Source organism: Streptomyces sp. NPDC057697 (genome assembly GCF_042799335.1).
GTDB lineage: Bacteria > Actinomycetota > Actinomycetes > Streptomycetales > Streptomycetaceae > Streptomyces.
On sequence record NZ_JBHVJA010000005.1, the window covers coordinates 288357 to 403699 of the forward strand.

General features: G+C 71.2%; 84 protein-coding genes (2 of these 84 cut by a window edge). 56 read left to right on the forward strand and 28 right to left on the reverse strand.

The genetic code is table 11. The annotated features are described in order from the left end of the window. Both ACFVFH_RS16725 and ACFVFH_RS16730 read left to right on the forward strand, forming a co-directional pair. A protein-coding gene (locus ACFVFH_RS16725) for a P1 family peptidase (RefSeq protein WP_383768606.1) crosses the window boundary here: on the forward strand, window positions 1-382 show its final stretch. It extends 761 nt beyond the left edge of the window; the window shows 382 of its 1143 coding nt (coding positions 762-1143); its start codon lies off the left edge, out of view; it ends in the stop codon at window positions 380-382. Between the two features lie 82 nt (window positions 383-464). Then, window positions 465-998, forward strand: a complete 534-nt coding sequence (locus tag ACFVFH_RS16730) for a hypothetical protein (RefSeq protein ID WP_383768609.1) — start codon at window positions 465-467, stop codon at window positions 996-998. Between the two features lie 112 nt (window positions 999-1110). Here the strand turns inward: ACFVFH_RS16730 and ACFVFH_RS16735 are convergent, their stop codons facing one another. Together ACFVFH_RS16735 and ACFVFH_RS16740 are read right to left on the reverse strand one after the other, a co-directional pair. Further along, the gene (locus ACFVFH_RS16735) at window positions 1111-2022 is read right to left on the reverse strand and encodes an acyl-CoA thioester hydrolase/BAAT C-terminal domain-containing protein (RefSeq protein ID WP_383768611.1); all 912 of its coding nucleotides are present in this window, start codon (window positions 2020-2022) and stop codon (window positions 1111-1113) included. Window positions 2023-2030: 8 nt separating this feature from the next. Further along, on the reverse strand, window positions 2031-2915 hold the full coding sequence (locus ACFVFH_RS16740; RefSeq protein WP_383768614.1) for an SIS domain-containing protein: 885 nt from the start codon (window positions 2913-2915) through the stop codon (window positions 2031-2033). Window positions 2916-3099: 184 nt separating this feature from the next. On the opposite strand from ACFVFH_RS16740, the gene ACFVFH_RS16745 reads away from it, so the two are divergent. The 23 genes from ACFVFH_RS16745 (at window position 3100) to ACFVFH_RS16855 (ending at window position 30267) form a co-directional block, all read left to right on the forward strand. Beyond that, window positions 3100-3900: a DeoR/GlpR family DNA-binding transcription regulator gene (locus ACFVFH_RS16745; protein ID WP_383768616.1), complete on the forward strand. Its 801-nt coding sequence runs from the start codon at window positions 3100-3102 to the stop codon at window positions 3898-3900. Window positions 3901-4365: 465 nt separating this feature from the next. After that, window positions 4366-5376, forward strand: coding sequence for an ABC transporter permease (locus ACFVFH_RS16750; protein ID WP_383768619.1), 1011 nt, complete (start codon window positions 4366-4368; stop codon window positions 5374-5376). Beyond that, window positions 5373-6320: a carbohydrate ABC transporter permease gene (locus ACFVFH_RS16755; protein ID WP_383768622.1), complete on the forward strand. Its 948-nt coding sequence runs from the start codon at window positions 5373-5375 to the stop codon at window positions 6318-6320. The genes ACFVFH_RS16750 and ACFVFH_RS16755 overlap by 4 nt, the downstream gene beginning before the upstream one ends. Window positions 6321-6376: 56 nt before the next feature. Then, window positions 6377-8017 (forward strand): hypothetical protein, encoded by a 1641-nt coding sequence (locus ACFVFH_RS16760; protein WP_383768625.1) that lies wholly within the window; start codon window positions 6377-6379, stop codon window positions 8015-8017. 51 nt (window positions 8018-8068) lie between these two features. Further along, on the forward strand, window positions 8069-9241 hold the full coding sequence (locus ACFVFH_RS16765) for a Gfo/Idh/MocA family protein (protein ID WP_383768628.1): 1173 nt from the start codon (window positions 8069-8071) through the stop codon (window positions 9239-9241). 311 nt (window positions 9242-9552) lie between these two features. Beyond that, window positions 9553-11283, forward strand: a complete 1731-nt coding sequence (locus ACFVFH_RS16770) for a serine/threonine-protein kinase (protein WP_383768630.1) — start codon at window positions 9553-9555, stop codon at window positions 11281-11283. Window positions 11284-11608: 325 nt separating this feature from the next. Further along, on the forward strand, window positions 11609-12610 hold the full coding sequence (locus ACFVFH_RS16775) for an MBL fold metallo-hydrolase (protein ID WP_383768633.1): 1002 nt from the start codon (window positions 11609-11611) through the stop codon (window positions 12608-12610). A gap of 62 nt (window positions 12611-12672) precedes the next feature. Further along, window positions 12673-14043, forward strand: coding sequence for an ATP-binding protein (locus tag ACFVFH_RS16780; protein ID WP_383768636.1), 1371 nt, complete (start codon window positions 12673-12675; stop codon window positions 14041-14043). Beyond that, window positions 14040-14465, forward strand: coding sequence for a roadblock/LC7 domain-containing protein (locus ACFVFH_RS16785; protein ID WP_383768639.1), 426 nt, complete (start codon window positions 14040-14042; stop codon window positions 14463-14465). Before ACFVFH_RS16780 ends, ACFVFH_RS16785 begins: the two co-directional genes overlap by 4 nt. Next, entirely contained in the window at window positions 14462-14815 is a 354-nt protein-coding gene (locus tag ACFVFH_RS16790) for a DUF742 domain-containing protein (protein ID WP_383768642.1), read from the forward strand. The genes ACFVFH_RS16785 and ACFVFH_RS16790 overlap by 4 nt, the downstream gene beginning before the upstream one ends. Next, on the forward strand, window positions 14793-15407 hold the full coding sequence (locus ACFVFH_RS16795) for an ATP/GTP-binding protein (RefSeq protein WP_383768645.1): 615 nt from the start codon (window positions 14793-14795) through the stop codon (window positions 15405-15407). The genes ACFVFH_RS16790 and ACFVFH_RS16795 overlap by 23 nt, the downstream gene beginning before the upstream one ends. Then, on the forward strand, window positions 15404-16678 hold the full coding sequence (locus ACFVFH_RS16800; RefSeq protein WP_383768649.1) for a cytochrome P450: 1275 nt from the start codon (window positions 15404-15406) through the stop codon (window positions 16676-16678). The genes ACFVFH_RS16795 and ACFVFH_RS16800 overlap by 4 nt, the downstream gene beginning before the upstream one ends. 104 nt (window positions 16679-16782) lie before the next feature. Further along, complete coding sequence (locus ACFVFH_RS16805) at window positions 16783-17181, forward strand: cell division protein SepF (protein ID WP_383768652.1); 399 nt, start codon at window positions 16783-16785, stop codon at window positions 17179-17181. A 170-nt stretch (window positions 17182-17351) separates the two neighbouring features. Beyond that, complete coding sequence (locus ACFVFH_RS16810) at window positions 17352-18596, forward strand: ATP-binding protein (RefSeq protein WP_383768655.1); 1245 nt, start codon at window positions 17352-17354, stop codon at window positions 18594-18596. Further along, a complete protein-coding gene (locus ACFVFH_RS16815) occupies window positions 18593-18961 on the forward strand; it encodes a nucleotide pyrophosphohydrolase (protein ID WP_383768658.1) in 369 nt (122 codons plus the stop codon). Before ACFVFH_RS16810 ends, ACFVFH_RS16815 begins: the two co-directional genes overlap by 4 nt. A 123-nt stretch (window positions 18962-19084) precedes the next feature. Further along, a complete protein-coding gene (locus ACFVFH_RS16820) occupies window positions 19085-19651 on the forward strand; it encodes a DUF6099 family protein (protein WP_383768662.1) in 567 nt (188 codons plus the stop codon). A gap of 193 nt (window positions 19652-19844) precedes the next feature. Then, window positions 19845-20768 carry an LLM class F420-dependent oxidoreductase gene (locus tag ACFVFH_RS16825; RefSeq protein ID WP_383768665.1) on the forward strand — a complete coding sequence of 308 codons (924 nt, stop codon included), beginning with the start codon at window positions 19845-19847 and terminating at the stop codon, window positions 20766-20768. A gap of 244 nt (window positions 20769-21012) precedes the next feature. Beyond that, window positions 21013-22008, forward strand: a complete 996-nt coding sequence (gene mmuM, locus ACFVFH_RS16830) for a homocysteine S-methyltransferase (protein WP_383768668.1) — start codon at window positions 21013-21015, stop codon at window positions 22006-22008. Window positions 22009-22032: 24 nt separating this feature from the next. Continuing rightward, on the forward strand, window positions 22033-23583 hold the full coding sequence (locus tag ACFVFH_RS16835; protein WP_383769041.1) for a 3' terminal RNA ribose 2'-O-methyltransferase Hen1: 1551 nt from the start codon (window positions 22033-22035) through the stop codon (window positions 23581-23583). Then, window positions 23580-26144, forward strand: a complete 2565-nt coding sequence (locus tag ACFVFH_RS16840; RefSeq protein ID WP_383768671.1) for a polynucleotide kinase-phosphatase — start codon at window positions 23580-23582, stop codon at window positions 26142-26144. Before ACFVFH_RS16835 ends, ACFVFH_RS16840 begins: the two co-directional genes overlap by 4 nt. A gap of 114 nt (window positions 26145-26258) precedes the next feature. Beyond that, window positions 26259-27491: an arginine deiminase gene (locus ACFVFH_RS16845; protein WP_383768673.1), complete on the forward strand. Its 1233-nt coding sequence runs from the start codon at window positions 26259-26261 to the stop codon at window positions 27489-27491. Window positions 27492-27626: 135 nt separating this feature from the next. Next, window positions 27627-28643 carry an ornithine carbamoyltransferase gene (gene argF, locus ACFVFH_RS16850; protein WP_383768676.1) on the forward strand — a complete coding sequence of 339 codons (1017 nt, stop codon included), beginning with the start codon at window positions 27627-27629 and terminating at the stop codon, window positions 28641-28643. A gap of 181 nt (window positions 28644-28824) precedes the next feature. Further along, on the forward strand, window positions 28825-30267 hold the full coding sequence (locus ACFVFH_RS16855; RefSeq protein WP_383768678.1) for an amino acid permease: 1443 nt from the start codon (window positions 28825-28827) through the stop codon (window positions 30265-30267). A gap of 10 nt (window positions 30268-30277) precedes the next feature. Here the strand turns inward: ACFVFH_RS16855 and ACFVFH_RS16860 are convergent, their stop codons facing one another. Beyond that, on the reverse strand, window positions 30278-30709 hold the full coding sequence (locus tag ACFVFH_RS16860) for an ATP-binding protein (RefSeq protein ID WP_383768681.1): 432 nt from the start codon (window positions 30707-30709) through the stop codon (window positions 30278-30280). 329 nt (window positions 30710-31038) lie between these two features. Here ACFVFH_RS16860 and ACFVFH_RS16865 point away from each other — a divergent pair, with 329 nt between their 5' ends. Further along, a complete protein-coding gene (locus tag ACFVFH_RS16865; protein WP_383768684.1) occupies window positions 31039-31866 on the forward strand; it encodes an enoyl-CoA hydratase family protein in 828 nt (275 codons plus the stop codon). Further along, window positions 31851-34175 carry a bifunctional salicylyl-CoA 5-hydroxylase/oxidoreductase gene (locus ACFVFH_RS16870; RefSeq protein ID WP_383768686.1) on the forward strand — a complete coding sequence of 775 codons (2325 nt, stop codon included), beginning with the start codon at window positions 31851-31853 and terminating at the stop codon, window positions 34173-34175. Before ACFVFH_RS16865 ends, ACFVFH_RS16870 begins: the two co-directional genes overlap by 16 nt. Here the strand turns inward: ACFVFH_RS16870 and ACFVFH_RS16875 are convergent. From ACFVFH_RS16875 to ACFVFH_RS16885, 3 genes are read right to left on the reverse strand one after another with little or no spacing between them, the layout of a single operon-like run. Further along, window positions 34162-34593 (reverse strand): hypothetical protein, encoded by a 432-nt coding sequence (locus tag ACFVFH_RS16875; protein WP_383768688.1) that lies wholly within the window; start codon window positions 34591-34593, stop codon window positions 34162-34164. The genes ACFVFH_RS16870 and ACFVFH_RS16875 overlap by 14 nt on opposite strands. Next, window positions 34590-35411: a GNAT family N-acetyltransferase gene (locus tag ACFVFH_RS16880; RefSeq protein WP_383768691.1), complete on the reverse strand. Its 822-nt coding sequence runs from the start codon at window positions 35409-35411 to the stop codon at window positions 34590-34592. The genes ACFVFH_RS16875 and ACFVFH_RS16880 overlap by 4 nt, the downstream gene beginning before the upstream one ends. A gap of 3 nt (window positions 35412-35414) precedes the next feature. Next, complete coding sequence (locus ACFVFH_RS16885) at window positions 35415-37061, reverse strand: AMP-binding protein (RefSeq protein ID WP_383768694.1); 1647 nt, start codon at window positions 37059-37061, stop codon at window positions 35415-35417. Window positions 37062-37255: 194 nt separating this feature from the next. Here ACFVFH_RS16885 and ACFVFH_RS16890 point away from each other — a divergent pair, with 194 nt between their 5' ends. Further along, window positions 37256-38383, forward strand: a complete 1128-nt coding sequence (locus tag ACFVFH_RS16890; protein ID WP_383768698.1) for an acyl-CoA dehydrogenase family protein — start codon at window positions 37256-37258, stop codon at window positions 38381-38383. After that, entirely contained in the window at window positions 38380-38781 is a 402-nt protein-coding gene (locus tag ACFVFH_RS16895; RefSeq protein WP_383768700.1) for a RidA family protein, read from the forward strand. Before ACFVFH_RS16890 ends, ACFVFH_RS16895 begins: the two co-directional genes overlap by 4 nt. A gap of 53 nt (window positions 38782-38834) precedes the next feature. Here the strand turns inward: ACFVFH_RS16895 and ACFVFH_RS16900 are convergent, their stop codons facing one another. From ACFVFH_RS16900 to ACFVFH_RS16920, 5 genes are read right to left on the reverse strand one after another with little or no spacing between them, the layout of a single operon-like run. Then, window positions 38835-39968, reverse strand: a complete 1134-nt coding sequence (locus ACFVFH_RS16900) for an FAD-dependent monooxygenase (protein WP_383768703.1) — start codon at window positions 39966-39968, stop codon at window positions 38835-38837. A 42-nt stretch (window positions 39969-40010) separates the two neighbouring features. Beyond that, a complete protein-coding gene (locus ACFVFH_RS16905; RefSeq protein WP_329923313.1) occupies window positions 40011-40580 on the reverse strand; it encodes an ATP/GTP-binding protein in 570 nt (189 codons plus the stop codon). 6 nt (window positions 40581-40586) lie between these two features. Next, the gene (locus ACFVFH_RS16910) at window positions 40587-40991 is read right to left on the reverse strand and encodes a DUF742 domain-containing protein (protein ID WP_383768707.1); all 405 of its coding nucleotides are present in this window, start codon (window positions 40989-40991) and stop codon (window positions 40587-40589) included. After that, a complete protein-coding gene (locus ACFVFH_RS16915) occupies window positions 40988-41425 on the reverse strand; it encodes a roadblock/LC7 domain-containing protein (protein ID WP_383768709.1) in 438 nt (145 codons plus the stop codon). Before ACFVFH_RS16915 ends, ACFVFH_RS16910 begins: the two co-directional genes overlap by 4 nt. Further along, entirely contained in the window at window positions 41422-44316 is a 2895-nt protein-coding gene (locus ACFVFH_RS16920; RefSeq protein WP_383768711.1) for a nitrate- and nitrite sensing domain-containing protein, read from the reverse strand. The genes ACFVFH_RS16915 and ACFVFH_RS16920 overlap by 4 nt, the downstream gene beginning before the upstream one ends. A gap of 245 nt (window positions 44317-44561) precedes the next feature. Between ACFVFH_RS16920 and ACFVFH_RS16925 the strand changes: the two genes are divergently transcribed. The 8 genes from ACFVFH_RS16925 to ACFVFH_RS16960 all read left to right on the forward strand — a co-directional run bounded on the left by ACFVFH_RS16925 (window position 44562) and on the right by ACFVFH_RS16960 (window position 55254). Next, entirely contained in the window at window positions 44562-47468 is a 2907-nt protein-coding gene (locus ACFVFH_RS16925; RefSeq protein ID WP_383768714.1) for a Na+/H+ antiporter subunit A, read from the forward strand. Beyond that, window positions 47465-48070: a Na(+)/H(+) antiporter subunit C gene (locus ACFVFH_RS16930; protein ID WP_383768717.1), complete on the forward strand. Its 606-nt coding sequence runs from the start codon at window positions 47465-47467 to the stop codon at window positions 48068-48070. The genes ACFVFH_RS16925 and ACFVFH_RS16930 overlap by 4 nt, the downstream gene beginning before the upstream one ends. Beyond that, complete coding sequence (locus tag ACFVFH_RS16935) at window positions 48067-49719, forward strand: Na+/H+ antiporter subunit D (protein WP_383768719.1); 1653 nt, start codon at window positions 48067-48069, stop codon at window positions 49717-49719. The genes ACFVFH_RS16930 and ACFVFH_RS16935 overlap by 4 nt, the downstream gene beginning before the upstream one ends. Then, window positions 49716-50345, forward strand: coding sequence for a Na+/H+ antiporter subunit E (locus ACFVFH_RS16940; protein ID WP_383768722.1), 630 nt, complete (start codon window positions 49716-49718; stop codon window positions 50343-50345). The genes ACFVFH_RS16935 and ACFVFH_RS16940 overlap by 4 nt, the downstream gene beginning before the upstream one ends. Beyond that, a complete protein-coding gene (locus ACFVFH_RS16945) occupies window positions 50342-50680 on the forward strand; it encodes a monovalent cation/H+ antiporter complex subunit F (RefSeq protein WP_383768726.1) in 339 nt (112 codons plus the stop codon). Before ACFVFH_RS16940 ends, ACFVFH_RS16945 begins: the two co-directional genes overlap by 4 nt. Then, window positions 50677-51030: a monovalent cation/H(+) antiporter subunit G gene (mnhG, locus tag ACFVFH_RS16950; protein ID WP_383768729.1), complete on the forward strand. Its 354-nt coding sequence runs from the start codon at window positions 50677-50679 to the stop codon at window positions 51028-51030. Before ACFVFH_RS16945 ends, mnhG begins: the two co-directional genes overlap by 4 nt. A gap of 72 nt (window positions 51031-51102) precedes the next feature. Further along, complete coding sequence (locus ACFVFH_RS16955) at window positions 51103-52035, forward strand: hypothetical protein (protein ID WP_383768732.1); 933 nt, start codon at window positions 51103-51105, stop codon at window positions 52033-52035. 1161 nt (window positions 52036-53196) lie between these two features. After that, window positions 53197-55254: an N-6 DNA methylase gene (locus ACFVFH_RS16960; protein ID WP_383768735.1), complete on the forward strand. Its 2058-nt coding sequence runs from the start codon at window positions 53197-53199 to the stop codon at window positions 55252-55254. 81 nt (window positions 55255-55335) lie between these two features. On the opposite strand, the gene ACFVFH_RS16965 is transcribed toward ACFVFH_RS16960, so the two are convergent. Continuing rightward, the gene (locus ACFVFH_RS16965; protein ID WP_383768737.1) at window positions 55336-56847 is read right to left on the reverse strand and encodes a serine/threonine-protein kinase; all 1512 of its coding nucleotides are present in this window, start codon (window positions 56845-56847) and stop codon (window positions 55336-55338) included. Between the two features lie 181 nt (window positions 56848-57028). Here ACFVFH_RS16965 and ACFVFH_RS16970 point away from each other — a divergent pair, with 181 nt between their 5' ends. The 5 genes from ACFVFH_RS16970 (at window position 57029) to ACFVFH_RS16990 (ending at window position 70144) form a co-directional block, all read left to right on the forward strand. Further along, on the forward strand, window positions 57029-58798 hold the full coding sequence (locus ACFVFH_RS16970) for a PD-(D/E)XK nuclease family protein (RefSeq protein WP_383768740.1): 1770 nt from the start codon (window positions 57029-57031) through the stop codon (window positions 58796-58798). After that, entirely contained in the window at window positions 58795-59985 is a 1191-nt protein-coding gene (locus ACFVFH_RS16975; protein ID WP_383768743.1) for a hypothetical protein, read from the forward strand. The genes ACFVFH_RS16970 and ACFVFH_RS16975 overlap by 4 nt, the downstream gene beginning before the upstream one ends. Then, window positions 59978-63676, forward strand: coding sequence for a hypothetical protein (locus tag ACFVFH_RS16980; RefSeq protein ID WP_383768746.1), 3699 nt, complete (start codon window positions 59978-59980; stop codon window positions 63674-63676). Before ACFVFH_RS16975 ends, ACFVFH_RS16980 begins: the two co-directional genes overlap by 8 nt. Window positions 63677-63730: 54 nt before the next feature. Then, the gene (locus ACFVFH_RS16985; RefSeq protein ID WP_383768748.1) at window positions 63731-66784 is read left to right on the forward strand and encodes a pPIWI_RE module domain-containing protein; all 3054 of its coding nucleotides are present in this window, start codon (window positions 63731-63733) and stop codon (window positions 66782-66784) included. A 720-nt stretch (window positions 66785-67504) separates the two neighbouring features. Next, window positions 67505-70144, forward strand: a complete 2640-nt coding sequence (locus ACFVFH_RS16990) for a BTAD domain-containing putative transcriptional regulator (protein WP_383768751.1) — start codon at window positions 67505-67507, stop codon at window positions 70142-70144. A 1367-nt stretch (window positions 70145-71511) separates the two neighbouring features. Here the strand turns inward: ACFVFH_RS16990 and ACFVFH_RS16995 are convergent. The 9 genes from ACFVFH_RS16995 to ACFVFH_RS17035 form a co-directional block, all read right to left on the reverse strand. Then, window positions 71512-73041 carry a helix-turn-helix domain-containing protein gene (locus tag ACFVFH_RS16995; RefSeq protein WP_383768753.1) on the reverse strand — a complete coding sequence of 510 codons (1530 nt, stop codon included), beginning with the start codon at window positions 73039-73041 and terminating at the stop codon, window positions 71512-71514. A gap of 336 nt (window positions 73042-73377) precedes the next feature. Then, window positions 73378-74001, reverse strand: a complete 624-nt coding sequence (locus ACFVFH_RS17000) for an RraA family protein (protein WP_383768756.1) — start codon at window positions 73999-74001, stop codon at window positions 73378-73380. A gap of 26 nt (window positions 74002-74027) precedes the next feature. Beyond that, window positions 74028-74528, reverse strand: a complete 501-nt coding sequence (locus ACFVFH_RS17005; RefSeq protein WP_383768758.1) for a hypothetical protein — start codon at window positions 74526-74528, stop codon at window positions 74028-74030. 112 nt (window positions 74529-74640) lie between these two features. Next, a complete protein-coding gene (locus ACFVFH_RS17010) occupies window positions 74641-76332 on the reverse strand; it encodes a DUF4189 domain-containing protein (protein WP_383768761.1) in 1692 nt (563 codons plus the stop codon). Beyond that, window positions 76329-77180: a protein phosphatase 2C domain-containing protein gene (locus ACFVFH_RS17015; RefSeq protein WP_383768764.1), complete on the reverse strand. Its 852-nt coding sequence runs from the start codon at window positions 77178-77180 to the stop codon at window positions 76329-76331. Before ACFVFH_RS17015 ends, ACFVFH_RS17010 begins: the two co-directional genes overlap by 4 nt. A gap of 217 nt (window positions 77181-77397) precedes the next feature. Further along, a complete protein-coding gene (locus ACFVFH_RS17020) occupies window positions 77398-78078 on the reverse strand; it encodes a hypothetical protein (protein ID WP_383768767.1) in 681 nt (226 codons plus the stop codon). A gap of 419 nt (window positions 78079-78497) precedes the next feature. Further along, on the reverse strand, window positions 78498-78656 hold the full coding sequence (locus ACFVFH_RS17025; protein ID WP_383768769.1) for a hypothetical protein: 159 nt from the start codon (window positions 78654-78656) through the stop codon (window positions 78498-78500). A gap of 442 nt (window positions 78657-79098) precedes the next feature. Continuing rightward, window positions 79099-82554, reverse strand: a complete 3456-nt coding sequence (locus tag ACFVFH_RS17030; protein ID WP_383768772.1) for a CHAT domain-containing protein — start codon at window positions 82552-82554, stop codon at window positions 79099-79101. 352 nt (window positions 82555-82906) lie between these two features. Next, entirely contained in the window at window positions 82907-83515 is a 609-nt protein-coding gene (locus tag ACFVFH_RS17035) for a GNAT family N-acetyltransferase (RefSeq protein WP_383769043.1), read from the reverse strand. Window positions 83516-84082: 567 nt separating this feature from the next. Between ACFVFH_RS17035 and ACFVFH_RS17040 the strand changes: the two genes are divergently transcribed. The 3 genes from ACFVFH_RS17040 (at window position 84083) to ACFVFH_RS17050 (ending at window position 88852) form a co-directional block, all read left to right on the forward strand. Then, complete coding sequence (locus ACFVFH_RS17040) at window positions 84083-84832, forward strand: hypothetical protein (RefSeq protein WP_383768775.1); 750 nt, start codon at window positions 84083-84085, stop codon at window positions 84830-84832. Between the two features lie 349 nt (window positions 84833-85181). Then, window positions 85182-87896, forward strand: coding sequence for an aconitate hydratase AcnA (gene acnA, locus ACFVFH_RS17045; RefSeq protein WP_383768777.1), 2715 nt, complete (start codon window positions 85182-85184; stop codon window positions 87894-87896). A 311-nt stretch (window positions 87897-88207) separates the two neighbouring features. Then, complete coding sequence (locus ACFVFH_RS17050; protein WP_383768780.1) at window positions 88208-88852, forward strand: histidine phosphatase family protein; 645 nt, start codon at window positions 88208-88210, stop codon at window positions 88850-88852. 69 nt (window positions 88853-88921) lie between these two features. On the opposite strand, the gene ACFVFH_RS17055 is transcribed toward ACFVFH_RS17050, so the two are convergent. Further along, complete coding sequence (locus ACFVFH_RS17055; protein WP_383768783.1) at window positions 88922-92767, reverse strand: GH92 family glycosyl hydrolase; 3846 nt, start codon at window positions 92765-92767, stop codon at window positions 88922-88924. A 503-nt stretch (window positions 92768-93270) separates the two neighbouring features. On the opposite strand from ACFVFH_RS17055, the gene ngcE reads away from it, so the two are divergent. The 9 genes from ngcE (at window position 93271) to ACFVFH_RS17100 (ending at window position 105496) form a co-directional block, all read left to right on the forward strand. Next, window positions 93271-94719 carry an N-acetylglucosamine/diacetylchitobiose ABC transporter substrate-binding protein gene (ngcE, locus tag ACFVFH_RS17060; protein WP_383768786.1) on the forward strand — a complete coding sequence of 483 codons (1449 nt, stop codon included), beginning with the start codon at window positions 93271-93273 and terminating at the stop codon, window positions 94717-94719. 50 nt (window positions 94720-94769) lie between these two features. Next, window positions 94770-95693, forward strand: coding sequence for a carbohydrate ABC transporter permease (locus tag ACFVFH_RS17065; protein WP_383768788.1), 924 nt, complete (start codon window positions 94770-94772; stop codon window positions 95691-95693). A gap of 91 nt (window positions 95694-95784) precedes the next feature. Beyond that, entirely contained in the window at window positions 95785-96702 is a 918-nt protein-coding gene (locus ACFVFH_RS17070; RefSeq protein ID WP_383768791.1) for a carbohydrate ABC transporter permease, read from the forward strand. 190 nt (window positions 96703-96892) lie between these two features. Continuing rightward, window positions 96893-98092 carry an ROK family protein gene (locus tag ACFVFH_RS17075; RefSeq protein ID WP_383768793.1) on the forward strand — a complete coding sequence of 400 codons (1200 nt, stop codon included), beginning with the start codon at window positions 96893-96895 and terminating at the stop codon, window positions 98090-98092. Between the two features lie 122 nt (window positions 98093-98214). Beyond that, window positions 98215-99312 carry a substrate-binding domain-containing protein gene (locus tag ACFVFH_RS17080; protein WP_383768795.1) on the forward strand — a complete coding sequence of 366 codons (1098 nt, stop codon included), beginning with the start codon at window positions 98215-98217 and terminating at the stop codon, window positions 99310-99312. A gap of 288 nt (window positions 99313-99600) precedes the next feature. Beyond that, window positions 99601-100395, forward strand: a complete 795-nt coding sequence (locus ACFVFH_RS17085) for an ATP-binding cassette domain-containing protein (RefSeq protein ID WP_383768797.1) — start codon at window positions 99601-99603, stop codon at window positions 100393-100395. Beyond that, window positions 100392-101705: a sugar ABC transporter permease gene (locus ACFVFH_RS17090; protein WP_383768799.1), complete on the forward strand. Its 1314-nt coding sequence runs from the start codon at window positions 100392-100394 to the stop codon at window positions 101703-101705. The genes ACFVFH_RS17085 and ACFVFH_RS17090 overlap by 4 nt, the downstream gene beginning before the upstream one ends. A 178-nt stretch (window positions 101706-101883) precedes the next feature. Next, a complete protein-coding gene (gene dxs / locus ACFVFH_RS17095; RefSeq protein ID WP_383768802.1) occupies window positions 101884-103812 on the forward strand; it encodes a 1-deoxy-D-xylulose-5-phosphate synthase in 1929 nt (642 codons plus the stop codon). 169 nt (window positions 103813-103981) lie between these two features. Continuing rightward, a complete protein-coding gene (locus tag ACFVFH_RS17100; RefSeq protein ID WP_383768805.1) occupies window positions 103982-105496 on the forward strand; it encodes an amino acid permease in 1515 nt (504 codons plus the stop codon). Window positions 105497-105517: 21 nt separating this feature from the next. Here the strand turns inward: ACFVFH_RS17100 and ACFVFH_RS17105 are convergent, their stop codons facing one another. Then, window positions 105518-106615: an LCP family protein gene (locus ACFVFH_RS17105; protein ID WP_383768808.1), complete on the reverse strand. Its 1098-nt coding sequence runs from the start codon at window positions 106613-106615 to the stop codon at window positions 105518-105520. A gap of 176 nt (window positions 106616-106791) precedes the next feature. Here ACFVFH_RS17105 and galE point away from each other — a divergent pair, with 176 nt between their 5' ends. Next, entirely contained in the window at window positions 106792-107799 is a 1008-nt protein-coding gene (gene galE, locus ACFVFH_RS17110; RefSeq protein WP_383768811.1) for a UDP-glucose 4-epimerase GalE, read from the forward strand. A 101-nt stretch (window positions 107800-107900) separates the two neighbouring features. Continuing rightward, window positions 107901-109004, forward strand: coding sequence for a hypothetical protein (locus tag ACFVFH_RS17115; RefSeq protein WP_383768814.1), 1104 nt, complete (start codon window positions 107901-107903; stop codon window positions 109002-109004). 232 nt (window positions 109005-109236) lie between these two features. Here ACFVFH_RS17115 and ACFVFH_RS17120 read toward each other — a convergent pair whose 3' ends face one another. The 5 genes from ACFVFH_RS17120 to ACFVFH_RS17140 form a co-directional block, all read right to left on the reverse strand. After that, complete coding sequence (locus ACFVFH_RS17120) at window positions 109237-111366, reverse strand: 3-hydroxyacyl-CoA dehydrogenase NAD-binding domain-containing protein (protein WP_383768817.1); 2130 nt, start codon at window positions 111364-111366, stop codon at window positions 109237-109239. Then, a complete protein-coding gene (locus tag ACFVFH_RS17125; protein WP_383768820.1) occupies window positions 111363-112589 on the reverse strand; it encodes a thiolase family protein in 1227 nt (408 codons plus the stop codon). Before ACFVFH_RS17125 ends, ACFVFH_RS17120 begins: the two co-directional genes overlap by 4 nt. A 289-nt stretch (window positions 112590-112878) precedes the next feature. Further along, a complete protein-coding gene (locus ACFVFH_RS17130; RefSeq protein ID WP_383768824.1) occupies window positions 112879-114153 on the reverse strand; it encodes an HRDC domain-containing protein in 1275 nt (424 codons plus the stop codon). A 115-nt stretch (window positions 114154-114268) separates the two neighbouring features. Continuing rightward, complete coding sequence (locus tag ACFVFH_RS17135) at window positions 114269-114931, reverse strand: response regulator transcription factor (protein WP_024488613.1); 663 nt, start codon at window positions 114929-114931, stop codon at window positions 114269-114271. A 293-nt stretch (window positions 114932-115224) separates the two neighbouring features. Further along, window positions 115225-115343 carry the 3' end of a DUF3000 domain-containing protein gene (locus tag ACFVFH_RS17140; protein ID WP_383768827.1) on the reverse strand. It continues 541 nt past the right edge of the window, so only the last 119 of its 660 coding nucleotides appear in the window; its start codon lies beyond the right edge, outside the window; its stop codon occupies window positions 115225-115227.

Genomic DNA, 115343 nt, shown 5'->3' on the forward strand with positions numbered 1-115343 from the left:
GGTGGTGGCGACCGACGCGCCGCTGCTGCCGGGTCAGTGCAAGGCGCTGGCCCGCCGGGTGACGCTCGGTCTGGCCCGTACCGGCACCACCGGCAGCCACTTCTCCGGAGACCTGTTCCTGGCCTTCTCCACCGCCAACCCGTCCGCGTTGACCAGTACGTTCCCCGAGGACGACGGCAGCGCGCCGTACGAGTCGATGCGTTTCGTGCCCTGGGGCCGGATGGACCCCTTCTACGGCGCGGTGGTTGAGTCGGTGGAGGAGGCGGTGCTCAACGTGCTGACCGGTGCGCACGCGATGACCGGCCGGGCCGGACACCACGTCCCCGCGCTCCCGCTGGACCGGGTGACCGGACTGCTGGCGGAGCGGGGAGCACTGGCCTAGCGCCGCGGTCCGGGTGCCGTTCACGGCCGCTTCGCGACGGGTTCGTTGGCCCGGTACAGGTTCGTCGGCCATACTGCCCGCCGTGGAGCAGCGCATAGATCCGAACACTCAGCCCGGATACGCCGCGGGGACAGACCCGGCGTTCATTCCCGGTCTCACGGCCCCCGTCGCGGCCGGGAAACCGGACACGAGCCTGGAACAGGCAGAGCTGGAGAAACCAGAACCGGAACAGACGGAGCGGGAACAGCCGGAGGAGCCCGAGGACCGAGCGGCCGCACCCGCGGTGCCGGAGGGGGACGACGAGGACGGCGACGGCGATCCCGGGACGGCGGCGGACGGGCCCTCGTTCGAGGTGAGCGACCGGCGCGGGTCGATCACCGCCGACCGGGAGGGCGTCCGGTTCCGGCTGGACGACCAGGAGGCCGATTTCCGGTGGGACGAGATCGGCGCGGTCGAGGTGAAGACGCCCCGGTTCGGCCGCCGGTTCACCGTCACGGTCCACATGTCGACCCGCCGGTGGTTCAACGCCGAGGTCGAGGCACCCGCCAGGAGCGACCTCAAGAAGTGGGAGGCGGAACTCGACGCGGTTCTGGACGTCTACTTCGAGGAGTCCTGACCGCGGCGGTGCCGTGCGGGAGGGCGGGGCCGGTGGCCGTGGAGACAACCACCGGCCCCGCCCCGGCGATCACCGGGCCCGGCCCGGGAGTCCCGGGGCCGCCGGTGACGTCTCACGCGGTGCCGCGCAGCGCGTCGAGGACGTGCGGCCAGGCGGCCGCCCCGAGCGCCGCGTCCGCCGCGCTGGAACCGCCGTACAGGAACCGCGTCGAGACGGGCGCGGGGCCCTCGCCCGGCAGCCGGGGGCGGTGACCCGCGTCGGGGGCGCCGACGAGCCGCACGGGCAGCCCGGCGGCCGTGCGGCGGGCCGCCAGCTCCTCGGCGAAGCGGAGCGAGGGCCACATCGCGTCGTCGCCGCCCGCGACCAGGACGAGCGCGGCGCCGGACCTCTCCACCGGGATCCTCGCCGCGTCGACCCGGTCGAAGTACGTCCGAAGGCTCCGCTCGTACCAGCCGAGGACGGCGACGGGCGCGCCCTCGGGCCGTCCGGGCGCGGGGGCCCAGGAGTCGTCGAGGGGCACGAACGGCAGCGGCTCGCCGCGCCAGGTCCAGGACGACCGGTACGGCCTGGACCGCCCGTCCCGGCCGGGGCCCACGTTGGCCCAGGTGAGCGAGGTGGGCGAGAGCGCGACCACGGCGTCGACCCCGGGCAGGAGCACGGACAGGTGCAGGGCGGCCTCCGCGCCCTTGGACGTACCGAGGACACCGATCCGCCGTGCGCCGCCCGCGCGGAGCACCTCGATCGCGGCCCCGAACGTCTCCAGCGGGACCTCGCACACACCCGGCGGCTGTCCGGGGCCGCCGAACCAGCGGATCGACAGGGCCGCCATCCCCTCCCGGGCCAGCAGCCGGCACCGCTCGTCCTCGACGCGCCCGCTGGATCCGGAGAGGACCAGGACCCCGGTCCCCGCGCCGGCTGCCGGGCAGGCGAGAAACCCCTCGCGCACACCCTGGTGAGGGGTGGCGCGAGGGGTTCCGCGTGCGCCTGCGCCGGGGGCGCCGAAGACGCGCTCGACGATGCGCACCCGGGCGGTCAGGCGTCCGTCAGCACGACGGAGCGGGTGAGGTGACGGGGGCTGTCCGGGTCCAGACCGCGGGCGGCGGCGCGGGCGATCGCCAGGCGCTGCACGCGCACCAGCTCGGCCAGCGGGTCCAGTCCGCTCTGCACCCAGCGGGCGCCGGTCGCCAGCACCTGCTCCTGGAGCCCCTCGGGGGCGGTGCCGAACATCCAGGTCGCGGTGCCGGAGGTGGCGATGCTGATGGGGCCGTGGCGGTACTCCATCGCGGGGTACGACTCGGTCCAGGACAGCGACGCCTCCTTCATCTTGAGCGCCGCCTCGTTGGCGAGCCCCGCCGTCCAGCCGCGGCCGAGGAAGGTGAACTGGGTGCAGTCGACCAGGCCTTCGGGCAGCGGCTCGGCCAGCGCGGTCTCCGCGTCGCGCACCACGTCCTCGGTGTGCAGGCCGAGGTGGGCGCGGAGCAGGGTGAGCAGTGTGGTGGCGAACCGGGTCTGCACGACGGACTGCTCATCGGCGAAGTCGAGCACGACGACCTCGTCGGCGGAGGTCATCACCGGGGTCTCCGGGTCGGCGGTGATGGCCACGGTGCGGGTGGTGCCGCGCAGCCGGTCGAGCAGTTCCAGCACCTCGGTGGTGGTGCCCGAACGGGTGAGGGCGACGACCCGGTCGTAGCCGCGGCCGAACGGGAACTCCGAGGCGGCGAAGGCGTCGGACTCGCCCTGGCCGGACCCCTCGCGGAGCGCGGCGTACGCCTGAGCCATGTAGAACGAGGTGCCGCAGCCGACGACCGCGATGCGCTCGCCGGCGGCGGGCAGGGCGGCCGACTGCGTCCGGGCCAGCTCGGCGGCGCGACGCCAGCACTCCGGCTGACTGGCTGTCTCGATCTCGACAAATGACACTTTTGCACTCCGTACTCGTAGTGGGATGCTCGTTTGCGCACGTTATACGCGACCTACGAGCATTATCAAGCATTCTGTTTGCAGGCAGCTTGACTGGGAGGAGCCTTGTGCGACGCTTGCGCTGTCCGGTGACCGTACCCAAGGGGATGGGTGCCCGAAGCCCGGACCCGTGAGGAGAGTTGCCTTGTCCAGGGATGCCCGGTGGAACGCGCTGCTGGAACTCGTCGGTAAGAACGGCCGGGTGGACGTCGAGGACGCCGCCACGGCGCTGGATGTCTCCGCCGCGACCATCCGCCGCGACCTGGACCAGCTCGCCGAACAGCAGCTGCTCACCCGTACCCGCGGCGGCGCGGTGGCGCACGGCGTCAGCTACGAACTGGCCCTGCGCTACAAGACCGGGCGTCACGCCCCCGAGAAGCAGGCCATCGGCCGCGCGGTCTCCGGTCTGGTGGCGGTCGGCGAGGTGGTGGGCCTGACCGGCGGCACGACACTGACCGAGGTGGCCCGCTCGCTGGCGGTGCGTTCCGACGTCGTCGGCGACGGCGCGGCGGGCATGGGCGGCCAGCCGAGCCTGACCGTGGTCACCAACGCCCTCAACATCGCCAACGAGCTGGTGATCCGGCCGCAGATCAAGATCGTGGTGACCGGCGGGGTGGCCAGGCCGCAGTCGTACGAGCTGACCGGCCCGCTGGCCAGCGGGGTGCTGGGCGAGATCACGCTCGATGTCGCCGTGCTGGGTGTCAACGCCATCGACACCGAGCGCGGTGCGTACGTCCACCACGAGGGCGAGGCCAGCATCAACCGGCTGCTCGCCCAGCAGGCGCAGCGGGTGGTCGTGGCCGCCGACTCCTCGAAGATCGGCAAGCGAGCCTTCGCCCGGGTCTGCGGGCTGGGCCAGATCGACTTCCTGGTCACCGACAAGGGCATCACGCCCGAGGCGACCGCCCGCTTCACGGAGGCCGGCGTCACCGTCGTCGCGGTCTGACCCGCCTCTCGCCGTCCGCCGCCCGCCGCCCGCTGTCCGCGCGCCCGGTAAGCGCCGGCCGGGCGAGCGGCCCGGCCCCGCCACTCTCGAAATTGTTTGATCTTGCTTCAATCAATGCAAGATCAAACATGAACGCGCAATTCAAGCGGTGAATCCCTGACCCGGCGCATGGTCCGACGACCGCGCCGGGTCTTCCGTGTATGCGTTCCGTGCCCGTTCCATGGTGCTTTCGTGCCCGATTCCGGGTCTCCGTGCGGGTGGATCGAGGCTCGATCTGGGCTTTTCGATGTCCTCAGATGTTCGTTACCCGTGTGAAATGAACAACTCTTGCCATCGACGTGCATGTCGTGAACCATGTGCCTGTCGCCGCGAGGGAGCAACGACCACACCGTCACCGGTGCGCGTTGCCGTCGTGATCGCGGGACACTCCCCCTTGCTCCATCAGCCCTGGAGGTGCCTGTGACGATGGCAGATGCGCCGGTCTCGGCCGTGCGGTCGCCTGTGCCGCAGCCCCATGACCCTGACGACACGGATCGCTCCGGCGGGAAGAAGCGCAAGGACATACGGGTACGACTACCGCTCCGTCACCGCCTCAGGCGGGACAGATCGCTTCTGCTGTTCTGTCTGCCCGGAGTCCTGTACTTCGCGCTGTTCTTCTACCTGCCGCTCGCGGGCAATGTCATCGCCTTCCAGGACTACCAGCCGTTCCTGGGTTTCAAGCAGAGCCCGTTCGTCGGTCTCGCGAACTTCACGGCGCTGCTCTCCGAGCCGGAGTTCTGGAGCGCGGTCTCCAACACGCTCCAGATCACCGCGATCCAGCTGCTGCTCTACTTCCCGGCCCCGATCGCGCTGGCGCTGCTGCTGAACTCGCTCATCAGCGAGAAGATCAAGCGGTTCATCCAGACCGTCGTGTATCTCCCGCACTTCCTGTCCTGGGTCGTCGTGGTCGCGATGTTCAAGCAGGTGCTCGGCGGCGCGGGTTCCGTCACCACGCTGCTCATGGAACACGGGGTCGACATCGGCAACGTGATGACCGATCCCGGCACCTTCAAGCTGCTGATCACCGCCCAGGCCATCTGGAAGGACTGCGGCTGGGGGACCATCATCTTCCTGGCCTCCATCGCCTCGATCGACATGGGCCAGTACGAGTCCGCTGCCATGGACGGGGCCGGCTGGCTCCGCAGGATCTGGCACATCACCCTGCCGGGCATCCGGCCGGTGATCCTCATGCTGCTGATCCTGCGGCTCGGCGACATCCTCTCGGTCGGCTTCGAGCAGATCATCCTCCAGCGCGACGCGGTCGGACCGGACGCCTCCGAGGTGATGGACACCTATGTCTACTTCCACGGCGTCATCGACGGCAGCTGGGGAATGAGCACGGCCGCCGGACTGATGAAGGGCGTCATCGGATTCGCCCTCATCCTCGCCGCCAACAAGCTGGCCCACCGCTTCGGTGAGCAGGGAGTGTACCGATGAGTCAGCAGACCCTTGCGGCACGACTGCGCGGAGCCCGGTCCGGCGAGCGCCGCCGGGCCTCGTCCGGCCGCCCGCCGTGGATGGAACGGCCCCACTGGTACGGGCAGGGCGCGAAGGCCGCCGCCCTGGTGGTCCTGACGGTGATCGTGCTCTACCCCTTCGTCCTCGCCATCGGGACCAGCCTCGCCGGGCGCGAGGAGCTCAACGCCAACGGCGGTTACGTCCTGCTGCCCAAGCACCCGACGCTGGAGGCGTACCGGGTCATCCTCTCCGGCGGCGTCGTCACCCAGGCGGCCGTGGTCTCGATCTTCATCACGCTGATCGGCACCGCGCTGAGCCTGGCCTGTACGGTGCTGATCGCGTACGGCACCTCGCGGCCCGGCACCGTCCTCGGCAAGCCGATCCTGCTGCTGGTGCTGGGGACCTTCCTCTTCGCCCCCGGCATCATCCCGACGTATCTGGCCGTCCAGCAGTTCAAGATGCTCGACACCTACGCGGCGCTGATCCTGCCCGTGCTGCTCAACGCGTTCAACATCGTGGTGGTGCGCTCCTTCTTCCAGAGCATCCCCGAGGAGCTGTACGACGCCGCGCGGATCGACGGCGCGAGCGAGACGACCGTGCTCTTCCGGATCGTGCTGCCGCTCTCCAAGGCGGTCCTCGCGGTGGTGGGCCTCTTCTACGCGGTCGGGTACTGGAACAGCTTCTTCAACGCGGTCCTCTACCTCAACGACTCCAGCAAGTTCCCCATCCAGGTGATCCTGCGCAGCTACGTCCTCAACGGCCAGAGCATCAACGCGCAGGCCATGGGCGTGCACGCGATCCCGCCCGCGACCTCCTTGCAGATGGCCGTGCTGATCATCGCCATCGTGCCCATCTTCTGCGTCTACCCCTTCCTGCAGAAGTTCTTCGTCAAGGGCGTCCTCACCGGGGCGATCAAGGGCTGATCCGCCCGCCCGGACCCCCCGTCGCCCCACGCACCCCACCCACTTCAAGGAGCACCATGTCCACCCACATGTCCAGGCGCGGTTTCATGGGCGCGGCGGGGATCGCCGGCCTGACCGCGGCCGGTCTGACCTCCCTGACCGCCTGCGGCAGCGGCGCCACCGTCAGCAAGGGCGGCGCCAAGGCGTCCGCCAAGCTCAAGCTCCCCGCGTACGTCCCCGCGCAGACCGCCCCCGCCGACCTCGCCGGGAACGCGGCCGGGCTGGACGCCACCTATCTGCGCTACCCGAAGAAGCTGGCCAGGTCCGTGGCCAAGGCGCCCGGCGACGGCAGCCGCATCACGGCCCTCACCGAGACGTTCACCACGCCCGCCCCGCCGCAGGGCAAGAACGGCTACTGGCAGGAACTGAACAAGCGCCTCGGGGCGCAGTTCGACATGACGATCGTCGTCGACCAGGGCGTCGACGCGTACCTCACCAAGTTCAACGCCATGATGGCCAGCGGCGACATCCCGGACCTGGTGTGGTTCCCGCCGAACCAGGGCATCCAGCGCGTGCCCGAACTGCTGGACGCCAAGTTCCACGACCTCACCCCGTATCTGTCCGGCGACGCGGTCAAGAAGTACCCGAACCTGGCGAACCTGCCGACCACCGCGTGGAAGACCGCCGTGATCAACGGCAAGATCCGCGGTGTCACCGTCGCCTACGGCTCCATGGGCCAGGTCTACGTCGTCAACGAGGACTACTGGAAGCCGGTCGGCGGTGCCGAGTTCACCAGCGCCGAGGACTTCCTCGCCAAGGGCAAGGAGCTTCTCGACGCCAAGCGCAACAAGTACGTCCTGGAGCCGGCGTACGTGAACCACGTCGGCATGTTCGGCCAGTGGTTCGGTGCCCCCAGCGGCTGGCGGCTGGAGGGCGGCAAGCTGACCCACATGTACGAGACCGAGGAGTACCAGGAGGCCCTGGCGTTCGGCGTCAAGGTCGCCAAGGCCGGTCTCTTCTGGCCCGACCCCAACCTCTCCACCACCATGGAGAAGATGGCCCAGGGCACGCTGGGCGCCTATGTGCAGTCCTTCCCCAGCTTCCTGGTCGACGTCAAGAACTACGACTTCCCGTTCGGCGTCATCACGCCGTTCGCCGCCACCTCCGGCGCGAAGCCGCGGTACAGCATGGGGTACGGCTCCGTCGGTTACACCGCCATCAACAAGAAGGCCGACGACAAGCGGGTCAGGATGCTGCTGGGCGTGCTGGACTACCTGGCCGCGCCCTTCGGTACCGAGGAGCGGCTCTTCCTCGACAACGGCATCGAGGGCACGCACTTCACCCACGCGGCCAACGGTGACATCAAGCTCACCCCGAAGGGCAACGCGGAGGCCGTCACCACCGCCATGCCGCTCGCCTTCCTGGCCGCCGGTCCCGAGTACATCTACCTGCCGGGCAAGTCGGAGCTGGCCGGCCGGATCCACGGCTGGCAGCAGGAACTCCTCAAGATCAGCCAGACCAACCCCACGAGCGGCCACTTCTCCGACACGTCGACCAGCAAGAGCGCCTCCCTCACCACCGCCATGAGCGACTGCCAGAAGGACATCGTCGCGGGCCGCAAGCCGATCTCCGCCTACAAGGAGGAGCTGCGAAAGTGGCGCTCCGGCGGCGGCGACAAGATGCGCGCCGAGTTCGAGGCCTCGCTCGCGGGCAAGTAGCCGCCCTCACCAGCCTCCGCCGCACCACCCGCACAGAGAGAAGGGACCCCCGTGTCAGACCTGCGACTCGGCGTCATCGGGCTCGGCCTGCGCCGTTCCATCGCCACCTCCGCCCACCACCCCGGACAGGGGTCGGCGATCACCGCCGTCTGCGACCTCGACCCGGAGGTGCGCGGGCGCGAGGCCGAGCGCTTCGGCACCGAGGTCGCGGTCGAGGACTACAAGCTGCTCCTCGGCCGGGACGACCTCGACGCGATCATCGTCGCGACCCCGGACGACACCCACGAGACCATCGCCATCGACGCGCTGCGGGCCGGCAAGGCCGTCTTCGTCGAGAAGCCGCTCGGGATCACGGTCGAGAGCTGCGACAACATCCTGCGCGCCGCGTACGAGACCGGAACCCGGCTGTACGTCGGACACAACATGCGCCACATGGGCGTCGTACGGCTGATGCGCGACATCATCGCCCGGGGCGACATCGGCGAGCCCAAGGCCGTGTGGGTACGGCACTTCGTCGGCTACGGCGGCGACTACTACTTCAAGGACTGGCACGCCGACCGGACCCGCACCACCGGTCTGCTGCTCCAGAAGGCCGCGCACGACATCGACGTCCTGCACTGGCTGGCCGGCGGCTACACCCGCCGCGTCAACGCGCTCGGCGACCTCCTCGTCTACGGCGACCTGCCGCGCCGCGAGGCGGACACCCCGCGTCCGGCGAACTGGCTGCGCGAGTTCGACTGGCCGCCGACGGCCCGCAAGGACCTGCACCACATCGTGGACGTCGAGGACGTCTCGGTGATGAACATGCAGCTCGACAACGGCGTCGTGGCCGCCTACCAGCAGTGCCACTTCACCCCCGACTACTGGCGCAACTACACCGTCATCGGCACCGAGGGCCGCCTGGAGAACTTCGGCGACAGCCCCGGTGACGAGGTCAAGGTCTGGAACACCGGCCCCAGCGGCTACCGCCGCGACGCCGACATCACCTACCGGGTGCCGGAGGCGGGCGGTTCGCACGGCGGCGGGGACACCCGGATCATGGCGGAGTTCTGCCGGTTCGTGCGCGACGGGGGCGTCACCGACACCTCGCCGGTCGCCGCCCGGATGAGCGTCGCCGCCGGTGTGCTCGCGACCCGCTCGCTGCGCGAGGGGGGCGCGCCGTTCGAGGTGCCGCCGCTCGACCCCGAGCTGATCGCCTACTTCGAGGGCGGCCAGGTGCGCTAGGACCTGTCTTCACACTGCGGCCGTCCGGTCGCGGCGCTCGGGGACCGTGACGGCGATGCCCGAGCACCGCGACCGGAGGCGGAACGTCCGTGTCAAGTTCCGTGATCCGTAAGGTGAACGGGGGATTGTTCGTAGACTCGCGGCGTGAACGAATCCATCGGATCCACCACGTGTTCGCCCGACCCGCGGAACGGCACCGCCCGGCGCGGCGTCCTTCCTCGCGCCGGAGTCGCCGAGCACCGTGTCCACCCCCGCCGGGTGACGGTGTCCCGCGTGCCGGATCGCGCCCAGGACGTGAACGCGGGGGTGCGATGAGCTCCCCGGTCTGGCCGAAGCCGCTGCGGCAGGGCGATCCGCACGCGATGGGCGAGTTCCGGCTGGAGGGGCGGCTGGGCGGTGGCGGGATGGGACAGGTGTTCCTGGGACGCTCTCCTGGCGGCCGCCCGGTCGCGGTCAAGGTGGTGCGGCCCGAGCTGGCCGACGATCCCGGATTTCGACGCCGGTTTGCCACGGAGGTCGAGGCAGCGCGCCGGGTCGGCGGGTTCTACACCGCCCAGGTGGTCGATGCCGACCCCGATGCCGACCCGCCGTGGCTGGTCACCGCCTTCATACCCGGCCCGTCCCTGCACCAGGCCGTCGAGACGCACGGCCCGCTGCCCGCGGAGGGGATCGCCGTGCTGGGAGCGGGACTGGCCGAGGGGCTCCGTGCGATCCACACCTGCAACCTGGTGCACCGCGACCTCAAGCCCTCCAATGTGATCCTGGCCGCCGACGGCCCCCGCGTCATCGACTTCGGTATCACCCGCGCGCTGGATGCCACGTCCTCCACCCTCTCCCGCGCCGTGGTCGGCACCCCGTCGTTCATGTCCCCGGAACAGGCACGCGGCCACACGATCGGCCCACCCAGCGACGTGTTCTCCCTCGGACTCGTCCTGGCGTTCGCCGCCGGCGGCCGCAGCCCGTACGGCACGGGCTCGGCCGAAGCGATCGTCTACCGCATCGTCCACGACGAACCCGACCTGGCCGGCCTGCCCGCCCACCTGACGGATCTGGTGCGCCGCTGCCTGGCCAAGAACCCCGGTGACCGCCCCGAGGTGGCCGACATCCTCGGTGAACTCACCGACGCCACCCGGACGGCCGTCCCATGGCTCCCGGAGCCGGTCACGACGATGATCGCCGAACGCCAAGCACAGACCCTGTCGGCCCCGTTACCGTCGCCTCCCTCTGATCCCGGTCCCCGTGAGGGAAGCACGTCGGGAGGTACCGGCAACGACCGTCCCGACGAATCGGCCCCACGACGAAGGCGGTTCCGCCCGAAGCCCGCATGGATCGGTGTCACGTGCGCTGTCCTCGTCCTCGGCCTGCTCGCCGCCTTCGACCTCGCGGGCCTGCCCCCCTTCTCCCACCGGCAGACCGCCGCCACGGCGGGCTCCACGACCACTCCCGGCCCCACCGCCACGTCCACCCCGAGCCCGAGCCCCAGCCCCAGTCGTACGTCCACCCCGAGCCCCAGCCCCACACACAGCACCGCGACACCCAAGCCCAGCCCCACCCCGGACGCCGTCGGCCGGGTGTTCGCGAGAGCACGAAAGGGCGACTGCTTCCACGTAGGAGACGGAGCACCGGGTGACTTCACCATCGGCCAGCCCGGCGACACCTTCAAGCCGGACATGGTGCCGTGCGCCGCGTGGAACGCCTACTACCGGGTCACCAAGGTGGTGCGTACCGGCACCGAGTGCCCGGGGCCTCCCAACGGAGGCAGTACGGAATGGGTCCACAACGGCGGCTCCCCCGACATCACCCTGTGCATCGACCGCCAATTCCGCGTCGGCGACTGCGTCCTCGGCGACGGCACCGGCGGCAAGCTGGACACCATCCACCTGCTGGAAGGCTGGAACTGCGCCGACTCCGACATCCCCTCCGGCCGCGACTACCGCGTGCGCATCTCCCGCATCCTCGGCCCCGGCAAGCGCGACCAGTGCGGCACGAGCTCGGTCCAAGCCCTCCGCGGCACCGTGACGTTGTGTCTCAAGGTGGTCTGAGTCCCTGTCGGGCTTCACGATCGGATGAGCCCAGTCCGGGGCGCCGAGGGGGTCTTTTTGCGACTGTTTTCGGTCATGCTCGGTGGGTAATCGGCACATTCGTGTGTAAGGACCGCCGGAGGACAGTCCGCCGCGACGTGTGACACCGTCGGGTGAATTAAGAAGGTATATCCGGAAAGTGATGGGGGAGGGTCGGGTGCGCCGGTTTCACAGGGTCACCACCGCTCCGCCCGCGCCCGCCTTGAGCGATCAATTCGCGCCAACGGAATGTGAAGGTGGCTGAGTTCGAACGCGTGGCCGGATTTCGGTCGGCATAATCGCGTCCATGTCGATCACGGGTGGAGACGTCGTTGACCTGGGGCGGGGCCTTTACGCATGGCTCCCGCCGAAACGGGGCTGGGGGCTGGCCAACTGCGGGCTGCTCGTCTCGCCCCGCGGCGCGCTCTGGATCGACACCCCCTATGACGCCGTCCTGGCCGGTCAGTTCCTGGCCGAGTCCACGAAGCGGCTGCCCGACGGGGTCCGCGTCGACCGGGTGATCGTCACCCATGCGAACGGCGACCACTTCTGGGGCGCGGGCGTACTCCCCGACGCGGAGATCATCGCGACCCGCGAGGCCCGTGAGCACATCCACTACGAGCCCACGCCCCAGCAGCAGCACGCCCTCGTCACCACCGGCGACCGGGCCACCCCGCTCGGCGGCTACCTCGCGCGCCACTTCGGCCCCTTCGACTGGTCGCAGACCGAACCGGTCGTACCGACCACCTACTTCACGGGCGAGCTCGAACTGACCCTGGGGGAGTACCCGGTCCAGCTCTCCGCGCTGCCGCCCGCGCACACCACCGGCGACCTGATCGTCCATCTGCCCGCGCAGGGCGCCGTGTTCACCGGGGACATCATCTTCTCCTCCACCCCGGAACAGCCGGGCGACCACCCGGTGCACTGGGCGGGCCCGCTGAGCAATGTGATCGCGGCCTGCGAACGGGTGCTGGACACCGGGGCCGGGACCGTCGTCCCGGGACACGGCCCGATCCTCGACCGGGCCGGGGTGCGCGACCACATCGTTTATCTGGAGTACGTGCGCGAGCGCGCCCACGCCTTCCACGCCGCCGGAATCCCCGCCGTCGAGGCCGCCCGCCGGGTCATCGGCGAGGGACGCCACCCGGAACTGGGCCTCCCCGAGCGGCTGGTGGTCACCATCGGCAGCGAGTACCGGATGCTCGACGCCACCGAACTGCCCGGCGTGCTCCAGGTGATGACCGAGGTCGCCGAGGTCGCCGAGGAACTGGAGCGGCGGAGTGCACCGGCTCGCCCCGCGGAGCAGTAGGCCCGGTCCGCGCGGACGTCGCGGCCCGAAGACCGATCCGACCACAGAAACGCGGTGACGGCATGGGATGGATAATGGCGGTGATCGCCGTCGCCGCCGCCGTGGCGGCAGCGGTCCGCGCGCAGAACGCGGCGCGCGCCGAGAACATCGCCCTGGCCCGCGCCGAGCTGGCCGAACGCCAGTCGAGGGCCGCCGAGGCCCGTACCGCGGCCCTCACCGACGAGATCCGCCAGCTGGCCCGCAACCGGATACCCGCCGCCGCGCTCGCCCTCTCCCATCCCACCGCCAAGGTCCCGGGACTGCGCGAGGCGGCCGAGGTCGACGGCGACGCCGCGCGCCTGCTCACCGAGGCGGTGCAGGCCGCCCGCAAGGCCGTCGTCGAGGAGCGCGGCCGGGTCGACGCGGCCGCCCGCGCGGCGATGCGCGGCACCTCCGCCAAGATCCAGTCCCTGCTCAACCAGTCCCAGCAGCTGCTGCACGAGCTCCAGCACGAGTACGACGATCCGCGCATCCTGCAACTGGACTTCCGCAACGAGCTGGCACTCCGGCGCACCCAGGCCACCGCGGTGCTCTGCGACGCCTGGCCGGGCCTCGCCCGGCAGAACTCGCCGCTGGTCGAGATCGTGCTCGGCGCCCAGTCCCGGGTCGCCGGCTACGAGCGCGTCAAGGTCGCCAACCATCTGCGCGACGAACGGCTCGCCCTCGTCGCCCGCGCCGCCGAACCCCTCGCCATCGCCCTGGCCGAACTGCTGGCCAACGCCACCGCCTACTCGCACCCCGACACCGACGTCCAGGTCACCGTCCAGCAGAGCGGCGGCCGCGGCGCGTTCCTGGTGGTCGACGACGCGGGCATCGGCATGGACGACGACGCGCTCGACCGGGCACGGGCCCTGCTGGCCGGACCGCCCGAGGTCCTGCTGACCGAGCTGGGCGATCCGCCGCAGACCGGTTTCGCCGTCGTCGGGCGGCTGGTGCTCCAGTACGGCTTCAACTGCCACATCGAGGCCTCGCCGTTCGGCGGTATGCGCACGATCCTGCGCGTCCCCGCTCATCTGCTGACCGTGATGGAGGAGGACCGCAGTCTCTCCGCCCTCGCCCCGAAGCCGGTGCAGGCGCAGGCCACGCCCTCCGTACCCGCCCCGACCGAGCAGGAGACCGCCCCCGTGCCGCAACCCGCCGGCGGGGAGGCTGCCGCGCTGCCCAGCCGCCGCCGACGCGCACCGCGCCCGGCCCCGGCCCGCCCCGCCTCCGCCGACACCGCCCCGGACCGCGAACAGATGCCCCGTACACCGGAGCAGGCCGGGGCTTCCTGGGCGGCACTCCAGCAGGGCACCCTCAACGGCAGGAGCGTCGCCGGGCGGTCGTCCGCACCGGCACCGGACGACCACGACCACCCGGACGACCGGGACGAGCAAGGAGACGACCAGACGTGAGCGCCCCCACTTCCACCACCGGTGACCTCGCATGGGTGCTGACCCCGCTGCTGGAGCTGCCCGGAGTCCAGCACGCCGTGGTCGCCACCGGCGACGGGCTCGTCGAGGGCGCGTCGCCCGGCCTGGACCGGGCGTCCGGCGAGCGGGTCGCCGCCATGACCGCCACCCTGCACGCCGCGGCACGCGCGTTCACCACGGCGTTCACCGACGTCGAGGCCCCGCGCCTGGCCCAGACGGTCGTCGAGTCCGACCAGGGCTTCGCCGTCGTCGTACCGGCCGGGAACAACACCACGCTCGCCCTGTTCGCGGAACCCGGAGCCAAACTCGGTGACATCGCCTACCAGATGCAGGTGCAGGTGACCGCCCTGACCCGGGCGATGAACGCGCCTGCCCGCCGGCCGGACACCGCCGCCCGGCCATGACCTCCGGCCCGGGACGCCGCCTGATACCCGCCTATCTGGTCACCGGCGGCCGGGCCCGGCCCGCCGGACCCGCGCTCGACCGGCTCGACGTACTCGTCCGCACCGGCACCGAACTGCCCCCGGACACCGGCTCGGAACAGCGCCGGCTGTGCGAGCTGCTCGAACCGGGGGCGCTCACCGTCGTCGAGTGCGCGGCCCACCTGGACCTGCCGGTCAGCGCCACCGTCTTCCTGGCCACGGACCTCGCGGCCGCCGGACATCTGCACACCCGACCGCCCATCCCCAGCGCCGGGGAGATCGACCGGTCGCTCGTCGAGAGGCTGCTCGTTGGACTCCGCTCCCTCCACTGACCGCACCGGCATCGGCTATCTGCCGCCCGCGGCCCGGACCCTGATGAAACTCGTCGTCACGGGTCCGTTCGGCGTCGGCAAGACCACCCTGATCCGCACGCTGTCGGAGATCGCCACGCTCCACACCGAAGAGGCGATGACCCAGTCCAGTACCCGGTTCGACGACACCGCGGGGCTGCCGGACAAGACCACGACCACCGTCGCCATCGACTTCGGCCGCCTCACCGTCCTGGACGACCTGGTGCTCTACATGTTCGGCACCCCCGGCCAGCAGAGGTTCCTGCCGCTCTGGGAGGACATCGCGCGCGGCGCGCTCGGCGCTCTGGTCCTGGTCGACACCCGCAGGCTCGGCGACTCCTTCGCGGTCATGGACATGGTCGAGGAGCAGGGCCTTCCGTACGCGGTCGCGGTCAACCGCTTCCCCGACGCCCCCGCCCACACCGACGAGGTCCTGCGCAAGCACCTCGACCTCGCCCCCGAGACCCCGCTGGTGCAGTGCGACGCCCGCGAACGCCGCGGCAGCATCGACGCGCTGATCGCGCTGGCCGAACACGTGCTCACCCGGATGCCCAGGCCCGAGGACCCGTCATGACCCCGTTCGTCCAGCCGCCGCAGCCCCTCGCCCTGTACGGTCCGGAATTCGCCGCCGACCCGCAGGGCCACTACCGGCGGCTGCGCGCCCACGGCCCCCTCGCGCCCGTCCGGCTCGCCCCCGGCATCGACGCCCTGCTGGTCACCGACTACCAGGCCGCCGTCGACCTGCTGCGCGACACCCACACCTTCACCAAGGACCCGCGCGCCTGGCAGGCCACCGTCCCCGACGACTCACCGGTCCTGCCCATGCTCGGCTACCGGCCCACCGCGCTCTTCAGCGACGGCGACGTGCACGCCCGCTACCGCGACGCCATCAACGACAGCCTCGCCCTGATCGAACCGCACGTCCTGCGGGCCGAGGTCGCCCGGGTCGCCCAGCGGCTCATCGGCGAGTTCTCCGCCACCGGGAGCGGCGATCTCATCTCCCAGTACGCCCGCCGCCTTCCGCTGCACGTCTTCGTCACCTGGTTCGGCGTGGCGCCGGGCGACGGCGAGCGCATCGTCAACGGCATCGCCGGAATGTTCAACTCGACCGAGAACGCCGCCACCGCCTACGCCGACCTGGTCGAGGTCGTCACCGACCTGGTCGCGGACCGGCGCAAGCGCCCGCGCCGCGACCTCACCTCGTACCTCCTCGGCCACCCCGCGAATCTCGACAACGACGAGACTGTGCGTCAGATCACCCTGATCATGAGCGCGGGCCACGATCCGACAACGAATCTCATCGGCAACGCGCTGCTGCACATGCTCACCGACGCCCGCTACGCCGGTTCGCTGCACGGCGGCGCGATGACGGCCCACGAGGCGATCGACGAGGTCCTGTGGCAGGACCCGCCGCTGGCCAATCTCGCCGCCCACTACCCCCGGCACGACACGGAGTTCCACGGCGTGCGGCTGCGCGCGGGACAACTCGTCCTGGTCTCCTACGCGGCGGCCAACTCCCGCTCCGAGCCCAGCGGTTCGGACCTCGCGGTGCGCTCGGGGGCCAGTGCCCACCTGGCCTGGTCGGCGGGTCCGCACCGCTGCCCCGCGAAGCAGCCGGCGCTGCTCATCGCCATGACCGCGATCGAGCAGCTCACCAGCCAGCTCTGTGACGCGGAACTGGCCGTTCCGGCCGGTGACCTGAAGTGGCGTCCGGGACCGTTCCACCGCGCCCTGGTCCGGCTTCCGGTACGGTTCACCCCCGTCGACATGAGTGCGGAAGCGCACCGGCTCAGGTCCGCCGGGGAAGCGGCGGACGGGCCGCCGGCGGTGTCGATCGGCCCCTGAACCGTGTCGGTGGTACGCCGAACGGGTGAGTGGCGAGAGAATTGCCCGATGAACAGCGAGCGCAGCCGGCGCAACGCCGACCGAAGCACAGACGGGGTGGTCCGGTGAGCAGGTACGACAGGTACGACGTCACGGACGAGCAGTGGGAGGGGCTTGCCCAGGTCGTACCTCTGCGCAGCCGCAACGAGTGGCCTTCCAGGGTGGACCACCGTACGGTCCCGGACGAGAGCCCGGCCTCCGAGCAGCGCCGACTCGTCGTGCTGCGGGTCCAGGTCTTCGCGGACGCACGGGAGGTGGCCGAGTACCTGGTCGCGCAGATCCCGGTGCTGCTCGACCTGACCGGAGCCGAGTCGGACGTGGCCAAACGCATCCTGGACTTCACCAGCGGGGTGGTCTTCGGCCTCGGCAGCGGAATGCACCGGGTCGACCGGAACGTCTTCCTGCTCTCACCGGTCGGCATGGAGGTCGAGGGGGTCACCGCGGCGGGCCTCCCCGGTTCGTAGTCCCCGGGAGCGCCGTCCGGGCGGGGCGAGGACATGACGAAGGCCGTCGGGCGCGGGTGGGCGCGAGCACCGTCCGGGCGGGCGGGGCGGGGCGGTTCAGGTACCCCGATCGTAGGAAGGTCGTTCAGGAGGAACGGTTCGCCGCTCTGCGGCCCGCATACCGTCCGCCCATGACCGCACTCCGCCCGGGAACCACCCCGCCCCCGTCCGCCGCCCCGCAGACCGCCGCCGCGCCCGCCGCCACACGTGGGCCGGACCGTCCGGAAGCCGCACGGTCCCCCGGGGGACCGGTCCGCTCCGCCGGACCCGTCGTCACCGAGCTGCGGCTGTCCGCCTTCGCCTCGCACCGGGGCGCCGCCTTCCCCATCGGCCCGGTCACGCTCTTCGGTGGGCCCGGCGGCAGCGGCAAGACGAGCGCGTTACGGGCGTACGAGGCACTGGCCCGGCTGGGCGCCGGGGACCCGCTGGAGGAGGTGTTCCCCGACCCGTCGGGCTGCGTACCGGAAGGGGCGGCCCCGGACGCGCAGGGGCGGCGCGGCTTCCGGATCGGCTGCACGGCGGACGGCCCGGCGGGGCCGGTGCGCCTCGATGTCGCCGTCCAGGCGGAGCCCACGCTCCGGATCGTCGGCGAACGGCTCACCGGAGGCGGCGAGACCCTGCTGACCACCGCGTTGCGCGACCCGGGGCGCGCCACGGTCCAGGCGGCCTGGCACACCGCCGGGGCGGTCCCGGTGACGCGTGCCCCGCTGCCGGACGACCGGCTCGGTACGGCCCTGCTGCCGCTGCGCGTCGCGGGCCGGACCGAGGGGCAGTTACAGGTCCTGGCGGCCGCCGAGCAGATGGTGGTGGCTCTGCGGTCGGTCTTCGCCTGCGAACCGCTGCCGCACCGGATGCGTGCCCCCGTGCCCGCCGGGGACGGCAGGCTGCGCCGCGCCTGCGACAACCTCGCGGCGGTGCTGGAACGTACGCTCACGTGGTGCCCCGGGCGCCGTGCCCGGCTGGTCGCGGCGGTACGGGCCGGATGCGCGGGGCCGGTGGCCGGGCTGGGCGTCGACCGGCTCGCGGACGGCTCGCTGCGGGCGACGGTCGGGCGGGGCGAGGGGCGGGCCACTCCGGTCGGGCGCCTCGGGGACGGCGAGCTGAGATACCTCGCGCTCACCCTGGCGCTGCTCACCGGGCCCGGACTGCTGGTCATGGACGCCGCGGGGGAGGTGCCCTCGGCCATGCAGACCCTCACCGTGCTGGCCGACGGGCTCGACCGCGACCTGGACGGGAGGCAGTTGCGCGCGCTGCTGTCCCTGGCCGGGTCGGTCGGGGCGGCCGGTCACCTCCGGCTGGTCGGGACCGTCACGGAACCGGGCGCGGCACGGGCCCGGGAGACGCCCGGAGCGGCAGTGGTAGACCTGGGTCCGTGACAGAACTCGATGTACAGGCCCTGCAGCGACGACTGGCCGCGTTCGCGGCCGCACGTGACTGGGAGCAGTACCACACCCCGAAGAACCTGGCGGCGGCGCTGAGCGTCGAGGCGTCCGAGCTGGTCGAGATCTTCCAGTGGCTGACGCCGGAGGAGTCGGCGCGGGTGATGGAGCGGCCCGAGACGGCGCACCGGGTGGCGGACGAGGTCGCGGACGTCCTCGCGTATCTGCTCCAGTTCTGCGAGGTGCTGGGGATCGACGCGCTCACGGCACTGGCGGAGAAGATCGACCGGAACGAGTCCAGATTCCCGGTGCCGGAGCCGCCGGACCCCTCGAATTCCGGCAATCGTCACTCTTCGGAGTGATCCACTTATCCACAATCGATCGAGTGTCCACAGATTTCCGAATTCCCCTGGCTTTTCGGTGCCAGTGACCTCACTGTGGGTAATGGATGAGGTGAGCGGCTTTTCGTACGGACGGGGGAACGCATGGAAGCGGAACGGCTCGTAGGGGTCAGCCGGCGTGCTCTGGCGCAGAGCAGGGGGACGCCGGACATCATCGCCGAGGCCTGGCAGGCCCAGGCACTGGCCCAGGCGATCGGCAGTCGGCTGGCGGCCGACGGGCCCAAGGAGTTACGGGGCGAGGCGCGCGGACTGAGCGAGATCGGCGGCCGGAGCAGCGGGGCGCTGGACCACCCGGCGGCGCGGGCCGGGGTGGCGCGGGCCGCGCAGCTCTCGGAGCTGGCCGAGCCCCGGGCGACGCTCACCGGGCTGTGCACACTGCTCGGGGAAGTGGGCATGGCCCTGGTCGGGGTCGCCTGCGAGACCGATGAGCAGGGGCTCTACTGGCAGTGCATGGAGGCGATCGACGCGGCCGACGAGTCGATGGACCGGGTGCACGGGATGCTTCGCCGCCTCGACGAGCGGGACAGGGAGCGACAACAGGACCCGGAGCGCGGCCGGGGGCGCGACGGCCCGTACGGAGCGTACGACGCGCTCGGCGGACCGGCGGGTCCGACCACGGCCGGCCGTGGCCGGGCACGGCTCCGGGAGTGACCGCGCGGACGCCGGACGGAGGGCGGCGACCGCACGGGCCTCCGGCGGCGGCCGCGGCGGCGGCGACCGTGCGGGACTCCGAGGGCGGCGGGCCGCGCGAGGCGGTGGCGGTACGGGACCCGGGCGGCGGCGGTCCGCGGGGCGGCGGGACAGGAGAGGGGCGACCGGTCTCCCGGAGGTGCAGGATGGACGCATGGATCTTCGAATCTTCACCGAGCCCCAGCAAGGGGCGAGCTACGACACCCTGCTCACCGTCGCCAAGGCGACCGAGGCCCTCGGCTTCGACGCCTTCTACCGCTCCGACCACTACCTCCGCATGGGGCCCGGCGACGGGCTGCCCGGTCCGACCGACGCATGGATCACCCTGGCCGGGCTGGCGCGCGAGACCGAACGGATCCGCCTCGGCACCCTGATGACCGCGGGGACCTTCCGGCTCCCCGGGGTGCTCGCCATCCAGGTCGCGCAGGTGGACCAGATGTCCGGCGGGCGCGTCGAACTGGGTCTGGGCGCGGGCTGGTTCGAGGAGGAGCACAAGGCCTACGGCATTCCGTTCCCCAAGGAGAAGTTCGGCAGGCTGGAGGAGCAGCTGGAGATCATCACCGGACTGTGGGCGACCGGTGTCGGCGAGACGTTCAGCTTCGACGGCACCTACTACCAGCTCACCGACTCGCCCGCGCTGCCCAAGCCCGCGCAGGCCAGGGTGCCGGTGCTCATCGGCGGTCACGGCGCGACCCGGACACCGCGACTGGCCGCCCGCTACGCCGACGAGTTCAACATCCCCTTCGCGTCGCTGGAGGACAGCGAGAAGCAGTTCGGCCGGGTCAGGGAGGCGGCCCGCGCGGTCGGCCGCGGACCGGACGACCTGGTGTACTCCAACGCACTGGTGGTCTGTGTCGGCAGGAACGACGCCGAGGTGGCGCGCCGCGCCTCCGTGATCGGGCGTGAGGTGGCGGAGCTGAAGGCGAACGGGCTGGCGGGTTCGCCCGCCGAGGTGGTCGACAAGATCGGCCGGTACGGAGCGATCGGCTCGTCCCGGATCTACCTCCAGGTGCTGGACCTGGACGACCTGGACCACTTGGAGCTGATCTCCTCCCAGGTCCAGTCCCAGCTCGGCTGAGGCGAGCGGGGAACAAGCACCGAGCACCCACCGAGCACCCACCGAGCACCCACCGAGCACCCACCGAGCACCCACTGAGCGGCACCGGAGCGGCGGTCACGGGACAGCGCACACGAGGCGCCGGACCCGAGCCGGCGCCTATGGAGCACCGCGCACGAAGTACCGGGAGCGAGACATCGTGGACGAAGCACCGCACCCGGAGCGTGGACGAAGCACCGCACCCGGAGCACCGAGGGAGGCACCTGTGCACTCCGACCGGCCGGCCGACGACCCGCCGCGCGCCCGCCCGCCCGGGGGCGGCACGCCCGCGGGCACGCTGGGCCGTGCCCTCGCGGCGGGGCCGGTGGTGCTCGACGGGGGCCTCTCCAACCAACTGGAGGCGCAGGGCTGCGACCTGTCCGACGCCCTGTGGTCGGCCCGTCTGCTGGCCGACGGGCCGGGGCGGATCGAGGCGGCCCACACCGCCTACGCGCGTGCGGGCGCGCAGGTGCTCACCACGGCGAGCTACCAGGCGACCTTCGAGGGGTTCGCGCGGCGGGGGATCGGCCGGGCGGAGGCGGCGGAGCTCCTCGCCCGCAGTGTCCGGCTGGCGCGGCGGGCCGCCGCCACGGTGGAGCGGGCCGTTCGGGTCGCCGCTTCGGTCGGCCCGTACGGCGCGATGCTGGCGGACGGCAGCGAGTACCGGGGGCGCTACGGGCTCTCCGTGAGGGAGCTGGAGCGCTTCCACCGGCCCCGGATCGAGGCGCTGGCCGCCGCCGGGCCCGATGCGCTGGCCCTGGAGACGGTGCCGGACATCGACGAGGCCGAGGCCCTGCTGCGGGCGGTGGAGGGGTGCGGGCTGCCCGTCTGGCTCTCGTACAGCGTGGCGGGCGACCGCACCAGGGCGGGCCAGCGGCTGGAGACGGCCTTCGGGCTCGTGTCGGGCCGCGACGACGTGCTGGCCGTGGGGGTGAACTGCTGCGATCCGGCGGACGCCGACCGGGCGGTGCGGGTGGCCGCCGAGGCGAGCGGGAAGCCGGTCGTGGTGTACCCGAACAGCGGCGAGCGGTGGGACGCGGAGGGGCGCTGCTGGGCGGGCGTCCCCACGTTCGACGCGGGCAGGGCGAGGGCCTGGTCGGACGCCGGGGCCCGGCTGATCGGCGGCTGCTGCCGGGTCGGCCCGGACACCATCGCGGCACTGGCCGCGCCGCTCGCCCCGGCGCCGGCCCACGGACACGCGAAAATACCTGGTGAGGGGTGAGTGGACCGCACCATACTCGGACATGTGTTCCTGACGATCAGTACCACCGGCAATCAGGAACGTCCGGCGACCGATCTCGGCTTCCTGCTGCACAAGCATCCCGACAAGGCGCAGACGTTCTCCACCTCCCACGGCACCGCGCATGTCTTCTATCCCGAGGCATCCGCCGAGCGCTGCACCGCGGCGCTCCTGCTGGAAGTGGATCCCGTGGCCCTGGTGCGCCGCGGCAAGGGCAAGGGCCGGGGCGGCGCCCCCGACGCGGCACTCGCGCAGTACGTCAACGACCGTCCCTACGCGGCGTCCTCCCTGCTCTCCGTCGCGATGAGCGCGGTCTTCAGGTCCGCGCTGAACGGCGTCTGCCGCGCCCTGCCCGAGCGGGCGGAGGCGCCGATGCCGCTGCGGATCGATGTGCCCGCGCTGCCGGCCCGCGGCGGTGCGGAGCTGGTGCGCAAGCTCTTCGGGCCGCTCGGCTGGACGAGCGTGGAGGCGGCGGCCGTGCCGCTGGACGAGCAGTTCCCGGAGTGGGGCGACTCGCGGTACGTACGGCTGGCGCTCGAAGGCGAGTTGCGGCTGGCGGACGCGTTGCGGCAGCTGTACGTGCTGCTGCCGGTGCTGGACGACGCCAAGCACTACTGGGTCGCACCGGACGAGGTCGACAAGCTGCTGCGGGCGGGTGAGGGCTGGCTCGCCACCCACCCCGAGCAGAAGCTGATCACCAGCCGCTATCTCTCGCGGCGCTGGGGGCTGACCCGGCAGGCGATGCAGCAGCTCGAACTGGTGCGGCTCGCCGAGTCGGACGACCTCGACGTCGAGAGCATCGACAACGCCGTGGACGAGACGACCGACACCGAGGAGAAGCCGGTACCGCTCGCCGAGCAGCGGCGCGCCGGGATCCTCGGCGCGCTGCGGTCTGCGGGCGCCGGCCGGGTCCTCGACCTGGGCTGCGGCCAGGGCCAGTTGGTCCAGGCACTGCTCAAGGACCCACGTTTCGAGGAGATCGTCGGCGTCGATGTCTCGATGCGCGCCCTCACCATCGCGTCACGACGGCTGAAGCCGGAACGGATGGGGGAGCGGCAGGCGGCCCGGGTCACGCTCAGACAGGGCTCGCTCACCTACACCGACAAGCGGCTGAAGGGGTACGACGCGGCGGTGCTCAGCGAGGTCGTCGAACACGTCGACCCGCCGAGGCTGCCCGCGCTGGAGTACGCCGTGTTCGGTGCGGCCCGTCCCCGGACCGTGCTCGTGACGACGCCCAACGTCGAGTACAACGTCCGTTGGGAGTCCCTGCCCGCCGGGCAGGCGCGCCACGGCGACCACCGGTTCGAATGGACCCGGGCCGAATTCCGCGGCTGGGCCCGGGAAGTGGCGGAGCGGCACGGATACGGGGTCGACTTCGTCCCCGTGGGACCCGACGACCCCGAGGTGGGGCCGCCCACACAGATGGCCGTCTTCACGATGAAGCACGCGGACGGCGCCGCGGGGCCGGGCCGGGACCACACCGCGGAGCCGGCCCCCGACAGCGCCGCCGAGCCCGTCGGCAGTGACGGGACCGAGAAGGAGGCGAACGCCGCATGACCAGTACCGCACGCACGCTGCCGGTGACCGACCTCTCGCTCGTGGTCCTCGTCGGGGCCAGCGGCTCCGGCAAGTCCACCTTCGCCCGCAAGCACTTCGCCCCCACGGAGGTCGTCTCCTCGGACTTCTGCCGCGGCCTGGTCGCCGACGACGAGAACGACCAGAGCGCCAGCGGGGATGCCTTCGACGTCCTCCACTACATCGTGGGCAAGCGGCTGGCGGCCGGGCGGCTGACCGTCGTGGACGCGACCAGCGTCCAGTCCGAGAGCCGCAGGCAACTGGTCCAGCTGGCCAGGAGCCATGACGTGCTGCCCATCGCGATCGTGCTCGACCTGCCCGAAGAGGTCTGCGCCGCGCGCAACGCGACCCGCCCCGACCGCGCCGCGATGCCGCGCCACGTCATCCAGCGCCACCGCCGCGAACTGCGCCGTTCACTGCGGGGCCTGGAGCGCGAGGGCTTCCGCAAGGTGCACGTCCTGCGCACCGAGGAGGAGGCCGAGCAGGCCGAAGTGGTGCTGGAGCGCCGCTACAACGACCTGCGGCACCTCACCGGCCCCTTCGACATCATCGGTGACATCCACGGCTGCAGTTCCGAGCTGGAGTCCCTGCTCGGCAAGCTGGGCTACGTCGACGGCGCGCATCCCGACGGGCGTACGGCGGTCTTCGTCGGCGACCTCGTGGACCGCGGCCCCGACAGCCCCGGAGTGCTGCGCCGGGTGATGGGCATGGTGTCGCAGGGGCATGCCCTCTGTGTGCCGGGCAACCACGAGAACAAGCTCGGCCGCTACCTCAAGGGCCGCAAGGTCCAGCACACCCACGGGCTCGCCGAGACCATCGAGCAGCTGGACCGGGAGGACGAGAAGGACCCGGCCTTCCGGGAGCGGGTACGGGAGTTCATCGACGGCCTCGTCAGCCACTACGTGCTCGACGGGGGCGCGCTCGTGGTCTGCCATGCCGGGCTGCCCGAGAAGTACCACGGCCGCACCTCCGGACGGGTCCGTTCGCACGCGCTGTACGGGGAGACCACCGGCGAGACCGACGAGTTCGGCCTGCCCGTGCGCTACCCGTGGGCGGAGGACTACCGGGGCCGCGCCGCCGTGGTCTACGGCCACACCCCCGTCCCCCGCACCTCCTGGATCAACAACACCATCTGCCTGGACACCGGAGCGGTCTTCGGCGGGAAGATGACCGCGCTGCGCTGGCCGGAGCGCGAACTCGTCGACGTACCGGCCGAGCGGGTCTGGTACGAGCCGGCCAAGCCGCTGGCCAGTGGGGCGCCCGGCGGGCGGGAGGGGCGGCCGCTCGACCTCGCCGACGTACAGGGCCGCCGGATCGTCGAGACCCGGCACCTGGGCCGCGTCGCGGTCCGCGAGGAGAACGCCGCCGCCGCGCTCGAAGTCATGAGCCGGTTCGCCGTCGACCCCCGGCTGCTCGGCTACCTCCCGCCGACCATGGCGCCCACCACCACCTCGCGCGAGGAGGGCTATCTGGAGCACCCGGCCGAGGCCTTCGCGCAGTACCGGGCGGACGGTGTCGCCAAGGTCGTGTGCGAGGAGAAGCACATGGGCTCGCGCGCGGTGGCGCTGGTCTGCCGGGACGCGGCGGCCGCCCGCGAGCGGTTCGGCGCGGGGGGTGCCCCGGGCAGGACCGAGGGCCCGACCGGTGCGCTGTACACCCGTACCGGACGGCCGTTCCTCGACGACGCCGCACTCACCGAGGTGATCCTCGGCAGGCTGCGCGCCGCCGTCACCGCCGCCGGGCTCTGGGAGGAGTGGGACACCGACTGGGTGCTGCTCGACGCCGAGCTGATGCCCTGGTCCCTGAAGGCGGCGGGGCTGCTGCGCTCGCAGTACGCCGCGGTCGGGGCCGCGTCCGGCGCCGTTCTCCCGGAGGCCAACGCGGCCCTCGCGGCGGCGGTCGCCCGGGGCGTGGACATCGGCGCCCTGGCCGACCGCCAGCGCGGGCGTGCCGAGGACGCCGCGGCGTTCACCGAGGCGTACCGGCGCTACTGCTGGAGCACCCAGGGGCTGGACGGGGTGCGGCTCGCGCCGTTCCAGGTGCTCGCCGTCCAGGGCCGCTCGCTGGCCTCCGTACCGCACGACGAGCAGCTGGCCTGGCTGGACCGGCTGGTCGAGCACGACCCGACCGGGCTCCTGCGCACCACCCGCAGGCTCGTCGTCGACACCGGGGACGAGGCGTCGGTGCGCGCCGCCGTCGACTGGTGGCTGGAGCTGACCGGCCAGGGCGGCGAGGGCATGGTCGTCAAGCCGCTCGCCGCGCTCGTGCGGGACGGCAGGGGCAGGCTGGTCCAGCCGGGCATCAAGGTGCGTGGCCGGGAGTACCTCCGGATCATCTACGGGCCCGAGTACACCCGCCCGGAGAACCTGGCACGGCTGCGCGACAGATTCCTCGGCCACAAGCGGTCGCTGGCGCTCCGGGAGTACGCGCTGGGGCTGGAAGCGCTGGACCGGCTGGCCGAGGGGGAGCCGCTGTGGCGGGTCCACGAGGCGGTCTTCGCGGTGCTGGCCCTGGAGTCGGAGCCGGTCGACCCGCGGCTCTGACGGCTGCCGCGGAGGCGATGGGGGTGTCGCGGGCGGGTTCTCCGGCGGGACGGACGGGGAACCCGCCCGCGGTTCGCGGGAGTGAACCGGCCCGCGCACGGTGAGGATGGAGGCATGGGATTCCATGTCGACTCCGAGGCCGGGCGGCTGCGCCGCGTCATCCTGCACCGCCCCGATCTGGAGCTGAAGCGGCTCACGCCCAGCAACAAGGACGCGCTCCTCTTCGACGACGTGCTCTGGGTGCGCCGGGCCCGCGAGGAGCACGACGGCTTCGCGGACGTGCTGCGCGACCGCGGTGTGGAGGTGCACCTGTTCGGCGATCTGCTCCGTGAGTCGCTGGACATCCCGGTGGCCAGGCGGCTCGTCCTGGACCGGGTCTTCGAGGAGAAGGAGTACGGCCCGCTGGCCACCGAGCACCTGCGGGCCGCCTTCGAGGAGCTGCCCAGCGCCGAGCTGGCCGACGCGCTCGTCGGCGGGATGACCAAGCGGGAGTTCCTGACCGGGCACCGCGAGCCGACCTCCGTCCGCTTCCACGTCATGGACCTGGACGACTTCCTGCTGGACCCGCTGCCGAACCACCTCTTCACCCGGGACACCTCGGCCTGGATATACGACGGGGTGTCCATCAACGCGATGCGCTGGCCGGCCCGGCAGCGCGAGACGGTCCACTTCGAGGCCATCTACGGCCACCACCCGCTCTTCACCGGCCCCGAGGCGGGCGCCTTCCACCACTGGTCGGAGGGGCAGGACGACTACCCGTCCACCATCGAGGGCGGTGACGTACTGGTCATCGGCCATGGCGCCGTACTCATCGGAATGAGCGAGCGCACCACTCCGCAGGCGGTGGAGATGCTGGCCCGCGGGCTGTTCGACGCCGGTTCGGCCCGCACGATCGTGGCGCTCGACATGCCCAAGCGCCGGGCGTTCATGCACCTCGACACGGTGATGACGATGGTCGACGGCGACACCTTCACCCAGTACGCCGGACTGGGCATGCTCCGTTCGTACACCATCGAGCCCGGCGACGGGCCCCGGGACCTGAAGGTCACCGACCACCCGCCCGAGCAGATGCACCGGGCGATCGCCCACGCCCTCGGGCTGGACTCGATCCGGGTCCTCACCGCCACCCAGGACGTGCACGCCGCCGAGCGCGAGCAGTGGGACGACGGCTGCAACGTGCTGGCCGTCGAGCCGGGGGTCGTCGTCGCCTACGAGCGCAACGCCACCACCAACACCTTTCTGCGCAAGGAGGGCATCGAGGTCATCGAGATCCGCGGCAGCGAGCTCGGCCGGGGCCGGGGCGGCCCCCGGTGCATGAGCTGTCCGGTGGTGCGCGACCCGGTGTAGGGGCGGGGACGGGCGCGGCCGGGCGACGGCCACGCCCGGGGCGCGGGGCGACCATGCCGTATAGCGATGCAGGGTGTCGTATAGACTTCCAGAGTTATCGTACGCGCGACCCTCGCCCGACCCAGGAGCTGTCCCATGGCCATAGACCTCACAGGCCGCCACTTCCTCAAGGAGCTGGACTTCACGGCCGAGGAGTTCCGCGGCCTGGTCGAGCTCGCGGCCGAGCTCAAGGGCGCCAAGAAGTCGGGGACCGAGACGCAGCGGCTGCGCGGCAAGAACATCGCGCTGATCTTCGAGAAGACCTCGACCCGCACCCGCTGCGCGTTCGAGGTGGCCGCCGCCGACCAGGGCGCGTCCACGACCTATCTGGACCCCTCCGGCTCGCAGATGGGGCACAAGGAGTCGGTGAAGGACACGGCGCGTGTCCTCGGCCGGATGTTCGACGGCATCGAGTACCGGGGCGACAGCCAGGCGGCCGTCGAGGAGCTGGCCGCCCACGGCGGCGTCCCGGTCTTCAACGGGCTCACCGACGACTGGCACCCGACCCAGATGCTCGCCGACGTCCTCACCATGACCGAGCACAGCGACAAGCCGCTGGAGCGGATCGCCTTCGCGTACCTCGGTGACGCCCGCTTCAACATGGGCAACTCCTACCTGGTCACCGGTGCCCTGCTCGGCATGGACGTGCGGATCGTCGCGCCGAGGGCGTACTGGCCCGCCGAGCGGGTCGTCGCCGAGGCCCACCGGCTGGCCGCCACGAGCGGGGCCACGATCACCCTCACCGAGGACGTCGCCGAGGGCGTCGGGGGCGCCGACTTCGTCGCCACCGACGTCTGGGTCTCCATGGGCGAGCCCAAGGAGGTCTGGGCCGAGCGCATCGAGGCCCTGGCGCCGTACGCCGTGACCATGGACGTGCTCCGCGCGACCGGCAACGCCGGGGTGAAGTTCCTGCACTGTCTCCCGGCCTACCACGACCTCGGCACCGAGGTGGGGCGGGGGATCGCGGCGGACCACGGGCTGACGGAGCTGGAGGTCACCGACGAGGTCTTCGAGTCCGCGCACTCGGTCGTCTTCGACGAGGCGGAGAACCGGATGCACACGATCAAGGCCGTGCTGGTGGCGACCATGGCGCCGCCGTCCGCCCAGAGCTGAGCACCGGCCGCTGCATGGTCATGCGCCCGATGGGGTGAACATGCGCAAAGAGGACTAATATGGTGCGTCCTGGTGGGGTTCGAGCTCGCACGCTCGAACCCCATTTCCGTGTGCGCCGCGGGCCCCCACAGCCCCCGGCCACGCGTCCCCCACATGCTCCACCAGAGAAGAGACCATCCCCGTGAGTCCGCCGCGCCCACCGAGCCCCCCGCACCCGTCCGGGCGGCGCATCAAGAACCCCCACCAGCTGATCGCCGAGTCCGGTGCCGACCTGGAGGGGCACGGCCTCAAGCGCTCCATGGGGCTCTTCCAGCTGGTCTGCTTCGGTGTCGGCGCGGTCGTCGGGACCGGCATCTTCGTCGGCCTCTCCGACAGCGTCGCCGAGGCGGGCCCGGCGGTGGTCCTCTCCTTCGTGCTCGCCGCGATCACCTGCATCTTCACCGCGTTCTCCTTCGCCGAGCTGGGCAGCGCCATCCCGGTCTCCGGCAGCTCCTACTCCTTCGCCTACGCCACCCTCGGCGAGCGCGTCGCGTTCCTCGTCGGCTGGTGTCTGCTGCTGGAGTACGGCGTCTCGGTCTCCGCGGTCGCGGTCGGCTGGAGCCAGTACGTCAACGAGCTGCTGGACAGCCTCTTCGGCGCGCAGCTGCCGGCCGCCCTGTCGGCGGGGCCCGGCGACGGCGGGGTGATCAACCTGCCCGCCGTCCTGGTGGTCATGATGGCCGCCACCCTGCTGGTGCGCGGTGTACGGGAGAGCGCCGGGGCCACCGCCGCGATGGCGATCCTCAAGATCACCATCCTGATCCTCTTCTGCGGCATCGCCTTCACGGCCTTCGAGCACGGAAACCTCACGCCGTTCTTCGCCCACGGCGCGGGCGGGGTCACGGCCGGTGCGTCGCTGGCCTTCTTCTCGTACATCGGCTTCGACGCCATCACCACCGCGGGGGAGGAGGTCAAGAACCCCCGGCGGAACATCCCGGTCGCGATCATGGTCTGCATCGGCCTGGTCACCCTGCTCTACTGCGCGGTCGCGCTCGCCGCCATCGGCGCCCTGGGGCCGGAGGCCGTCGCCTCCCGCCCGGCGGCGCTCTCGATCGTGGTCGACCAGGTCACCGACTCGACCGTCGGCGGCGGGGTCATCGCCTTCGGCGCGGTCGTCGCGATCGCGTCCGTGGTGCTCGCGGTGATGTACGGACAGACCCGCATCCTGATGTCGATGTCCCGGGACGGACTGATCCCCCGGATCTTCGAGCGGGTCTCGCCGCGCACGTCGACCCCGGTCGCCAACACCTGGATCGTGGCGGTCGTCTTCGCGGTCGCGGCGGCCTTCGCGTCGCTGGACATGGTGGTGAACCTGACGACCATCGGCACGCTGGGCACCATGGTCGCGGTGAACCTCGCGGTGATCGTGCTGCGGCGCCGCAACCCCGAGGTGAAGGGATCGTTCCGGGTGCCGCTCTATCCGCTGAGCCCGCTCCTGGGCGTCGGCTTCTGCCTCTATCTGATGTACGGGACGGGCTGGACGACCTGGGTCCAGTTCGCCGTCTTCCTGCTCGTCGGCGCGACGGTGTACGCCTGCTACGGCCGCGGCCGCTCCCGGCTGGCCGCCACCGGCACCGCCCGCTGAGGGCGACGGCTCAGCTCTGGGGCGTGAGGGAGGGCAGGGTGAACCACACGGCCTTGCCGTGCTCCGTCGCGCGGTGACCGCAGGACGAGCTGAGCGTCCGGATCAGCAGCAGGCCCCGGCCGTGCTCCTGCCAGGGATCGGGCTCGCCGCCCGGGTGCGGGAAGGCGAGGCCGTCCGGCGGGACGGGGTCGCGGTCGTGCACCTCGACCTGGCAGCCGGTCGGCAGCAGCTCCACCACCAGCTCGATCGGCTCGTCGCTCCGGGTGTGCTCGACCGCGTTGGCGACCAGCTCCGCGGTGAGCAGCTCGGCGGTGTCGGCGTCGGCGGGCGCGTCGATGTCCGCGAGCACCGTACGGATCAGGGCGCGGGCGATCGGTACGGCCGCCGTCGAATGCGGCAGCGCGATCCGCCAGGAGGCGGGAAAGGGGACATCGGGAGGCACGGCATGGCTTCCGTTCCGGGGGTGGGGTACGGGGGCTCTCTGCGGTTCTGGGCTCAGCGGTTCGGGGCTCAGCGGTTCTGGGCTCTGCGGTTCTGGGCTCTGCGGCTCGGGACTCTTCAGTTCGGGGCTCTTCGGTTTCGGTTCAAGACTTCTCGGTTTCAACCTTACGAAGCGCAACGACACAGACAAGGGACTGCCGACCGGTATGAAAGGGACGTTCGCCACTGCGTCTCACCTTCTGCCTATCGCGTGCTCGTGACGGGAGTCACGTACGAGTGATAAGTTCGGGATGCAGGCAGCAGCCCGACGGCTGAAGGGGAGCCCCCTCGATGAGCCCGTTTCCCAGCTCCGCACCGCACACGGACGAATGGCGCCATCTGCGGCTGACGACGGACGACGGGGTCGCCACCGTCACGCTCGCCCGGCCCGAGAGACTCAACGCGCTCACCTTCGGCGCCTACGCCGACCTGCGCGACCTGCTCGCCGAACTGTCCCGCGAACGCACCGTGCGCGCCCTGGTGCTCGCGGGCGAGGGCCGCGGCTTCTGCTCCGGCGGAGATGTCGACGACATCATCGGCGCCACACTCGCCATGGACACCGCCCAGCTCCTCGACTTCAACCGGATGACCGGCCAGGTGGTGCGGGCCCTCCGTGAGACCCCCTTCCCCGTCATCGCCGCCGTACACGGGGTGGCGGCGGGCGCGGGGGCGGTCCTCGCGCTGGCCGCCGACTTCCGGATCGCCGATCCGTCGGCCCGTTTCGCCTTCCTGTTCACCAGGGTCGGCCTCTCCGGCGGCGACATGGGCGCCGCCTACCTGCTGCCCCGTGTCGTCGGCCTCGGTCACGCCACCCGGCTGCTGATGCTCGGCGAACCCGTCCGCGCACCGGAAGCGGAACGGATCGGACTCATCAGCGAACTCACCGAAGAAGGCCGGGCCGACGCGCGCGCGGCGGCGCTCGCCCGCCGTCTCGCCGACGGACCGGCCCTCGCCCTCGCCCAGACCAAGGCCCTCCTCACCGCCGAACTCGACATGCCGCTCGCCGCCGCGGTCGAGATGGACGCCGCCACCCAGGCCCTGCTGATGCACGGCGAGGACTACGCGGAATTCCACGCGGCCTTCACCGAGAAGCGGCCCCCGAAGTGGCAGGGCCGGTAACCGTGCCCCCCGGACCGGCCGCGGCGGCCCGGACCGGCGTGCGGCGCATCGCGGTCATCGGCGGCGGCCCCGGCGGGCTCTACGCCGCGGCCCTGCTCAAGCGGCTCGACCCGGCCCGGGAGGTCACCGTCTGGGAGCGCAACGCCCCCGAGGACACCTTCGGCTTCGGGGTCGTCCTGTCCGACGAGACCCTCGGCGGCATCGAGCACGCCGACCCCGTGGTGTACCGGGCCCTCCAGGACGCGTTCGTGCGCTGGGACGACATCGACATCGTCCACCGCGGCGTCACCCAGACGTCCGGCGGCCACGGATTCGCCGCGCTCGGCAGACGCACGCTGCTGCGGATCCTGCACGACCGCTGCGCGTCCCTCGGCGTACGCCTCCGCTTCCGCACCGGGGCACCACCCGCCGCCGAGCTGGCCGCCACCCACGACCTGGTGATCGCCGCCGACGGCGTGCACAGCCTCACCCGGGCCGCCCACGCCGACACCTTCGGCCCCCGCCTCACCACCCACCGCTGCCGCTACATCTGGCTCGCCGCCGACTTCGCCCTCGACGCCTTCCGCTTCGAGACCGCCGAGACCGCGTACGGCGTGATGCAGCTGCACGGCTACCCCTTCTCGGCCGACGCCTCCACCGTCATCGTCGAGATGCGCGAGGAGGTCTGGCGGGCCGCCGGCTTCGACCGCTGCGGTACCGAGCACTCGACGCTGCGCTGCGCCAAGATCTTCACCGAGGCGCTCGGCGGCCGGCCGCTGCGCTCCAACAACTCCTCCTGGCTCACCTTCCGCACCGTCGTCAACGACCACTGGTCGCACGGCAACACGGTCCTCATCGGCGACGCCGCCCACACCGCGCACTTCTCCATCGGCTCGGGCACCAAACTCGCCGTCGAGGACGCCCTCGCGCTCGCCGCCTGCGTCGAGGAACAGCCCGACCTGCCGAGCGCACTGACCGCGTACGAGACCGAGCGCCGCCCGGTCGTCGAATCGACCCAGCGGGCCGCGGCGGCCAGCCTGCGCTGGTTCGAGGAACTCGCCACCTACGTCGACCAGCCGCCCCGGCAGTTCGCCTTCAACCTCCTCACCCGCAGCCGCCGCGTCACCCACGACAACCTCCGGCTGCGCGACGCCTCCTTCACGGCCGCCGTCGAGACGGAGTTCGGCTGCGCCCCGGGCGTCCCGCCGATGTTCACCCCGCTGCGGCTGCGCGGCCTCGAACTCCGCAACCGCGTCGTCGTCTCACCCATGGACATGTACGGCGCCGTCGACGGGGTCCCCGGCGACTTCCACCTCGTCCACCTGGGCGCCCGCGCCCTCGGCGGCGCCGGTCTCGTCATGACGGAGATGGTGTGCGTCAGCCCCGAGGGCCGCATCACCCCCGGCTGCACCGGCCTCTACACCCCCGAACAGGCCGCCGCCTGGACCCGGATCACCGACTTCGTCCACACGGGCGCGCCCGGCACGGCCATCGGCGTGCAGCTCGGACACTCCGGGCGCAAGGGCTCCACCCGACTGATGTGGGAGGGCATCGACCAGCCCCTCGACCACGGCAACTGGCCGCTCGCCGCCGCCTCCCCGCTCCCGTACACGGACGGCGTCAGCCAGATCCCGCACGCCCTGGACCGGGCCGGACTCGACACCGTGCGCGAACAGTTCACCGCCGCCGCCCGGCGCGCCGAGCACTGCGGCTTCGACCTGCTCGAACTCCACTGCGCCCACGGCTACCTGCTCTCCGGCTTCCTCTCGCCGCTCACCAACCACCGCACCGACGAGTACGGCGGACCGCTGCGCAACCGGCTCCGCTTCCCCCTCGAAGTCTTCGACGCGATCCGCGAGGAGTGGCCCGACGACCGGCCCATGACCGTCCGGATCTCCGCCACGGACTGGGCCGAGGGCGGCACCACCGCCGAGGACGCCGTCGAGATCGCCCGCGCCTTCGTCGCCCACGGGGCCGACGCCATCGACGTCTCGACCGGCCAGGTCGTGCCGGACGAACAGCCCGAGTACGGCCGCTCCTACCAGACCCCGTACGCCGACCGGATCCGCAACACGCTCTGCGTGCCCGTCATCGCGGTCGGGGCGATCTCCTCCTGGGACGACGTCAACTCCCTGCTGCTCGCGGGCCGCGCCGACCTCTGCGCCCTGGCCCGCCCCCACCTCTACGACCCGCACTGGACCCTGCACGCGGCGGCCGAACAGGGCTACGCGGGACCGGGCGCGCCCTGGCCGCTCCCGTACCGCGCGGGCAGCCGTACCCCGCCCACCGGCCGCACGGACGCACCGAAGCCCCGGCTCACCCTGGAGTGACGGGCTGACACTCGTGGCACAGGCACCCCTGCGGATGCGGCGCCGCGTGGTGCGCGTGCCGCTGCTCGCGGGCGATCCGCTCCAGCGGCGCGGCCGGCTCCGTGGCCTCCTCGCGCGTGCCGAGGCCCCGGCCGTCGCACCGCTTCAGCACCGCGGGGGCGTACACCGGCCGCGCCCGGAAGGTGTGCGGATGACGGACCCCGGTGTCGACGGTGAGCCAGTGACCGGTGTGCCGCCCGTGCCCCACCGTGTTCAGCTGATGGTGCCCCGTCCCCGGGCAGCTGCCCACGACGTACACCGTCGCGCCGCCCCGGTACGCCTTCGTGTCCGGCCGCAGCTCCTGGCCGAGCTCCCCGTACCGCCGCCACAGCACCACGTTCGCGGCGACCAGCCGGACCGGCTCGGGCGTCCCGCTCACCGCTGCGCCACGCTGATCAGCACCCGGTCCGAGACCGGCCGGTAGCCGATGCGCCGGTACAAGGCGTTGCTGACGGGGTTCGCGAGATCGGTGAAGAGCAGCACCTCCTGCGCGCCCGCCTCCCTCGCCGCCCGGCTGATCTCCACCGTCACCGCCGCCGCGTAACCCCGGCCGCGGTGCTCCGGCGGAGTGTAGACCGTCACGACCCGCACCATGCCCGCGAGGCGCCGGGAGACGCCCGCCATCGACACCGGGACGCCGCCGTCCTCCCAGAGCGTCAGCCCGCCGGCGGCCGTACGGTCGTCGACCAGCCGCTCGACATGGGGGCCGGCCTGGCCGATCTCCTCGGCGAAGGCGTGGTGCCAACCCAGCAGCAGCGCCCGGTCGGCGGCGACGGCTGTCCTGGGCCGCCCCGAGGGGGCGGGGGAGGGCGGGACCAGGGCCGCCAGCCGGTAGAGCCGCTGCTCCTCGTCGACCCGGTGTCCGGGCCAGGCGGCGGCGAGCACCTCGGCGGTGGCCCGGTCCGCGTTGATCCGGGTCAGGGGGAGCGCGGCGGTCAGCGGACCGACCGCCTCCGGGGCGACGGAGCCCAGCACCGGTGGATGCGGCGGGGTCCGCACCAGCGTCCCCGCCACCTCGCCGTCCGTCCCCCGCCACCAGCCCAGCAGCGGAGCGGCGTCGCCGTAGGCGTGCGGGCCGCGCAGCCGCAGGGTCTCGGTGACGGTGAGGACCAGGGTGTTCTCGGCGGGCCGGGCGGCCAGCGAGGCGCCGGCCGCGTCCAGGAAGACATCGACGTCATCGGTGAAGGTCCAGGGCATGGTTCATCCTGGCCGGTGCCCGGGGGGCGCGGCACCCGCATTTGCGTCCCGGCCCTCCCGCAGCCGGAAGCGCTGGAGCTTGCCGGTGGCGGTGCGGGGGAGCGCGGCCGGGAACTCGACGACGCGCGGGCACTTGTGCGGGGCCAGCGCCTCCTTCAGATACGCGCGCAGCTCGTCGCCGGTCGCCGCCGCGCCCTCGCGCAGCACCACGTACGCCACCACGATCTGGCCGCGCAGCTCGTCCGCGCGCCCCACCACGGCCGCCTCGGCCACCGCGGGATGGCGCAGCAGGGCGTCCTCGACCTCGGGGCCCGCGATGTTGTACCCGGAGGAGATGATCATGTCGTCGGCGCGGGCCACGTAGCGGAAGTAGCCGTCGGCGTCACGCACATAGGTGTCCCCGGTGAGGTTCCAGCCGTGCGCCACGTACTGCCGCTGGCGCTCGTCCGCGAGGTAGCGGCAGCCGACCGGTCCGCGAACGGCGAGGAGTCCGGGTTCCCCGTCCGGCACCGGGCGGCCGTCGCGGTCCATGATCCGGGCCTGCCAGCCGGGCACGGGGACCCCGGTGGTGCCGGGCCGGATCGCGTCGTCGGCGGCCGAGAGGAAGATGTGCAGCAGCTCGGTGGCGCCGATGCCGTTGATGATGCGCAGCCCGGTCCGCTCGTGCCAGGCCCGCCAGGTGGCGGCGGGCAGGTTCTCCCCGGCCGAGACACAGCGCCGCAGGGAGCTGAGATCGTGGCCGTCGATCCGGTCGAGCATCACCCGGTAGGCGGTCGGCGCGGTGAACAGCACCGAGACACGGTGGGCCGCGAGCGCGGGCAGCAGCTGCGCCGGACCGGACTGTTCGAGCAGCAGGGCACTGGCACCGGCCCGCAGCGGGAAGACCACCAGACCGCCGAGCCCGAAGGTGAAGCCGAGCGGCGGACTGCCCGCGAACACGTCGTCGGGGGTGGGGCGGAGCACCTGGGCCGAGAAGGTGTCGGCGACGGCGAGCACGTCCCGGTGGAAGTGCATGCAGCCCTTCGGGCGCCCGGTGGTGCCCGAGGTGAAGGCGATCAGCGCGACATCGTCCGCCGCCGTGTCCACGGCACGGTACGGCCCGCTCCTGGCCTCGGCCAGGCGCAGCAGATCGTCCGGGGCGTCACCTCCGTAGACCGTGATCCGCAGCCCCGGCGCCTCCGCCTTCACCAGGTCGTCGACCGCCCGGACATCGCACAGGGCGTGGCTCACCCGGGCGAGGGAGCAGAGGGTGGCGAGTTCGGCCGGCCGCTGCCGGTCCAGCACCGTGACGGCGATCGCGCCCGCCTTCAGCACCGCGAGCCAGCAGGCGGCCAGCCACGCGGTGGTGGGCCCGCGCAGCAGGACGCGGTTGCCGGGGACGACCCCCAGATCGGTGGTCAGGACATGGGCGATCCGGTCCACCCGCTCCCGCAGCTCCCCGTAGCTCCAGACCGTGCCGTCGGCGGCACGGAAGGCGGGGCGGCCGGGGCCGAGGCGGTCGGCCGTACGGTCCAGCAGTTCCACCGCGCAGTTGAGGCGGTCGGGATAGCGCAGTTCGGGAAGGTCGAAGAGCAGTTCGGGCCACTGGTCCCGCGGTGGCAGGTGTTCCCTGGCGAAGGTGTCGAGGTGCGCTGAGGTCTTCGGGTCCATGACGGATCGCCCCCTTGTCGCTTCTGGAGCGTATCGTTTGGGTGACGGTAGTCAACGGTCCGCGATAGACCGAGTGGACTGGAGCACGGGCGAGCGGGAAGACGCGTACGGAAACGGACGGACCGACGGAGCGGAGGGCGGATGCGAAGAACGGGCACGAGAATCCGGGAAGACAGCACGAGAGAGGCGCCGGTATGACGGCATTCTCGCTCGAACCCGGGCAGACCGCCTGGTGTGAGGAGCTGAGGACCCTCGCCCGGGAGCAACTGCGTCCCCTCGCCGAGAAGGGCGGCCCCGGCCAGGTCAACCGCCCGCTGCTCGCCGCGCTCGGCGCCGCGGGCCTCCTCGACCGGATGCTGAGCTCCGGCGCCCTCGATCTCTGCCTGCTCCGCGAGTCCCTGGCCCGCGGCTGCACGGAGGCCGAGACCGCGCTGGCCCTCCAGGGCCTCGGCACCCACCCCCTGGTCCGGTCCGGCACCCCGGCCCACCGCGAACGCTGGCTCCCCGAGGTACGGGCGGGCCGCGCCGTCGCCGCCTTCGCGCTCAGCGAGCCGGGCGCGGGCTCCGACGCGGCGGCCCTCGCCCTGACCGCCGAACCCGCCCCCGGCGGCTGGCGGCTGACCGGCGAGAAGTGCTGGATCTCCAACGCGCCCGAAGCCGATTTCTACACCGTGTTCGCCCGCACGACCCCGGGCGCCGGTGCTCGCGGGGTCACCGCGTTCCTCGTCCCCGCCGACCGCCCCGGGCTGACCGGCACCGCCCTCGACATGCTCTCGCCGCATCCCATCGGCGCCCTGGCCTTCGACGGCGTCCCGGTCGCCCCCGACGACGTCCTCGGCGAACCGGACCGCGGCTTCCGGGTCGCCATGGACACCCTCAACCTGTTCCGCCCCAGCGTCGGCGCGTTCGCCGTCGGCATGGCCCGCGCCGCCCTCGACGCCACCCTGGCGCACACCGCCCACCGCACCGCGTTCGGCGGCCCGCTGAAGGACCTTCAGGCCGTCGCCCACCAGGTCGCCGAGATGGCCACCCGGACCGAGGCCGCCCGGCTCCTGGTGTACGCGGCCGCCGCCGCGTACGACGCGGGGGAGTCCGGCGTGCCGCGCCGGGCCGCCATGGCGAAGCTGTACGCCACCGAGACCGCCCAGTACGTCGTCGACACCGCCGTCCAACTGCACGGCGCCCGTGCCCTGCGCCGCGGCCACCTCCTCGAACACCTCTACCGGGAGGTCCGCGCACCACGGATCTACGAGGGCGCCAGCGAGGTCCAGCGCACCATCATCGCCAAGGAGCTGTACGCGAGCCGGGAGGCGTCCGCATGAGTCCGGTCCACCGGGTCAACCCCGTCGAGCTGTCCCCGCCCACGGGCTTCTCGCACGCCGTCACGGCCACCGGCGGCCAGCTGGTCTTCCTGGCCGGGCAGACCGCCCTCGACCAGGACGGCAAGGTCGTCGGCGATGAACTGCCCGAGCAGTTCGCGACGGCGCTCACCAATCTGCTCACCGCGCTGCGCGCGGCGGGCGGCGCACCGGCGGACCTCGCCCGGGTCACCGTGTACGCCACCGATGTCGCCGACTACCGTGCACGCGCCGCGGAACTGGGCCGGATCTGGCGCCGGCTGGCCGGCCGGGACTACCCGGCGATGGCGGTCATCGGGGTGGCCAGGCTCTGGGACGAACAGGCCCTGGTAGAGATCGACGGGGTGGCCGTCCTGCCGTGAACGACGCCGTACGGGCCCGGCGATCCGGGCCCGTACGGGATCGACGACCCCCGTCAGTACGGCTGCACCAGCACATGCGCCGCGCCCGGGATGCCGACCTTCAGCAGCTCGTCCTCCTCGGGCGTCGTCGCGTTGCCCGTCTCCTGCTTGAGCACCGCGCGCGACATGGCCTGCACCCACATGGCCCGGGGACGGCGGCGGGCCTCCCACGCGTCGAGCGCCGCGGCCACCCCCTCCTCGGCGTCCAGCGACTGGGCGAGCACCAGCGCGTCCTCCACGGCCATCGCCGCACCCTGCGCGATGTGCGGGGTTGAGGCGTGCGCGGCGTCACCGGCCAGGACGACCCGGCCGACGTGCCACGGCTCCTCGACCGTCACCTGGGAGATCCGCGAGTACACCACCGAGGCCGGGTCGGTGACGGTGGCCAGCGCCTCGGCGACCGGTCCGGAGAACACCGCGAGGCGCTCCGTGAGCTGCTCGTGGGCCCGCTCCGGGTCCGGCCGGAAGTCCTCGGACTCCGCGAAGACCGCGCCCAGGTACATCAGTTCCTCGGTGATCGGGGTGAGCAGTGCCTTGGCCTCCTTGCCCGCGGTGCCCATCACCACGCCCCGCACCTGCGGCTGCCGGTCCACCGTCACCCGCCAGTTCGCGAAGCCGGTGTACTCGGGGGTGTAGCGGTCCCCGTAGAGCCGGGTGCGCAGCGGCGAACCGATCCCGTCGAAGCCGACCACCAGGTCCCAGCGGCCCGCGGAGCCGTCGGAGAGGGTGACGTCCACGCCCGCGCCGTCGTCGGCCAGCTCGGTGATCGTGGTGCCGAAACGGATCTTCGCACCCGCGCCGACGGCGGCGGCGTTCAGCACCCGGGCCAGGGCGGGGCGCGGGATGCCATTGTTGGAGGGGGCGTCGCCCATCCGGGGCTGGGGTATCTCGGCGAGCGTGTTGCCGGCCGGGTCGGCGATGGTCAGGATCTCCCACTCGAAGCCCGCCTCCAGGCAGTCGTCGAGCACCCCGATCTCCCGCATGACGTGGAGGGCGTTGGACGGCTGGATGATGCCGACGCCGAGGGCGTCCAGCTCGTCGCGGAGCTCGGCGACCTCGACGGTGTGGCCGCGCCGGGCCAGCGCGGTGGCGAGGGTGAGCCCGCCGATGCCGCCGCCGTGGATCAGGACGCGCAGGGGTGTTGCCATCTCAGGTGTCTCCAGAACGGGAAAGGTGAGGGGAGCGGACGTTCAGCCGGCCGCGACGGACAGGCTCATCAGGTGGTCCACCAGGGCCAGCAGCACGTCCCGGCCGAACGGCCGCTCGCGGACGTCGCCGATCAGCAGCGGAACGTGCGGGTCCAGGTCGAGGGCGGCCCTGATCTCGTCCGGTGTACGGGTGTTGTGGCCGTGGAAGCAGTTGATCGCGACCACGAACGGGATGTTCCGGCTCTCGTAGAAGTCGATCGACGCGAAGCTCGTCTCCAGCCTGCGGGTGTCGGCGATCACCACACCGCCGAGCGCCCCGTTGACCAGGTCGTTCCACATGAACCAGAAGCGCTCCTGGCCGGGGGTGCCGAAGAGGTAGACCACCAGCTCGGAACTGACCGTGATCCGGCCGAAGTCCAGGGCCACGGTGGTGGTGTCCTTCTGGCCGACACCGGCCAGGTCGTCGACACCGATGCTGGCCTTGGTCAGGTACTCCTCGGTGCGCAGCGGCGCGACCTCGCTGACGGCGCCCACCAGGGTGGTCTTGCCGACGCCGAAACCTCCGGCGATAAGGATCTTGACGGCGGCGGGGGCCGCCTGGCTGCTTGTCATCTTGGTTCAGAGTCTCCGGAGTCCGTCACGAACGGCGGCCAGCAGGCCCATGTCGGCCCCGCCGGCCACGCGCGCCACCGAGAGCGGGGCGCGGGCCAGCAGCAGGCCCTGGGCGACGAGGTCGGCCAGCAGGATCTTGGTCACCGACACCGGGAGGCCGAGGTCGGAGGCGACTTCGGCGACCGCGGCCGGGCGGCGGCAGCGGTCCAGGATCATCCGGTGCTCCGGCTGGAGCCTGCCGGGCCGGACCGGCGCGCCGTTCTCGTCGCGGGGGTCCTGCGCGGTCGTCAGCACGGTGATGAGGCTGAAGTCGTCCCGCTCGGGAGCGGTCCGGCCACGGGTGATGGTGTACGGGCGCACCATCGTGCCCGCCCCGTCCTCCTCGGCCTCGTCCTCCCAGTACGGGGTCACGCGCGCTGCCCGTCCCCGGTACCGAAGGCGTCGAACTCCCCGCGCGCCGGCGTGGTGAGCTTCTGGCCGACCTGCTGCACGAGGTTGTGCATGGCGAGCGACATGATCTCGGCGTCCACCTCCTGGGAGGCGATCACCGCCAGGTGGGTGCCCTGGGCGGCCGCGATGATGAAGAGCCAGAGGTCGTTCAGTTCGACGATCACCTGGTGCACGGCGCCGCCGTTGAAGAGCTGGCCGACGCCGCGCGCCAGGCTCTGCTGGCCGGTGCAGATGGCGGCCAGCCGTTCGGCGTCGGCGCGGTCGATGGTGCGCGAGTGGCTCACCACGAGCCCGTCGTCGGACAGCAGGACGGCGTTCAGGGTCTCGGCCACCGAGTCCACCAGGCCGTCGAGCAGCCAGTCGAGGTCCTGGTGGGTGGCGGTTGTGCGTGTCATGGCCGTTCTTCTCTCGTGGGCAGGGGGAGGGCGGGCGGTGCGGGCTGCTGCTTCGGTGCCTCGTCGGTCGCGCGGGCGGCCCGGGACCGGCGCTGGAACGCGCCGATCGCGGCTCCGGCCCGGCGGGGCTCCGTTCGTGGCAGCGGGTTCTCCGGGCGGCTCGGCGGCTGCGGGGCGGTGGGCCGCGAGGCCGGGTCGATCCGCAGTTCGTCGGCCAGACTGGCCTGCCGCACCCGGCGCGGCAGCGGGGGTTCCGCGCCGGGGACGGGCTCCGCGGTCCGGCCGTGGACCGTGCCGGGCTCCGGCGGTGCCGGATGGTCGGGCTCGGACACCGGCAGCGGGGCGGGCCGTGCGTTCTCCGGCTCGGAGGGCCGGGGCGCGGGGACCGGAAGGGGCGTACCGCCCGGACCGGAGGTGTACGGGGCGGGGTACGGCTGCTGCGGATCCAGGTACGGCTCCGGGGGCGCCGCGAACGGGGGCTGGTCCACGGGGTACTGACCGGCGGCCGTCATATAGGGCTGCTCGGTCGGGCCGTACGGCTCCTGGTGGGTGGCGTACGGACCGGCCGGTGCGGCGTAGGGGTGCTCCGGGACGCCGAACCCGCCGTCCGGTGCCGCGTAGGGCTGTTCCGGTCCGGGGAACGGGGCTCCGGCCGGCTGGTACGACTGTTCCGGCTCCGGCCGGTACGGCTCCTGCTCCGGGGCCGGGGCCGGGTGGGGCTCCTCGGCGGCCGGGAGGGGCTGCTCGGTGGTGGCGTACGGGGCGCCGGCCGCGTTCAGCGCGGTGACTCCGGCCAGGGCCTGGCCCTGTACGCGGGTGGGCAGCGCGTCACCGGGTCCGGCGGCGGGGGCCTCCGGGGCGGCGGGGGCGGCAGCGGGGGCCGGCACGCCGACCGGGCCGGTCCGCGGCTCGGGGACGGTGAGCTCGTCGGGGACGAGCACGACCACGCGGGTACCGCCGTACGCGGAGGAACGGAACTCCACCCGCAGGCCGTGCTGGTCCGCGAGCCGGGCGATCACGTACAGGCCGAGGCGGATGTCGTCGGAGTGGGCGAGCACGTCCATCCGGGGCGGCCTGACCATCAGCTCGTTGGCGGCCGCCAGCTGGTCCTCCTCCATCCCGAGCCCGCGGTCCTCGACCTCGATGGCCAGACCGCGGCTGACCTTGGCGGCCCTGACCTCGACCGGGCTCGGCGGCCGGGAGAAGGTGAGCGCGTTCTCGATCAGCTCGGCGAGCACATGGGAGACCGGGCCGACGGCCCGCTCCGACAGCCAGGGGGCCCCGTCCAGGTCCAGCACCACCCGGCGGTAGTCCTGCACCTCGCCCTGGGCGGACCGCATCACGTCCAGCAGCGGTACCGGCTTGCGCCAGCGCCGGTGCGGGGAACCGCCCGCGAGGATGACCAGGTTCTCCTCGTAGCGCCGCAGCCGGGCGGTGAGGTGGTCGAGGTCGAAGAGGCCGTCGAGCACCTCGGGGTCCTCGTGCTTGCGCTCCAGCTCGTCCAGCTTCTTCAGCTGCTGGCCGATCAACTGCTGGGTGCGGCGGGCGATGCGCTGGAGCAGCCGCTCGAACCCCCGGTGCTGGTCGGCCTGTCGGACGGCGGCCGCCAGCGCGCTGGTGCGTGCGAGGTTGAGCGCGTCGCCGAGCCTGCTCAGCTCGTCGCCCCCGCCGCCCTTGCCGTCGGACTCGATGGCACGCGCCTCGGCCTCGACATCGATCCGCTCGCCCTGGGCGAGCCGTTCGACGACGTCCGGCAGCGCCTTCTCCAGCTCCTCGGCCCGCTCCTGCAGACTGCCGATCCGGCGTCGGAGGTTACGGGTGAGGCGCCAGGTGGTCCAGATGACGGCGATCACGGCCAGCAGACCGACGACCGTGGTCAGCACCATCTTGAACAGCAGCGACATGACGCTGCCCTTGCCCTCCTCGACCACACTGGCGGTGCGGTGCTCAAGGAGCTTCTCGATCTGCGGGGTGAGCTGGTCCATCGCCCCGCGCCAGGTCTCCTCCCGGGCGCCGAGCGCGACGAACCCCTTCGCGTCGGCATCGGCCGGACGCAGCACCTCGTTCTCCACCCGCGTCTTGGTCTTCCAGGCCGTGCTGGCGGTGATCTTCTCCCACATGGCCTTCTCGTCGGAGGGCAGCTGGGGAACGACCTTGGTGGAGTACTGGAGTTCCTGGCCGGAAACGGCTTCCCGGACCTGCTTGAGGTCCTCGGCGCTCAGCTTCCCCGCGGGCCAGCCGCGCGCCAGCAGGGCGTCCGAGCGGGAGATCATCTCCTTGGTCCAGAACAGGTCGACCAGCGGCTGGGAGAGCGTGGTGATGCGGCCGTTGTCGACATGGCTGAGCGCCCCGAAGAGCTGGAGGTCGACCGCGATCAGATCCGTGTAGTAGCGGTACACGGCCTTCTGCTGGTCGTTGCCGCCGTCGTCGACGAGAGCGCGCTGGGCCGGCAGCTGGTTGATGGCCGCGCGGGCCCTGCTCACCGCGTCGCGGACCTCGCCGGGCGCGTCGTCGGTGGCCACGTCGGAGAGCGACTGGAAGCTCTTGACGGCCTCGTCGGTCAGCTTGCGCTGCCGCTGGAGTTCGCCGGTGGCGCCCCGGTGCCGGGCGAGCGCCTCGGCGCTGAGCCGGCGCTCGGCCTGGAGGTTGTAGTACACGATGTTGGACGGCTGGCCGGCCTTCTGCGCCAACTGCCCCTGGGCGGCCTGACGTTGGAAGTCCAGCAAGGTCTGGCCACTGGTGACGGCCCAGAGGGCCGCCAGCGCGACGCCGGGGACGATGGCCAGAACGAGCAGGGCGGTCCGCAGCGACATGGTCGTCGACTCGGTCCGCCGTGAGGCGCGCGTGCGCAGGGCGTACTCCTTGATGGTGCCAGCCTCAGGACTGGTCAAATCCGTTGAGAACTTCGACAGATAGATATTAGTCACAGTGAAAAAATGAAAAGAAAGCGGGCTCACAAGTGCATCACTGATCACGCACAGGCCCGCCACAGTCATCCCGAAGGGTCGGGTGCGGCGCGCCGTACGAGTGAAGCGCGGTCGGGGATATATCTCTGTCTGGTGCTCTTTGTCCGTGATGTATCGCCCAGGTTCCGGCCATCCGTCCGGGGCGGGCGCGGGACGCCCCCCGGGGCCGCATGACCGCGCTCATCGTCTGCCACTTCGTCCTGGCCGCCTGCGCCCGCCCGCTGGTCCGGGCGCTGGGCAGGCGCGCCTTCGTCGTCCTCGCGCTGCCGCCGGCCGCCGCCACGGTGTGGGCCCTCACGCAGTGGAACACCACGGCCTCCGGGGGCGCGGTCACCTGGTCGTGGCGGTGGATGCCGGCGTACGACGTCACCGTCGCCCTGCGGTTCGACGCGCTCGCCGAGTTGATGGTGCTGCTCGCGGCCGGGATCGGCACCCTCGTCCTGCTCTACTGCGCCTCGTACTTCACCGACGGGTCACCGCGGCTGGCCGGATTCGCCGGGAACCTCCTGGCGTTCGCGGGCGCCATGCTCGCCCTCGTCCTCGCCGACGACCTGATCTCGCTCTATGTGTTCTGGGAACTGACCACGGTCTTCTCCTATCTGCTGATCGGCCACGACAGCGAGCAGAAGCACAGCCGCCGCTCCGCGCTCCAGGCGCTCGCCGTGACCACGCTCGGCGGCCTCGCGATGCTCGTCGGCTTCCTGATCATCGGTCAGGCGGCGGGCACGTACCGGATCTCCGCGATCCTCGCCGACCCGCCCCCGGCCACCCTCGCCGTCTCCGTCGCGGTGGTGCTGATCCTGTGCGGGGCCCTGTCCAAGTCGGCGATCTGGCCGTTCAGCCTCTGGCTGCCGAACGCCATGGCCGCGCCCACCCCCGTCAGCGCCTATCTGCACGCCGCCGCGATGGTGAAGGCCGGGGTCTACCTGGTCGCCCGGCTCGCGCCCGGCTTCGCCGACGTGCCCGTCTGGCGGCCCGTCGTGATCGTCCTCGGCGCCGCGACCATGCTGCTCGGCGGCTGGCGGGCGCTGCGCCTGAACGACCTCAAGCTCGTCCTCGCCTACGGCACCGTCAGCCAGCTCGCCGGGGCGGGCAACCGGGACACCGCCCTGGCCGCCGCCGTCATGATCCTCGCTCACGCGCTCTTCAAGGCACCGCTGTTCCTCGTCACCGGCATCGTCGACCACGCGGCGGGCACCCGTGATCTGCGGCGGCTCTCCGGCGTCGGCCGGGCGCTGCCGCACGTCTGTACGGTCGCGGTGCTCGCCGCCGCCTCCATGGCGGCCCTGCCCCCGCTGCTCGGCTTCGCCGCCAAGGAGGCCGCCTTCGACGCGCTGCTGCGCGGATCGGCCGCCGACCGCTGGGCGCTGGGCGTCACGGTCGCGGGCTCCGCCCTGACCGTCGCGTACACCGTGCGGTTCGTCTGGGGCGCCTTCTTCCGCAAGCCCGGGGCCGAGGACACCCCGGTGCACCGGGTCGGCCCGGCCTTCCTCGCACCGCCCGCCGTGCTCGCGGTCTGCGGGCTGGTGCTGGGGCCCGGTACCGGCTGGACCGACCGGCTGTTCAGCGCGTACGCGGACGCGTTCCCCCCGTCCGCCCACCCGTACCATCTCGCGCTCTGGCACGGCTTCGGGACGGCCCTGCTGCTCTCGGCCGTCGCCACCGCCGGCGGCGTGGCGCTCTTCCTGGGCCGCGCCGCCGTGACCCGGCTCTCCCGGCGGATCGCCTGGCCGACTGCCGACAGCGTCTTCGGCCATCTGCTGCTCGGGCTGGAACGGTTCTCGCTCCAGCTCACCGGATTCGTCCAGCGCGGCTCGCTCTCCGTCTACCTCGCCACCACACTGCTCGTGATGCTGGCCGGCCAGCTCACCGTCCTCGGCGTGGACCGGCCCTGGCGCACGGCCGCCGCCCCGAGGATCTGGGACGTCCCCCTGCAAGGCGCCGTCGCCCTGCTGACCTGCGCGGCCGCCCTCCTGTGCCTCACCGTCCGGCGCCGGATGAAGGCCGTGGTCCTGGCCGGGCTGACCGGATACGGCGCGGCACTGCTCTTCGTCGTCCAGGGCGGCCCGGACCTGGCGCTCACCCAGTTCTGCGTCGAGACCGTGTCGATGATCGTGTTCGTGCTGGTGCTGCGGCGGATGCCGGTGCACTTCCAGGAGTCGGTCAGCACCTGGCGCCGCGCCGTGCGCATCCCGGTGGCGCTGGCCGCGGCGGCGACGCTCGGCGTGGTGGTCTGGGTCGCGGCGGCCGCCCGTACGGCGGGCCCGGCGGGCGCGGCCATGGTGACGGAGGTGTCCCACCACGGACTGAAGGACGTGGTGGCGACCATCCTGGTCGACCTGAGGGCCTGGGACACCATGGGGGAGTCCGCCGTGCTCGCCGCGGCGGCGGTCGGTGTCACGAGCCTGATCTATCTGCACCGCCGGACCGAGGGACCGTCGCTGCGCGAGGAGACCGGGGGCCGCACCGCCTGGTCGTTGACGGCCCCCGGCATGACCGGACTCCTCCACGGCGACGAAGGGGCGCCCGAGCGCGGCTGGCTCGCGGCCGGCGCGACACTGGCGCCCGAACACCGCTCGGTCGTCTTCGAGGTCGTGGCCCGGCTGCTGTTCCACCCGGTCCTGGTGCTCTCGCTGTACCTGCTCTTCTGCGCCGAGAACATGCCGGGCGGCGGCTTCGTCGCCGGACTCGTCGCCGGACTCGCCCTGATCACCCGCTATCTGGCGGGCGGCCGCTTCGAACTGGCCGAGGCCGCCCCGCTCCAGCCCGGACTGTTCACCGGGCTCGGACTGTTCCTCTCCACCGGCGTCGCCCTGCTCGGCCTCGTCGACGGAACGGTCCTGCACGCCTGGACCCACCACGGCAGGCTGCCCCTGATCGGCGCGTACCACATCGGTACGCCGATCCTCTTCGACTTCGGGGTCTATCTGCTGGTCCTGGGCGTGGTGCTGGACATCGTGCGCGCGCTCGGCGCCAAGATCGACCGCCAGATCGAACGCGCCGCCGCCGAGAAGGCGGCCGCCGCGGGCCCCCCGACACCACCGGCGGCACCCGGAACGGAAGGCACCCCCGGATGACCGTCAGCGCCTCCCTCCTGGCCACCGCCGCCGTGCTGTGCGCGGTCGGCGGCATCCTCATGCTCACCCGGCCGCTCACCCGCATCCTGCTCGGCGCGGTGATCGCGGGCAACGGCATCAATCTGCTGGTCCTCGCCGCCGGCGGACGGGCCGGCGCGGAACCCCTCCTCTACGGCGTCCCGCTCGGCCGGGTCACCGACCCGCTGCCCCAGGCGATCGCGCTCACCGCGATCGTCATCACCCTTGCCACCACGGCGTTCCTCCTCGCCATGGCCTACCGCAGCCACCAGCTGACCGGCACCGACGAGGTCCACGACGACCTGGAGGACCGCCGCATCGCCCTGCGCTCCGAGGTACTGGGGGAGCGGGACGAACTGCGCGAGGCCTACCGGGCCGCCTCCGACGTCACCGACCAGGAACGCACCCGCTACCGCGAGGAGCGCCGCCGCCTGCGGGCCCGGCTGCGCGCCGACCGCGCCCTCCAGGCCCGAGGCCGGGACGCCACCGGGGACCTCTGGCACGACGTACTGGGCGCGGATCCCGAGGACTACGCGCGCCTTCGGGCCCATGTGGAAGACACCGACCCGGGAGCCGCCGGATGAACGCACTCGTCCCCCTGCCGGTGCTGCTGCCGCTCTGCGCCACCGGCCTGAGCCTCGCCTTCGGCACCCGCCTCAAACGACTCCAGCGCCTCATCAGCGTCGTCGTGCTCGGCGCCGTACTCGGGCTCTCCATCACCCTGATGATCGCCGCCGACATTCGGGGCCCGCTCACCGTCCACCTCGGCGACTTCGCCCCGCCGCTCGGCATCACCCTGGTCGCCGACCGGCTGTCCGGACTGATGCTCACCGTCTCCTCGGCCGTCACGCTCTGCGTGCTGGTCTACTCCCTCGGCCAGGGCATGGCCGACCGGGAGGAGGAGACACCCGTGGCGGTCTTCCACCCCGCCTATCTGATCCTGGTCGCCGGGGTCTCCTGCACCTTCCTCGCGGGCGACCTCGTCAACCTGTACGTCGGCTTCGAGATCATGCTGGTCGCCAGCTTCGTACTGCTCACCCTCGGCGGCACCGGACCCCGCATCCGCGCGGGCTCCACCTACGTGATCATCTCGCTGTTCTCCTCGATGCTGTTCCTCACCGCCATCGCCATGACGTACGCGGCGACCGGCACCGCGAACTTCGCCCAGCTGGCCGGCCGCCTCGCCCAACTCCCGCTCGGCGTCCAGACCCTGATCCAGGCGATGCTGCTCACCGTCTTCGCAGTCAAGGCCGCCGTCTTCCCGCTCGCCGCGTGGCTTCCCGACTCCTACCCGACCGCGCCCGCCCCGGTCACCGCCGTCTTCGCGGGACTGCTCACCAAGGTCGGCGTCTACTGCATGCTGCGCACCGAGACCCTGCTCTTCCCCGGCAACCGGCTCGGCGATCTGCTGATGGCCGCCGCACTCGCCTCGATGGTCGTCGGCATCCTCGGAGCCGTGGCCCAGACCGACCTGAAACGGCTGCTCTCCTTCACCCTCGTCAGCCACATCGGCTACATGGTCTTCGGGATCGGCCTCGCCACCCGGGACGCCTACAGCGGCGCGATCGTCTACGTCGCCCACCACATCACCGTCCAGACCACGCTGTTCCTGGTGGCGGGGCTCATCGAACGCCGGGGCGGCACCACCGAACTCACCCGGATCGGCGGGCTCGCCAAGGCCGCCCCGCTGCTCGCCGTCCTCTTCTTCGTGCCCGCGATGAACCTGGCCGGCATCCCGCCGCTGTCCGGCTTCATCGGCAAGCTCGGGCTGATGAGGGCCGGGGTCGCCGACGGAAGCGCCTGGGCGTGGATCCTCGTCACCGGGTCGGCACTGGCCAGCCTCCTCACCCTGTACGTGGTCGCCAAGGTCTGGAACCTGGCGTTCTGGCGGGCCGCGCCGCCCGGACAGGCCGCCACCGGCACCGTCCTGGAGTCCGACTCCGACGAGGACGACGACGCCGACGAGGGCCCCGACCAGATCCCCGGCACCGGCGACGAACCGGTACGCCCCCGCCACCAGCCCGCCGGACGGGCGGTCGCGGCCACCCTGCACGGTCACGCCGTCACCACCACGACCATGCTGCCGCGGCCGATGACCGGCGCCACCGCCGCGGCCGTCGCACTCGGCCTCGCCTTCACCGTGTTCGCCGGACCACTGACCTCCTACACCGACCGCGCGGCCGCCGAACTCATCGCGCGGACCCCCTATGTACAGGCGGTGCTCGGCCGATGAAACGCCTGCTCAGGCTCTCCTTCCGGAACAAGGACCTGCCGCCCTTCAGCTGCGAGTTCGCCGGACGCCGACGACGCGTGCTCGACCTCCCGCTGATCGCCTGGCTCACCCTCATCTGGGTGCTGCTCTGGTCCAGCCCCAACCCGGCCAACCTGCTCACCGGAGCGGTCGTCGCCGTGGCCGTCTGCCTGGCCTTCCCGCTGCCCCGCGTCGACCTCGGACTCCGTCTGCACCCCTGGGGCATCCTGATGCTCGCCGGATATCTGCTCTACGACATGTACACCTCGGGCGTACGCGTCACCCGGCAGATCTTCGTCGGCCACCCGCACCGGGCCGCCGTCATCGCGGTACCCCTGCGCTGCCGCTCCGATCTGATGCTCGCGGCCACCGCCGTCGCCGTCTCCAACGTGCCCGGCGGATCGGTCGTCGAGGTCCGCCGGGCCACGGCCACCGTCTTCCTGCACGTGCTCGACGCGGACAGACCCGCCGTGCTCGACGCGGCCCGCCGCTCCGTCTGGCGCCTGGAACGCCTGACCGTACGGGCCTTCGGCACGGCCGACGAGATCGCCCGCGTAGCGGAACCACCCCCGCCGATTTCGGCGCACGACAGGAAGGACGGGGCATGAGTGTGCCGGAGACCGTCGACCGGGCCCTGCTCACCGCGTCCGTCGTGGTGATCGTCGTCGCCGGGGCAGCGCTCCTCGCCCGCATCTGGCGGGGCCCCTCCATGCTCGACCGCGCCATCTCGCTGGATGTCTGCGCCGCCCTCATCATCGCGGGCCTCGGCGCCAAGTCCGCCTTCGCTCGGGACTCGTTCTACTTCCCGATCATGCTGGTACTCGCCTTCCTCGGGTTCACCGGCTCGGTCGGCATCGCCCGCTTCATCGCCGTACGCGACCGGCCGCCCCGGCACGGCACGAACGGGGACGGCCCCGGTGGCTCCGAGGGGACCCCGCGGTGAACCTCTGGTTCCAGATCCTCGACACGGCGGGCGCGGTACTGGTGTTCACCGGTGCGGGCATCTGCCTCCTCGGCGTGATCGGGATGCTCCGCCTGCCGGACGTGCTCTCCCGCAGCCATGCCGCGACCAAACCGCAGACCCTCGGCATGCTCCTGGTCCTCGCCGGGGTCGCCCTGCGGCTGCGCAGCGGCATGGACCTCGCCACCCTCGGGCTGATCGGCTTCTTCCAGCTGATGACCGGTCCGGTCGCCGCCCACCTGGTGGCCCGCACCGCCTACCGCACCGGTCAGATCGACCACGGCGAGCTGCTCTTCGACGAACTGGACGAGCAGCTGACCGAGGAGGAGTGAACGGGGCCGGGGCGCCACGGGCATCCCCGCGAATGCCACCGCCCGCGAGGCCCCGGCGGCTAGCCTCCGACCATGCTGCGTATCACCGACACCCGCACCGGCCGCCTCGTGGAGATCCCCGCCCCACCACGCCGCCTGCTGCGCAGTCACGTCCGGCTGCCGGCCATCGGAGAGGGCACGGCCACGGGCAGCGGCATCGGCCCGCTCCACCTGCGCGTCCCGCTGATCGGTGACGTACTGGCACGCACCGCCGAGCTGAACGGCCTCCAGGTCGTCACGGTCCTCACCACCCCTGAGCTGACGCCCGAACGGGCCGGGGCGCTGGACCGGGTCATGGCGGTGCTCGGCATCCATCCCCCCGTCGTCGTCGGGGCCCACCGCCCGGACGCGGCACTGGGCGGACCCGCCGACGTCCATGTGGTCGCGGAGGGCACCGACCCGGACGACACCAGGGGCGGGGCCCGGATCGAGGTGGCGCGGGTCGCCCCCGTGCCGTCGCCGGAGCACGTTCCCGCCCCGGGCGCACTCCCCGGCGCGAACGCCCGTGACGTCCTGGCCGCCCTGGCCGCCCCGGCCGCCCCGGACGCCCCGGCGGCCCCGGACGCCACGGGCCTCCAGGACGTCGCGGGCCTCCAGACCTCCACGGAACCGGAGGCCGCCGATCCGCTGGCGGTACGCCTGCTGCTGCTCGGCCTTCCCCGCGGGACCCCGGTCACGGTCGACGGCCCCGCGCTCGCCGAGGCCCGGCGGACCCTGCGCGAGTGGCGCCGGTCGGTCGCCGACTGGGCCGAGGAGCCGTCCAGGCCGGTCCCCGCCGACCTGCTGCGGCAGGCGCACACCGCGTTCGCCGAGGACCTCGACGTCGCCGCCGTCCTGGAGCTGCTGACCGACGTCGCGGAACGGCCCGGCCTGGCACCGGGCGCCAAGTTCGAGACCTTCGCCCACCTCGACCGCGTTCTCGGCCTGGACCTCGCCCGTGACGTCGGCCGGCAGCCCCGCCCGTAACGCCCGACGGCCCCCGCGAACAGGCGGACTCGCCTGAACCGGGGGCCGTCGGGCCGCACGCGTACCGCCGGACGGCGCCGCCGGACGGCGCTGGGGGGATGTCGTGGAAGAGACCAGTGAAGGCGGTGACCTGCCGCTATGAGTGACTGACGGTTTCTGACCTGCGCGAATGGGCCGGTTGATGAGGCTGGAAGTCCCAGAGAAGTCCCAGAGGACTCCCACTGATGACGGGGGCTCTTTCGGCTTTATACGCCAATTGGCCGACGAGGGTGGTGGAACCTTGGTGTCGGGTGACCGGCGCTCGATGGATGTCTTGCGGGATCTTAGGTTCCTGATGATCGACGATGACTCCGTGGTCGCCGGCGACAGTGAGCCGAGGGTGTCCGCCAAGCCTCGGGCGCCCTACAGAAGCCAAGCGCATCGAGAACGTCCCGTACGGCGGGGCGGGGCTGGAACTGTTCCCTGCGGAGGGCCCGCATAGCGAACTTCGTTGGCAAGTGGCCATGGATGTGGCGAGGGAAAAAGCCGTTCGTGAACAGTTTGCCCAGGCGCTACGTGACGAGGCAGCGCGCCGGCAGGAGGCCGCTGTCCTCAGCGCGTACTGCATGGCATTGGAACGTCGCATCAACGAGTTGAACGGTGTTGTGGACGAGTCAGCTCTGGACTCGGCTCGAATGTGGCTGGAGTGGGCAAGGGGGTATGCGAGGTCGATCGACCTCTTGACCCCGCTTCCAGAACTGTCGCACACCCGTGAGCCCACGCGTGAGGAGCTCAAACCATTTCTCAGGGGTTGGAGCCCCCATGGACCGGAGCGTCCAGGCGGACGACGACGCCCGCGTGAGCGATGGGCCGACGTGTTGCCGATGATGCACCATGTGGAGTGCGTGGCAATCCTGGAGCCGATCAAGTACGGGCTCTGAACTGCGATTTCGCCGGTGGGCGCGATGTGCCTCGCGGATGGTGCGCCACCCTCCTCTGCGCCCTGGCGGAGTCGCTGAGGTCGACGCACACCCACACCCACCCTCATACGCGATGTAAACCTGTGAACAAAGTCAATGCGTTAGCCTGGCCCGGGAGTGGGAAGACGCGAGGGGCTGCCTGCTCAAGTGCTCGCGCAAGCCGACACTCCGGTTCCGCTCGGCCGATGCCTCTGGAGAAGTGATGACCTCGCCCCCCGTCGTACCGGTGACCCTGGCCGAGATTGCCCGGCTCGCGGGGGTGGGGCGGGCCGCCGTGAGCAACTGGCGCCGTCGGCACGACACTTTTCCGCCGCGGATCGGCGGCGCAGACACGAGCCCGCACTTCTCCCTGACGGACATCGAAAAATGGCTCAGGGACAACGGGAAACTGGGCAAGACCACGAGCCGCGAATGGCTCTGGCCCCGGTTCGAGGCCTTGGGCGACCGTGACGAGACAGGGCTCGCCATTGCCGCCGTGGGACGGCTGCTCGCCCGCGGGGAGAGTGACGGCGGCGGGTCAGACGGTGCCGGTGCGGGCCCGGTGCGGGCCGCCGTGGAGCTGGGGCGACGCGAGGGTTCGTACGACATCCTCATGTTTCTCTTGCGCCGCTGGCTGGATACCCATGTACGCCAGATCACCACCACCCCCGAGCCGCTGGCCGATCTCATGGCCGATCTGGCCCTGCGGACGCGTGGGCCTTTCGTCGGCGAGCACCCTGAGGACCCCCTCAGGGTGCTCGACCCCGCATGCGGAGCGGGCCATCTGCTGGCCGCCGCCGCGAAGGCCGTCCCCACCGCGCTGAACCGCCCTGCCGCGCTTCTCGGTTGTGACCGTGATCCGGTGCTCACCGCTCTGACCGACGTGCGGCTCGCACTGCTGCCGGGCCCCGAGAGGCCGGGGCCCGCGTCCGTGCCCGTGATCGCGCCGGGGGAATCCCTCCGCGCGGATCCCCTCATCGGCGCACAGGCGGACATGGTGCTCTGCAACCCGCCGGCCAACGAGCGGGACTGGGGGTATGAGGACCTTGCCGCGGATACCCGGTGGGTGCACGGCACCCCGCCTCGTACCGAGCCCGAACTCGCCTGGGTGCAGCACTGCCTGGCCCGGCTCCGCCCAGGCGGCAGCGCGGTCCTGCTGCTGCCGCCGACCGTGGCCGCGCGCAAGGCCGGACGGAGAATCCGCAGATCGCTGCTACGCACCGGGGCCTTGCGGGCCGTGGTGGCTCTTCCGCCCGGATCCGCCGCGCCGCACAGTCTGTCTCTGCATCTGTGGGTGCTGCGGCGGCCTGCTCCGGGGGAGAGTCCGCAGGGTCCGGGGGAGTTCTTGTTCGTCGACGCCGCCGCGCGGTTTCCCCGGTCGACCTCTCGGGACAGCGGTCCTGAACGGGGCGAACTCGGGGACTTCATCCGGTCCGTCGTCGGCACGGCCGGCAGGGGAGCCGTGGCCGGCGCATTGTGTGAACAGGCGACCGAGGACTCCGGTGCGACCGCCTGGGTTGCGGCCGTCCCTGTCATCGACCTCCTCGACGACGACGTGGACCTCACTCCTGGCCGCCATGTCACGCCGGCTTCGGGACACGTCGGACCCCGGCTCGCGGACTCCTGGGGCGAGGTCGGCGAGCTGCTCGACGGACTCCGGACCGAAAGTGCCTGTCTGGCCGCCCTCGAACTCACCCGCGGTACGGAGGATCAGCCGAGCGCGACCGTCGGCGAACTCGCTCGGGCGGAGGCGCTCACCCTGCGCTCGGGCCGCCTTCCAGCCGAAGCGGCCGTACCGGAGCCCGGGCACGCGCGAGTCCCGCTGCTGACCATCTCCGATCTGCTGCTGGACGAATCCCCCGGTGGGTGGGTGTACCCGGACGACGCCGTCGTGGTGGAACCCCGGGACGTAGTGGTCGTCGGTGTGTCCAGGGAGTTCTCGGCCTGGGTCCACGAAGGCCCGCCGATGGCGGTGGGCCCGCAGATCCATGCGCTCCGGGTCGACCCGGATGTACTCGACCCCTGGTTCCTGGCGGGTTCACTCAAGTCGCCGGCCAACGCCCGCCACGCCGGCACCCATGCGTCCAGTTCTTCCCGGATCGATGTGCATCGGCTCCAGGTGCGCCGGATTGATCTGTCGCAGCAGCGCCGGTACAGCGACGCGTTCCGGCACCTGGCCGCCTTCGAGGGACTGGCCGAACGCTTGCGGATCGTCGCCAAGAGAATGGGACGGGATCTCGGAGACGAACTCGCGGCAGGCCGCCTGGCGCACGGGGAGTAGACCGGGCCCCGGTGGAGCGGAGGTCTGCCGGGGGATGCCGGGCCAGGTCGGGTGGTCCGGATCCGGCCCGGCCCAGTGACGTCATTCCCGCTCGGGCACCGTGCTGGAGTCCGACCCGCCGTCCCGCTCTGCGAGCAGTTCGGAGATGCGGTCCGCCACCTCGCTGCGCTCCGTCTCCAACTGACTGGCGTACGGTTCGGGCAGCGACGCCGCCAGATAACCGGCCTCGGTGACCACGTCGACGGCCGCCGCGATGTTTCCGTCGGACTCCAGTCGGCACCGAGCGGCGCGCAGACCGAACACCGCCCGGTCGGCCCGCTCCTGAGAGCCTTTTCCGGGTACCAGCTCGTCCGCGATGCTCTGGTACCGCTGCGCGGCGGAATCGAAGTCTCCCGCGAGCCAGAGCCCCCCGGCGGTCAGTTCCCAGACCTTCCGGACCAGCGGGCGGCGTCCCCACTCCTCGCGAACGCGGGAAGTGAGCCCGGCGAGTTCACTCACCGCGCCCCCGGGGCCTCCCTCCGTCAATTCCCGCTCGGCCGCCGTGCAGAGCAGCGCGATCGCGTCCGGGTCCAGCCATCCCGCCTGCTCGTCTTCCTGGGTGCTCCAGGTGGGCTCCTGCTGGGGCGACTCGTCCGGGTCCACGGCCGTCTCGGGGCACCGGAAGGGGCGTGTGGGGTCGTGCAGGATCTGTGGCAGGGGCTCGGGGTCGCCGGGCTTGGGGGTGAGCTCGACCAGGACGTCGAGGATTTCCCTCATGGTCGGGCGCTCTTCCGGCACTTTGGAGAGCCCCCGGAGTACCAGCTTGTCCAAGGCGTCCGGGATTCCCGCCGTCAGGTCGCCCGGAGGTACCGGCATGTTGCGCAGATGCTGGCGCCCCACTGATCCGTCCCGTTCATTGGCCACGAACGGGGGCCTGCCGGTGAGGAGTTCGTAGAAGACACAGCAGAACGAGTAGACGTCCCAAGCCGCGGTGGCCTCTTCGCCCTGGATCTGCTCCGGCGCCTGGTAACCCAGTGTGCCAAGGGTGGAACCCGGCTGCGTGAGGGTGGACTCGATTCCGAGCTCTTTGGCGATGCCGAAATCGATCAAGACCCCCACACCCCGCTCGGAAATCATCGCGTTGTCCGGCTTCAGATCCCGGTGGAGAACACGGAGCTCATGGGCGTGGACGAGGGCGGCGGCGATCTGCGCGGCGGCGGAGGTGGCGACGAGGGGCGCGAGCGGCGCGTACTGGTTCAGGAAGGTGCGCAGATTGATCCCCACCACGTAGGACATGACCAGGTAGGGGACACCGTGATGTGTTCCGAAGGCGTACTGCTCGGGGATGTTGGGGTGCCGCAGGCGGGCGAGGAGTTGTGCCTCGCGATAGAACCTGAGGCGCCGAAAGTGGAGTTCCTCCTCCCGGTCCCGGGCGTCGAGCTGAAGGAGATCCTCGGAGTCCAGCCGCAGAAACTTCACGGCGACCTGTCGACCGGTCGTCCGGTCGCGGGCGCGCCAGATCTGGGCCATTGCTCCCTTGCCGGCCGAATCGACCAGCTCGTAGCGCTCGCCGATCAACTCCCCCGCCCGTACGTCCTGCCAGTCCGCTTCCACTCTCTGCGCCCCTCTGTAGTAGACCCGAATGCCCCGTCTGAGGGCGCAGCGTATCGTGTATCAGATGTGGTGGTTTAACTCCAACGACTAAGTTCACAAGCTGTGTCACACTATTCGAGTGCTTCGGTGTCCCGTGTTCCTCGGTGTCACCCCGTCCGTGCCGCCCTGAGCAGGGGGAACCATGGAGAATCCGCCCGGAACCACCGGTGAGAGCTGGCTGGTCAAGGTCAGTACCATCCACGCCCGGACCGACCGCCGTGCCTGTCCGTCTCATCTGCGCACCGCGGTCCGGCCCCTGCTTGGCGCGGAGGCCCCGGATGCCGCCGGAGCGCCGCTTGTACCCCTCATGGGTGCACGGCCCAAGCTTCTGGAGGACTTCGGTGCCGGCCCCCTGTTCGCCGCGCTGGATCTATGGGAGCACGAGCGTTGGCAACCCGGGCGGATAGTCGAGGAATTGCGCCAGACATCTGGCGCGTTCCGTGGCCGCAGCGCACCCGCGCATCCCTCTCTCATCGCGTGGACCATCCAGGCGTTCGAACGGTATGTCGCCGCTCGTACGCGGGAGCAACACGCGGCGCTGGCGGCGGGGTTGCCCCCCACCGTCCCGGTACGGCTGGACTGGACCGCGCGCACCGCGCTTCGGGAGCAACCCGACGGCCGGGGCGCCCGGCAGTACGAGCACAAGACCTGGGGCCGCCAGTACGCCTCTGCGGACGGTGCGGTGAGGGATCTGTGGATCCCCTCCTTCGGCCGTGCGAAGCCCGACCGTCCGGCGGCGGAGAAGGCCGCGATCGCCTATGTCGTCGCACAGGGCCTGCCCGCCCGGAGGCGTGCCCGTCAGGCTCGCCCGCCGGAGACCTCCCTGGTGAACCCCACGCCACCGAAGCGGGTGCGGGTCTTCGACTTCGGCTGTGCGGACGGCAGTGTCACCCCCCTGCTCGACTGGGGGCCGGATACCGTGCGTGAGCGGTTCGGGCGGGATGCCGCACCTGCCTTCGTCGCCGTCGCCACCGGCACCGGAGTGCGCCCAGGCGCCAGTTGTGTCGACTGCAAGGTCATCGGGCACTGTGCCGAGCTGCCGCGCACTCCGCACCTGTGGGGGCCGTTTCGGGGCGCCGCGCCGTTCCGTGCCGGGCGCCGCTCCATCTCCGCCTGGGACCTGCGACTTCATGGAGACTGTCCCGCCCAGTACCACCTCGTGCGCCGGCTGCATCTCAACGACCTGACTCCCGAGAACCCCGGGGCGCGCCGGGGGCGGGTGGTGGACGCCGTGCTGAACGCGCGGCACGAGCGGCTTTTCGCCGGTGGCTGCCGGGAACTTCCCCAGGCGCACGAGGGCATGCTGCCCCCCGGGCACTCGCTGGAGGAACCTCTGGCCCAAGGCGCCCTGCGGATGCTGGATGAACACCGGGCGCTCTGCCCGCTGGACGGGCTGACTCAGGACGAGAAGGTGCTGCCACAGCACCAGGTCACGGCGTACATCCCCGAGCTGGACGTCGTCGTCCTCGCCGTGCCGGACCTGCTCCACACCCGGCGGGGGCGGTGGATCTGGCGGGAGACCAAGACCGCCGCGGCACCTTTGTGGGAAGGCCGCCCACTGCTGCGGTCTTTCCCTCAACTTGCATTGGCTGTACTGCTGTTCGACAAGGGTGCCGTGGGTGAAGGGGCGCGCCGCGGCCGTGTCGAGCTGGAGCATTTGCGGGAGGGTGCGGGGGAGAGCCGCCTCGAAGCCATCGATCCCAGCCGCCCCGCGACGGTGGCCGAAGCCCATGAGGTGATCGCGGATCTCGCCGAGCCTCTGCTCCGGGACACCTCGTACGAGCCTCGCACCGGTCGCCACTGTCGCACTTGCCAAGTGCGTACCTGGTGTGCCCCCGGCACCGCGTACGTCTCCGCCTCCCCGTCGGCCCCCGTCCCCGACGCCGCGCCGGGATCGGTCGAGCCGGCGTGAGTGATGACACCGGGACGATTCCGGACTGGCTGGAGAACCCCGACGTGGTCCTGCTCCGCGACGTCGCCACGGCCGTCGCGCGGCTGGACGAGGTCGGCCGGCTGGACTCCTTCACCCTTCCGTACCCGCCTGACGCTCAGCGCGCCTTGGACCGACTGGTCCTCGCCTGTCTGCGCAGCGGGGCGCAGCCGCCGACGGGGGTGCCGGAGATGATCGGCTGGTGCCGGACCCGCCCCTTGCGGAGCTGGCCCCTCGACGCGCTGCCTCTGGATCTTTTCAGGGGGGACAACAGGCTGATCGACCCGCGCTCCGGGAGGCCGACACAGCTCTGCGGCGAGCTCGAGGTCAAAGGGTTCGGTAACAGTACCGGCCGCCAGTACGCCCAGCTGGTGATCGGCGAAGCCATGAACGCCTGCCGCGCGGCGAACGTTCCCGAGTCGTACACGGCGTTCCGGCGGCTGCTGGTCACCCGGCCCGTGCTGACCGAGGCGGAGTGGCCCGACGTCAGCACGGACCTTTACCTCGAACCGGTCCAGTTCCTTGTCGACGAGGTATACGCGCCTGTGCCGACGGGCCATGGCAGGGACGGCGTCGGCCTCGCCTGCGACCGCTGCCTCACGCTGCTCGTCCCCTTGGTCGACGGCGGCTGGTGGTGCGAGCGCGAACACTGTCGCCGCCTCGGCTCTCCTCCCCTCGGCCGACGACTGCCCGCCGATGAGGTGGGGGGACTGTGGCAGCTGCGGCGCCCCCTTCGGCAGTTCGTCACCGGGCCCGGACACGCCGAGGTGGATCTGGAGAGGAAGCTGCGCCGTCTCGGCCTCGCCGTCGAGATGTGGCCCGGCTACGACGCGTACGACCTGAGGGTCACCTTTCCCGACGACCACATCTGGGCGATCGACGTGAAGGACTGGACCCATCCGGGGTTTCTGGGCCGTGCCGCCGCCACCGTAAGGCCCGAGCCGCCGTACGACGAGGCGTGCTGGGCCGTGCCGCACTTCCGGGTCCGCGAGCGCGGCGACTATCTGGAGACCTTCGCCCGGGAGCGTCCCGCACACGCGGCCGGGCTGCGCCTGCTCACCGACGCCCAAGTAGTCGAGGCCGCCCGGAAGCGCCTGCGCGGCGAGCGGGGGCCGGACGCGCGCATTGCACCGGAGTCGTACGGGAGGAAGGGGACAGATCGTGCGTGACCGCAGCGACTGGTACCAGCGGCTGGCCAAGGATCTGAGGCCCTGGCCCACGGAGTACCGCGGCATCAAACCCGCTCTGCTCTGCCAGGTCGAACTGGGCCTGCGACTGCTGGAGACGCTGGAGCCCGGACGGGCGGCGGACGGAGTCTGGGTACTTCTCGGCGGCTACCCCTTCGCCTCCGCCGCCGGACTGGTGAGAACCCCCGAAGACCAGCTCGCCCTGACGGCGGCCCGCCACCTTCTGTGGCCCATGAGACGACGGCGCCTGTGGCAACAGAGCCTGGAAAGCTACCAGCAGCTTCCCGAGGAGCTGCGCGGCTACCGGGTTCCGGCCGGTGGCGGACCCGCACGCCGGGTTGCGCACCCGGTGGCCGCTCACCGCTTCGATGTCTACGACAACGCGCTCGGACGGGTCCCGGGCTTCGCAACGAATCCGCTTCCGTACGCCGGGGAGGGAGCACATCGATTCAAGGAGCAGCGCCGCTATTCGTCCGTCACCATCTCCCCGGAGTTCGTGTTCGATCCTCCGCCGGGGCACGACCTCGTCGCTCCCCGCCCCGGCCCCGGCGGCCCCATCGAGGTTCCCCTTGCCGAACTCGAAGACACCGCGAGGTGGATGGAGGCGCGGGAGCTCCAGCTCGGGAGGCCGTCCGGCCAATGGTGTGAGCGGCTGGCCAGCCTCGAACTGGACATCCGTACGGCGGACGGAACGGACTTCGAGAAGGCAGAGGCGCTCACTTTGGAGGGGCTGACGCACCTGGTGGGCATGGTCGGCGCCGGGAAGTCGACCCTCATGATCCTTCTCGCGGTCTGGGGACACCAGCGGAATCTGCGCACCACCTTGCTGGTCGGCGATGTCGCCGAGCAGCTCAGCCAGACCCAGCTTCTCCAGGGGCTCGGTCTGCGGGCGGCGCTCGTCCAGGGCGCCACCACCCGGCCCAAGCACACTCAGCGCCTGCATCGGAGGCTCGCAGCACGCGGCAAGCGCTCGCTGCTGGACCACACCGACCCGGCCTTCGCCCACTTGAGCACGGCCTGTCCGCTCGACGCGCTGCGCGCCCTGGAGGCCGACGCGCCACTGCGCCTCGCCGACGCGCCCTGCGGCTCCTTGTATCCGGTGGATCGTCGGGCGGACGAACCCGACCAGGAGGAGGACGCGCAGTCGCACGCTGCCCGTGTCACCCGGGAACTTCGGCACGCCCGGGGCGTGAGCCCGGTCGGCGCAGCCGGCGCCGGACCCGGCGATGCCGAGGACACGGAGGACCTGGGGAAGCCGCACGCCTGCTCGCTGTGGAGCGTCTGCCCCCGTCATTCCTCCTCGCGAGACCTCGTGGACGCGCTCATCTGGGTCGCCAACCCGGCGAGCTTGGTCCAGACTTCCGTGCCGCGGCAGCTCAACGCCGAGCGCCTGCGGTATCTGGAACTCGCGTGCCTGCGCAGCGACATCATCGTCGTGGACGAAGCCGACCGCGTTCAGATGCAGCTCGATCAAATGTTCGCCCCCACTGCCACGCTGGTCACCACAGGCCCTGAATCGTGGCTCGACCGGCTCCAGACCCATGAGATCGCCGAACTCTCCCGGCAGGGCCGGCTGCAACTCTCCGATCAGGATGTCGAACGTTGGTCGGCCGCCCTGGATGTCGTCGGCTCCGCCGCCGATCGGCTCTACGCCATGCTCATCGACACCCCGGCCCTGCGGAAGTGGGCCCAGATCGACTACTTCAGCCCATGGACTCTTCAGGAACGTCTGCTCAACGCCTGGTATCCGCCGCCCCAGCGGGCCGTCGAGGACGACGACACAGTGGACGAGGCCGCACTCTACGACGACGAGGAGGCGCTGCACCGCCCGTCCGAGGCCACACCTGTGGTGGAGGACACCCCCTGGGCCGCCTGCCGGGACCGGCTCACCAAGGTCTTCGACGTCTTCCGCGACGACCCACTCGGTGACCGTGGGCCGCACGGTACCTTCGCCGACGACCTGGCGAGGCTGGCCCACGACGTCCTGCACACGCTTCAGGAGAAGCGAACGCGCGGGCGCGTACGAGCCCAGCTCGACGCCCTTCTCGACGGTGCGCCCAGGCCCTTCGAGCGACCGCCGCTTCCCGGCGAGGTACCACAGGACGAATCCGAGTTCACGGAGGAGTGGCTCGAACTTCAGGCGGAGAGACTGGAATTCACTCTGGTACTTGCGGCCCTGCACCAGCGACTCGACCGGGTGACCTTCCTTTGGCCCCAGGTCGAGGCAGCCCTGCGGCTCGACCCCGGAGAACACGAGCTGACCAGGCGCCCGCCCCTGGACTACGCACCCCTGCTGCCAGAGTCCCCCATGGGCAATGTGCTCGGCTTCCAGTTTCTGCTCGACGAGCGCGACAGCCGGGACGGACGGCGCACGGGGACCCTCCGCTTCTTCCGGTGCGCCGGGGTGGGCCGCGAGCTCCTTCTCTCCCTGCCCCGGCTGGGCGCGGACGCCGACCGGGATACGACGGGCCCTAACGTCCTGCTCATGTCCGGGACCAGCTGGGCGGGAACCTCCACCCGGGCCCACGTGGTCGCACCCGTCCAGGCGGTGCTCAAACCGCAGCCGGAGGCACTGTGCTCGATCGGCGAGTCCCTGTTCCGCACCGAATTCATGTACGACGACGCCGGGCAGCCCATCCGTATCTCCGGGCAGGACCAAGGGGAGGAGCGAGAGGGGGCCCTGCGCTTGCTCGTGGAGAAGCTGGCACGCCCCCCTCGGGACCGCACCCGTAGTCCCCTCCAACGAGAACTGGCACAGATTCCCGATCTGCGTCGTCGACGAGCCCTTCTGCTCGTGGGCAGCTATCGGGAGGCCACGCTGGTGGCCGCGACGCTCTCGGAGATGTCCGCCTGGCGGGAACGCGTCCGGGTGCTCGCCGCGGACGACGCCGCGCTGGAGGCCTCCCTCGCCGCGGAGGCGAGCTCCGCGGGAGCGGCGTCGGCGCCCGTCGTGCGCCGGGGCGATCTGGCCGAGTTCGCGGCCGACAGGAGTGCCCAGATCCTGGTCGCGCCCCTGCTCGCGGTCGAACGCGGACACAACATCCTCACCCCTTTCCGGAGCCCCGGAGAGGAGCGGGTGGCCGCGTTCGGCACGGTGTTGTTCCTCGTTCGCCCCCACCCCCGCCCGGACGACCTCTTCCTCTCCGTCTTCGCCGTCAACGACTGGGCGGCGCGGTTCGTCCGCGACCAACCCGGGCTGGCCGAGGGCACCTTCGCCGGACTGGTCGGTGACGGGGCGGACCTGGACGGAGCGGGCAGCGCCTTCCGTACGGCCGCGCGGGGTGTGTGGCGCCGCCTGCTCTCCCGCTCCTACATGTACTCCAGGCTGTCCGCCGCGGAGAAGGAGTCGTTCGCCTGGGATCAGCTGGTCACGATCTGGCAGGTGATCGGCCGCCTGGTCCGCGGCGGGGTTCCCGCCAGAGTCGTCTTCGTCGACGCCGCGTTCGCCCCTCGGCTCGCGGCGGCCGGTGGCCGCGCGACCGACCAGCGCCGACCGCGCTGGCAGAACGATCCCGGCCTGCTGGTCCGCCTGCGCGACGTGCTGGCCCCCTACTTCGCCGAAGACCCCGGAGCATGCGCCGACCCCGCCGATCCATCCCTGGTCAGGCTGCTCTACCGGCCGCTCTACAACGCGCTGTGCGAGATCGACACCTCGCCGCCCGGAGACCGCTGACCCACGTCGGACAGACACCGGCCCCCAACAAGCAGCCCCCGAGGGAGTATCGCCGTGTACCGAGAGATCCGCCGATCCGCCTACCACCTCGCCGACCCCGCCGCGCCGTGGACCCAGGACTACCGAGCCCTGCGCTTCCCCGAACACTGGCAGAGCCCACTTCTGGCGCTCCACAACCATGGTCGCCCCGAGGCCGAGTGGCAGCGGACCCTGCCCACCAAGAGTCTGGACACAGCGCTGCAGACACTCGCTCCCGAAGTGATCGTCCGGCCGCGGGCCCGGCCTCCCGTCGGTGAGGGACCGCTGCCACCCGAGGACTTCTGGATGTACGTGCCAGAGGACGCGCCCGACCCTCTCCCCGGCCGGGCGGGTGGTCAGGTATTCAACGCCTGGCTGCGCATGCTGATGCCCCGGCGAACCGAGCCCACCCCGGAACTGCGTGCCCTCCTGCTGCGATGTGGCGACGAGCTGGCGGGTGCCCCGTTGAACTGGGAGAGCGTGCCGGGGGTGGACCTTCTCGGCGCGCACCCCACCGACGGCGGGACGGCCGCACCGGAGCCCCGGCAGTTCCAACTCGCCGCCGACGCGCTCGCCCGCTGCGTCCGAGGCCTCGACCCCTATCCCTTCGAGGGGGGTGAACTGCGCTTCCAGGCGCTGCCCCGAGGCGCGCGGGACCAAGGCGCGGAGCTCATGTCGCAACCTCTGTGCCGCACTATCAAACGTAAGGAGTGGTGGTTTTCGATCACGCTCAACATCTCGCTCCACACCACCCCCTTCGACCCGCGGCCGCGGCTGCATCTGCACTGGGGGGTACGTCGCTGGGCCACCCACACGAGGTCCGACACCGGACGGCTGCCGCTGCCGTACATGCAGTCCACCACGGTGTATCTGCGTCCCAAGATCCCCTGGCTGCCGGGGGTGCCCGCGACCCAACGCGGTGCACTGGCCCGGCTGCGGCGCGACCGCGCCTCCAACGGATTCACCTGGGTCGAGAACGACCCGGCCGGCATCCTGCACCGGCTCAGCGTCGTCGGACAGTTCCCCGCTCCCGACCACCTGCTCGCGAGTCCGGAAGACTGGATCGGCGACGGCCCTGGCGTCCGGGCCGCCGTCGTTCACAGCAACCACATGGGCGCGCACGAGGTCGGCCCGGGACTCATGCCCCATCAGAGGTCCCAGCTCACCGCTTGGGCGGAGACGGCGCTGCCGCCGGGCGTGGTCCGGCTGCCCGATCTGGTGCGCGGACGCGGAAAGGGGATCGGAGCCCCGGCCAATCGGCGTGCCAAGCCGTTGGGCGAGTCGGCGAAGAAGGCCGAGGAATCGCGCGCGGCGCTGGCACGGCGCCGCGCCATCGCGGTGCTCGCTGACCGTGCCGGGCTCACGTCCGATCCGGAAGCCGAGCAGACGTATGTGACGGCCCGGCTGCTCTGGCGTACCGCGGAGCTACGCCGCCACGCGGTCCGGGAGTTCGCCAGGACGCTGGGCCTCGACGGCGACGGCGGAGCGCACGACCTGTCGGAACAGGCCTTCGACGACGCCCGTCCAGGCCGGCCCGTGATGCTCGAATGGCGGAGCCCGGAACTCGTGGTGCGGCTGCGCTGCCTGCCGCTCACCGACGGGCTCGCGGACGGGCTCGTTCTCGACCCGGCCATCGGACGCCGGGGAGAACGGGCAGCTCGTGCTCTGACCGTTCGCCGCCGGGAGCTGAGCGGCTGGCTGCGCGCGGACGGTGCCGATCCGAGCCGTCCCGGCCTCGCCCTGGTCGAGATCGGCCACAGGACGACCTTCCGCGAGGCGGACACCGACCCCAAGTTCGCCCAGCGCCTCGGGTGCGCCGACGCGGGAGTGTTGACCCAGTTCGTCGTCACGCCCTCCGGAGAACGGCGGATCGCCAACGCGGACACCGTCGAACACCGGGCTCACCAGGCCTGGCTGGATGGCTTCCGCCAGCTCGGCGTACGTGTCCTGCCGGAACACACTCTGGGCGGCGACCTGCCGGACGGTCTTCAGTACGCCGCCCTCTGGATGGTCAAGCGGCGTAAGGACGGACCTACCCGGCTGCCGAGGCATCTGCCGGTCGCCGTGCTCGTCACTCCGCTCGCCGAGGGCGGTGGACTCTGCGTCGTCCGTGGATGGGACGACGACACCCGCACCTGGATCCCCTATCCGCATCTCCTGCTCGGGCTCGTGAAGAAGGCCGAGATCGACCCGTCCGCTCCGGACGAGCCTGGCGCCGACGGCGCGCCGCGTATCACCGCGACGGTACGGCGGACCAATTTGTCAGAGCAGCGCAAGGACACCGCGCGCTTCCTCCAGCGCATGCTGCACTCGCTCCGCCATCAGCCGACCGTTCTCATCACCCATGCGCAGAACAGCAGGTCGCACTGGCCTTGGCTGCAGGACGGGCAGATCGAACCCGACGCGATCAGGGTCGGTCACGCTCCACCGGGAGGCATCGATGACGAACTCCGCCTGGTCCGGGTGCGCGGGCGAGCAGGCCATGAGACGGCTCAGTGGTGGGGCCTGGCGGAGCCGGGCAAGGCCCATGGCCAGCCGGCGGGATTCTGGACGGTACCCCCAAGGGGCGGGGAACGCGGTGACATCGCTGCGCGGGTGTTCTACAGCAGCACGGAACGTCCCGGAACGTTCGCGGTCTCACCGGCACTCGACAGGCTTGCCGCCCGGGTCAACGCCGCGGGAAAGCTCACCTCCCAGGCGGGCACCGGAGCTTGGAATCCGACGCTGGTCGAGATTGCCGTGCTCGGCTGCCATGCGGAGCGTGACATGGAGCCGCCGTCATCTTCCGCACCCGACGAACCCGAGGCCATCGCTCTCGCGACGCACCAACTGCGCATGGCTCCCGATTATCCGGTAGCACTCTCTCTTCCGCTTCCCCTGCACCTCGCCGGACTGGCTCAGGCGTACGTCCTTCCCACCGTCGCGGCGGACGAACAGGGAGCGGAGGCGACCGACGGGGAGATCGCGCCGGAGCGTTCCGACGAGGGGATCGAGAGCCTTCCCGACGGCCGAGAGCCGACCCTGGATGCCGCCGGTGTGCCGATTCCTGTGCCGCGTCGCGAGACGGCGGACCGGTCGACTCACCTCTGATTCGGGGGATTCGGACGGATTCGGGGGGAGGACCGCAGGACGGCCGCCGCCCGGGTGAGCGGCGGCCGTCCTGCGGCATCGGCCGGAGGCGGGCCGAGGCTCTCTCACCAGGGTTCGCCTCCGGCGGTGTTGCTCAAGCCTGCATCCGGCCCGGTCACGGCTCCAGGCAGGCCTGTTCTACTCGAATTCGGAGAACAGCGCCGATTCGCGGGCGATTTCAGCTGCTGGACGGACGGGCTTCCATACGCGGCCATGCCACGTGGCGGAGGCCGCGCCGGAGGTCGGGCGGGCGTCGTGCCGCCGGGTGGAGTTCGTCCCGTTGACGCATCGCCTCGGGGCGGGCCGGCTGGTACGGCGTTCGATGTGGTTTCGGGGCATGAGCTTCTCCTAGCATTGAGTTCCTTGTTCGACCACCGGGTCGGATTCCATCACAATCGAAGAATCATTCGATGTGATCGAATAAATGATCCAGCGGCCCCCGTCTCATCGGACTGGTCGGATCGGGGTGCTTGAAGATTGCCAGGTCGATCTCGTCGCGCCAAGTGACAAGCGTTAGGCGAGCGTTAAATGGCGCTCTACGGGATGTGCCATGCTTCTCCTCCGATGCTTGCGGATCCACCGTGAGCGGGAAGAAGGTGAGGCGCGATGGAGCTCCGGTTACTGGGTCCGGTCACAGTCCTCAGGGCGGGCCGGGTCGTCGGGATGAGGTCGCGAAAGGCCATGGAGCTGCTGGTTGTTCTCCTTGCCTCGCCCGGCCTTCGTGCGTCCCACGACGAGATCATGCGTTACCTGTGGCCCCGGGAGCCGTTGAGCCCGAATCGAATTCGGCAGACTTTTCATCAGCTTCGGAAGTCTGTGCCGGAAATTTGCCCCGAGAGTAATGAAAGAGGGTTTTGTGGAATTCATGTAAAATCGGAAGAGGCTGATTACTTGCGCTTCCGTGGATTATTGCGGACAGCGGATTCTGCATGCGACTCCTCGGTTCGGCTCGATTCACTTCGAAAGGCGACAGGGGAGTGGCGCGGGATTCTCTTCGATGGGATGCAAGGGGTTGCTTTCGATCGGAGACGGCATGAACTGATGGGGGAGCTCCGGGAGGCCACGACGGCCTGTGTCCAGATGGAACTGGAGTGCGCTCAGCTGCGGGCCGCCCTCGACCGGGTCGACTCTGCCCTGGTGCACTGGCCGACGAGTGAGGCATTGCTCGAACTCAAGGTGCGCGCACTGCGTACGCTCGGCAGGGAAGTCGAGATTCCGCCGCTTTTGACAGAGTGGGAGCGGGAATGTGGCCGCTCCACCGCACACCTGCTGCTCGCGGGCGCGACAGGTGAGTACGGCCAGGGGACTGCAGTCTCCCTCCGCGGCATGACCCCGCCGAGGCCCCGTCAGCTTCCGCTCGAGTCGGTCTCGCTGGTGGGGCGCCGCCGGCAGCGCGACCGGATGACCGAGGTTCTTCTGGGGCGAACCCCGGAGCGGTCCCGGCTGGTCGCCCTGTCGGGACTGCCCGGCGTCGGGAAGTCCGCGCTCGCTGTCGAGGTCGCGGTGGCGCTCGACCAGTACTTCGCCGACGGCATCCTGCACGTTGATCTCGGAGGGGTTGCTCCTGAGGGCCTTCTGGGCCATGAGCACGTCATCGCTCGGCTTTTGAACGATCTCGGCGTGCGCCCGGCCACGCCGACGCTGGACGGCATGCTGTCCGCGTACCGCACCGCGCTCGCGGACCGTTCGGTCCTCCTGATCCTGGACAACGCGCGGGACGAGGCGCACGTCCGCCGGCTGCTTCCCCCGGCCGGGGCCAGCGCGACGATCGTCACCGGCCGCCGCCACCTGGACGGGCTGGAGATCCGGGAGCGCGCCGAACTCATCCCTCTCGAACCACTGAATCGTGGAGACGCCGCCGCACTTCTTGGCAAGCGGCTCGGCGAGGACCGCATGCGCACAGCCGCTCCCTTCGTGCCCGACATCGTGGAGCATTGTTCCGGGCTTCCGCTGGCGCTCGGAATCATGGCCGCGCGCATCAAACGGCGTCCGTGGGCATTGCCGGACATTGTGCGCGAACTGCGGGTGGAAAGCACTCGGCTGCGCTCACTCGACCTGGGCTCCGAGGGTCTGAGCGTACGTCTGTCGCTCGACGCTTCCCGCCGGCAGCTCTCTGTGCCAGCGGCAAGACTGCTCGAACGGCTGGCGATCCATCCGGGGCCGACGATCAGTTGGGCGGCACTGCGGGCGATCGAGCCCGAGGACGGTCCTCATGTCAGTAATGCGGTCGATGAGCTTCTGGGGATGGGCCTGGCGCTCGAACCGTCGATCGAGCGGTACGCCCTGCATGATCTGGTCCGGGTCTACGCCGAGGCGCTGACCCGCGAGTGGGCCGAAGCCGAGCGTATTCGCGTAGTGAAGCGAGTGCTGCATTACCTGCTGCATCAGGCTTGGGCCTGCGACCGGCGGCTGGAGCCCGGGCGGCGGTTGCCGATCGGCCAGCCCGGCACACTTGTGGTCATGGACCCGGCCGATGCGACGGCGGCGATGAGGTGGTTCGAGGCGGAGTACTCCACGCTGACCGCCGCCGTCGGACTGGCCCAGCGGCACGGACTCGACCGCTACACATGGTTGTTGTCGATGACCCTGGTCACCTTCCAGTGGCGGTCCGATCGTCATCTGGACGCGCTCGCCGGTCTTCGACGTGCTCTCTCTGCGGCGACACGGGAGTCCGGCCCGGCCGACGTGGCCATGGTGCGCCGGATGCTCGCCGGGACCCACCGAGCCCTGGGCAACGTCAAGGCTGCCGTGCGGGAGCTGAACGGCGCGGTGAGGATCAGTGACGACGACGGAGACACGCTGGGAGCCGCCCTGGGTCGCCATACCCTCGGAGTACTGCTTCAGGAGAGCGGTGCCCCCGGGGAGGCGCTGGATCACTTCGGTGAGGCCCTGCCCGCCTTCGAAGAACTCCAGGACGCCCTTGGGCAGGCGGCTGTCCTGAGCGGCATCGGGAGCGCGCGATACGACCTCGGGCAGTACGAGGAGGCGGCCGAGTGCTGCTTGCGGGCCCTGTCCCTGCTGACGGACACGGACGATGTCAACGGGCAGGCGCACGCGCACTTCAGTCTGGGCCGCATCCGGATGGCTCGGGAAGATCCCGAAGCCGCTGTCGTCGAGTTGGTGCGTGCCCGCGTGCTGTACCGGTCGCTGGCCTATGGCAGCAGGGAGGCCCGGACGCTGGTGTGGCTCGCGAAGGCGCTCAAGGCTACGGGAAGGACGGCCGAGTCGGCTGACGCGATGGGGCAGGCCGCAGCTTTACTGAGAAGGGCGGGGGAGGGGGACCTCGACACGGCCCTAGACCGGCTTGCCCGCCTTCCGTGAAAGGTTTGATTGGCATCCGTTATCCGATATTCGGCGAAGGCTCCGCCTTCATTCGCCCGGCCCCACCCCGGCCGTACTGCCTTCTGGCGTTAGTGCCGTCAGCTCTTCGAACTGGATGTTCGCCCCCATTCGCAGCCGGAGGCCGCAGGACAACCTCCCGCGATTCGCCCATGTACCCGGTCAGAGATATCGAGGACGACGAGACGGAGTGCAGCCCGAGGTCGGTGAGCGGGAAAGCTGGCTCACACTCATCGCTCAAGTCATTGCCTTGTGCGACTTCGCTGTGGTGATGCTGGCCCTCTGGTTCGGGGGGTACGGCAGACGTCCGTGACGCCTATTTGACGCTCCAGCCCGGGACGATACCCGTGCAGTGGGCGGGAGCCTGTCTGGCCCGCCCTTTCTTTGATGGCTTGGAGTCGCACGTGTTTCCGATGGCGCATCACGTGGAGTGCGTCGCCATCCTGGGACCGGCCGTGAAGGGCTCCTGACCTGTGGTTTTGTCTTTGCGCATTATGTGTGGTGTGGGCGTTACAGGCGATATCTTGACGCTGAGGTGGCGCCCGTACCGATGGAGTGTCAGGCGTGTTGCGTTGCTGGCCGGTTGGCTTGATGGGGAAGTCCGCGAGGCAGGGCTGCCGGAGATTTCTGTGTCGAAACAGGCAGGGCGCCTAGCAGGTTCTTCGTCTGCTGGTGGTACAGCAGCTGCGTCCACATTCACCAGGCGAAACGGTAGTTGGCGCAGCCTTCGGGCGGGAGCTGGTCCGGACATGGTCCGGATCTTGCTCTGGAGGTATCGACTCGGTTCATGCTGCGACTGCAATGCGGGCGATTGAGAGCGAGCGGGACTTGACGGCGCAGATGGTTGCTTGCCCGGACGCTGATTATCTGAGACCGAGGGTGTCGGGTGAACCCGTAGGCTGGTCCAAGATCGTGCGGAGGCGGAGGTCGTGCCCCTGCGTCAGCCCAGCCGCAGCAGGCTCGAACCCCGGCACGGCGGGACGGCGCAGCACCCGAGAAGAAGGCCCGCACGTCCGAACTCGTGGCTCGGCAGACGCTTGTGACGATCTCGGTCGGGACTCAACGCGGTGACTTCCTGCTGCGCCCCGCTCTGTGGATTCGGTCCGCGATCATCGACCCGTCGTCGTGCCTGCCCGTAGTGAGTACTCCCACTTCCTGCCCCGCGCGGGTGCACGAGGCAGCGCCGCCATCGACCCGATTTTCGCGTTGCCGTGGCCGGTCGGTGGGGCCTGTGGAGCGTGGCTCGTAGCCCACCGCGGGCCCAAAGCCCCAGAGTCCCAGAGATGCCGCCGCACCCCTCCTTGACCCGCTGAGCCGCAGGTCAGGCTGGGTGCGGCGGCATCCTCATGTCAAATGTCGCGGAAGATCTCGATCTGTGCGCCCACCGAGTTGAGGCGCTCCGCCAGCTCCTCGTAACCCCGGTTGATGACGTAGACGTTGCGCAGTACCGACGTGCCCTCGGCCGCCATCATGGCGAGCAGGACCACCACGGCGGGGCGCAGGGCGGGTGGGCACATCATTTCGGCGGCGCGCCAGCGGGTCGGGCCCTCGACCAGGACCCGGTGCGGGTCCAGGAGTTGCAGCCTGCCGCCGAGGCGGTTCAGGTCGGTGAGGTAGATGGCCCGGTTGTCGTAGACCCAGTCGTGGATGAGGGTCTGGCCATGGGCCGAGGCGGCGATCGCCGCGAAGAAGGGCACGTTGTCGATGTTGAGCCCGGGGAACGGCATGGGGTGGATCTTGTCGATCGGCGCCTCCAGTTTGGAGGGCCGGACCGTGAGGTCGACCAGCCGGGTGCGGCCGTTGTCGGCGGCGTACTCCGTCGTGCGGTCGCAGTCGACGCCCATTTCCTCCAGTACCGCGAGTTCGATCTCCAGGAACTCGATCGGCACCCGGCGTATCGTCAGCTCGGACTCCGTCACCACGGCGGCGGCGAGGAGGCTCATCGCCTCGACCGGGTCCTCGGACGGGGAGTAGTCGACGTCCACGTCTATGTGCGGAACTCCCCGCACGGTCAGGGTGGTTGTGCCGATGCCGTCCACCCGTATGCCCAGGGCCTCCAGGAAGAAGCAGAGGTCCTGGACCATGTAGTTGGACGAGGCGTTGCGGATGACGGTGGTGCCGTCGTGCCGGGCGGCGGCCAGCAGGGCGTTCTCGGTGACGGTGTCGCCGCGCTCGGTCAGCACGATGGGGCGGCCGGGGGTGACCGAGTGGTCGACCTGGGCGTGGTAGATCCCCTCGGTCGCGGCGATCTCCAGACCGAACCGGCGCAGCGCGATCATGTGCGGCTCGATGGTGCGGGTACCGAGGTCGCAGCCGCCCGCGTAGGGGAGCTTGAACCGGTCCATGCGGTGCAGCAGCGGACCGAGGAACATGATGATGGAACGGGTCCGGCGGGCGGCGTCCGCGTCGATGGCGTCCATGTCGAGCCGGGCGGGCGGGACGATCTCCAGATCGGTTCCCTCGTTGATCCACCGGGTCCGCACGCCGATGGAGTTCAGCACCTCCAGGAGGCGGTAGACCTCTTCGATCCGGGCCACGCGGCGCAGCACGGTACGGCCCTTGTTGAGCAACGAGGCGCAGAGCAGGGCCACGCACGCGTTCTTGCTCGTCTTGACGTCGATGGAGCCCGAGAGCCGGCGCCCGCCGACCACCCGCAGGTGCATGGGCCCGGCGTAGCCGAGCGACACGATCTCGCTGTCGAGTGCCTCACCGATGCGCGCGATCATCTCAAGGCTGATGTTCTGGTTGCCGCGCTCGATGCGGTTCACGGCGCTCTGGCTGGTGGCGAGCGCCTCGGCGAGCTGACTCTGTGTCCAGCCCCGGTGCTGACGGGCGTCACGTATGAGCTTGCCGATGCGTACGAGGTAATCGTCTGACATGGCGAAAGGTTATCTCAGATATGAGATGAGGCGTGCGCCGGGGTGTGGTGTTCGGGTGACGCCCGCTGACGCCCGCGCGTGTCGGCACGGCAGTTGCAGGCCGGGGCCGGTAAGGCGCACGCATGTCCGGTGCGCGCCATGCGATCCATGGTCCGCCCGGACCGCCGCGTCCGCGCGCGCTGCGCGTCCGTACGGGGGAGGGGCCCGGCGGGACCGGCCGGGGACGCGGCGGAGGCCGGGGCGCCGCGCCCGGGAGACCGCTCCCTGAGCCCGGCGCCCCGGCCTCCGTCGTACGGGGCCTCAGTCCGGCGCCCCGGCCTCCGTCGTACGCGGGCCTCAGCCCTCGAATCCGCCGCTGCGCAGGATGTCGTCGATACGGGCGCGATGGGCCGCCTCCCACGTGTCGAGCGATTCGGCGGCCTCCTTGGCCGCCTTCGCCCGTGCGTCGAGGAGCACCTGCTCGTGACCGGCGCGGGGCACGACCACGATGCCCTCCTCGTCCGCCACCACGATGTCACCGGCGTCCACATCCACCCCGCCGCACCGCACGCGCCGGTTGAGCGGCCCGACGGCCTTCTTCGTTCCCGGGATCGGAATGACGCCCCTGGCGAAGACGGGGAATCCGATCTCGCGCACCTCCGCGAGGTCGCGGATCACCCCGTCGGCCACGAACGCCGCGATGCCCCGGCGCTGGGCGACGGCGCAGACGTTGCCACCGGCGAGCGCGTAGTCCACGTCACCGGACTCGACGACGATGACGGAGCCGGGCTCCGCGCGGTGGATGGCCGCGTGGAGCATGAGGTTGTCGCCCGGGGGACACCGCACGGTGAACGCCGGGCCGGCCACGCGCGGGACCGAGGGCCACAGGGGCCGGATGCCGATGTCCATGACCTGCCCGCGCCCGAGGAGATCGGCGAGGGTGGTCGGGGAGATCTGCTCGAAGTCGTTGCTGTCGTTCATGTTCCTCCGTCGTCCGGGTGCGCGCGTCAGGTGTCGTACTGGCCGTCCCAGGGGGCGTGGAAGCCGAGGAGGTCGGGGTGGAGCTCGGCCCGGTCCTGCTCCTCCTCGCTCCCGGCCCCGTCTCCGCCGTGCTCCTCGACGACCAGCCCGAAGAGCACACCGTCGACCGTCAGCCGGAAGGGCCGGATCGCGATGTCCCCGTACACGCGGCCGGGAAGGCCGTCGAGCAGTTCGGTCATTCGTGACCGTGCCCGCGCCGTCACGGAGTTCTCGCCCCGCGGGCTCCGTTGCTGCTCGGCGTACGTCCCGGCGCACCGGATGTCCGAGCCGACGTGCCGGCCCTCGTGGTCGAACCGGTGGAGGACGGTGTACAGGCGCTTCTGCTCCTCCCAGCCGTCGCCGATCACGAAGCCCTCCGGGAAGGCGTAGGTGACCGAGGCCAGGAACTGACCGTCCGAATACCGCCCGATGGTGTCGGTCCGGTAGTCCGGTTCATGGGCGATGGGGATGATCGCGGGGACTGCCATGCCGAAACCATAGAGACGGCCTCTGACATCGGGGCGCCCGGGGCGGCGGATCCGGCCACCGCGGACCGGCCCCGCCGCCCGGCGCGCCCCGGCGTGCCCCGGGACGGAACGCTCAGGAGGTGTACCGCGTGGTGCACACCGCGGTGATCCAGCGCCCGCCGCCCGCATGGGCGATCGCGCTCCTCTCGGCCTCGGCCCGGCTGGCGCCCTGACCGCCCCAGTAGCGGTGGGCTTCGGGGTTGTAGGCGACGGCACCGCAGCTGTTGACGAACGTCACGAGGACCTTGCAGCTGCCGCGGCAGCTGTTCAGCGCTCCTTGCCGGGCGGCGTTCGCGGACTTGTGGTCCCAGGCCCTGCCGTAGGCGCCGTCGGGTGCCACGGCGATGGCGCCGTAGTAGTTCGGCCGCGGTGGGGGAGGGGGCGGAGGCGGGGGCGGAGGGGCCTGGTGGGTCTCGGGGGCGGGTTGCTCGGGCAGTGGATCGGGGTCGAAGTCCTTGGCCGACGCAGTGGGGTCGGGGGCCAGGTCCGACGGTTCCTCGGGCACCGTGTCCCTGGGGGAGACGGGCGGATCCGGGACGACGGGAACGGGAGGATCGTCGTACGGCGAATCGTCCGGCACGTACGGGCTGCTGGAGACGACGGGGTTCACGGCGGGGCCGGAGTCGTCGTCCGGGGTGCCGTTTCCGTGCCTGAGCGTGGACAGCAGGATGATGCCGAGGAAGGTGGCGGCGATAGCGGCGGCGGCCTTGCCCGACGACTTCGTGGCCGGACTTCTCGCGGGGTTCCTCGCCGGGTTCCTCGCGGGGCCCGTTCCGGCCCGGGGCGGTGTGGGTGCCGCGGGGCGGGTCGCGCCGGGACGCGCGGCGCGCGGGGTCGAAGGAGGCGGCGGCGCAGGGGACTTGACCTTGGTGCGCTTGCCGGTCTGCGTACGGTTGCGGGCCTGCTCCAGCGGACGCAGCCACTCCGCCAGCGCCGGCCGCCGGGCCGGATCGTTCCGGGTGCTGCGCTGCGCGAGGTCCGCCAGCTCGGCCGCGACGCCGCGCAGCGGGCCCAGGTCCGTACTGACCTGGTCCTGGTTGAAGATCCTCGCGGCGATCAGCCCGAACTTGTACGTGTCGGAGGCCGGTGTGGCCTTCGTCGGCTCCGGGACGCTCCAGCCGGTGGTCTCGACCTGCGGCAGCACGTCCCGGTTGCGGTACCGCATCGAATCGCAGTCGATCAGCAGCACACGGGGCGCGCCGACCAGGGTGAACAGCACGTTCTTCGGGGAGAGATCGCCCACCGCGACGCCCCCCTTGTGCAGCCTGCTGAGCGTGGCGGCGAGGTCGGTGAGCAGGTCGAGCCTGGTGCGGTCGTCGAGCACCAGCCCGATGGTCCGCAGGAACGTTTCCGGGTTGAGCAGAAACTCCAGGCCCTGCTGTTTGACCCCGCCGATCGCGGCGCTGTTCAGCTCGAACTCGCTCCCCACGCGCTGCATGAGGAACCCGACCACGGTGGTGCCGGAGTTCGCGGGCAACGGCAGCTGTGCGGGTGCGTTGCCGGTGTGGACGAGCGCGTTCGGCCAGGCCAGTCGCGGGGACAGGAAGGCCCGGTCGGCGGGGTCGAGGGTGGAGAGGGGACCGGCGAGCGCGTGCAGCGCGTCGGGGTCGGGGCGCACCTGTGGCCGGTACTCCTTGTACGCCAGCGGCCCGCTGAGCCCGCCCGGTGTCCGGGGCACCCCGTAGACGATGCCCTGCCCGCCGTCGCCGAGGCGGTGCGCCGCGTACGGCCCGAGCTGGTCGGGCCTGACCCACAGGACGCTCATCGGGGGGCTCCCGGTGCCGTACCGCGCGGCCACAGCGCGATGAGGGTGCGGTCGTCCCCGAAGGTCTCCCGGGAGAAGTCCAGCAGATGCGCGAACCTCAACGGCGATACGGGGGAACGGAGTTCGGTGCGGAACAGCTCTCCCACGGCGCCCTCGCCGTCGCCGAGCGGGTCGCCGAAGCCGTCGGTCCCGACGAGCAGGACGGTGCCCGGTTCGAGGACGAGCGACAGGGGGCTGACGACCGCCGGGACGAGGGGCAGCGGCTCCACGACGGAGGACAGCAGCCCGTCCGGTCCGGTGGTCTTGCCACCGGCCAGTGCCCGGATGCGGTCGTTCCCGAGCAGCCACACGCCGGAGTCGCCCACCCAGACCACGGACACCTCCACTCCGCGCTCGGTGGGGGTGGCCGTGCCCGCGACCAGGGTCGTGCCCAGCAGATCGGCCGTCTCCCGCACCCCCGCCTCCTCCTGAAGGCGCAGCAGACGCCGGGCCTGCTCGCGCAGTTGCCAGTGCACGGTGGACAGGAGCTTGGGCCAGTCGGAGACGAGACCGCCCTTGTTCCGCACCTGCGACAGCATCTCGTCGACCGCGCTGCGGCACGCCAGCTGCGAGCCGATGTGCGGCTGGCGGGCCTCGGAGACCCCGTCGGCGACGGCGAACACCACGGTGCCGGTGCCCTGGTCCCAGGCCATCGCCGCGTCGTCCTCGCGCTGTGTGCCGTCGTGCCGGTGCTCGTAACCGCGCACGGACGCCAGCCGTACGTCCAGTGCCGCCGTCGACCAGCCGTCGCAGACGGTGTCGGGGCGGTAGGACATCCCCGTCGGCGGCACCGGGTCGAAGGCCACCACGGCCCTGTCCACGACGAGGGGCGCCCACGGGTCCGCCGGGCCGTCCGGCGGCCTCGGTGGTGCCGCCCGCGGCGGCGGAGTCGGCGGGAGCGGCGGCGGAGTCGGCGGTGGTCCCGGCGGTGGTGGTGGCAGCGGCGGTGGTCCCGGTGGCGGGGGCACGTGCCCGGTGGATCCGTGCCGCTCCTCCCCCCGGTGACGGTTGAAGTACGGCGCCATGTCAGATCACGTCGATCGCTACGGTGAAACCCTCCGGCTTGTCGACCTGGAGGTGCGGGTTCGACGAGTCGAGCGAGCGGCCGGAGGCGATCACGCTCTTGGTGAGCGCGGCGCAGAACTTCGCGATGGCCGCGCCGACGTCGACGCCCTTGTCGGCGACGAAGCCGAACTCCGGCCGGGTGGCGACCATGTTGATGGTCTCCGCGTCCGCGTCGCCGATCCCGCACGCGATGATGTTCGGCGCGGCGTGCGTCACCGAGCGGTCGGTGAGGCGGCGATGGGTCTCCTGCCAGTTCTCCCCGCCGTTCGGAGCGCCGTCGCTGAGGAAGAACACGGCGGGCCTGTGCACCTGGTAGCCCTGGCTCTTGAGGTCCTTGACGTCGGCCGGGATACGGTCGGTGAGGTCCCCGAACGCCGCGGCGTAGCTCGTCGATCCGCGGGTGTGCAGCTTCGGGAACTCGTTCGCGCCGCGCAGGTCCACCTGGTGCAGCCGCTCGATGACGTCGTCGGAGAACCCGAGGACCGAGAAGCGCACCTTGGCGGCGGCCATCGGCTCGCCCAGCAGCGCCTGGTGCAGCGACCGCAGCCCGTCGTTGAGGTCGTCGATGTGCTCGTACATCGACGCCGACTCGTCGGCGAGGACGTAGATGGGGAGCAGATGCCCCCGGTTGCTTTCCTTCATCGTCCGTGTGCCCCTCTCGTCTCGGCTACTGCCTGTTGTGTGCCGTGCGTTCAGGTCGGGGATCCCGTGGTGTGCGGGACGCTCGTCGGCGAGTCCCGGTTCCCTCCGGGCCGGTTCCGTCGACGGCCGGCACCGCCGCGCGCGGGGAGCGCCTCGCCCGGCGGTGTGCGGGGGGACCCCGGTGCGCCGCTTCGTCTCCTCGTTTCAGTGCACCAGGCGTACTGGTCGCGCACCGGGCGGAATCGGGGCGGATGCCAGCGGCCCCGTCGCGGGTGGCCGGAGGGCCCGGACGGCGTGGCGGCGGGGCCGTGTCCGGCGCCGGCCCGCGCGGGTCCCGGCCGGTGGGCGCCGGGCGTACCGCACCGGCCTGCCCGGGCCTCCGGGACCTGCCGGACCGGGCGTACCCGGCGCCCTGCGCCTCAAGGGGCCGGGTGTCCTGGCACCGGGGACCGGTCCTGCTCGATCGGCGCCCGGACGAGCCGCGGCTCCACCGGGTCGTCACCGGCACCGACGAGCGGCCCGCCCCTCACGCGCGGGGGCGGACGGCCCATCTCATGGGTCACGACGATCATCGTCATGCCCGCCCCTCACGCGCGGGGGTGGACGCTTGAAGCGGTCGAGGTGCTTACGGTGGAAGCGGCCCGGCCCTCACACGTGGGGCGGACGCATGCCGATGTCCCGGGCGCAGGCCAGTTCGATGACCGGCCCTCACGCGCGGCGGCGGACACATGCCGGTGAACGCGCCCACGCCGTCGCGGTGCTCGCCCCTCACGCGCGCGGGCGGACGGATGGTGGCGTACGTCGCGATCGCCCCGCTGGCGCTCGCCCCTCACGCGTGCGGGCGGACGCATGGCGGGGGAACCGTCTCGTCCTGGAGAGCGGCCCGCCCCTTCACGCGCGCGGGCGGACGAGACTGGATCGGGGCATCGTCCTCGTGGCCGGCGGACGCCCCTCACGCGCGCGGGCGGATGAGGCCGAGCGGCCCCTCCTGCCCCTCCGGACTCACCGGCCCCTCCGGTCTCACCGGATCGCCCGGTCGGCCGCCGACGGCCCCGGACGGCCCCGGCGCCCCGGGTGTCCCTGGTGGGCGAAGGCGGCCCACACCGACGGCCGCTCCAGGCCGGGCGGCAGGGCGTCGCCCGCCAGCGCGCTCCCCACGCTGTCGGGAACCCCGCGCCCGGGGTCGAGCATCCACAACTGGGCCGAGCGCAGGGCGCTCGCCGGGTCCTGGCCCTCGACCGCCACGAAGTGGTGGAACACCGCCATCATCAGCGCCGAGGCACCGTCGAGCGTCCTCCACCGCGACCCCACCACGTTCCGCGCGCCGCGTGCCACGAACGCCGTGGCCAGCGTCAGCGCCTCGTCGTGGTCACGGGTGCTCAGATCCGTCTCGCAGGCGCTCAGTACGATCAGCGGCCCGGCCCGGCCGGGTGCGGCGGTGGTTCCGGCCGTGGCGGCGGCGCCGTCCGAGCCGTCCAGCAGCCGGGTCACGGTCAGCATCCCCAGGTCCGGCGACGCGCCCGGTCCGCCCCGCTCGGCCGGCCACCCACCGCTGTCGCCGGGGAACGCCAGGCTGAGCGCCGACTCCGTCGGCCGCGATCCGGCGGACCCGTGCGACGCCACGTGCAGCAACGACGCCTCGTCCAGCACGGCGAGCACCTCGTCGGGCGTCCCGCGGCCCGGGGGCGTGGCCGGAGCCTCGTAGAACTCGCCGTAGAGCCGCGCCCCCGGATAGTACGCACGGTTCAGCGCGCCGATCTCCCGCTCCGCGTGCGTCAGGTCCATCCGCGGATCGGCGACCAGGACCGGAGCCGCGTCCACCGGAAGCCGCTCGCGGCCCACCGCCGCGAGGAACTGACCGCCCGACGCCGCGTAGGTGATCACCAGGTCCTGGCAGGCGTAGCGGTACTCGCCCCGGTCGCGGCGGCGGGCGGCATGCCACGGCACGACGCCGAGGTCCCCGCACGGCACCAGCACGAGGCGGAGGGGGCCACGCCCGGCGCGGGCGGCGACGCGGTGTGCGAGCTGCTCGGTCAGCGGTTCCATGACCGCGTACGAGGCCCAGTCGCACAGCCGGCCGAGGGCCCTCTCCCACCTGCGCTCGCGGATCTCGCCGCCGCCCCGGGAACGGGCCGCGGCCGTGTGCAGGTACTCCGTCAGCGGGCCGTTCCCCGTGGCGAGCAGCGACGGCAGGTCGAGCGTCTCCGGCCCGCCGCCCGGCCACAGGGCGATCGCCAGCCCGTGGGCCTCGCCCTGTCCGGGCAGGAGATAGACCAGTACGTCGGCGTCGCCCGCCGCGATCCCCGCCCGCAGCGCGGCCGTGGACGGGGTGGCGAACAGCGTCGTGCGGCTGTCGGGCTGCCGGTAGCCGAGCGCTTCCAGGGCCCGTCGGCGCAGGCTGCTGGGAAGGATCCGGCCGCCCTCTGCGTGCGGCGCGGCCGTCTCCCTCCGCCAGGCGTCGGCGAGTTCCCGGTGCCCGCGCGCCGCGAGCCGTTCGGGCACCCCGGTGGTGGCCGAGGCGGCGTGGAGCACCAGCGCGCGGCCCAGCTCCAGGGCCGTGACCGCCGCCTCCATACGGCCGCAGCCGATCGCCGTGCGGGTGGTCATCAGCGCGTGATTGGCCGCGGACCGGGCCACTTGCAGGCCGTGTTCGGAGCCGACCTGGAGGAGTACGTCGGCCGAGACCGCGTGCAGGGCGTCCAGCCCCGCGTTCGTGGCGGCGTGCAGCTCCTCCGGGTTCTGCGTCCGGAACCAGCGCAGCCAGTACGCCGTGACGAGGTGCCACAGGGCGCTCGCCGCGAAGGCCGTCTCCCGGCCCAGCCGGGTGCGTTCACGCGTCCGTTCCAGGCCCGCGATGGCCCGGTTCAGATCGGCCGGGTCGTCGGTGTGCTGGTAGCGCTCCATCAGGGAGAGCGCCGTGCGCTGCTCCTCGATCTGGCGTGCCAGCGGCAGTCCGGGGGCTGCTCGGTCCCCGCCGTACAGGCTCTCCTCGACCAGCGAGAGATCGTTCTCGTACTGTCCGCGCAGGAGCTTCGCCTGTCTGTTCAGCTCGCCCAGCATCTCGTTCCAGGGCGGTGGGGCCGAGCGCGTGCACTCCTCCAGGTACGCGAGTCCGCGCCGGACCTCCGACTCGTCCTCCAGCATCGAGCCATGGGCCTGGTGGGCCAGGCTCAGCGCCAGCGGAACGAGAATCCAGGAGGGCCGGTCCCTCGGAACGGTGGCGTGCAGGCTCAGCAGTTCGTCCAGGACGGCGTCCAGCTCCGCGGCGTTCTCGGTCCGTTCGGCGCGCGCGATCCGGGAGATCGCCGAGAGGACACGGATCGCGGCGTGGGCGTCGGCTTCCGGGCCGGACGCGGGGGCCGCGTTCGCCAGAGCGGCCATCATCTCCTCGGTCACGCGGTGCGCGAAGTCGTCGTCCTGGTGGCTGCCGCCGATGGCGCTCGCGCCGTGCAGCAGGGCGGAGCGCATGACTTGGAGGGTCAGGGCCATCGGGTGCCCCGGCGTCAGCCGCTCCATGGCCTCGGCCGTCTGGCGCACGGCCGTGTCCAGCAGCGTCGGATCTCCGGTGCCGATCGCCGCCGCAGCGGCGAGCAGCGCGGTGGCGATCTCGGGGCCGTCCCCGGCGTGGGCCCGGCGCGGGGAGGGGGCCCGGCCCGGAGCAGGGGCTCGGCCCGGAGCAGGGGGCCGGCGCGGGGAACCGGCGGCCGCGGGCTCCGGGGGCGGGGCGCCGTGGCCGGCACCTTCCCCGCGCGACGGCTCCGCGGGCGCCGCCGGATCGATACGGACTCCCAGCGATTCGGCCAGCCCGCGGATCTCGTCCCCGTAGCGGAAGCCCTCGGGCGTGGCGTCCTTGAGGCGCTGCCGCATCGTGTCGCCGACGTCGCCGCCCGACCGCAGCAGATCTTCGAGCACGGGCAGCAACGCGGCCAGCGGCTGGAACTCCGCCCGCAGTGCGGGCGGCATCGGCAGGTCCTCGATGTCGTGGAGGAGCGCGGGCAGTTCGGCCGTGCCGGCGCGGCCGATCTGTGTCAGGTACCAGTTCATGACGGCCGGGAAGTCGGCCACTGGGCCGCCGCCGGACCCCGGCGGCACCATCAGGAGCAGCAGCCCCAGCGCCGCGCACTGCCGCTCCCACTTCGGGGCCCGGGGCTCCGCCGCGCGGACTCGGCGCAGATGTGCGAGAGCCCGGTCGCGGTCCCGGTCCCGGTCCGCGGTGGGTCCGCCGTCCGCGTGCCGCAGGGCGAGCAGCACCCCCAGCCGGGCCGCCACGGCGTTGCGCGGCTGCCCGTCCGGCTCCAGCAGCCTTTCGAGCTCGGTCAGTTCGCCCAGCGTCCGGTCGAAGAAGGTCTGGTCGACGACGACCCCGCGCGGTGCTCTGGGCGGCACCCGGTGGAAGGGGAGCAGCAGATCGGCCCGCCCGGTGGCGTCGCGCGCCCAGGCCCGTAGCCCCCGTGTGCCGCCGTCGCCGTGGTCCATCGCGCCCCGCTCCGTAGCCCGCCGTGCCCGTCCCGGTGCTCCCAGGATGCCCGGTACCCGGGCCCTGATGGGCCGGATCGCGGGAACGGGCGGAAGGCGCCCCGGAAGCGACCGGGAACCGACCGGAGGCCCCTCACCGGGGCCGGGGTCCCGGCGTCGTACGCGCGGGCGCCGCCGCGAGCGGGCGCGCTGCCACGTGCGGGTGCCGTCGCGCGCGACGCCGTCACACGCGGGCGCCGTCACACGCGGCGCTGCCATGTGCGATGCCCCACGTGCGATGCCGTCACGTGCGACGCCGCCACGGTCCGGTCCGGTCCGGTCCGGGCCGGGCCGTGACGTGCCGGGACCGTCCTCAGGAACCGGCCGGAGGCTGCGGCTCGCGCCACATGGCCCACAGCGTCGGCCCGCCGCCCGGCAGCTTCAGTTCCTCGCGCACGGTGAAGCCGAAGTGCTCGTAGAAGGGCAGGTTGGACGACTTGGACGACTCCAGATAGGAGGGCAGGCCCGCCGCGTCGGCCTTGGCCAGTCCGGAACGCAGCAGGGCGGCACCCTGCCCCTGGCCCTGGGCGGCGGGGTCCGCGCCGATCAGCGCCAGGTACCAGTGCGGCTCCTCGGGCGTGTGCGCCGCTGCCGTCTCCACGGTGTCCTTGAACAGCCCGGCCCGGTCACCGAGGATGTTCAGCAGCTCCTCGATGGTCTCCGCGTCCGGAACGGCCTTGGCCTGCGCCTCCGGCGGTACCCAGAACGCCGCCGCGTCCCTGGTGCGCTCGCACACGCTGCTGTGCACGTACTGCCGGGTGAAGATCGTGGTGAAGTAACTGCCCAGTGACGCCTGGCGCGAGGCGTCGTCGGGGAAGAACGAACGCATCATCGGGTCGTCGTCGAAGGCGAGGGCCAGGGAACGGCTGATCTGCGCGGCGTCGTCGGCCGTGGCCGTCGTCGGTGTGTTCGTCATCTGCATACGGAGATTCTGCATCCGATGATCTTGGACGGCGGGGGCGGGTCGCGCCCGGCAGGGCGAAGGCCGGGCGGTGGTCCCGAAGGGGGAGCGCCACGGCGGCGCGGACGCGTGAGCCGCCCTCCCGCTGCCGCCACCACGACGACCGCGCGCACGACTTGGGGCCCGGCGGCGTCACCGGCACGCTGTCCGCCCGCGCCACGCCGCGCACCGACGCACCGACGCACGGACGCACGGACGCACGGACGCACCGACGCACGGACGCACCGACGCACGGGCCCACCGACGCACCGACGCACGGGCCCACCGGCGCACGGGCGGTGCGCGCCCTCGCCGGGGCGGCGGCGACGAGGCGACGAGCCGGCCGCGTCGCCGCCCCGGGGAGCGGGCCTCCGCCTGCACCGCGGCCGGCGGATGCTCGCCCACCGGCCGCAGCCGTGCCGGCGCGTCGGCAGCCCATGAGCCGGGGGAATTCATGGCCATGACAGGACCCTGCGGGAGGCGCCGCCTTCCCGGTCCCGTGGTGCCGGTGAGGACCGCGCCGACGCACCGAACTGGTTGGATCGCCGTATGACGGATTGGTCGGGACTCAGCCACGCCTACGGCTCCGCGCACGACATACCGGAGCTGCTGGACCGGATCGCGTCGGAGCCGAGCCCCGAGCGCTGGAGCGATCTCTGGTCGGCACTGTGTCATCAGGGCAGTGTCTACCCGGCAAGCTTCGCGGCCCTGCCCCGGCTGGCGGAGGTGGCGGGCAGCGACGACCGGAAGCAGGCGGTCGAGGCCCTGGGCCTGGCCGGTGCGATCATGGCGGGCTCCGAGCAGGCGCACGGCGCGGGCGATGTCCGCGCGCGGTACCGGGCGGAGGCCGGGGCCCTGCTGGCGGTGGCGTACCGGCACCTGCGGACGGCCTCCGACCGCACCGAGTACATCCACCTCCTGGAATCCGTGCTGAGCTTCGAAGGCGCCATGAGCTGGAGCGAGGACCTGGCCTGGGGGCTCGTGAACGAGGAGTACCAGGTCTCCTGTCCCGGCTGCCTGGCCGACCTGTTCGTCGTCGTCGGCGCACGCGGATTCTTCTCCACGAGCGTCGACTACGCGCTCTCGGACGACGACATCGGGACAAGGCCCCTGCGACCCGCGAACCCCGCCGACCTGGACGGCATCGGCGCCCGGCTCCATGGCATCGCCCTCACCGACGGTCACCACGAGGTCGCCGACGCCCTGACCCATGTCTTCGGCGAAGCGACGTGCCCGGACTGCGAGACGGACTTCTCCGTGGCGGAGCAGGTCGGCGCCGACCCGTCCGGCACGGACTGAGTGCGGGTCCGGCGGGACGCGGACCGCCCGGACCCCGTCGGGAGCGGCCGTCGGCCTTCGGCGCCCACGGCCGGCCCGCGACGGCACGGCGCGTCGAGCGATGACACAGCACATCGAGCGATGACACAGCACATCGAGCGCCCGCGCATGACCGCGCGACGGTGATGTACTAGAGTTATCTCGACATCGAGATATATGCCGAAGGCGCACCGCGGTCCGTCAGCCGGTAAGGGTTACCTAACTAAGCCTTACCTTAGCGGATGGTCGAGGGGCCGTAGGCGGCACCGCGTGGCGCCCGGCCCGATGAGGCGCGGCGCGGAGTACGCGCACATTGATGAAGGAGACTGTCGTGTCGGCGAACAGCTTCGACGCCCGCAGCACGCTGCGCGTGGGCGACGAGTCGTACGAGATCTTCAAGCTGGACAAGGTCGAGGGCTCCGCGCGCCTCCCTTACAGCCTGAAGGTGCTGCTGGAGAACCTGCTCCGCACCGAGGACGGCGCGAACATCACCGCCGACCACATCCGGGCGCTCGGCGGCTGGGACTCCCAGGCGCAGCCCAGCCAGGAGATCCAGTTCACTCCGGCCCGCGTGATCATGCAGGACTTCACCGGTGTGCCGTGCGTCGTGGACCTCGCCACCATGCGCGAGGCCGTCAAGGAGCTGGGCGGCGACCCGGCCAAGATCAACCCCCTCGCCCCGGCCGAGCTGGTCATCGACCACTCCGTCATCGCCGACAAGTTCGGCACCAACGACGCGTTCGCGCAGAACGTCGAGCTGGAGTACGGCCGCAACAAGGAGCGCTACCAGTTCCTGCGCTGGGGCCAGACCGCGTTCGACGAGTTCAAGGTCGTCCCCCCGGGCACCGGCATCGTCCACCAGGTCAACATCGAGCACCTGGCCCGCACCGTCATGGTCCGTAACGGCCAGGCCTACCCCGACACCCTCGTCGGCACCGACTCGCACACCACCATGGTCAACGGCCTCGGTGTGCTGGGCTGGGGCGTCGGCGGCATCGAGGCCGAGGCCGCGATGCTCGGGCAGCCGGTCTCCATGCTCATCCCGCGCGTCGTCGGCTTCAAGCTGACCGGCGAGCTCCCGGCCGGCACCACCGCCACCGACCTGGTGCTGACCATCACCGAGATGCTCCGCAAGCACGGTGTCGTCGGCAAGTTCGTCGAGTTCTACGGTGAGGGCGTCGCCGCCACCTCCCTCGCGAACCGCGCCACCATCGGCAACATGTCGCCGGAGTTCGGCTCCACCGCCGCGATCTTCCCGATCGACGACGAGACGCTGAAGTACCTGCGCCTGACCGGCCGCGACGAGCAGCAGGTCGCGCTGGTCGAGGCGTACGCCAAGGAGCAGGGCCTCTGGCTCGACCCGGCCGCCGAGCCGGACTTCTCCGAGAAGCTGGAGCTGGACCTCTCCTCGGTCGTCCCGTCGATCGCCGGTCCGAAGCGCCCGCAGGACCGCATCGTCCTCGCGAACGCCAAGCAGCAGTTCGCCCAGGACGTGCGCAACTACGTCGCCGACGACGAGGAGTCCGGCAAGGAGTCCTTCCCGGCCTCCGACGCCCCGGCCTCCACCAACGGCGTCCCGTCGCGTCCGACCACGGTCACGGCCCCCGACGGCACGACGTACGAGATCGACCACGGCGCCGTCACCGTCGCCGCGATCACCTCCTGCACCAACACCTCGAACCCGTACGTCATGGTCGCCGCGGCGCTCGTGGCGAAGAAGGCCGTCGAGAAGGGCCTGACCCGCAAGCCGTGGGTCAAGACCACCCTCGCCCCGGGCTCCAAGGTCGTCACCGACTACTTCGACAAGGCGGGCCTGACCCCGTACCTCGACAAGGTCGGCTTCAACCTCGTCGGCTACGGCTGCACCACCTGCATCGGCAACTCCGGCCCGCTGCCGGAGGAGGTCTCCAAGGCGGTCAACGAGCACGACCTGGCCGTGACCTCGGTGCTCTCCGGCAACCGCAACTTCGAGGGCCGGATCAACCCCGACGTCAAGATGAACTACCTGGCGTCCCCGCCGCTGGTCGTCGCGTACGCCATCGCCGGTTCGATGAAGGTGGACATCACCAAGGACGCCCTGGGCATCGACCAGGACGGCAAGCCGGTCCACCTCGCGGACATCTGGCCCACCGAGGCCGAGGTGAACGACGTCGTCGCCAACGCCATCGGCGAGGACATGTTCAACAAGTCCTACCAGGACGTCTTCGCGGGCGACGCCCAGTGGCAGGCGCTGGCGATCCCCACCGGCAACACCTTCGAGTGGGACCCGCAGTCCACCTACGTGCGCAAGCCCCCGTACTTCGAGGGCATGACGATGGAGACGACCCCGGTCGCCGACATCACCGGCGCCCGTGTGCTCGCCAAGCTGGGCGACTCGGTCACCACCGACCACATCTCCCCGGCCGGTGCGATCAAGGCCGACACCCCGGCGGGCAAGTACCTCACGGAGCACGGCGTCGAGCGCCGTGACTTCAACTCCTACGGCTCGCGCCGTGGCAACCACGAGGTCATGATCCGCGGCACCTTCGCCAACATCCGCCTGCGCAACCAGATCGCGCCGGGCACCGAGGGCGGCTTCACCCGCGACTTCACCCAGGCGGACGCCCCGGTGTCGTTCATCTACGACGCCTCGCAGAACTACCAGGCCGCCGGCACCCCGCTGGTCATCCTGGCGGGCAAGGAGTACGGCTCGGGCTCGTCCCGCGACTGGGCCGCCAAGGGCACCGCGCTCCTGGGCGTCAAGGCCGTCATCGCCGAGTCCTACGAGCGTATCCACCGCTCGAACCTCATCGGCATGGGCGTCCTCCCGCTCCAGTTCCCGGAGGGCGCGACCGCCGAGTCCCTCGGCCTGACCGGCGAGGAGACCTTCTCCTTCACCGGCGTGACCGAGCTGAACAACGGCACCACGCCGCGCACGGTCAAGGTGACCACCGACACCGGTGTGGAGTTCGACGCGGTCGTCCGCATCGACACCCCCGGTGAGGCGGACTACTACCGCAACGGCGGCATCATGCAGTACGTGCTGCGCAACCTGATCCGCAAGTAGTCGCGGCGGACAGCGGGGCCGAAGGGCCGCACCCCGGAACCCCGGGGTGCGGCCCTTCGCACGTTCCGCGCCCGTCCCGGCCCGTCGTTCCCATGGGCACCTCCGCGGGTCCTGGCCGGTGACGGAACGGCTCCGGCCACCTGGCCCCGCCGGGCCGGGGGCGGGCGCGGAACGGCGTGGACCACCCGTTCGCCGGACCGGACGGGCCACCGCGCGCCTCGCCGCGGGCGCACGGAATGCGATGGTGGTCCCGCGGGTTCCCAGAACTGCGGACCACGCGGAACGAACGGCACAGAGAGCGGATGACACCCATGGGCGAGCTGATCCTGATCCGGCACGGCGAGACGGAGTGGTCGCGGTCCGGGCAGCACACGAGCTACACCGATCTGCCCCTGACCCCCTTCGGGGAGCGGCAGGCCCGCGCGCTGGCGCCCCTGCTGACCGACCGGAGGATCGCGCTCACCCTCGTCAGCCCCGCCGTACGCGCCCGGCGCACCGCCGAGCTGGCCGGGCTCGCCGCCCCCCGCATCACACCCGAGCTGCGCGAATGGGACTACGGCGGCTACGAAGGGGTGACCACCGACGAGATCCGGCTCACCCGCCCGGAGTGGAACCTCTGGACCGACGGGGTCGCCCCCGGCCCCGAGGCCCATCCCGGGGAGACCCCGGCCGAGGTCGGGGCCCGCGCCGACCGGGTGCTGGCCGAGGCCGCGGAGGCGGCGGGCCGGGACGCGGACGAGGACATCGCGCTCGTCGCGCACTCCCACTTCCTGCGTGTGCTCACCGCCCGCTACCTGGGCCTGACCCCCGCCGAGGGCACGCTGTTCCAGCTCGCCACGGGGGCCGTCTCGCGGCTCGGCCACGAGCACGGCAAACCGGTCATCACGGCGTGGAACGTGACACTGCCACAGAGCCTGTTTCCCCGGGCTGTTCCCCAGGCCCCGGAACGGGACTGAACGCACCGACGGCCGGTGCCCCGCAGCGGGGCACCGGCCGTCGGCCTCAAAGCAGGTGGAACAGCGGGATCAGGAGACCAGCTCCACCTCCGCCAGCGTCCCCTCACCGGCGAACACCAGGCGGTAGTGCGCGTACGTGCCCCGCCGGTCCACCGAGAACACCCGGGTCTGTCTGTCCCAGGCGAAGGACTCGGCGGACCGCTTGTCGAGGTCCTTCCACGCCCTGCCGTCCGACGAGCCCTGGAGGACCCAGCCGGCCGGGGCCTCGGCCGCCTTGTCCGAGGTCAGTGTGTAGCGGACCGCGTCCGTCGCCGAGGGGACCGGCAGATCCACCGTGGCGACCCGGGCCGAGGTCGCCGAGGTGTTGTCGAACAGGGCGCCCGCGCCCTTCAGCACGTCCGCCTGGGGGGACGCCACCTCGTCGTCCGTGGTGATCGACGTCGGCGCCGCGTTCTTCCCGGTGCCCCACGACGACGGCCTCGGGCCCATGTCGAAGTCCAGCACCCCGCCCTTGGCCAGCAGGTCGTGCGGCAGCGACGTCGAGGTCCACTTCCTGCCGTCGACCCGCAGGCCCTGCACATAGATGTTCTTCGCGCTGTTCTTCGGCGCCCTGACGACCAGGTCGCGGCCGTTCTCCAGATGGACCGTGGTCTTCGTGAAGAGCGGGGAGCCGATCGCGTACTCGCCGCCGCCCATGACCAGCGGGTAGAAGCCGAGCGAGGAGAAGAGGTACCAGGCCGACTGCTCGCCGTTGTCCTCGTCGCCGTGGTAGCCCTGGCCGATCTCGCTGCCCGTGTACAGGCGGCTCAGGACCTCGCGGACCTTCTCCTGGGTCTTGTACGGCTGCGAGGCCGCGTCGTACATGTACGCGACGTGGTGCGCGACCTGGTTGCTGTGGCCGTACTGGCCCATCCGTACGTCACGCGCCTCCGTCATCTCGTGGATGACACCGCCGTACGAGCCGACGAACTCGGGGCCCGCCGTCTCCGGCGTGGTGAAGTACGTGTCGAGCTTCTTGGCCAGACCCTCCCGGCCGCCGTACAGGTTCGCCAGGCCCCGGCTGTCCTGCGGGGCCGTGAAGGCGTAGCCCCAGCCGTTCGTCTCCGTGTAGTCGTAGCCCCAGACCCGGGGGTCGTACGTCCCCGACGGGAGCCGCCAGTCGCCCTTGGCATCCTTGCCCTGGAAGAAACCGGCCTTGTCGTCGAAGAGCTGGACGTAGTTGCGCGCGCGGTTCAGGAAGTACGCGGACTCCTCCGCGTACCGCTTCTTCTTCGTCTTCTTGTAGAGCGCCTGCCCCATCCGCGCGATGCCGTAGTCGTTGAGGTAGCCCTCCAGCGACCAGGACAGGCCCTCGTGGGTCGAGGTGTCCGCGTAGCCCACGAACGGGGACGTCGCCATGCCCTTGCGGCCGACGCCGGAGGACGGCGGGACCACCGTGGCGTTCTTCAGCGCCGCGTCGTACGCCGCCTCCGCGTCGAACTTCACACCCTTGACATAGGCGTCCGCGAACGCGACGTCCGAGGAGGTGCCGGTCATCAGGTCGGCGTAGCCGGGGGACGACCAGCGGGAGATCCAGCCGCCGTCCTTGTACTGCTGGACGAAGCCGTCCACCATCTCGCCGGCCTTGTCCGGGGTGAGCAGCGAGTACGCGGGCCAGGTCGTCCGGTAGGTGTCCCAGAAGCCGTTGTTGACGTACACCTTGCCGTCGACGATCTTCGCCCCGGTGTGCGTGGGGGTGTCGGTGCCGGTCTGCGGGGAGAACGGGCTGGCGTACCTGTCCTTGCCGTCGACCTTCTCGAAGCCCGAGTTCGGGTACAGGTACAGCCGGTACAGGCTGGAGTAGAGGGTGGTCAGCTGGTCGGCCGTGGCACCCTCGACCTCCACCTTGCCCAGGATGTCGTCCCAGGCCCGCTGCGCCCGGTCCTCGACCCGGCCGAAGGAGCGGGAGGCGGGGATCTCGGCGGCCAGGTTCCGCTTCGCCTGGTCGACGCCGATGAGGGAGGTCGCCAGGCGGAGGTTCACCGTGCGGTCCTTGCCCGCGTCGAAGCGCAGATAGCCGGTGACGTCGTCGCCACCGCCGCCGGACAGCTTGCCGCTGCCGGTCACCGGGGCGTCGAAGACGCCGTACACGAAGAGGCGGGTGGCTCCGGTGGAGCCGCCGCTCTTCACGTCGGAGAAGCCGGTGAAGGAGCTGGTGGCCGGGTCGAGGGTGAGCCCGCCGTCGTTGGAGACGTTGTCGAAGACGATGCTCGCGTCGTCACCGGGGTAGGTGAACCGCATCCGGGCCGCGTGGTCCGACGGTGTCATCTCGGCCTTGAGGCCGTTGTCGAACGTCACGCCGTAGTAGTGCGGCTTCGCCGTCTCGTTCTCGTGGTGGAACGGCAGCGCACGCGCCGTGCGGGAGGCGTCCGGGGTGCCGGAGGCCGCCGACGGCATCAGCTGGAAGGTCTGCCGGTCGCCCATCCAGGGGCTCGGCTCATGGCTGGCGCTGAAGGCCTGGAGGGTGGGCAGGTTGTCGTCGTTGTTGCCGCGCGCGTAGTCGTAGAGCCAGCTCGTGGAGCCCGCGTTGGTGACCGGGGTCCAGAAGTTGAAGCCGTTGGGGACGGCGGTGGCGGGGAAGTTGTTGCCCCGGGAGAATCCGCCGCTGGAATTGGTGCCGCGGATCGTGGACGCGTAGTCGGAGAGGTGCGGGCGGCGCTTCTCGGGCGCCTTCGGGGCGATCGCGATGTCGTCGATCCAGCCCTGGAACTTCGCCGTGCCCCGGGGGGAGTCGTACGCCACCAGGATGCGGTCCACGGTCTTGCCCGCCGCGACCGTGCCGATCGTCGACTCGACCTTGTTCCACTGGTTGACGTAGAGCCGCTTGGCGTCGGCCTGGCCCTGCGGGGTCAGCAGCCCGCCGTTGCTGTCGGTGGCCCGCAGATCGCTCAGATACGTGCCGTCCGTGAACGCCAGGTCCACCGCGACATGCGTCGCCGGGTAGGAGAGGTCGGTCTCGCCCATCTGCGGATAGACCAGATAGGACAGCGCGGTGTCACGGCCGACCGCCGTGTTCACATCGAAGACCTTGTTGTACGAGTAGGCGCGGCCGTCCGCCTTGTGCGTACCGGCGTACCGCAGGGCCTTCTTCCCGGTGAAGCCCGCGCCCGCCTTCGCGGTGGGGGAGCCGGAGGGGCCGCGGTCGACCTGGCTGCGCATCTCGGCGGGGGCCGGGGCCGAGGTGTCGCCGTCGGAGAACTGTACGTCGGCGAGCTGGGTGGCGTCGGAGGCGCCGTTGTTCCCGGTGATCTCCAGGCGGTAGTGCTGGTAGGCCGTGTCGGAGGTGAAGTCGTACGACTTCGTCCGGAACCGCTCGGAGAACGTCTGGCCGGTCCGGGAGTCGAGCTCCTTCCAGTCCTTGCCGTCGGTGGAGCCCCGCAGCGTCCAGTCCTTCGGGTCGCGCTCGGCGTGGTCGTTGGCCGAAGTCAGCGCGTACGTCACGACCTTGACCGGTGCGTCGAGATCGAACTCGACCCAGCCGGTGGGCGCGAAGGCCAGCCACTTGGTGCCGGACTCCCCGTCGATCAGGTTCTCCTTCACCTCCCCGCCGCCGGTGTTCTCACCACTGGCGCGGACGTCCGTCACCCTGTCGGTGACATTGCCCGGGATTCCTGTGGAGAATCCGCCATCGACACCCGATGACCGCTTCTTTCCGTCAGGGCCCTCTTCCACGGTATTGCGCCAGTCCGGCTGCTTTTCATCCGATTCGAAGGACGAGCTGAATGTCCGGTCCCCCGAGGGGGGCCGTCCCTTTCCGTGACCACCGGCCGACTCCGCGGCGGCCGCCGCTGGGGCGGTCATGACGAGGACCAGTGAAGCCGCGATCAGTGCGGCCGTACGGCTTTGTCTCTTGCGAGAACCATGTCGGGGCTGCATGTCGAGCCATTCCTCCCGGGGGAAGTGCACCTGGACAACGTTGTCAGAGAGATGCGCAAGGTCCAGTAGGGAGGCAAGTGCCGGGGTGTGTCAAGGGTGTTGGGTGTGGAGCACAAGCCGTATCGACCGGAATGCGGAAATCGTTACACCCGGGCGATGAGCGTGCGGGGGCCATGTATCTGCGAGGTCTCAACTCGGGAAAGACTGCTGCTCAAACTCGCATTCGATCTTGCTCAGTCGGCCGTGAGTGGACTATACCTGTCGGCGTCTGCACAGCCGTTTCGGCGACGCGGGCAAGGGGGACGTGGGGGAACGGTCGAGGACGGCACGACGGGTGCATCCGATGCCCGCTCTCCCTCAACCCCCCACTGCACATGGCTAGCCTGAAAATCAGCACTACCCAAGCGCAACTGACCGCGGTGGCGGGGCCCTTCGCCTGAGGCGAATATCGACGGGCGACCGGTACACACCGCCTGAGTCCTGGAGAAGGCGAGGACTTGAGCATGGGATCCACCTCCGCCCACAAGAATGAGGGCCTTGGCCGTCGCGATGTGATCAAGCGATCGGCCGCACTCGGCCTGATCAGCGTTCCGGCGATGGGCTTCCTGTCGGCGTGCGCGAGCGGCGACAGCGGCGGCGACAAGAAGGTCGAGAAGGGCAAGGTCACCAAGGCCAACCCGCTCGGCGTGAACGAGACGGCCCCGCTAGAGGTGGTCATCTTCGACGGCGGCTTCGGCCAGCAGTACGCGATCGACGCGGAGAAGAAGTACAGCGCGGCGTTCCCGAAGGCCCCGAAGGTCAAGCACGTCGCGACCCAGAAGATCCAGTCGCAGCTGCAGCCCCGCTTCAACGGCGGCACCCCGCCGGACCTGATCGACAACTCGGGCGCCGAGCAGATGGACATGGGTGTCCTGGTCGGCAAGAAGCAGCTGCTCGACCTGACGCCGCTGATGGACGCCCCGTCCATAGACGACCCGAACAAGAAGGTCCGCGACACGCTGCGTCCCGGTGTCCTGGAGATGGGTCAGTTCGACGGCGACCCGGTCTGGATCATGTACTACGCGTACACCGTGTACGGCGTCTGGTACTCGCAGACCGCGCTGGAGAAGCTCGACGCGGAGTACCCGGAGGACTGGGACGCCATGCTCGCGCTCTGCGCGAAGGCGAAGAAGAAGGGCATCGCGGGCTGGACCTACGCCGGTAAGTACCCGTACTACCTGCCGTTCTCGCTCTACCCGTTCATCGCCAAGATCGGTGGCCGGGAGGTTCTCGACAAGATCGACAACCTGGAGCCGAACGCCTGGCAGGACCCCGCGGTCAAGGCGGCGTTCGAGGCGTACTACGAGCTGTACAAGAAGGGGTACATCCTCAAGGGCACCCCGGGTCTGACCCACATCCAGTCGCAGACCGAGTGGACCAAGGGCAACGCGCTCTTCATCCCGAACGGTTCGTGGGTGGAGAACGAGGCGGCCCCGACCACGCCCAAGGACTTCAAGATGATGGTCGCCCCGCCGTCCGGCCTGGACTCGTCCGACAAGCTGCCCTTCGGCACCATCTGGGCCTCCGGCGGTGAGCCCTTCATCGTCCCGGCCAACGCGAAGAACCCCCAGGGCGGCATGGAGCAGCTGCGCATCATGCTCTCCGAGGAGTCCTCGAAGAACTTCACCAAGCAGGTCAAGTCCCTCAGCGCGTTCAACGGCGGCACCGACGGCCTGACCCTGTCGACCGCCATGCAGTCCGGCGTCGACTCGCTGAAGAAGGCCGGCGACAACGTGGTGAACCCGCGTCTTCAGGACTGGTACGTGAAGCTCCAGAAGGAGCAGATCGGTGTCGCCGGTATCGGCGAGATGATGGCCGGCCGCGCGACCCCGGCGGAAGCCATCAAGAAGATCCAGGCCTTCGCCGACGCGGCCGCCAAGGACCAGTCCATCAAGCACTACAAGCACCAGTGAGCAACCGTCACCAACGGCGGCACCCGCGGAAAGATCGGGGTCGGTAAACGATGCAGCACGGCAAGTACCGTTTCATCGTGGGGTTCTTGGTAGTCCCACTCGCGCTGTATGCGGTCTTCGTCATTTGGCCGTTCATCCAGTCCATCTACTACTCGTTCACGGACTGGACCGGCCTGAGCCCGGACTTCAAGATGGTCGGGTTCGACAACTACACGAAGATGCTGAAGGACGACATCTTCTGGAAGTCGTTGCAGCACAGTGTGTTGCTTGTGCTGCTGCTGCCGTTGGTGACGCTGGGCCTGGCGCTCTTCTTCGCCTTCATGCTCAATGTCGGAGGCCGGCGGCGCAAGAACGCCGCGGTCTCCGGCGTGCGCGGCTCAAGTTTCTACAAGATCGCCTATTTCTTCCCGCAGGTGCTCTCGATCGTCATCGTGGCCCTGCTGTTCCAGTTCGCGTTCAACCCCCGTGACGGGATGCTGAATGCCACGCTGGAGGGAATCGGCCTGGGGTCCATTCAGCCGGACTGGCTGGGCGACCCGAGCCTGGCGCTCGTCTGCGTCATGTCGGTGCTGATCTGGTCGACGGTCGGATTCTTCGTCGTCCTCTTCTCGGCCGGAATGGCGTCCATCCCGAAGGACTTCTACGAGGCGGCCCTGCTCGACGGCGCCAACCGCTTCACCACGTTCTTCCGGATCACCCTTCCGCTGCTCTGGGACACCGTGCAGTCGGGCTGGGTCTACATGGGGATCCTGGCCCTCGGCGTGGAGGCGTTCACCGCCGTACAGGTCATGACCGTGGGCCCTGGTGGCCCCGACTACTCGACCACGGTCCTGCCGCTGTACGTGTACCAGACGGCCTTCCGTGACGGGCAGGCCGGCTACGCGACGACGATCGGTGTCGGACTGCTCATCGTCACCATGGCCTTCGCCGCCATCGTGATGCGACTGGGCCGGCGCGATCGGCTGGAGTTCTGATGCTGCGATTCCCGGGAGACGGCCCCCGGACCCCCAGCAGGCACCACAGGTCGGCCTCCGTGTCCGGCTCGACAGTACGAGGTGAGTACACGTGAAGACGACTGACACCCCTCCCGCGGCCCCGGCCGCGGAACCGGCCCCGGTGGCCAAGGCGCCCGCACCCGCCGCCAAGGAGAAGGGCAGCGAGGGCCAGGTCCTCAACGTCTTCTCGCACGGTGTGCTGATCATCTGGGCGATCCTGGTCGTCATGCCGCTGCTCTGGGCGGTGATGGCGTCCTTCAAGACCGACGACTCGATCCTGTCGACGCCGTGGGCCCTGCCCGACAAGCTGCACTTCGAGAACTGGTCGCGCGCCTGGAGCCAGGCGCACATGAGCGACTACTTCTTCAACACCGTCGTGGTGGTCGGCTGTTCGCTCGTCGGCACCCTGCTGCTCGGCTCGATGGCGGCGTACGTACTGGCGCGGTTCGACTTCCCCGGCAACCGCTTCATCTACTACATGTTCATCGGCGGGATGAGCTTCCCGATCATCCTGGCGCTGGTCCCGCTGTTCTTCGTCATGAACAACATGGGCCTGCTGAACACGCGGCACGGACTGATCATGGTCTACATCGCGTACTCGCTGCCGTTCACCGTCTTCTTCCTCACCTCGTTCTTCCGGACGCTGCCGACCTCGGTGGCGGAGGCGGCGATGCTCGACGGCGCCTCGCACACCCGGACGTTCTTCCAGGTGATGCTGCCGATGGCGAAGCCCGGCCTGATCAGCGTCGGCATCTTCAACTTCCTGGGGCAGTGGAACCAGTACATGCTGCCCACGGTGCTCAACACCGACCCGAACCACCGGGTGCTCTCCCAGGGGCTGGTCGAGCTGGCCAACAGCCAGGGGTACAAGGGCGACTGGTCCGGTCTCTTCGCCGGTCTGGTGATGGCGATGCTGCCGGTCCTCGCGGCCTACATCATCTTCCAGCGCCAGGTCGTCGCCGGACTCACCGCGGGTGCGGTGAAGTAACGTCCCGGCACCGTCCCGCACTCACGAACCGCCCGTCGGCCACGCGCCGGCGGGCGGTTCGCGTGTCCGGGGACGGCCGTCCCCGGTGCTCATCCGAGGCTTCGCTTGCTCAAGGTCTTGACGGGGAGTGCCGCAAAACGCTCAGCTTAGAGTTCACATGTTAGAGAAAACGGTAGGAGTGAGAGAGTCGATGGAGACTCCGGGGTCGCAGACATCTCTGCATCGCGCCAACCTTGAGCGGGTCGTACGCGCGGTACGTATGGCCGGCTCGCTCACCCAGGCGGAGATCGCACGGAGCACCGGCCTGTCAGCGGCCACCGTCTCCAACATCGTTCGTGAACTGAAGGATGGCGGCACGGTCGAGGTCACCCCGACCTCGGCGGGCGGCCGCCGGGCCCGCAGCGTCTCGCTCAGCGGGGACGCGGGCATTGTGATCGGGGTCGATTTCGGCCATACGCACCTGCGGGTGGCGGTCGGCAACCTCGCCCACCAGGTGCTCGCCGAGGAGGCCGAGCCGCTGGACGTCGACGCCTCCTCCGCGCAGGGGTTCGGGCGGGCCGAGCGGTTGGTCAGGCGACTGATCGAGACGACCGGGATCGGCCCCGACAAGGTGATCGGGGTGGGCCTCGGTGTTCCCGGCCCGATCGACGTGGAGTCCGGGACGCTGGGCTCCACGTCGATCCTGCCGGGCTGGACGGGCATCAACCCCAGCAAGGAGCTCTCCGGCCGGCTCGGGGTGCCGGTGTACGTCGACAACGACGCCAACCTCGGCGCGCTCGGCGAGCTGGTCTGGGGGAGCGGCCGGGGGGTCAAGGACCTCGCCTACATCAAGGTCGCCAGCGGCGTCGGCGCCGGCCTGGTGATCGACGGGCGGATCTACCGGGGGCCGGGCGGCACGGCCGGCGAGATCGGGCACATCACCCTCGACGAGTCCGGTCCGGTGTGCCGCTGCGGCAACCGCGGCTGCCTGGAGACCTTCACGGCCGCCCGGTACGTGCTGCCGCTGCTCCAGCCCAGCCACGGCCCCGATCTCACCATGGAACGGGTGGTCCAGCTGGCCCGCGAGGGCGATCCGGGCTGCCGCCGGGTGATCGGGGACGTCGGGCGGCACATCGGCAGCGGGGTGGCCAACCTCTGCAATCTGCTCAACCCCAGCCGGGTCGTCCTCGGCGGATCGCTGGCCGAGGCCGGGGAGTTGGTGCTCGCACCGATCCGCGACTCGGTCTCCCGCTACGCCATCCCGAGCGCCGCCCGGCAGCTCTCGGTGCTGCCCGGGGCGCTGGGCGGCCGTGCCGAAGTCCTGGGCGCACTGGCCCTCGTGCTCAGCGAGATGGGGGATTCGACCCTTTTGGAAAGCACCCTGCCGAAGAACACTCCTGCCTTCACTTAGATAACGAATGGCACCGTTGTCATCTCGTTAAGGATTTACTCCTTGACGCTGACGTTGCAGCCGAGTTGACTGCCAGCCACCTCGGCCGCAACGTTGCGGCCTCGTCAGGGAGGCAACCCGTAATGAACGCAACGACGCGACGCATCGTCATAGGCACGGCCGCACTCTCCATGGCCGTCTCCCTCGCGGCGTGTGGCAAGGCCGGTGACGACAAGGATTCCGGCAGCGGCGGCGACGGCAAGACCATCGGCCTGCTCCTTCCGGAGAACAAGACCACGCGCTACGAGACCTTCGACCGCCCCATCATCGAGGCGAAGATCAAGGCGCTGTGCTCCGACTGCAAGGTCAAGTACAACAACGCCGCGCAGGACAGCGAGACCCAGAAGAAGCAGTTCGACGCGCTGGTGACGCAGGGCGTGAAGGTCATCATCCTGGACACCGTCGACTACAAGGCCGCGAAGTCCTGGGTCGAGCAGGCCGCGAAGAAGGACGTCAAGGTCGTCGCGTACGACCGTCTCGCCGAGGGCCCGATCTCCGCCTACGTCTCGTACGACAACGAGAAGATCGGCCAGCTCCAGGGCGAGGCGCTGGTCAAGGCGATGGGCGCCAAGGCCAAGGACAGCAACGTTGTCATGATCAACGGCTCCCCGACCGACCCGAACGCCCCCTTCTTCAAGAGGGGCGCGCACAGCGTCCTCGACAAGCAGGTCAAGAAGGTCGTCTACGAGCAGGACATCCCGGACTGGTCGGCCGACGAGGCCAACAAGAAGATGGGAGCGGCCATCGACTCCCTGGGCAAGAACGGCTTCCAGGGTGTCTACTCCGCCAATGACGGCATGGCCGGCGGCATCATCACGGCCCTGAAGAAGCAGGGCGTGAAGGTTCCGGTCGGCGGTCAGGACTCCGAGCTGGCCGGTCTGCAGCGCATCCTCACGGGCGAGCAGTCCTTCTCGATCTACAAGCAGATCAAGCCGGAGGCCGAGACCACCGCCGAGATCGCCGTCAAACTGCTCAAGGGCGAGAAGATCGACGACCTGGCCCCGGTCAAGGTCGACAGCCTCTCCGGGGAGTTCAAGGGCACCCCGTCGAAGCTCTACGACGCCTCGGTCGTGACCAAGGAGAACATCGCGTCCACGATCGTCGCGGACAAGGTCTACAAGGCCGAGGAGATCTGCACCGCCCAGTACAAGGCGGCCTGCGACGCCGCCGGCATCAAGTAGTCACCCGCCGGCAGGCGTCCCCCGGTCCGGTCCGGCACCCGCCCCGTCAACATGCCCCGCAGCAGGGGCGGGCGCCGGGCTTCTCACCGGTTCCGGACCTTCACGGACCCCGGATGCCCCCCCCGGATCCCGGACCTCCCACGGACCCCCGGGTCCGGACCCCGCATCCGGCCCCGGCGCGCGGTCGCCCCGGGCGACGGCGCTCCGAGAACGTCCCCGGTGGTCCGGCGACCGGCTCCGCCCCCTGTGCTCAGCAGTACCATTCCCGCCCGTCAGGCGGCGAAGGAGATGATTCACGTGTCCGCTACGCCCGTGCTGGCGTTGCGCGGAGTCTCCAAGCGGTTCGGCGCCGTCCAGGCGCTCACCGATGTGGACCTGGAGATTCGCTCCGGCGAAGTGGTCGCCCTGGTCGGCGACAACGGCGCCGGCAAGTCGACCCTCGTCAAGACCATTTCGGGTGTCCACCCGATCGACGAAGGCACCATCGAGTGGGAGGGCGAAGCGGTCCGCATCAACCGGCCGAACGACGCCCAGGAGCTCGGAGTCGCCACCGTCTACCAGGACTTGGCGCTCTGCGACAACCTCGATGTCGTCGCCAACCTCTTCCTCGGCAGCGAACTGCGCAAGGCCGCCGTCCTCGACGAGATCGGGATGGAGAAGCGCGCCAAGGAACTGCTCGACACGCTGTCCATCCGGATACCCAGCGTCCGCATCCCGGTCGCCTCGCTCTCCGGCGGCCAGCGCCAGGTCGTGGCCATCGCCCGCGCCCTGATCGGCGACCCCAAGGTCGTCATCCTCGACGAGCCCACCGCCGCGCTCGGCGTCGAGCAGACCGCCCAGGTCCTCGACCTCGTCGAGCGGCTGCGCGAGCGCGGCCACGGCGTCATCCTCATCAGCCACAACATGGCCGATGTGCGCGCCGTCGCCGACAAGGTGGCCGTGCTGCGGCTGGGCCGCAACAACGGAGTCTTCGACGTGGAGACCACGTCCCACGAGGAGATCATCTCCGCGATCACCGGTGCCACGGACAACGCCGTCACGCGCCGCCAGGCCCGCACAGCCACGAAGGAGGACGCGAAGTGAGCGACCTCGCCAAGACCCCCGAGACCGCCACCGACGAGCCCGGGGCGGCGGCACCGGCCGCCGAGCCCTCGGCGGCACCCGTCCCCGCGGTGGACCCGCGCCTGCTCGTCCGCGAGGAGGGCTTCAAGGGCTACTGGTCCGAGTTCACCCGCAAGGTGCGCGGCGGCGAGCTCGGCTCGCTGCCGGTCCTCGTCGGCCTGATCGTCATCGCGATCGTCTTCCAGCTCCAGAACAGCAACTTCCTCTCCGCCAGCTCCATCGCCAACGTCGCGGTCTACAGCTCCGGCCTCGGCATCATGGCGGTCGGCATCGTCTTCGTGCTGCTGCTCGGCGAGATCGACCTGTCCGTCGGCTCGGTCGCCGGTGTCGGCGCGGCCGTCTGGGCCGTGCTCAACGTCAACCACGGCTGGAGCGACTGGTCGGCGGTGGTCGTCGCGGTGCTCTCCGGCATGGTGCTCGGCGCGCTGCACGGCTTCTTCTTCGCCAAGATCGGGGTACCGGCCTTCGTCGTCACCCTGGCCGGCTTCCTCGGCTGGAGCGGTCTGCAGGAGTGGATGATGGGCGGTGAGGGCTCGATCAACACGCCGTCCGGCAGCATCGTCGAGAACCTCACCAACTACTTCTTCGAGGACAAGGCCGTCGCGTACGGCGTCGCCCTGGTCGCCGTTCTCGCCTACGCCGCCTCGCTCCTGCTGGACAGCCGGCGCCGCGGGGCCGCGAACCTGCCCGCCCGTCCCACCACCGAGGTCCTGCTCCGCACGGGCGTCGTCGCGGTCCTGTGCTTCGCCGTCGCGTACGTCCTGAACGAGCCCGCCGGAGCCCGCGGCCTGCCGCTGGCCCTGGTGCTCTTCCTCGCCGTCCTGGTCGTCGCGGACTTCGTGGCCCGCCGGACCACCTTCGGCCGCCAGGTCTTCGCGGTGGGCGGCAACCCGGAGGCCGCGCGTCGCGCCGGCATCGACGTCGACCGGATCCGGATCACCGTCTTCGCGCTCTCCGGAATGCTGGGCGCCTTCGGCGGCCTCTTCATCGCCAGCCTCTCCGGCGGCGCCACCAAGAGCGTCGGCGGCGGCAACACCCTGATGCTGGTCATCGCGGCCGCCGTCATCGGTGGCACCAGCCTCTTCGGCGGCCGGGGCAAGGTCTGGTCCGCGCTGCTCGGCATGATCGTGATCCAGTCGATCCAGCAGGGCCTGAACATGATCGGCATGGCCAACGCCATCCAGTACATGATCACCGGCGCGGTGCTGCTGGCCGCCGTGGTCATCGACTCGGTCTCCCGGCGCACCCAGAAGACCGCGGGACGCGCGTAACTCCGCCCGGCCCGGTGCCCGGTGCCCGGTGCCCCGACACGGGCACCGGGCACTTCCGCGTGGGCATCGGGCACGGGGCGGAACGGCCCGCCCCATGCCCGATGCCCACGCGGACGGGCGGAACATTAGACTCATCGGACCGGCATGCTCGACCAGCTCAAGACGCAAGGAGGCACGGGTGGCCCTGCTGACCCGCATCGGTGGACCGCGTGACCTGGACCGGCTCACTCCCGAGCAGCTGGAACAGCTCGCCGAGGAGATCCGGACCTTCCTCGTCGACGCCGTATCGAAGACCGGCGGCCACCTCGGCCCCAACCTGGGCGTGGTCGAACTGACCATCGCCCTGCACCGGGTCTTCGACTCGCCGAAGGACAAGGTGCTGTTCGACACCGGTCACCAGAGCTATGTGCACAAGCTCCTCACCGGCCGCCAGGACTTCTCGAAGCTCAAGAGCAAGGGCGGCCTCTCCGGCTACCCCTCCCGCGCCGAGTCCGAGCACGACGTCATCGAGAACTCGCACGCCTCCACGGTGCTCGGCTGGGCCGACGGCCTGGCCAAGGCCAACGAGGTGCTGGGCAAGGACGACCACGTCGTCGCCGTCATCGGTGACGGCGCGCTCACCGGCGGCATGGCCTGGGAGGCGCTGAACAACATCGCCGCCGCCAAGGACCGCCCGCTGGTCATCGTCGTCAACGACAACGAGCGCTCCTACGCGCCGACCATCGGCGGCCTCGCCAACCACCTCGCCACGCTGCGGACCACCGACGGCTACGAGCGCTTCCTGGCCCGCGGCAAGGACCTCCTGGAGCGCACCCCCGTCGTCGGCAAGCCGCTGTACGAGACGCTGCACGGGGCCAAGAAGGGCCTCAAGGACTTCATCGCCCCGCAGGGCATGTTCGAGGACCTCGGCCTGAAGTACGTCGGCCCGATCGACGGCCACGACATGGAGGCCCTGGAGTCGGCGCTCCAGCGCGCCAAGCGCTTCGGCGGGCCCGTCATCGTGCACTGCCTCACCGAGAAGGGCCGCGGCTACACCCCGGCCCTGCTCGACGAGGCCGACCGCTTCCACGCCGTCGGCAAGATCCACCCCGACACCGGCCTCCCGGTCGCCACCTCGGGCCTCGACTGGACCTCCGTCTTCGGCGAGGAGATGGTCAAGCTCGGCAAGGAGCGCGAGGACATCGTCGCGATCACCGCGGCCATGCTCCAGCCGGTCGGCCTGACCAAGTTCGAGAAGGCGTTCCCGGACCGGATCTACGACGTCGGCATCGCCGAGCAGCACGGCGCGGTCTCCGCGGCCGGCCTCGCGACCGGCGGGCTGCACCCCGTCTTCGCGGTGTACGCCACCTTCCTCAACCGGGCCTTCGACCAGGTCCTGATGGACGTCGCACTGCACAAGTGCGGGGTGACCTTCGTCCTGGACCGGGCCGGTGTCACCGGCACCGACGGCGCCTCGCACAACGGCATGTGGGACATGTCGATCCTCCAGTGCGTGCCCACGCTCCGGATCGCCGCCCCGCGCGACGCCGACCAGGTCCGCGCCCAGCTCCGCGAGGCCGTCCAGGTCGACGACGCACCGACCGTGGTCCGGTTCTCCAAGGGCGCGGTCGGCCCGGCGGTCAAGGCCGTCGGCCGGGTCGGCGGCATGGACGTGCTGCGCGAGCCCGGCACCACCCGGCCGGACGTCCTCCTGGTCTCCGTCGGCGCGCTCGCCCCGATGTGCCTGGAGATCGCCGAGCTGCTGGAGGCCCAGGGCATCTCGACGACCGTCGTCGACCCCCGCTGGGTCAAGCCGGTGGACGAGGCCATGGCCCCGCTCGCCGAGCAGCACCGGGTCGTCGTCACCGTCGAGGACAACAGCCGCGCCGGCGGCGTCGGCTCCGCGGTCTCCCAGGCACTGCGCGACGCGGGGGTCGACGTACCGCTGCGCGACTTCGGCATCCCGCCGCGCTTCCTCGACCACGCCTCCCGCAAGGAGGTCATGGCCGAGATCGGGCTGACCGCGCCGGACATCGCCCGCCAGGTCACCGGTCTGGTGGCCAAGCTGGACGGCCGCTTCGAGAGCGAGGCCGACACCCGCTCCGTGATCGAGCCCGCCCGGGACTGACCCGGGCCGCCCCCAGGGCGCCGGAGGGCATACGGCCGATGGGCCGGTCGGGACACCCTGTACGGGTGGTCCGACCGGCCCATTCGCGTGAAATCGCCCGGTGCGTGGCTCTGCGCCGCCGATGAGGTCCCAATCATGGCGTACACGACGAGTGCGTGGAGGTACGCCGGTGACCGCCCAGCAGGACACACCACCCAGCCGTGACGGACTGTTCCGGACCAAGACGGTCGAGCAGTCCATCCGCGACACCGAGGAGCCGGAGCACGCGCTCAGGAAGTCCCTCTCCGCAGTGGACCTCACGGTCTTCGGAGTGGGCGTCGTCATCGGGACCGGCATCTTCGTCCTCACCGGGAAGGTGGCCAAGGAGACCGCGGGACCGGCCACCGCCCTCGCCTTCGTGGTCGCGGGCGTCGTCTGCGCGCTGGCCGCGCTCTGCTACGCCGAGTTCGCCTCCACCGTCCCGGTCGCCGGATCCGCCTACACGTTCTCGTACGCCTCGCTCGGCGAACTGGTCGCCTGGATCATCGGCTGGGACCTGGTGCTGGAGTTCGCGCTGGGCACGGCGGTGGTGGCGGTCGGCTGGTCCGGCTACGTCCGCTCGCTGCTGGAGAACTTCGGCTGGCACATGCCCGACGTGCTCGCCGGGCCGGACGTGGCAAAAGGATTCATCAGCTTCGACGTGCTGGCCTTCGCCCTGGTGCTCGTCCTGACGGTGGTGCTGGTGCTCGGCATGAAGCTGTCCGCCCGGGTCACCACCGTCGTGGTCGCCATCAAGGTGGCCGTCGTCCTGATCGTGATCATCGCGGGGCTGTTCTTCGTCAAGGCCGCCAACTACTCGCCCTTCATCCCCGAGGCGCAGCCGCAGCCCTCGGGTTCGGGGCTGACCGCGCCCCTGGTCCAGCTGATGTTCGGGTTCGCGCCCACCAACTTCGGCGTCATGGGCATCTTCACCGCCGCCTCCATCGTCTTCTTCGCCTTCATCGGCTTCGACGTGGTGGCCACCGCGGCCGAGGAGACGAAGCTCCCGCAACGTGACATGCCACGTGGCATCCTCGCCTCGCTCTTCATCTGCACCGTGCTCTACGTCGCCGTCTCACTGGTGGTCACCGGCATGGAGCACTACACCGATCTGTCGGTGGAGGCGCCGCTGGCCGATGCCTTCAAGGCCGTGGGCCATCCCGTCTACGCCGGGCTCATCAGCTTCGGGGCCGCGATCGGCCTCACCACCGTCTGCCTGATCCTGCTGCTGGGACAGACCCGGGTCTTCTTCGCGATGAGCCGGGACGGACTGCTTCCGCGGTTCTTCTCCAAGACGCACCCGAAGTACGGCACCCCGTACCGCCCGACCATCCTGCTCGGCGTGATCATCGCGATCGTCGCGGGGTTCACCAGCATCAACGAACTGGCGACGCTGGTGAACATCGGCACCCTCTTCGCGTTCGTCGTGGTCGCCCTGGGCGTGCTGGTGCTGCGCCGCACCCGCCCCGATCTGCCGCGCGCCTTCCGCACCCCGTGGGTACCGGTGATCCCGGTCCTCTCGGTGGCCGCTTCGGTGTGGCTGATGCTCAACCTCCCGGCGGAGACCTGGCTGCGGTTCGGCGTCTGGATGGCCATCGGCGTGATCATCTACTTCGCCTACGGACGCAAGCACAGCCGGATCAACGAGCCGGTGGGCCGCTCGTAGCCGGGGGAGGGGGCGCCCCCGTCAGCCGCCGGTGGCGGGGGACCTCTTCGCGGACTCCGGGATCGTGCCGTCCTCGCGGACGGCCTTCCAGAGGGCGCCCGCCTGCGGCTGGGCCGCCACCACGCGGTTTGGATCCTGCTCGTCGTAGGCCACCGGAAGCATGATCGTCTCCATGGTGCCGGGGTCCACACCCCTCATCGAGCGGCCGAACGCCGCGAGGGACGAGAGCGAGGCGAGCCCCTCGTCGGTGGTCAGCGCCCGGGTGGCCGAGCCGGCGATCCGGTAGGACCTGGCCGGACTGCCCAGCAGGTCCTGCGACTCGACCTCGCTCAGCAGGGCGAGGAGGAACTGCTGCTGAAGCCCGATCCGGCCGAGGTCGCTGCCGTCCCCGACGCCGTGCCGGGTGCGGACGTACGCGAGGGACTCGGCGCCGTCGAGCCGGTGCGGGCCCTTGGTGAGATCGAGGCCGGACGCCTTGTCGTGGATGTCCTGCGGTACGTCGACCGTGACGCCCCCGATGGCGTCCACCAGGTCCTTGAACCCGGAGAAGTCGATCTCCAGATAGTGGTCGATCCGGACCCCGGACATCTTCTCGACGGTCTTGACCACACAGGCCGGGCCGACCTGGGCGTAGACGGAGTTGAACATCACACGGTTCGCCGGGGGCACCGACGAACCGTCGGCCCTGGTGCACCCGGGCCGGGTCACCAGGGTGTCCCGGGGTATGGAGACGGCGACCGCCCCGGTCCGGCCCTCGGGAACGTGCACCACCATCGCGGTGTCGGACCGGGCGCCCGCGACGGCGCCGCCCCCGCCCAGCTCCCTGTTCTCGGCACCGGCCCGCGAGTCGGAGCCGAGCACCAGCAGGTTCTGGCCGCTGGTCGGCAGCTTCTCGGGCCGGTCGTCGCCGAGCGCCTTGTCGATGTCCACGCCCGTGATGTTTCCGTCGAGGCGGCTGTAGAGCCAGTAGACGGTGCCGCCCGCGGCGAGCAGCAGGACGAGCAGGACGGCGAGGGCGATCCGCAGACCGCGGCGGCGTCCGCGTCTCCGTCTCCGTCCGACGCCCGCCGGCGGACGGTGGTCGTCGGGCGTGCCCCGGGTCCTGGCGTCATGGCTCATCGTGGCCCGGTCCTCACATCTCGTGGCGGGTGGGACGTGGAGCACACGGGACGCGGGTGGGGTGCGGCCGGTCCGTGCGGGCAGGACTGAGCGTGCACTATAGAACAGGGGATCGTACGCATGGGTGTTTTGGGTGCGGGAATCATGATCTGAGCCGCTCGAACTACTATTCGTTCATGACTTGGTTGATCACGGGTGGGGCCGGCTTCATCGGGACGCATGTCGTCCGTGCGCTGCGCGAGGCCGGTGAGCCGGTCGCCGTGTACGACGACCTGTCGACGGGAGACCGCTCGCGCGTGCCCGCCGACGTCCCGTTCGTCCGGGGGTCGACGCTCGACGGGGAGCTGCTGCGACGCACCCTGGCGGACCTGTCGGTCCGGGGCGTGGTCCACCTCGCGGCCAAGAAGCAGGTGGCGGAGTCCGTCGAGCGCCCGCTGTTCTACTACCGGGAGAACGTACGGGGCCTGGAGACCCTGCTGGAGGCCGTGGCCGACAGCGGAGTGCGGGCCTTCCTCTTCTCGTCGTCGGCGGCCGTCTACGGCGTCCCCGACGTACCGATCGTGACGGAGGCGACCCCCTGCGCCCCGATCAACCCCTACGGCGAGACCAAGCTCACGGGGGAGTGGATGGTGCGCGCCGCGGGCAGGGCGCACGGCTTCGCCACCGCGTCGATGCGGTACTTCAACGTCGCGGGCGCGGCCTCCCCGGACCTCGCCGACCACGGCGTCTCCAACCTGGTGCCCATGGTCTTCGAGAGGCTGACGCAGGGGGTGGCCCCGGTCGTCTTCGGCGACGACTACGACACCGAGGACGGCACCTGCGTACGCGACTTCATCCACGTCGCCGACATCGCCTCGGCGCACCTCGCCGCGGCGCGGGCGCTCCTCGACCGGGAGCCGGGCACCGATCTGACTCTCAACGTCGGCCGCGGCGAGGGCGTTTCGGTGCGCGAGATGATCGATCTGATCGGTGCGGTGACGGGGTACGGGGCCGGGGCCGCTCCGGCCGTGGCCCCGCGACGGGCCGGGGACCCGGCACGGGTGGTCGCCTCGGCCGAGCGCATCCGCGCCGAGCTGGGCTGGTCCGCCCGGTACGACGTGCGCGAGATGGTCGTATCGGCGTGGGAGGGCTGGTGCCTCGCCCACCCCGGGGCGCGCCGCCCGGCCACCGCCGCCCCGGCCTGAGCCCGCCCAGGCCCCCCGTGCGGTCCCCGACCGGGAGCCCGCCCCGACGAGCGCCCGCGTCCCGCGCGCGGCACCGCCTCCAGGAAAGGTGACGAACGGCGATGCGCAGCGCCTCCGCACGTGAAGCGAAGCAGCGGAGCGCGCCCGTCGCGGTGCCCGCGGGCCCCGGACGGCTGCTGGGCGGCCCCTGGCTGCTCACCGGACACGACGGCAGACTGACCGTGTACGTCCACATCGACGGCTCCGTGCTCCGCTGGACCGAGTCCGCCGGCGGCCGGTCCTGGGCCGGACCGGACGTCCTGCCCGCGAAGGACATCGACCGGCTCACCGTGGTGCAGGGGCGCAGCCGTTACGCCCATCTGCTGGGGCGCCGGGTCCGGCCGAGGGCCGACGGCCGGAGCGAGGTGGACATCATGTACGCCACGCAGTACCAGACGGGCCGCCCGACCACGCAGTGGCGCTCCCTGGGCAACCCCGTCAAGGAGACCGCCGAGGCGTCCGGGACCGGCGCCCCGGCCGCCGCCGTCGCGAGGGACGGCTCCCTGTACGTCTGCGTCCCCACCGCACCGGACGGAGTGGCCCTGCGCCGCGAGGACAAGAAGGGCCGGTGGCAGGCGTGGGACCGCCTCCCGGCGTCCGGCGGCACCGACGGGCCGACGCCCGCGGCCCTCTCGTCCGGCCTGGTCGAGATCCTGGTCCCCACCCCTGACGGCGCGCTCCGGCTCCAGCAGCCGGAGCCGGGCGGCGCCCTGGCACGCGGCGAGGACGTGGCCGTCCCGCCGCCGCTGCCCGGCTCGGTGGCCGCGCTGGAGACCGCCCCCGACCGGCTCACCTACTACCTGACCGAGGCGCCGGGCGGCGGCGTTTTCGCGGTCCGGGAGGGCGAACCGCCCGTACCCCTGGGCGGCGCCCCCGGGGACGGCCGGATCTCCGCGGTCAGGGCGACCACGGGCGGGCTCGACTGCACGGTGCTCGCCGTCCGCGGCACCGATGACACGGTCCACCTCGGCATCTGCCGGACCGGGCGCGAGCGGTCCGGGTTCCGGTGGACCGGTTCCGGGATGAGCTGCGCCGGAGACCCCGCGCTGGCGGTCGACGGCGGCGGAAGAGCCGCCGTCGTGGCCGTGGGCGCCGACGGACGGCCCGTCGTCGCACGCCAGGAGGAAGGCCGCGGGCTGACCTTCGGCGACTGGATCCTGATCTGAGCGTCGCGGCCCTGCGGAGGGCCCTGGCACCGAGCAGCGAGGCCGGGGCGTTCGTGCCGAGCTGTCCGCCGCCTCGGAGCCGGGCGGTCGCGAGGGGCTGCCCGCCGCCCCGCCTCGGAGCCGGGCTGCCCCGGATCCTGGGAACCAGGGCGCCGCGCACCCCGCCGTACGCCGGACGGGCCGTACGGAGAACTCTCCGTACGGCCCGTCCGGTGCTGTCGGCCGGGTGGCGCTACGCCGGGACGCTCGCCACGCCCTGCGCGAGGAACTTTTTGCCGTTCACCCGCTCCGAGACGCCCTCACGGTCCAGGTACGGCGTGATGCCGCCCAGGTGGAAGGGCCAGCCCGCGCCGGTGATCAGGCACAGGTCGATGTCCTGGGCCTCGGCGACGACGCCCTCGTCCAGCATCAGACCGATCTCCTGCGCCACCGCGTCCAGGACCCGGTCGCGGACCTGCTCCTCGGTCAGGACGGTGTCGCCCTGCTTGAGGAGGGCGGCGACCTCCGGGTCCAGCTCCGGCTTGCCGGAGTCGTAGACGTAGAAGCCGCGCTTGCCCGCCTTGACGACCGCCGCGAGGTTCTCGGAGACGGTGAAGCGCTCCGGGAAGGCGCGGTTCAGGGTCTCGGAGACGTGCAGACCGATCGCCGGGCCGACCAGCTCCAGGAGCACCAGCGGGGACATCGGCAGGCCGAGCGGCTCGATGGCCTTCTCTGCGGCCTCGACCGGGGTGCCCTCGTCGATGACGTTCTGGATCTCGCCCATGAAGCGGGTGAGGATGCGGTTGACGACGAACGCCGGGGCGTCCTTCACCAGGACCGCGGTCTTCTTCAGCTTGCGGGCCACACCGAAGGCCGTCGCCAGCGAGGCGTCGTCGGTCTGCTCGCCGCGGACGATCTCCAGCAGCGGCAGGATCGCGACCGGGTTGAAGAAGTGGAAGCCGACGACCCGCTCCGGGTTCTTCAGCTTCGACGCCATCTCGGTGACCGAGAGGGAGGAGGTGTTGGTGGCGAGGATGGCGTGCGCCGGGGCGACCGCCTCGACCTCCGCGAACACCTGCTGCTTGACGCCGATCTCCTCGAAGACGGCCTCGATGATGAAGTCGGCGTCGGAGAAGCCCTCCGCCTTGTCCAGCACACCGGAGACCAGGGCCTTGAGGCGGTTGGCCTTGTCCTGGTTGACGCGGCCCTTGCCGAGCAGCTTCTCGATCTCGGCGTGGACGTAGCCCACACCCTTGTCCACGCGCTCCTGGTCGATGTCGGTCAGCACGACCGGCACCTCCAGGCGGCGCAGGAAGAGCAGGGCGAGCTGGCTGGCCATCAGGCCCGCGCCCACCACGCCGACCTTGGTGACCGGGCGGGCCAGGCTCTTGTCCGGGGCACCGGCCGGGCGCTTGGCACGCTTCTGGACCAGGTTGAAGGAGTAGATCCCGGAGCGCAGCTCGCCGCCCATGATCAGGTCCGCCAGGGCCTGGTCCTCGGCGTCGAAGCCGGCGGACAGGTCGCCGTCCTTCGCCGCGGCGATGATCTCCAGCGCGCGGTACGCGGCCGGGGCCGCGCCGTGCACCTTGGAGTCGGCGATGGCCCGGCCGCGCGCGACGGCCTGGTCCCAGGCGTCCCCGCGGTCGATCTCGGGGCGCTCCACCGTGAGCGTGCCGTTCAGCACGTTCGCGGTCCAGATCAGCGACTGCTCCAGGAAGTCCGCGCCCTCGAAGAGCGCGTCGGCGATGCCGAGCTCGAAGACCTGCTTGCCCTTGAGCTGACGGTTCTGGTTCAGCGAGTTCTCGATGATGACCGAGACCGCGCGGTCGGCGCCGATCAGGTTGGGGAGCAGCGCGCAGCCGCCCCAGCCCGGGACCAGGCCGAGGAAGACCTCGGGCAGCGAGAACGCGGGCAGCGCCTTGGAGACGGTGCGGTACGAGCAGTGCAGACCGACCTCGACGCCGCCGCCCATCGCCGCGCCGTTGTAGTACGCGAACGTCGGGACCGCGAGACCGGAGAGCCGGCGGAAGACGTCGTGGCCGCCCTTGCCGATGGCGAGCGCGTCGTCGTGGCTCTTCAGCAGCTCGACGCCCTTGAGGTCGGCGCCGACCGCGAAGATGAACGGCTTGCCGGTGATGCCGATGCCGGTGATCGCGCCCTCGGCGGCCTCCTTCTCGACCTGGTCGATCGCGGCGTTCAGGTTCGCCAGCGACTGCGGTCCGAAGGTGGTCGGCTTGGTGTGGTCCAGGCCGTTGTCCAGTGTGATGAGGGCGAAGCGGCCCGCACCGGCCGGAAGGTCCAGGTGGCGTACGTGCGCCTGGGTGACGACCTCGCCGGGGAACAGCTCGGCCGCACCCTTCAGAAGCTCGGTGGTGGTGCTCACTTGTCGCCTCCGGCGTTCTCGAAGTGCGGGTTCTCCCAGACGACCGTGGCGCCCATGCCGAAGCCGACGCACATGGTCGTGAGGCCGTAACGGACCTCGGGGTGCTCCTCGAACTGGCGGGCCAGCTGGGTCATCAGCCGGACGCCGGAGGAGGCCAGCGGGTGACCGTAGGCGATCGCGCCGCCGTACTGGTTGACCCGGGCGTCGTCGTCGGCGATGCCGTAGTGCTCCAGGAACGCCAGCACCTGTACGGCGAACGCCTCGTTGATCTCGAAGAGCCCGATGTCGTCGATGGACAGCCCGGCCTTGGCGAGGGCCTTCTCCGTCGCGGGGATCGGGCCGTAGCCCATGACCTCCGGCTCGACGCCCGCGAAGGCGTAGGAGACCAGGCGCATCCTGACCGGGAGGCCCAGCTCGCGGGCGACGTCCTCGGCGGCGAGCAGGGAGGCGGTGGCGCCGTCGTTGAGCCCCGCGGCGTTACCGGCCGTGACCCGGCCGTGCGCACGGAACGGGGTCTTCAGCCCGGCGAGCGACTCCATGGTCGTACCCGGGCGCATCGGCTCGTCGGCGGTGACCAGGCCCCAGCCGGTCTCCCCGGCCTCGGCGTTGGTGCGGCGCACCGAGATCGGCACCAGGTCCTGCTGGATCCTGCCGTTGGCGTACGCCTTGGCGGCCTTCTCCTGCGAGCGGACCGCGTACGCGTCGGCGCGCTGCTTGGTGATCGTGGGGTACCGGTCGTGCAGGTTCTCCGCGGTCATGCCCATGAACAGGGCGGACTCGTCGACCAGCTTCTCCGACACGAAGCGCGGGTTCGGGTCCACGCCCTCACCCATCGGGTGGCGGCCCATGTGCTCGACACCACCGGCGACGACCACGTCGTACGCGCCGAAGGCGATGGAGCCGGCCGTCGAGGTGACGGCGGTCAGCGCGCCCGCGCACATGCGGTCGATGGAGTAGCCGGGGACGGACTGCGGCAGCCCGGCCAGGATTCCGGCGGTACGGCCCAGCGTCAGGCCCTGGTCGCCGATCTGCGTGGTCGCGGCGATGGCGACCTCGTCGATCCGCGCGGGGTCCAGGTCCGGGTTGCGGCGCAGCAGCTCCCGGATGGCCTTCACGACGAGGTCGTCGGCGCGGGTCTCGTGGTAGATGCCCTTGGGGCCCGCTTTGCCGAACGGGGTGCGGACGCCGTCGACGAAGACGACGTCCCGGATGGTACGAGGCACGGTGGCTCTCCTCCAGGGTGCGGGATGGCACTGCTGCGCGGCCCGCCCGGAAGCGCGCCGCCACCATCATGCTACTTGCGGGTAACCAGACTGCCCACCCCCCACGGCGGGAGCGGTGAAGGTCACACGCGGGCGGGCCCGCCCGCCGCGGGCCGCGGCGCCGGCGCGGGGCGCCCCGGCCCGGAAACGCGGATCGCCGGACGGGCTGGAACCAGCTCGTCCGGCGATCGTGAACGCCTCATGGCCACCGGCCGCACAACCTGGCGCGATTGTGCCCCCGGCGGGCCCCTCAGACCGTCGGCGTCAGGGCGCGGAGCAGCAGCGGGGCCACCTGCTCGATCTGCCAGTGGCGCGCCCCGTACCCGGCGAGCGCGGTCTCGACCGCGTCCGGGGTCGGGTTCTTGGGCGGCTCCCAGCAGACCCGGCGCACCGTGTCCGGGGTGATCAGGTTCTCCTGCGGCATGTGCAGCCGTTCGGCGAGCTCCGACACCGCGGTGCGGGCGGCGGAGAGCCGGGCGGCCGCTGCGGGGTCCTTGTCCGCCCAGGCGCGGGGCGGCGGCGGACCGGCGAGGGTCTGGCCGGGCTGCGGGAGCTCGGCGTCGGGCAGCGCCTTGGCCCGGTCGATCGCCGCCTGCCACTGCTCCAGCTGGCGCCGCCCCATGCGGTGGCCGAAGCCGGGCAGCGCGGTCAGGGCCTGGACGTTCGGCGGGAGCGCGAGTGCCGCCTCCACGATCGCGGCGTCGCTCAGCACCTTGCCGGGGGAGACGTCACGGCGCTGCGCGACCTGGTCACGGGCGGTCCACAGCTCCCGCACCGCGGCCATCTGGCGACGGCGGCGGATCTTGTGCATGCCGGAGGTGCGGCGCCACGGGTCCTTGCGCGGCGGGGCGGGCGGCGCCGAGGCGATCGCGTCGAACTCCTCGCGGGCCCACTCCAGCTTGCCCTGCCGGTCGAGCTCCTCCTCCAGGGCGTTGCGCAGGTCGATCAGCAGCTCGACGTCGAGCGCCGCGTAGCGCAGCCAGGGGTCGGGCAGCGGGCGGGTGGACCAGTCGACGGCGGAGTGGCCCTTCTCCAGCGAGTAGCCGAGCACGTTCTCGACCATGGCGCCGAGGCCGACCCGCGGGAATCCGGCGAGCCGTCCGGCCAGCTCCGTGTCGAAGAGCCCGGTGGGGGTCATCCCTATTTCGCGCAGGCACGGCAGGTCCTGGGTGGCGGCGTGCAGGATCCACTCGCTGCCGTTCAGTGCCTGGCCGAGGCTCGACAGGTCGGGGCAGCCGACGGGGTCGATCAGCGCGCTGCCGGCGCCGTCACGGCGCAGCTGGACCAGATAGGCGCGCTGGCCGTAGCGGTACCCGGAGGCCCGCTCGGCGTCCACGGCCACCGGGCCGGAGCCCGCGGCGAAGGCGGCGACCACCCGGGCGAGGGCGTCGTCGGACGCCACCACCGGGGGAATGCCCTCGCGCGGTTCGAGCAAGGGGATCGGCGCCGGGGCGACGTCGTCCGGGGGAGCGCCCCCGGTGGTTCGCAGTGATGTGTCTGCTGCGGTCTCTTGGGCGTCGGTCACGTGTCAAGGGTATCTGTGTATGTACGGCGCCCGTCGACGGAACGTTCCGTCGACGGGCGCCGATGCATGCAAACCAGCCGGTCCCCGCCTGCGCGGGCCCGCCGGGGTGCGGACGTCAGTGGATGATTCCCGTGCGCAGGGCGACGGCGACCATTCCCGCGCGGTCTCCGGTGCCGAGCTTGCGGGCGATGCGGGCGAGGTGGCTCTTGACGGTCAGGGCGGACAGGCCCATGGAGACACCGATGGCCTTGTTGGACTGGCCCTCGGCGACCAGCCGGAGGACCTCGACCTCGCGGCCGGACAGTTCGCGGTAGCCGCCCGGGTGGCTCGGGGTGCCGGGGGGTCGGCGGTGCATACGGGCGGCGTTGGCGCCGATGGGGGCGACGCCGGGACGGGTGGGGTGGCCGATATTGGTACGTGTGCCGGTGACGACATAGCCCTTCACGCCGCCCGCGAGGGCGTTGCGTACGGCGCCGATGTCGTCGGCGGCGGAAAGGGCGAGGCCGTTCGGCCAGCCGGCTGCTCGGGTCTCGGACAACAGGGTCAGCCCGGAACCGTCGGGCAGGTGGACGTCGGCTACGCAGATGTCGCGCGGATTGCCGACGCGGGGACGAGCCTCCGCGATGGACGACGCCTCGATGACGTCACGTACTCCGAGGGCCCACAGATGGCGGGTGACGGTGGAACGGACGCGCGGGTCGGCCACGACGACCATGGCCGTCGGCTTGTTCGGGCGGTAGGCGACCAGGCTTGCGGGCTGCTCTAGGAGAACGGACACCAGGCCTCCTGGGGAGTGGCGGGACGGGCCGGCTCGGGGATGAAGCCGGGGCGAACCGTGCTTGAAGGGTCATTGACCTCTTCGGCAGCAGACCCGTGCTCCTTTAGGGGAAGATCGCGATTTGGTGAGTAACAAATTCGGGCAAATCGGGCATGCGATCGATTGTACGAAAAGAACACCGGTAACTGGGTGGCGGATATGACGCTCAGTTACCGGAGGGGGATGGTTTTCAGCCAGAGAAAAAAATTCGGAGGGAAGCCTCGGGGAAGCGGTCCGGGGGCGCGGGAGGAGGTTCAGGAGACCTGCGGGCCGCGCCGCTGGGGGAGCGTCACCACCGCCGCGTCGACGGGACCCGACGGCGGCAGCCCGGCGATCTGGCACAGCAGATCACCCCACGCCATGAGGTGCGCCG

Excerpts from the sequence above, each read along its gene's own strand:
- ACFVFH_RS17020 (WP_383768767.1), bottom strand. The coding sequence starts at position 78,078 with ATGAAGGAAAGCAACCGGGGGCATCTGCTCCCCATCTACGTCCTCGCC.
- ACFVFH_RS17035 (WP_383769043.1), bottom strand. The coding sequence starts at position 83,515 with ATGCAGATGACGAACACACCGACGACGGCCACGGCCGACGACGCCGCG.
- ACFVFH_RS16905 (WP_329923313.1), bottom strand. The coding sequence starts at position 40,580 with ATGACAAGCAGCCAGGCGGCCCCCGCCGCCGTCAAGATCCTTATCGCC.
- ACFVFH_RS16760 (WP_383768625.1), top strand. The coding sequence starts at position 6,377 with ATGTCCACCCACATGTCCAGGCGCGGTTTCATGGGCGCGGCGGGGATC.
- ACFVFH_RS16890 (WP_383768698.1), top strand. The coding sequence starts at position 37,256 with ATGACGGCATTCTCGCTCGAACCCGGGCAGACCGCCTGGTGTGAGGAG.
- ACFVFH_RS17025 (WP_383768769.1), bottom strand. The coding sequence starts at position 78,656 with ATGACGATGATCGTCGTGACCCATGAGATGGGCCGTCCGCCCCCGCGC.
- ACFVFH_RS17005 (WP_383768758.1), bottom strand. The coding sequence starts at position 74,528 with ATGGCAGTCCCCGCGATCATCCCCATCGCCCATGAACCGGACTACCGG.
- ACFVFH_RS16915 (WP_383768709.1), bottom strand. The coding sequence starts at position 41,425 with ATGACACGCACAACCGCCACCCACCAGGACCTCGACTGGCTGCTCGAC.
- ACFVFH_RS16900 (WP_383768703.1), bottom strand. The coding sequence starts at position 39,968 with ATGGCAACACCCCTGCGCGTCCTGATCCACGGCGGCGGCATCGGCGGG.
- ACFVFH_RS16935 (WP_383768719.1), top strand. The coding sequence starts at position 48,067 with ATGAACGCACTCGTCCCCCTGCCGGTGCTGCTGCCGCTCTGCGCCACC.
- ACFVFH_RS17055 (WP_383768783.1), bottom strand. The coding sequence starts at position 92,767 with ATGCAGCCCCGACATGGTTCTCGCAAGAGACAAAGCCGTACGGCCGCA.
- ACFVFH_RS16940 (WP_383768722.1), top strand. The coding sequence starts at position 49,716 with ATGAAACGCCTGCTCAGGCTCTCCTTCCGGAACAAGGACCTGCCGCCC.
- ACFVFH_RS16770 (WP_383768630.1), top strand. The coding sequence starts at position 9,553 with ATGAGCTCCCCGGTCTGGCCGAAGCCGCTGCGGCAGGGCGATCCGCAC.
- ACFVFH_RS17010 (WP_383768761.1), bottom strand. The coding sequence starts at position 76,332 with ATGAGCGTCCTGTGGGTCAGGCCCGACCAGCTCGGGCCGTACGCGGCG.
- ACFVFH_RS16775 (WP_383768633.1), top strand. The coding sequence starts at position 11,609 with ATGTCGATCACGGGTGGAGACGTCGTTGACCTGGGGCGGGGCCTTTAC.
- ACFVFH_RS16845 (WP_383768673.1), top strand. The coding sequence starts at position 26,259 with ATGGGATTCCATGTCGACTCCGAGGCCGGGCGGCTGCGCCGCGTCATC.
- ACFVFH_RS16995 (WP_383768753.1), bottom strand. The coding sequence starts at position 73,041 with ATGTCAGACGATTACCTCGTACGCATCGGCAAGCTCATACGTGACGCC.
- ACFVFH_RS16970 (WP_383768740.1), top strand. The coding sequence starts at position 57,029 with ATGGAGAATCCGCCCGGAACCACCGGTGAGAGCTGGCTGGTCAAGGTC.
- ACFVFH_RS16780 (WP_383768636.1), top strand. The coding sequence starts at position 12,673 with ATGGGATGGATAATGGCGGTGATCGCCGTCGCCGCCGCCGTGGCGGCA.
- ACFVFH_RS16990 (WP_383768751.1), top strand. The coding sequence starts at position 67,505 with ATGGAGCTGCTGGTTGTTCTCCTTGCCTCGCCCGGCCTTCGTGCGTCC.
- ACFVFH_RS16800 (WP_383768649.1), top strand. The coding sequence starts at position 15,404 with ATGACCCCGTTCGTCCAGCCGCCGCAGCCCCTCGCCCTGTACGGTCCG.
- ACFVFH_RS16840 (WP_383768671.1), top strand. The coding sequence starts at position 23,580 with ATGACCAGTACCGCACGCACGCTGCCGGTGACCGACCTCTCGCTCGTG.
- argF (WP_383768676.1), top strand. The coding sequence starts at position 27,627 with ATGGCCATAGACCTCACAGGCCGCCACTTCCTCAAGGAGCTGGACTTC.
- ACFVFH_RS17085 (WP_383768797.1), top strand. The coding sequence starts at position 99,601 with ATGATTCACGTGTCCGCTACGCCCGTGCTGGCGTTGCGCGGAGTCTCC.
- ACFVFH_RS16880 (WP_383768691.1), bottom strand. The coding sequence starts at position 35,411 with ATGCCCTGGACCTTCACCGATGACGTCGATGTCTTCCTGGACGCGGCC.
- galE (WP_383768811.1), top strand. The coding sequence starts at position 106,792 with ATGACTTGGTTGATCACGGGTGGGGCCGGCTTCATCGGGACGCATGTC.
- ACFVFH_RS16825 (WP_383768665.1), top strand. The coding sequence starts at position 19,845 with ATGGATCTTCGAATCTTCACCGAGCCCCAGCAAGGGGCGAGCTACGAC.
- ACFVFH_RS17000 (WP_383768756.1), bottom strand. The coding sequence starts at position 74,001 with ATGAACGACAGCAACGACTTCGAGCAGATCTCCCCGACCACCCTCGCC.
- ACFVFH_RS16755 (WP_383768622.1), top strand. The coding sequence starts at position 5,373 with ATGAGTCAGCAGACCCTTGCGGCACGACTGCGCGGAGCCCGGTCCGGC.
- ACFVFH_RS16750 (WP_383768619.1), top strand. The coding sequence starts at position 4,366 with ATGGCAGATGCGCCGGTCTCGGCCGTGCGGTCGCCTGTGCCGCAGCCC.
- ngcE (WP_383768786.1), top strand. The coding sequence starts at position 93,271 with ATGGGATCCACCTCCGCCCACAAGAATGAGGGCCTTGGCCGTCGCGAT.
- ACFVFH_RS16925 (WP_383768714.1), top strand. The coding sequence starts at position 44,562 with ATGACCGCGCTCATCGTCTGCCACTTCGTCCTGGCCGCCTGCGCCCGC.
- ACFVFH_RS17040 (WP_383768775.1), top strand. The coding sequence starts at position 84,083 with ATGACGGATTGGTCGGGACTCAGCCACGCCTACGGCTCCGCGCACGAC.
- ACFVFH_RS17105 (WP_383768808.1), bottom strand. The coding sequence starts at position 106,615 with ATGAGCCATGACGCCAGGACCCGGGGCACGCCCGACGACCACCGTCCG.
- ACFVFH_RS16865 (WP_383768684.1), top strand. The coding sequence starts at position 31,039 with ATGAGCCCGTTTCCCAGCTCCGCACCGCACACGGACGAATGGCGCCAT.
- ACFVFH_RS16930 (WP_383768717.1), top strand. The coding sequence starts at position 47,465 with ATGACCGTCAGCGCCTCCCTCCTGGCCACCGCCGCCGTGCTGTGCGCG.
- ACFVFH_RS16955 (WP_383768732.1), top strand. The coding sequence starts at position 51,103 with ATGCTGCGTATCACCGACACCCGCACCGGCCGCCTCGTGGAGATCCCC.
- ACFVFH_RS16960 (WP_383768735.1), top strand. The coding sequence starts at position 53,197 with ATGACCTCGCCCCCCGTCGTACCGGTGACCCTGGCCGAGATTGCCCGG.
- ACFVFH_RS17050 (WP_383768780.1), top strand. The coding sequence starts at position 88,208 with ATGGGCGAGCTGATCCTGATCCGGCACGGCGAGACGGAGTGGTCGCGG.
- ACFVFH_RS16790 (WP_383768642.1), top strand. The coding sequence starts at position 14,462 with ATGACCTCCGGCCCGGGACGCCGCCTGATACCCGCCTATCTGGTCACC.
- ACFVFH_RS16895 (WP_383768700.1), top strand. The coding sequence starts at position 38,380 with ATGAGTCCGGTCCACCGGGTCAACCCCGTCGAGCTGTCCCCGCCCACG.
- ACFVFH_RS16885 (WP_383768694.1), bottom strand. The coding sequence starts at position 37,061 with ATGGACCCGAAGACCTCAGCGCACCTCGACACCTTCGCCAGGGAACAC.
- ACFVFH_RS17080 (WP_383768795.1), top strand. The coding sequence starts at position 98,215 with ATGAACGCAACGACGCGACGCATCGTCATAGGCACGGCCGCACTCTCC.
- ACFVFH_RS17115 (WP_383768814.1), top strand. The coding sequence starts at position 107,901 with ATGCGCAGCGCCTCCGCACGTGAAGCGAAGCAGCGGAGCGCGCCCGTC.
- ACFVFH_RS16945 (WP_383768726.1), top strand. The coding sequence starts at position 50,342 with ATGAGTGTGCCGGAGACCGTCGACCGGGCCCTGCTCACCGCGTCCGTC.
- ACFVFH_RS16820 (WP_383768662.1), top strand. The coding sequence starts at position 19,085 with ATGGAAGCGGAACGGCTCGTAGGGGTCAGCCGGCGTGCTCTGGCGCAG.
- ACFVFH_RS16810 (WP_383768655.1), top strand. The coding sequence starts at position 17,352 with ATGACCGCACTCCGCCCGGGAACCACCCCGCCCCCGTCCGCCGCCCCG.
- ACFVFH_RS17065 (WP_383768788.1), top strand. The coding sequence starts at position 94,770 with ATGCAGCACGGCAAGTACCGTTTCATCGTGGGGTTCTTGGTAGTCCCA.
- ACFVFH_RS17030 (WP_383768772.1), bottom strand. The coding sequence starts at position 82,554 with ATGGACCACGGCGACGGCGGCACACGGGGGCTACGGGCCTGGGCGCGC.
- ACFVFH_RS17075 (WP_383768793.1), top strand. The coding sequence starts at position 96,893 with ATGGAGACTCCGGGGTCGCAGACATCTCTGCATCGCGCCAACCTTGAG.